The organism is Roseibium hamelinense (genome assembly GCF_007830545.1).
Classification (GTDB): Bacteria; Pseudomonadota; Alphaproteobacteria; order Rhizobiales; family Stappiaceae; genus Roseibium; species Roseibium hamelinense.
Map to the genome: position 1 here is coordinate 1 of NZ_VLLF01000007.1, position 115,343 is coordinate 115,343.

The following is a 115,343-nucleotide window of genomic DNA, read 5'->3' on the forward strand; positions in this document are numbered from 1 at the left end:
GGTAGTGTCAAATATTTTTCGCACTTTTGTTTTCAGGCGACGGCTCCGTGGGTTTGGTGTTGCTCCTGGTAGAGCGGTGCCATGTTCATGTATTTTCGGGCGGACCATTTGCCGGCCGCGATATGTCTGAGTCTTGCCGCGGCCAGGTTCAGGCATGATTGACCATCCGGGAACGCCCCGACAACTCGCGTTCGCCGCCGGATCTCTTTCATTATCCGCTCCAGAGGATTGTTCGTCCTGATCTTGCGCCAATGGCTGTCCGGAAAGCCGTAGTAGGTCAGCGTCTCGTCGATGCTCTCTTCAATGAGATCGGCAGCTCGTGTCAGACGTTGTGCCCGCAGGTCTGCGATAACAGCGTCAGCCTTTTCCTGTGCTGCCCTGCGGTTCTCTTGGGCATGAATGGCCTTCAGCATGTGCGTGACCTCGCGCACCTTGGTGGATGGGACGTGGCTGAACACATTGCGATAGAAGTGAACCATACAGCGCTGCCACTGCGCATCGGGCAGATAGTCGGCCACGCTCTCCACGAGCCCCCGACAGGCATCAGAAATGATCAGCTTCACGCCACTCAAACCCCGATCAACCAAATGTCGCAGGAAGTTTGACCATCCGGACTTGTCTTCCTTGGCTCCTTCGCAGATCCCCAAAATCTCGCGGTAACCCTCGGAATTGACACCACTGGCTACAAGCAGGGACACGTTCCGCACTTCCCCTGCCCAAGTCCGCTTCATGACGATCCCATCGAGATAAAGATAGGGATGTTCGCCCTCGATCGGCCGATGGCGCCATTCCTCGATCTTGGCGTAAATCTTCTTGTTCAGGTTCGACACTGTACCGGGCGATACCCGGGTGCCCCATAATGCCTCCGTGATGTCCTCGACCCGTCGAACGGAAACACCGGCCAGATACATCTCGATCAGCGCTTCCTCGACACTGCTTTCCCGGCGCTGGTAGCGTTCGATGATCGCCGTTTCAAACGTCTGACGCCGGGGCGTCGGCATCTTCAGCTTAACGTCGCCGGCTTTCGTATGCAGGGAGCGCTCGTAACTGCCAGCACGGGTGTCCTGGCGGCCGTCACTGCGTTCATATCGCCCGGCACCACACAATCGATCCGCTTCCGCGTCCAACATCGCATTCAGCGCTTCTTCAACGGTGCCACCTACCATCTCGCCAAGATGGTCCTTGATACGGGCCTCATCGATCCGGAGCACATTCGTCAGCTCGGAGCCTTCAGTCTCATCAAACATTCCTTACTCTCCTTCAAACACTGTAGAAGGAGCCGTCAAATTCGAAAGTGCGAAAAATCTTGTACGTTATCCTTACTGGCCCGCTTGCGGCCGGGAGGCTTCAAAGGCGGTGATGCTGTCCAAGATGTCTTCCGGCTTCTTTGTGAGGGTGTGCAGTTGAATGGAGATCATGTCTCGGCCGTGCTCGCGCTGATGCCGTTTCCAGTTCTTCATCATTATACGCTTCCAAAATGGAAACCCCTGTTTTTTGGCGATGGAGGCCTCAAGGCTTCGGTTGAGCAGAATGTTGAGTGACGTCAATTCAATGTTCCGCACGGAAGTCGTTTTGAGATCGAGGCTTCTGATTGCGCCCCAGTCGATAAAGCCAATGCGCTCCACGAAAAGGCCCTCATTGTTTGCACCGAGCTGCGGCTGTTTTTTCTCAATCATCGGATAGTGCCAGAAGGAAATTCCAAGGGGAACGATTGCTGCTAGCGCGAGCAGTGGTATACCGGCCGCAAAGGATGCGCCGAGGAAAATCACTCCGAGAACGAGGCTGCCATAAACCATGGCTTCGCCATTGGATTTTTCGAACCCAATAGCGAACGGGACTGGGCCTTTGGCTTCTTCTTCCTTGTCAAAAGGATCAGTGGGTCTAGGCCGCATTCAAAAGATATCCCTTGTTTTAATTATCAATGATCTCGGTTTCATCGATCTTTATATCAAAACCCTCCAGTCCGACATAGTGGCGTTCGCGCGATGCCAAAAGACGAATGGAGCTGACACCCAGATCCTTCAAAATCTGCGCGCCCAGTCCAACTTCCCGCCATTGTTCCTGTCTAGCTTGTGCGGAGCTGTGCTCTTCATCGTCAGCCGCTTCAAAATCGCTTCTCGGTCGTTTTGATTGCCGTGCAACTCCAACAGAGCCTTCACGCAGATAGACAATGATGCCTCGTCCGCGATCTGAAAAATGCTGCATGGTTGCGTCGAGCGGCTGCGTCTTTCCAAAGACGTCGTCCAGAACCGACTCCAGTTGCAGCCGAACGGGCACACTCCTTCCGTCGAGGATGTCGCCATAGACGATGGCAACATGGTGCATTGGATCGTAAGGCGTCGAGTAGGTCATGGCATAGGCCGGACCAACAACCGTGTCGACCGGTTGCTCATTGATTCGCTCGACCAGGCGTTCTGTACGCTGGCGCCAGGCAATCAAATCAGCCACCGACACCATTTTCAGATTGTGATCTGCGGCGAATTCCGCAACCTGGGCGCCGCGTTTGACGGTGCCGTCGTCATTGACCAGTTCGCTGATGACGCCAACTTCTTCAAGACCCGCAAGCCGGCAGAGATCAACGGCCGCTTCCGTGTGGCCCGACCGCATCAAAACCCCGCCTTCTTTGGCCACCAGCGGAAAAATGTGGCCCGGCCGGACGAAATCATCAGCTGCAACATTGTTGTTGGCAAGCGCTCGGACCGTGGAGCAGCGTTCTTCAGCTGAGATGCCGGTCGTGAGGCCCTGGCGGTAGTCGACCGAGATGGTAAAGGCAGTTGCGAGCGGGGCGTCATTTTCAGCAACCATGGGGTCAAGACGTAAGCGCCGAGCGCTTTGCACCGTCATGGGAGCGCAGATAATGCCGGATGTGTGGCGCACCATGAAAGCCATCTGCTCCGGTGTTACCTTGGATGCGGCAACAATCAGATCGCCTTCATTTTCGCGGTCGTCATCGTCGGTAACAACAACGATCTCGCCGCGTTCAAATGCACGGATGGCTTCAGCGACACGGGCTTGGGTCACAGGGTGCTCCTTGGTGGTGGAAAGGCCTAAAAAGTCGTTCGGGGTGACGGCGCCATCGGTCGCAATGGCGATCTTGCGGGCCATGTCTCTCGACACCCAGACGTTGGGATCATTGCAAAGTGCTGTCACCGAAGCGGGTGACAGGTCGGCCCGGCGCGCAAACGCGCTCCGGCTTTCCCCATGTTGCGACAACCACTGATCCAGTCTCATTCGGATCATTTACGATGTCTGCATTTCAGTTACAAGATAGAGCGTTAAAAAATTTCAGTATCACTGAAACAATGGCGGTGCCTTATGCGGCAGTCCGATTGTCAGGGCTTCTTGAACACCGCTACACGGGACACGAAAGCTGGCGCCACAGCAGTCTGAGTGAGGTTAACGGCCTGTGCCATATCCGCAAAGTCTTCGCCCAGATAGGACATGTAATAAGGCTCGTGGAACATTTGCGGGAAAATGGTCAATAAACCATCATATTCCGGCACATCACCGGTTTGCAGGCTATCGACAAACAAGAACGTCCCGCCCGGCTTGAGCACACGGGCCACTTCCGAAAAGACTTGCCGCCTTATCTTCGGCGGCAATTCATGGAAAAGGTAGACGCAGGACAGAACGTCCATGCTGTCGTCCGCGAAGGGAAGCTTCTCTGCTGGGGCGGTCACAAAAGCAGCTCTTGGTTCTTTCAAGCGTTTGCGGGCGATGGTGAGATAAGGCTCCGACAAGTCCACTCCGATGCCTTTCAGGCCCGGAAAGGCGGCAAGGGCAGGGCGGATCAGCCCGCCGGTACCGCAGGCAAGATCCGCATAGCGGATTTTGCGTTGGTCACGGCGTTGCAGGATGTGTGCGAAAGGAACCAATGCGCGCCTGCGCATGGCAGCCGTGGCGCCCGAAAACAAAACATCCACCTGGAAGTCATAAATTCGCGCGCTTTCTTCCGACAACCAGCCGTCGGTCTGGAAGTGAAAATTTTGTCGGTAGTAGCGAGGCAGGGCACTTGCAAAGTCCGGTGGTGTTTCGTTGACTTCCTGATGGGCCATCGTGGCCCGGCGCCGGGCCACTTTGGGTACGTCCTTGAAAAAAGCCCTGCTCGTTGCGAGCAGTTCCGCTGGCGACATGGTGCCATCCTGAGGCATTGGATAAAGTCCGGCCTCAACAGCCTTCATGTCCTCGGCGAACAGTTTCGCAATATCTGCGAGCATTTGCTGCTGGCTTGGTACGGGGCCATCCGGAACAGGTTTTGACACGGGCGGCAGGTCTTTTGAAATCCGCTGAGTGACGCGGCGCATTGCTTCGGAGTGAAGTGTGTACAGCGCAACGCGGCTCGTCTGCCGCAAAGCGTATTGGGTGCGGCGGGCAAGGCGTGAAATCGAAGGCGGTCCGAACAGTCGGTTTTCCGTATTTGTCGTACCCGCATCGGCCATCAAGTCATTCCCGTTTCAGAACTGCGACACACTCAATATGGGGCGAATATAAAAACTGGTCTACCGGCGTGACGGTGTGAAGCACATATCCGCCATCGATTAGTATCCGCAAATCCCTTGCAAGAGTTGCCGGATTACAGGATACGGCGACCACGGTCCCGATGTTGCTAGCGGCCAGCGCCTCGGCTTGCGCCTGTGCACCGGCGCGCGGCGGATCGAAGACCACTGCGTCGTAGGGCTCAAGTTCATGCTTGATCAGGGGACGCCGGAAAAGGTCGCGGCGTTCCATCGTCACGCGCTTGAGCCCGCGCGGTGTACGAAGGGCCTTATCCAGTGCCCGCAGCGCTTTGTCATCGCCTTCGACCGCATGTACATTTGCGCTTCTAGCAATACGCAAAGCAAATGTGCCAGAACCGCAGAACAGGTCAGCAATTTCTTTGGCCTGGCCCAGCCCGTTGAACACCAACCGACTGAGCTCTTCTTCGGCGGCTTCCGTCGCCTGAATGAACCCTCCCGGCGGGGCGACAACTGGGATCTTGCCCATATCCAAGACGGGCGGGCGGATTTCTATTAGAGTTTCGCCGTTGACGGAAAGGCGGGCCAAGTCCATCTCCGCAGCGGACTTTGACAGTGCCGGTATTTTCCGATCGTATGACTTTTCGGCGCCTTCAAGCGAGACATCCGGACCTGACTTGGTCCAAAGGACGACGACTTTCAGCTCGCCCTTTTTTGGGGTCACTTGCTGCGCCAGGTTGCGCAAATTCGGAAGCAACGCAACAATTTCAGGCTTTAATACGGGACATTCACGGACGTCGACAAGACGTTTACTGGCTTTTTCATGATACCCGAGCACCAGTGTTCTGCCTGACCAGGCTGCCGTAAGGACTGCGCGCCTCCTGCTTCCTGGTTTCGAGGGAACGGTTGGCTCCACAGTGTGCAGAATGCCGCGGTCTCGCAGAGCGCTGGTGACGAGCCCGGTTTTCCAATCTAGATAGGACGGTTCATCGAGATGCTGCACCGTACAGCCGCCGCATGTGCCGAAATGCGGGCAGTGCGGGGCAATCCGGTGCGGGCTTTGTTCGAGTATGGAAACGTTCTTGGCACGTCCGGCGGCTACCTGTGCACGCACCCGCTCTCCGGGCAGGGCACCAGCAACATAGATCGGGCCATCTGGCGTTTCCGCAATACCGTCGCCGCGATGCCCAAGTTTCGAAATTTGAAGTTCTGTTTCTGTCATTGGCGAGCGATAGCGCTCAGATGTCCAAAGTGCAAGTCAATGGTCAGCTGCCGGTCTTTCGCCCGTAAAGCAGCCATTCCAGATTTCCGTCTCCACCGACGATCGGAGATGGCTCGAGCGCACCGGCCTGCCACCCAGACATACTGCCCAGCCAATCTCTAAGAGTATTGGCCGTGGTGAGTGCTGTCTCGGGGGTAACAAGACCACCCTTGCGGATATTCGCACGGCCGGCTTCAAATTGAGGTTTTACCAATAGTGCGGCTTCGGAGCCCGGCGCAGCCAGCGCAAGAGCGGGAGGGAGTGCGAGTTTCAAAGAGATGAAACTTACATCTGAAACGACGATTTGCGGTGTGTCGTGAGCAATATCTGCAGGTGTCAGGTCTCGCGCATTCAAACCGTCCCGCCAGACAACGCGTGGGTCCGACTTTAGAGTGTCATGCAACTGATCGTGGCCTACGTCTATGGCGTGAACCTTGCGAGCGCCGCGTTCAAGCAAAACCTGTGTGAAGCCGCCGGTCGAGGCCCCAACATCGAGACAGATCTTCTCACTTGGATCCATAGCAAACAGATCAAGTGCAGCCAGCAGCTTTAGTGCCGCGCGGGACACGTATCGGGAAGCGGGGTCACTGACCTCGATTGTCGCGCCCTCGGCAACATTGTGCGCCGGTCTTTCAACAATTCTCCCATTCACGGTGACAGTGCCGCGGGTGATGGCGTCGCGCGCCCGCGAGCGGGAGGGAAACTTGCCGATATCGACAAGATGCTGGTCGAGACGCTGTTTGGTCATATCAGCCGCTTATTCGATGTGTTTCGGGATGCAAAGATTTTAGAGTGGCTCAGAAGCAACCCGCGATACCAGCAAGGATCTTGTCGAAATATACACGTTCACCGGCGCGCAGCCACAGGAGTCCAGAGGCTGTGAGCACGATAGCGGCTCCCAGTCCCAGTCCTGCATAAAGCGGCATGCGCATCGGTGCGTTCATGTTTGCCTCAAGATGTTCCTTCAGCGTTCTCGATCAGCCGGTTCAGCTTTTTGAGCGCGTTTTCTTCCGCTTCTCCATAAGCAATTGTGCCGACGAAGCGGTTGTCCTTGTCCATTAGAAACACTGCGGCCGAATGGTCCATTGTATAATCGCCGTCGTCAAGCGGGACCTTTTTTGCGTAGACCCTGTACGCCTTAATTGCCGCGTCAATCTGTTCTTTTGATCCAGTCAAAGCCAAAATACGATCGTCGAAAACAGATACATACTCGCTGATAACCTCAGGCGTATCCCGTTCCGGATCCACGGTAATGAAAGCATAGTGCAACTTGTCGGCATCAGGTCCGAGTTTGTCGATCCATCCCTGCACTTCCGACAAGGTGGTCGGGCATACATCCGGGCAGAAGGTGAAACCGAAGAAAAACACCTTCGGTTTATCCGCCAAATCCGTATCAGTCACGGTCGTACCGTCGCCATTGACCAATTCAAAAGGACCGCCGATCGCTGAAATAGGGTCGACCAATGCCCCACGGCTGTCCGAGTTCATCGTCTGCGTGTACACAAGTGCGCCGGATGCAATGGCAAGGACAGCAACTGCCGCCCAAGCTCCATAGCGCACGATTTTTAATCCTGACATCTCGTCCTCAATTGTGTCCGTGTCCGGAATGATCTTCATGCCCGGAATGATCACCGTGGTCCATGGAACCATGTTCCATGTTTTTTGCGCCGATTTTTGCGACAGACAGATTTACCTCGATATCGCCGCCATGCTCGAAACTTAGTGTGACCGGTACTTGCGAGCCTTGTTTGAATCCTTCGCCTATACCCATGAACATGATGTGCAGGCCGCCAGGTTCAAGCGATATCGTCTCGCCGGCTGGAATGGTAATCCCGTCAGCCAGCTCTCGCATTTGCATCACGCCATCGTTCACGGCCATCTCATGCAGCTCAACCCGTGGCGAAACCGGTGAGGTGGCTGCAACAAGACGGTCTTCTTTCGAGCCATTGTTCGTGATGGTAATAAATCCGCCACCGGCTTTCGCCCTCGGAGGTGTAGCGCGGGTCCACGTGTTTTCGATAATCAAATCGCCGTGCTTGATCTGATCGGCGCTTGCAGTGGTTGCAGCTGCCAATAAGGCTGCGCCGGCAGCCATCGCCTTCAAAAAAATCATCTTGTTTTCCTTGAGTTCTGAAAGAAGAGGGCGTTTGCCCGGAAAATGTTCAGCTAAGGAAATCAGGTGGCCCGCGGATGAGCCTTAACCGCTGGTATGGGGCGATTAGTTCGGAAAAAGTAATTCCAAATGCTGCCCGGTGTGCATCGTTTTGAGGAACAGCGAATCCCTCGGGCGCTGGATCAGAAAATTGGACATGGCCGTGCGGGCAAACCGGCCCGCATTCACATGTTGCCGGGTGGTGGGCCGGTGCGGAATGTTGCGGTGCAAGCTCCTGAGACGGCTGGCAGAGTTGAAGTAAACCTGCGGCCATGCTCTCGGGCGAAAGGGCCATGCCCACCGCAACAAACAAAAGCCTGAACAACACGGCGTATCCGGCGAGCACAGCGATTGGTTTTCGCTCTGCTTTCAAGTCGAGAAGGATGCCTTTTGTGATGTTCATGCCGCGTTATTGATCATGAAATTGAAGTGCGGTCGAGAGCCAGAATGCCGCAACGAGCGTTTTAAGCCCTAGGCCTTTTCGGTTTGTTTGGAGTGTTCTTGGCCACCCGGTTGGCCTTCTGCTTCGGGCTCAGGGTCCTGTTCGTCGAGATCATCGCCGTCATCCACGAGAATTACCTCCTCGGTGATTTCTTCAGCCTCTGGGCTGTAGATCATGTCTTCATAAGCGGGAAACTCTTCAGGTGCGATGACGTTGTCGGCGTCCACATCCAGAGGCTCCGACGAAAGAACGGTGCCAACCTGAGCGGTGGTGGCGTATTCGAAGTCGGTTTTTTCGTCTTGCGTCAACGAGCTGCGAGAGAAAATACGCGTCATGATGAATGCAACCATTGCCAGCTCCACCACGATCACCATCATGTAAAGACCGCTCGGCCCAACTCTTTCCATCAGTATCGATGCCGTTAGCGGACCACCAACAGATCCGATCCCAAATGCTAACAAAAGGCCGGAGGAGGTTTCGACAAAGTCCTCCGGATCTGCGTAGTCATAGCCGTGTGCGGTCGCGATCGCATACGCTGGCTGCGAAAAGACACCGACCACGATTGCAAGCCCTGCGGCGGCATAAAATCCGGTTGGGGCAATCAGTACGATTGCAAGAGATGAAGCAGCCGTAAACGCACCGAGTCCCATAAGGACATAACGGCGATCCATGCTGTCCGACAGGCGCCCGATCGGCCATTGAGATAACATGCCGCCTCCGATAATTGCCGCGGCATAAAAAGCGGATTGTTCGGTTGATAGCCCGATTTGCGAGCCATAGAGCGGTGTTAGGGTTAAAAGCGCGCCATTGGCAATGCCGATCAGAAGACAACCAACCATCGCGGCAGGAGAGTTGCGGTAAAGCTTGACCGGCCGGAACTGGACCAAGGCAATAGGGGCCGGCTGGTTGGTTGTCGTCAACGCAACAGGCATGACCGCCAAGCTGACGACGACCGATGCGATGGCAAATGGTATGAATGAGTTGATGTCCATGATCGAGATTGACACTTGGCCCATCATCAAGGAGCCGAACAGCACGACAACATAAACCGACATAACCATGCCGCGGTTTTCGTTGCTGGCCCGCTCATTCAGCCAACTCTCTACGATCATGTAAAACGCTGCAAGACAGAAGCCGGAAATGACGCGGATGGCAAACCAGGCGACCGGTTCCACCAGGATGGGATGCAATATCGCAGCTGCCGACATAAGGGAAACCATCGCTGCATAGGCGCGAATATGTCCGGCGCGCATAATCACGTGCGGTGCACCAAGGCACCCCAGAACCATTCCGATAAAGTAAGCGGATGAGATCAAACCGATTTGTAGATCGGTAAAAGCAGCCTGAGAGGCCGCCAGCGGCAAGAGCGTGGACTGCAGGCCGTGGCCTAAGACCAATAACGAAACCGACAGCAGCAGCGCCGAGATGGAGGCCAAAGTTTGCGCCATTGCCGCGCTCCGACTGAATGCGGTTTAAAAACAATGCGCCGACAGATCTGCCGGCGCGTAAGTAGGTACTACTTAAACCCACGCTTCTCAGCGATGGACTGCTATGTCAATCCACTAAAATTGCATAGCTCGGAGCATTCACAGACGAAAAAATCAGGCCCTGACTGTGTCGGTCAGTTTTAAATCGCCAAGAGCTTGAAACACCACTTTCAAAATGCCGTCGGCCGACAATCCTGCGTCGCGGTACATAGCATCAGGCTTGTCCTGATCAATGTAGCGGTCGGGCAGGCAGATCGTCCGGATTTTCAAACCATGATCAAGCAAACCTTGTTCGGCCAGAGCGGACAGAACGTGACTTCCAAAGCCGCCAACTGAGCCTTCTTCCACCGTTACAAGAACTTCGTGTTCCCGTGCCAGCCGGTTAATCAGCTCCAGATCAAGCGGTTTAGCAAACCGGGCGTCCGCCACGGTTGTCGGCAGTCCGGCCGCGTCCAGTTCATCGGCTGCTTTAAGGCATTCCGACAGCCTGCCTCCAAACGACAGAAGCGCAACCTTTGTGCCCTCCCGGCGGATTTGTCCTTTGCCAATTTCTAAGACTGTCCCGCGCTCTGGCATGTCGAGTCCGACACCTTCGCCGCGCGGATAACGGAATGACAAGGGGCCTTCATCGTATGCGACAGCCGTCGCAACCATATTGCGCAGTTCGATTTCATCCGCCGCGGCCATCACGACAAATCCGGGCAAGCAGCTCAAATACGCGGTGTCAAAAGCACCGGCGTGGGTTGGCCCGTCGGCGCCTACAAGACCTGCGCGATCGATCGGGAAACGGACCGGTAAGCCCTGAATTGCGACATCGTGCACCACTTGGTCATACGCGCGCTGCAGAAAGGTTGAATATATTGCGGCGAAGGGCTTGTATCCCTCGGTAGCAAGCCCCGCAGCGAACGTAACGGCGTGTTGTTCCGCGATGCCAACGTCGAAAGTGCGCTTCGGGAAGGCTTCGCCAAACAGATTCAAGCCGGTGCCATCAGGCATTGCTGCGGTGATAGCTACAACCTTCTCGTCCTCCTCGGCCTCTCGGATCAGCGAGGTCGCGAAAACGTTGGTGTAGCTCGGTGCGTTTGCTTTTGGCTTTGCCTGTTTGCCGGTGACGACATCAAACTTTGCAACCCCATGATACTTGTCTTTCGCGCCTTCTGCCGGCGCATATCCTTTGCCCTTTTGCGTGACGGCGTGGATCAGGACTGGGCCGTGATGGGTGTCTCGCACATTCTTCAGGATGGGAAGCAGATGGTCGAGATTGTGCCCGTCAACTGGACCGACATAATAAAATCCCAGCTCCTCGAACAGTGTTCCGCCGGTCCAGAAACCACGTGCGTACTCTTCTGCGCGCGCAGCTTTTTCCTGAAGAGGCTTCGGCAGTGTTTTTGCAAATGATTTGGCCGCGTCCCGCAGAGACTGGTAGGTTTTGCCCGATACCAGCTTGGCGAGGTAGGCGGACATGGCCCCGACCGGCGGCGCTATGGACATGTCGTTGTCGTTGAGGATCACGATGAGTCTTGAACCGAGAGACCCAGCATTGTTCATGGCTTCATAGGCCATGCCCGCAGACATTGCGCCGTCGCCGATGACCGCGACAACATTGTTGTCACCGCCATCAAGATCCCGGCCCACAGCCATGCCAAGGCCGGCCGAGATGGATGTCGACGAATGGGCGGCGCCAAACGGGTCATACACGCTTTCAGCACGTTTGGTGAACCCCGACAGTCCATTGCCCTGCCTGAGCGTGCGGATTCGGTTTCGGCGTTCGGTCAATATCTTGTGGGGATAGCACTGATGGCCGACATCCCAGATCAAGCGATCGTCCGGAGTGTTGAAGACGTAGTGCAGCGCGACCGTGAGCTCCACCACGCCGAGACCTGCTCCCAGGTGACCGCCCGTAATGGACACGGCATCGATCATCTCGGCCCTGACTTCCTCTGCAATCTGTTTCAGATCTGTTTCTGGAAACTTGCGCAGGTCTGCCGGCTTGATAATTTGGTCAAGAAGTGGGGTATCCAGTGGGGATTTCACGGTACGATCATCTCTCTGCTGTAATGTTGGGCAGCCTTACACGATGCGTATCTAGGGCGCAAACCGTAGTGCGGGCAATTAGCGGGTAGCTTTGTCGCTGCTTTCACCGCAGCGTTACACCTCACACTACAATTTTTGGTCTATATTGGTAAAAAAAGCCATCTATCACCCTTTAGGGTGATGCATTAATGCGCGAAGTGTCATAGCAAATACACGTGGTCGATGGGGCCACGTGCACAGTGATCAACTGGGGCCGCTCTTGCGGCCCCTTTTTTTAACGCGGTTTTGCAATGTGGATCTGCGTTAGAAGAGCTGACCCAGCTCGTGAACAAGGCGGGAGAGTGCCAGCTGGGACTGGCAGTTTGTTTTCTCGAAAATCCTGCGCAGATGAGTCTTGGCCGTGTTCCGGGTAATTTCCAGCCGGGTCAGGGTGTCCTGCATCGAGCCGGTAATCGACAAATGATATGCCAGTTCAGCTTCTCGCGACGACAATCCAAACCTTGAATTCAGCAAAGAAACGACCTGCTTGGAAGGCGGGCGCTGATCTCGCACCACGATGAGAATGTGGTCTTGAGATGGCCCTACTGTCGTGGGTTTACGGCTAACGCCACGCACAACCACGTGGGACAACGCGCGATGGTCGTTTTCGACAAAGATCGAGTGCGGCTCGGTCGGGCGGCATGCCCCGGATTTGTTCTGTCGCGCCGCATTTGCCAATTCGTCCGAGACGGCAATGAGGGCGGCTTCAATATCCCGGACCCGGGGAACGATGCGGTCTGCGCGGCAGTCGAACAAGTGGCCGATGGTTTCAAGAGGAACATCACGCATCGAGGGCTGGACCAATCGAAAATCCCTGTCGAGAATGAAGGACAGCTGTCCGGGGCTTTGAAAGAGAAAGCCGAGCATGTCCTGCTGTGGCGGGAATTGCGCAATCTTGTCATGAACATTCAGTGCAACCAGCAGCGCTTTGGACAATCGTGAAAACACTGGTGCGACAGCCGCAGGATCCGCATCCGAAATTGCGATGTTTGGAAAAAGACAGCCGAACAACACACATCTGCTGTTGTCTCTGATAAGTGGGGTGATGAAACCCGGCCAATTCGCAATGTCGTTCGGGTTCGAGTGTTGGCAAACGCGGTCAAGCATGCCTGCGCCCTCGGGCCATTGCGACAAGAGCTTTGCCTTGCAATAGGGATAGTTCGCAGATGCTGTACGCAGCAGGAAGGTTAAAGCCGATGTGTTGCCTTCAGCCTTGATACCGGTCAGGAAATCGATCAATTGCGCTGCTTTTTCAGGGCAGCAGTACCGCCCTGTGTGATGCTCGAACCGGTCAAACTCGATCACAAAGAGCTTGCATTCCAACTTTTGTTCGGCGTGCGACAGGGCTGCAGGAAGAGTTTCCTGCTGAAGGGTGCTTCGGTGCACACCCTCAATAATCTTAATTTCATCGTTTGCGGTTAGCGAAAGCATAAAAAGAGGGTCGCGGAAACACTACCAATTGGCAACCACCAATTCGCTCAAAACGATTGTCCAATTGCCGGTTTGCCGGACTGGTTGTCCTGCTCGCCCTCAGCTTTCCGGATCGAGCTGTGTGGTGGACGCCGCTGCCCCGTCGTGCCCAAGCTGAATCTTCTCGACTTTTGATTCTGCCGATTTCAGCAGTTTGTCGCAATGCTGGCGCAATGCCGCGCCGCGTTCGTAGATTTCGATGCTGCGCTCCAATGGAACGTTCCCCTGTTCCAATTCCCTGACAATCGTTTCCAGCTGCTTCAAGGCATCTTCGAAGGTAAGGGAGGCGATATCCTGAGGCACTTCTGTGTTGGTCATATCGGTCCGGTATTGGGTTGGTTTGCTGATTGCGAACGCGTCACCTGCAGATGGTCATGCGTCCATCAAGGTTAAAACATGAGCTGCCACGGATCGCGCGAGCCCCTCCAAGTCATAGCCGCCCTCTAGCACTGACACAACGCGCCCGTCGGCATGTTGATCGGCAATACCCATCAAAGCTCGGGTTGCCCACGCAAAATCTGTCTCGGTAAAGTTCAGCCCACCAAGCGGGTCACGCATGTGAGCATCGAAACCGGCAGAAATGATAACCAACTCGGGTCTGAAGTCGTTGAGTCGTGGCAGTATGACGCTGTCCATCGCTTCTTTAAAAACAGTCCCGTCGGCACCTGGCGGTAGCGGCGCATTAACAATGGTCCCGGCGTCGCCGGTCTCATCCGCAGCTCCGGAACCTGGGTAAAGCGGCATTTGGTGCGTGGAGCAGTACATGACGCTCGGGTCTGACCAAAAAATATCCTGGGTCCCATTGCCATGGTGGACATCGAAATCAATGATGGCGACACGGTCTAGACCATACTTGTTTTGCGCATAGCGGGCTGCAACAGCCACATTGTTGAAAAAACAAAATCCCATGGCGCGGTCTTTTTCCGCATGGTGGCCGGGAGGGCGTGAGGCCGAAAAAGCGTTTTGGACTTTTTTGTCCAAGACCTCGTCCACAGCCCGGCAAGCTCCGCCTACGCCGCGAAGCGCGGCCTCCCAAGTGCCCGGTGACATGGTGGTATCTGCATCAACCCGGGCAAGACCCTCATCCGGCGACAGATTGTGCAGCATATCGACATAGGACATTGGATGCGCACGGGCTATGTCTTCAACGGTTCCCACGGGGGCTAGATCACGTTCGAGCGCCTGAAACTTCTCATGCTCCAATATCCGGTCAACCGCGCGCAGCCGGTCAGGGCGTTCAGGGTGGCCAACGGGAGTAAGGTGATCAAGATAACTCGAATGATGAAGCAGGAGTGTCGACACGGCGGGCGTTTCCGGAGATCAGATGTTGTTCTCTTATGGTGAAGGCCATCTGAACGGGTCGGCCCACATGTGTCAATCGCACAGGTGTCAGTGCACCCTGTTGGAGAAACCACCCGAAAATTCGAAAGTTCAGACGAAATCTGCAAATCCGTGAGAGTTTCAACATTTTTGCGCAACGTTTGTTTTATTTTGTCCCCGTCCAATGCGGCGTGCATCCTACGCCACAGGGGAAAATGACATGACGCTTATGAATTCCGTCTTTTCAGCAGTCGCATTTGCGGCGCTCACGATACCTGCCTCCGCAGATCAGATAACGGTTCTGGCCGGTGACCTGCCACCCATGTTTTTGGCAGATGGCCAAGGACGGGAGGCGGAGATTATTAAGAAGACCCTCGAGAAATGCGGCCACGAAGTCACTTTCGAGATTCAGCCTTTTACGCGCCATTGGGAGAGCTTCAAGTCCGGGGCAGGCGATGCTGTCGCCACCGTTCCGGTCGGTATGCCAGTAGGCGGGGCAGAATCGAATGTCTACATACGTTACCAGAATGGTGTTTCGTTCCTGACCGGGGCCGGAACTGAATACAATGGGCTGGAAGATCTTGCGGGAAAAAAGGTCATTGCATTCAAAGGTGCTGGGTCAATCATCCCGGGTCTTTCTGAGCATACAGGGTCATTTGACGACTACCGCGAGGTCACGGATCAAATCACTCAGAGCCGTTCCCTATTCGGGGGGCGTGTCGACGCGATCATCGGGGATGGCATGCTGTTTGCGGAGTATAATCGCCAACTCCAAGGACAAGCCGATCTGCGCTTTGATCCGAACCAGCCGGTCACATTCAAGGCGGTTTTCGAATCCAGCCCTTACGCGATGGTATTCCGAGACCCTCAGCATACCGAGGATTTCAACCGTTGCTTTAGCGAACTTGATGCCGATGGAACGATCGCCAAAATTAATACGGCGTGGGTCGACAAATATCGCGACAGCCTCGGCGAATCCTATCTCGGATACTGAACCTTTCAGTGCACTTGGTTGAAAGCAGTTTGACGGGATCCCAAAAAAAGAGCCGGCACAATTGGGCGCCGGCTTGCTTGGAGGTGCGGGCGTAAAGCCCGTGGGGAGGTCCGCTGCATCTGCTCACCAAAGGGTATATGATTCCATCGCGCCATCGGCCCATGTTCCAAACGATTGCTGAGGGTATTGCCGTGAAAACCCCAGATTGTTTTCACCTTTCCACATGCGCGTTGTCTGTTTGGACGATTTGTCGAAAAGTTTGTGAAAATGATTTAGGTAGTTTTTGCAATAAAATTGCCCATCCACTTCTAGCGCGGAGCCGCAGCCCGGCGCAAACGGTCATTAATTGCTTCGCCGAGGCCATTTTCGGGAATTTTTTGGACTTTGATCGCGGTGCTTTGGCCCGAGTCCAATTGCCGTAAATAGCCGAACAGATTGGCGGCAGCCTCCTTCAAGTTGCCCGTCGGGCTGAGGTTTAAGAGTCTTGATGCTAAGCTTGAATTTTCAGGCAAGGTCGGACCAAAAGCGAGCACCACATCCCCGGGATCGATTCGGTCGACATTCAAGACAACCAGGGCATCAGGAGCATAGTGCGATGTCATCATTCCTGGTGCAGCAGGGGCTGTGTCATTGGTTGTCGGCCCCTCCAGCAGCGGCCGCCCACCGAGCGCCTCAACGAGAGCCTCACGTTCAACACCACCAACACGTAGGAGCCTCGCTGTTCCATCAACAACCGAAACAATGGTGGATTCGACGCCGACCGGGCAAGGCCCCGTATCGATCAGGAAGTCGAGCGCAGGTTCCAAGTCCGCAATCACGTGTTCAGCTGTTGTCGGGCTGATGCGGCCGGAGCGATTGGCGCTGGGAGCTGCCAGGGGGCGGCGGCTTATTCGCGCCATGAAACGCATAACTGGCCCAGCAGGCACTCGAAGGGCAATTGTATCAAGGCCGGCGGTTGCCAGGTCACAAACCGGTGAGGTTGTTTTTTTGGGGACGACGAGGGTAAGCGGCCCTGGCCAGAAAGTTTCGGCAAGTCTGTCAGCAACCGGGTCGAATGCGCCATGCTGTTGCGCGGTTTCGATTGAATCAATATGGCAAATCAGCGGGTTAAATTGGGGTCTGCCCTTAGCTTCGTAGATGCTCGCGCATGCCAAAGAGTTTGTTGCGTCTGCCGCAAGGCCGTAGACGGTCTCGGTGGGAATGGCAACGAGACCGCCCCTGAGCAGCGTATCCGCAGCAGCTCGCGCCTCAGCACTGCCGGTCCAGCTTGTCTCTTTCAGATCGATTGACCAACGTTTCATGTCGTGTTCCTCGCTGCCCCAAAAATACAGCCGATCGTCAAAAAATGCGGACCTGCCGCTGGGATACGACTTGACGTTTACGTAAACCAAGGTATCGTCCTGCCCACAAGAGCTGGATGCGCGTTTTGAGCCGGGGCGGCCTGTTCGTCAAGCTGGCCTAGCGCATCAATTTACAAGACGGCGCCAGTCACGGCTCGTTGGCGCCGAACACTTGGTCAGGGAGGACCTCCATGTACCGCGCACCGGTAGACGAAATTGCGTTTACGCTTAAGTCTGTTTGCGATCTTCAAGATCTTCAGCAACAGCCAGATTACGCTGAATTGAGCGATGACTTGCTCGATGCCATTCTCAATGAAGCCGGGCGTTTTGCATCGGAGGAAATCGCCCCGCTCAATGCCATCGCAGACAAGCATGGCACTCCGCTTGAAAACGGTGTCGTATCGACGCCTCCGGGCTGGCGCGACCTTTATCACAACTGGATTTCGGGTGGCTGGAATGGCTTGACAGCAAGCCCTGATCATGGAGGGCAAGGCTTGCCGCAGATGCTGGCCGCTGCCGCCATGGAAATGTGGAACTCCGGCTCAATGGCCTTTGCCATTGGCCCGACGCTGACGATCGGTGCGATCGAAGCGCTGGAGAAGCACGCATCTGAAGAACTGAAGGCAAAGTACCTCGACAAACTCGTTTCCGGCGAGTGGACCGGGACAATGAACCTGACCGAACCGCAAGCGGGATCTGACCTGAATGCGCTGAAGGCAAAGGCCGAACGGGCGGACGACGGCACGTACCGTATCTCCGGTCAAAAGATCTATATCACCTATGGCGAACACGACATGACCGACAACATCATCCACTTGGTGTTGGCTCGGTTGCCTGACGCCCCTCCGGGCACCAAGGGCATTTCCTTGTTCCTCGTTCCGAAGTTTCTCGTCAACGACGATGGATCGCTTGGCGCGCGCAACGATGTGCGCTGCACAGGCGTCGAGCACAAGATGGGAATTCACGGATCCCCTACCTGCACCATGGTCTATGGCGATGATGGCGGTGCAATCGGCTGGCTAGTCGGAGAGGAAAACCGTGGTTTGGTGTGCATGTTTACGATGATGAACAATGCGCGCCTTGCTGTCGGCATACAAGGCCTGGGTGTTGCGGAGCGGGCGACCCAAGAAGCGCAGGCCTATGCTTTGGACCGCAAGCAAGGACAGGTTCCCGGGCAGCAGGAAAAGGGCATGATTTCAATCGCCCATCATCCTGACATCAAACGTTCGTTGCTGGGCATGCGGACCCGCACGCAGATTGCGCGCTCGATCTGCTACTCATGTGCGCATGCAATCGATATGTCTCATGCGATCACCGATCCGGAAAAAAAGAAATTCTGGACAGAGCGTGCCGGCCTTCTGACGCCTATCGCAAAAGCGCTGTCGACAGACTTCGGAGTTGAGGTCGCGTCTCTGGGGATACAGATCCATGGCGGCATGGGATACGTTGAAGAGACGGGGGCGGCACAGCATTTGCGCGATGCAAGGATTGCCCCGATTTACGAAGGCACGAACGGTATTCAGGCAATCGACCTTGTAATGCGCAAGCTGCCGCTTTCTGATGGGGGACACGTAGAAGCCTTTATCAACGAGCTGCGCGAGATTGTTCGTGAAGTGGCTGCATCAAATCGTCCCGAATTTGGTGATACCGCCGAGCAGCTGTCGGCTGCGCTCGATGAGTTGGAAACGGCAACCGAGTGGATGCTGACTGCTCAGAAAGATGGCCGCGTGTCTGAAGCGCTGTCGGGTGCAACTCCCTATCTGCGTTTGATGGGCCTGGCTTATGGCGGCGTGCTGCTCGCAAAGGGTGCTGTCCGGTCTGACATTGAAAACCGTGCGGCGCGCACCCAAAGAACGATTATGGCCCGGAGCTTTGCTGCAACACTTTTGAACGAGACATCGAGCCTTAAGCACGATGTGATCGGATCAGCGGACACAATCTTGTCGTTCGATCCCGAAGTGCTCGCGTCCTAAGCGTTCGAACTGAGGAAAATCGAAATGATCACGCAGTCTACAGAAGACGGCGTCAGGACTCTGCGTCTTGATCGCCCCGAAAAAAAGAACGCGCTCACTGGTGAAATGTATACCGCGCTCGCGGAGGCATTGGAATCTGGGAACACCGACGAAAGCATCCGCTGCCAGCTCATTTGGGGGCACCCGGGCGCCTTTACGGGTGGAAATGACATCGGTGATTTTTTGAAATTCGCCGGCAAAGTAGAAATGTCGGAAACGCCGGTTCTGCGGTTCCTTCGCGCGCTAGCACGAAATGAGACCCCATTGGTGGCCGCCGTCGATGGTGTTGCTGTGGGTGTCGGAACCACGCTGCTCATGCATTGCGACATGGTGTTTGCTGCCCCCAACGCAATAATCCGCTCGCCTTTTGTTGATCTAGGCCTGGTTCCGGAAGCTGGTTCCAGTCTGTTGGGACCTGCCCTCATGGGACATGCGCGTGCATTTGAGTTGTTGTGTTTGGGACGGCCGTTCTCGGCACAAAAGGCTTATGAAGTCGGACTGGTCAATGAGATTGAGGACGACGTTTATGCTGCCGCACTGTCCTGCGCGAAGGAGATTGCTGCCAAACCGCCGGAGGCAATGCGGCTGTCCCGGCAGCTGTTGAGGGGAGACACCGAAATACTGGCAGAACGGGTAGAGGCTGAGGCAAAAATTTTCGCGGAGCGGCTGACATCGCCTGAAACCGTTTCGGCTTTTCAGGCCTTCATGATGAAGAAAGTAAGCGCCTAAACCGCAAAAACTGGGAGAAAAAAATGAGCTTAAACGGAAAAACCCTTTTCATCACAGGTGCCTCGCGTGGAATTGGCAAGGCGATTGCCCTGCGCGCGGCGCGGGATGGCGCCAATGTTGCCATCGCTGCAAAAACTGCCGAACCTCATCCCAAGCTGGAGGGCACGATCTTTTCTGCAGCAGAAGAAATCGAAGCGGCTGGCGGCAAAGCTTTACCCCTGGTTCTCGATGTACGGGACGATGAGGCGGTCAAGGCAGCGATAGATAAAAGTGCCGAGCATTTTGGCGGGTTGGACATCGTGGTCAACAATGCGAGCGCCATTCAATTAACTCCGGTCTCTCAAACCGATATGAAGCGGTTTGACTTAATGCATCAGATCAACACGCGCGGTACACTCGCCTGCTCCAAACACGCTATCCCGCATCTTGTAAAATCCGAAAACCCTCATGTCCTGATGCTGTCGCCGCCTCTCGATATGCAGGAAAAATGGTTTGCGCCATTTACGCCTTATTCGATCGCGAAGTATGGCATGAGCCTAGTCGTTCTCGGGCTTGCCGGGGAACTCCGTTCCAAAGGAGTGGCGGTGAATGCGCTCTGGCCACGCACCACCATCGCAACAGCGGCGATCAAAAATATCATTGGCGGCGACAAGATGATGCAACAGAGCCGGACCCCGGATATCCTTGCCGATGCAGCCTACGAAATTTTCACGACACCTTCCAAAGAACTGACCGGACAGTTCCTGATTGACGACACGTTCCTTGCCGAACGGGGGGTGTCTGATTTTGACAAGTATCGGGTTGACCCGACTGTCGCGCTTGCGCCCGACTTTTTCGTACCGGACGAAAGTAAGGCACCGGTTGACCTCGGTCCACTGACACCAGCCTAAACTAAAAAAACGCCGCCAGATTTGGCGGCGTTTTTCGTTTGTTTAAGTGTTCAGTCGAATTCTGGCCCGCGGGCAGAGTAGGGGGACACCTGCTGCCAAGCCCGCATCAGCGTTTCGAGTTCTTTGTCTGGGTTTTGCGGCAGCTGGATCTCTATTCTGACCAGCAAATCACCATGGCCGCCGCCTTTTGTTGGCAGGCCTTTTCCCTTCAGACGCATGATCTTCCCGCTGGATGACCCGGCAGGTACATTGAGATTGACCGCACCTGAGAGTGTCGGTGTACGTACTTTCGCGCCTAGAACGGCTTCATAAAGGGTAACTGGTAGGTCGAGATGCAGATCCGACCCATGCACCTCAAAGAGTTTATGACGCCGCAGCCGGATCTCGACGAGCGCATCGCCAGCCTCTCCACCGAATTCGCCCGGATACCCCTGACCGCGCAAGCGGATTTTTTCGCCCTCTCCAGTACCGGGCGGGATGTTCACATTCACCGTCTTGCCGTTGGGCAATGTGACCTGGGTCTTCTGACTGTTGACCAAGTCTTCCAAGGCGACCCGTGCGACAATCTCGGCATTTTTCCCTTTCTGCGGTGCGGGGCCGGCGCGCCCGGCGCCGGCTGGGCCGGTTCCAGGCCCGGCATCAGCGCGCGCGCGACGGCCACCGCCAAAACCGCCCAAGATGTCATTTAAGATATCGTCGAAAGCGCCTGTCCCACCGCCAAAACCGGAAGCCGATTGAGAACGGAAGCCGCGCGCGCCGCCCGGGCCGCGATGTTCTTGGAAGTCGCTAAAGCCGTCAAAGCCGTGGGCTTGAAATTTCGGTTTTCCTTCGGCATCGATTTCGCCGCGGTCGAACTGAGCGCGTTTTTCTTTGTCGCCGACGATCTCATAGGCCTGGTTTACCTCGGCAAAGCGCGTTTGCGCGCCCGGATCGTCTTTGTTTTGATCCGGGTGGTATTTCTTGGCCAATTGCCTAAAGGCCTTTTTAATCTCGCTCTCATTGGCATTTTTGGGAACACCGAGAACGCTGTAAGGATCGCGCATTTTTTGTTACCAGGTTTCGTAGCGTGGCGGCCTAACATGGCCGGCCGACCATAAGCCACCGAAAAGTCTGCTGTCAGATGTGACGGTATTATGAGGATGTCTTCCGTTATATTGGGTTGATAGGAAAAAAATCCAAGTTTTGAGAGTCACGAAATCTGCGCATCAAACTTTATACGTTACCGTCGGCTAATCAAGCTTCCGTAACGCGCAAGGAGGCCACATCAAGAATGTTTCGGGCATCCTTGCATGCGGTGCCGGAGTAGAGTTTTACCCCGGCAATGGTGTTCGCAGTTGTCTGGAAAGAGAAGCATCCGGTCGCCTGATAATCGGCGAGGTCCAACTTGGAGACAGTTCCTGAGTTCCCGCTTTCACCGTTTAGCCAGCGCATCTCGGTTGCAACGGTCTGCGTAGCCGTTTCTTTGCTGATCAGGTCGGCGAGAACCGCTGCAATCTCCGCGCGATCCTGCGCGTCAATATCGGTGAAAGCTTCGTCGGCAGAAAGACCCATTTCGCCGGAAAGAACGATTGGCGTTTGCACATCATTGCTGCCAAGCGGAACCGTTACTTGGGTGCAAGCCCCAAGGACCGGAAGTATGGCAGCAGCCAGAACCGCCCGCGGCTGGATCTTGCACAGCGCAACCATATGTGGCCACTTACCAATCACACGCATAGTCCTTATTTACCGGCAAATACGCGCCGGGGGACATGCCATCGTTTCGCGGAAAAGGCGCAGGATGACAGACATTAATAAAAATACAGAAGAGTTAACAAATGGTGACTTCAGTGAAGCAGCGAACCCGTTTTCTCTTTTTGGTGAATGGCTTGAAGACGCCAGCAAGTCGGAACCGAATGACCCGAACGCGTTGGCGCTTTCAACTGTTGATGAAACAGGACTTCCGAACGTTCGCATGGTTCTGCTGAAAGGATTCGACGAAGCCGGCTTTGTTTTTTACACAAATTTTGAAAGCACCAAGGGGCGAGAGTTGCTCAGTGCCGGGAAGGCAGCCATGTGTTTTCACTGGAAATCTCTGCGTCGCCAGATCCGGATACGGGGCACAGTCGCACCAGTTGCTGATGCGGAAGCCGATGAATATTACCGGTCGCGTCCGCGCGGAAGCCGGATCGGGGCATGGGCTTCCATGCAGTCGCGACCGCTCGAAAGCCGGTTCGCGCTGGAAAAGGAAGTGGCCAAGTATACCGCGAAATTTGGTGTTGGTGATATTCCGCGCCCGGACCATTGGTCGGGCATGCGCCTGGTTCCTGCATCTATCGAGTTTTGGCATGATCGGCCGTTCCGTCTTCACGACAGGGTACTTTTCCAGCGCTCGGCACCGGACGGCGCCTGGACAAAGGAACGGCTGTATCCCTAGGGTTTTTAGCCCGGCTAGCGAAGGGGTTAGCCTTGCTACTCGCTAACCCCTCAGAGCAGTTTTTTGAGCCGGAAAAACAGGAATGTCAGTGCGATAGAGCCGCCCATCAGGACGATTGAGAACGGAAACCCGAGACTCCATTTCAGTTCAGGCATGTTTTCAAAGTTCATGCCATAGATCGAAGCGATCAGTGTTGGTGGCAAGAAAATGACACCGAGAACTGAAAAGATCTTGATGATTTGGTTCTGCTCGAGCGTCACAAGGCCAATTGTTGCATCGAGAAGAAAGGAAAGATTGTTATCTAGCGCGTCTCCGTGCTCCTTGATGGAGTGGATGTCGCGGCCAATGGTTTTGCACATGTCAATTTGGTCGGTCGACAGGTTGAGTTTTTTGGAATGAGTGCCCAGGAAAAGCGTAACGCGTGACAGGCTGGCACACACTTCATGCATCTTCGCCGTTCTAAGACCTATCCGGCCTTGGGCCCGGATAGCATCCTGGTAGAGGGTTGTCTTGCGCGAGCTCAACCCTTCCTCAAAAACCTGAAGCGACAGCTTGTCATAGCGAGCCGATGCTTCCTCCAGAATGTCCGCGCACCGATCGACCACGATGTCGAGCATAGCAAAGAACAGCGCCGGTCCAGTGTGTGCGATAGAGATGTCTGCCTGGACTTTCTTGGAAAAAATAACCAGTGAACGTGGCTCTCCGTACCGTACGGTGACCATGCGTTTGGCGTTCAATACGAATATTACGGAGGACAGGGATGGATCCGGGTTTTCAGCGGCCATCGGCAGCAGAGCTGTCATCACGATCGCGCCTGGTTCGTCGTACAAACGTGCTGACGTCTCGATAGACGCCACTTCTTCCCGTGTCGGGATTTGCGCGCCCATTAACTGCTCGGCGGCGATCTGCTCGCCTTTACTAGGCGTGAACAGGTCGATCCAGCAGGCGTTTGCCGGTATCGCCTGCCCCTCCTCAAGCACCACACGTTGCAGGCCTGTTGAGGCAGGACAGTAAGCGATGATCATATGTGGCTCCGCGACTTCGGAATGATGAGGGCCGCAAAACAGTGCCCTCGATGTTTCGAAGTTAGCCACATTCGGCGACAGGCGTCATGTCCGTAAAACGCGCGAAGGTGCCAGCCGCCCTGGATAGGTCACGATTGAAACGCGCCGCCACAAGACTTTTGGTGTGCCAAAATGGCAACTGATTACTTGGCTGTTTTGTCCGCAGGTGCCATGCGTTTGCAAAGTGCAGCGGCGCTTAGAGCCGGAATGCCCACCGGTTTGTAGTGGTTTTCCAAGTTGGTTTGAGTCTTGGATTGGCGGGCAGTGCTGTCAGACATTTTAGTCCCCTGGAGTCTTCGAACCCAATTGGCGTCATAGTTTCAACACCATGAACATTACAGAGCTTTATGTTTAAAACGCGGCGTAAGCTAACTGTGAAAGTTTCATGACCGTCTGACCAGTCAAAAACCATAACGATTTGTAACCGCTATTCATAAAATTTGCCTTTTCATAAAACTTTAACAAAATGCAATTCACCGTCGGTTTGCCGGGCGAGACTTCGAGCGAGGCTCATGTTTCGAACACTGGACCGCTGGCAATTGTGGTCAATGTAGATGCTGCTATTCTCGGTGAGCTGGCATAGGCGTTGTGCATGCTGTTAGCGAATATGGATTGTCACCTTTGAAACGCTTTCCGGTCTACCAGTCAGGTTCGGCGCGCCTCTCCTATCGTATCGGGGTCTTGTCTCTTCCTGTGTTGGTGATCGCCTTGCTTGCGATGCGGCTAGGAATTGTTGATCCCGAAACAGCGCTGCTCGCGTTGATGAGTGCCGGTCTGTTCGGGATCTTTGCGCTTCTGCTCGGAATGGTTGCTCTGGGACGACTTTGGAAAAAGGGGGGCGAGGGGGCAGCCCGCGCTGTGGCGGGGTGCGCATTCGGAGCTCTCGTTTTCTTGCCTGTAGGTCTGCTGGTATCTGGGGTTGTCAGCTCTCCCGGATTGGGAGACATCTCTACCGATATGGAAGATCCGCCCGAAATTCGCAGTTCAGGGGATCTCGCAACTGGACCGAACCGGCCGGCATGGACACAGCCCGAGAATTCTTCCTTGTTGCAGAATGTAAGGCTGCTTGCCGTAGCGGTAGGTGTCGAGGCGCAGAAAAATGTCATGGAGGCCTACCCTGACATTGTGTCCCGCCGCTATCGGGTTGCGCCGGGCCGGCTGCATACTGCAGCACTGCTGGTCGGCGCCCAAAACGGCTGGACGCTTAGTGATGAGTTGCCGCCAGATCTTGCTGATTCGGCCACCAGGATACAATTTTCTACCCGTAACCTTCTGACAGGGCTACCAAGCTCCGTGACGCTCCGCATCCGGCCAGATCCGTTGGGCGCCCTGTTGGATATCAGGGCCGTGTCCAGCTTTCCGGTTGCAGGGCTGTCTGACACTGCGGACACGATCCGGCGCGTCTATTCGGAACTTGATCGAATTTTGCTCGAAACATACGGCGAATTCGAACCGGTCTTGGTCGAGGAGGACTTAGGAGAGGGAGAGCTCAGCGGCGCTGAACCAGATTCGGATTCGGGCATTCTACCCGAATTTCCCTCGATCCCGGTACCCGAGTTCAAGCCCTACCTGGATGGCGCCGATGAAGCGGCTGATGGATAAAGCGGTATAGAAACGCGCGCTCAATCGGCTATTCGGTAAAGTCCATCCAGTCTTGGGGGCCCGTCTGTTATGACCTCGCCTTTGTCGACCAGCCACTCAAGCTGCGCAAAGACAGATAAGCTGGCCGCGGTCTTGAGCTTCGGGTTCAGCCCAACATATACATGGTCCACGATCTGCGGGATCTTTTTTGCACCGGCTGATAGAGCCGACACTACGGCAGCTTCGCGTTTCTTTCGATGGTCGATGAGGTCTTCGACGTATGGCAAAGCATTTTGAAGATCGGTGCCATGGCCCGGCAAATAATGTGTTTCCGGCCGTAGGATCAGCTTCTCGAGCGACATCATATAGGCGTTCATACTGCCGTCTGGCGGAGCCACGATTGACGTCGACCAGGCCATAACGTGATCGGCGGAAAACAAAATATTGGTGCCGGTCAGCGCGAAGCACATATGGTTTGCCGTATGTCCGGGAGTATCCAAGGCCTCAAACTCGGCGTCGCCGAGAACGACGCGGTTCCCATCGGTGAGCAGTTGATCCGGGCTGTAAGTTTTGTCGGCGCTGGCATCCAGAAGATTGTCTTCCCCAATGGCAAGGTCCCGCGCCGCGCTATGTGGTCCGCAGCCAACAATCGGGGCACCGGACTTCTCTTGTAATCGGCGTGCTGCTGGAGAGTGGTCCATGTGAGTGTGCGAAACGAAGATTGCCGCAATATGCGCGCCTGCGACAGCCTTCATAATGGCATCAACGTGAGCAGGGTCGTCCGGGCCCGGATCGACCACAACGATATTCTGAGTTCCAACCAAGTAGGTGTTGGTCCCATGGAATGTAAAAGGGCCCGGGTTTTTCGCAGTCAAGCGGCGGACACCATCGGCTACTTCTACAGCGTTGCCATAGTGTGGGTCGAACTCAACAGTGTGCCGCATATCGATTTTTCCGCGTCAAGATTGATACTTTCAATGAAGTGGTGGTTGTCCTCATCCGTCAGGCTTAATGTGATGGTCCAAATCGCTCGAAATCAATCGATTTGCAACACGTTTGCCCTGAAATCCTGTTTGGCATGAGGCGCTTCCGCATGAGGGGGAATAGAGACCGATCTAGCTCTTGAAGAGGTGATGACCCTGAAAGTGCCACGGAAAGCGGCCTTTTCGTTATTCATAAATGATCTCAATTCCAGTTGGGTGTTGCCATTCCTTGGGTCGCAGGGTGTAATCGCGGACACCGTGGTTGAACCAAAGATTGTCGGTCTTTGCCATGAAATCGACAGTGCCGGCCGTCGCTCAAGCCGGGGGACAGTCCTGTCTTTTCATGAACCGATCTATTTGCGGCTGGTGTGGCAAGTGTCGCCTCACCGCAAACCTGTACCGGATAGCGCCCAAGCCAGCCGTGCGGTGTTGACTTTCAGGGAGGCAGGTAAACAATCGTAAATATGGGTCAAGCATTCTGAATTCTTGTGCCACGGGCTCCAAGCATATGCGTTTTCGAGCATATGAGAGGTGCAAATGGTTGGCGCATGCGATTGGAGCGGATGAAGTCAGCTGCCGCGGCAGGCAAAAGGGCAAATTTTCATTGTCAGTATTTACAATCTATTTTTGTTGCCGGCTGTCGCCTGAATGACATGCATTCCATGCTATCAGCAGTCCCCACCGCGCTAGGGCGGTTCGCCTTCATATTTAATTTTTATAAGGCGACTAATGAAATTCACGTGCATTTCCAACAGTGTCCATCGTTGACGCGCCTCAAGAGCTGATGATGCCGGAAGAACAAAACGAGCAGATCAAGCCAGTATCGCCGCTGACGCGCTTTCGGGAAGCGCGCTGGCTTCTGGTTGCGGCGGCGGCTCTTGGCACTGCAGCAGTCGCCGGTTACGAAGTTCCAGCTGGTCCTGCAATTGGCGGGTGGGTGTTTTTGGCGCTTATCGCGGCATTCGTACCGCGCAGACCTCGCTCACGTATCTTGCAAGTGGCCAAGCAGAGCGGCATGCGCCGCATGTGGCCGGGCACTGGGATGAAGCTGACAGTGGATGCATTGCCCGCGCCCTGCTTTATCGCCGACAGCCGCGGGATCACACGGTATGTCAACAGGGCAGCCGGCGCGGTCTATGGATCGGTTAAACCTGGAGATCCCCTGTCCTTTTCGCTCCGGGCTCCGTCTTTGCTGGAGGCATTTGACCGGGTATGTACCGCTGGAGCATCCGAAAAAATCACCTGGGTAGAAAAGGTGCCGACTGAGGCATATTTCGAAGCCAGTTTGTCACCGATTTACATGCCTGTGCCCACGGCTGACACAAGGCTTCCAAGGTTGCCCGATTTTGTGCTGGTCGTAATCAGCGACTTGACTGAACAGCGCCGTCTCGAACGCATGCGCACCGATTTTGTGGCCAATGCGAGCCATGAATTGCGAACGCCTCTGGCGTCTTTGGCCGGGTTTATCGAAACCTTGCAAGGCCCCGCACGGGAGGACCCGGAGGCGAGAGACCGGTTTTTGCAGATCATGTTTGAACAGGCGGGTCGTATGCGTCGGCTCATTGACGACATTCTCTCATTGTCTCGAATTGAGTTGAAAGCGCATGTTAAGCCGGCAAACAAGGTGGACCTTGTCGAGATTGCTCGCCACACCTCGGATGCGCTCGCTCCTTTGGCGCGCGAATTGGGCATGGAGATCAAAACACACTTTCCTGACGTGGAAACGATGGTCGTCGGCGATCGCGATGAGCTCATCCAAGTTGCGGAAAACCTCGTTGAGAATGCTTTGAAATACGGGTCGAACGGCAAGCATATAGATGTCACGGTTACCGCGTCTCAAGGTGGTCCGAACAGCCCTGGGGCTATGCTCTCGGTCCGGGACTATGGTGAGGGAATAGCTGAAGAGCATGTCCCGCGCCTGACCGAGCGGTTCTATCGTGTCGATGTTGACAGCAGCCGTGCGTTGAAAGGCACCGGCTTGGGTCTGGCGATCGTCAAGCACATTTTGACCCGGCACCGCAGCCGGCTCGAGATCGACAGTACGGTTGGCAAGGGATCCGAATTCCGCGTTAGGTTTCCGAGTGCCGATGCGATGGCCTTGGCCGACGGAGTGCCCAGTAGTGAACGGATCGAATACGATTAGATTTAAATCATGTCGCACAACTGAAACAGCTGGAGCGTACGACTACCTACGCTGTTGTGACATGGCAAGATAGTGCAGGCAGGTTGTGTTGGGCCTGCAGACGATTTGAAGGTTCGTATCTATGCGATATTTGATGGTGCTGGCATCCATCCTGGCCGTGACCGCAGCCGCAACCCATGCGGAAGCCCGTGATCGCATCCTGATAGTTGGATCCTCTACGGTATTCCCGTTCTCGACAGCTGTCGCCGAACGGTTTGGGGCCGTGAGCGGATTTAAAACGCCGGTGGTGGAATCAACCGGGTCTGGCGGCGGGATAAAGCTTTTTTGCGCGGGAGCAGGGGCGAGTACACCGGATATCACAAATGCTTCGCGCCGCATGAAACCCAGCGAACTCGAGACGTGCTTGACAAACGGTGTCACGCCGTCAGAGGTGGTGATTGGCTTTGATGGAATTGTTCTGGCGAATTCACGCAGTGGTCCGGAGTTCAAACTCACGCGTGCGCAGATATTTCAAGCTCTTGCCGATGAAGTGCCGTCAAACGGGCAGATGATCAAAAACCCCTACAAACGTTGGTCGGACATAAATCCGGTATTGCCGGACGCCAAGATCGAAGTCCTCGGGCCACCGCCGACATCTGGTACCCGCGACGCTTTTGAAGAACTGGTGATGGAACAGGGATGTGAAGATCTGAATGTTTCGGATTCTTCAAAATGCACCCAGTTTCGAACCGATGGGTTGTTTCTCGAGGCGGGTGAAAACGATGAGCTGATCGTTCGGCAGCTTGGGTCAAACCCTGTTGCGGTCGGTATTTTTGGCTTTTCGTTTGTCGATCAAAACAAGGCACTCATTCAAAGCGCTGTCATTGAGGGGGTTGCTCCCACGTTCGACAACATTGCGGGTGGGAGCTATCCGGTCTCCAGGTCTTTGTACTTCTACGTAAAAACCGAACATCACGGCGAAATCCCCGGTCTTGATGCCTATATCGCCGAATTTACCTCTGAGAACGCCTTGGGGGATGACGGTTATTTGGCTTCAATAGGGCTTATTCCGCTTCCGGACGAAGACCGTGAAAATCTCGCGGACAAGGCTCTCGCGTTAGAACCGCTGCGATTTTGATCCGGCGCCCGGTTCTGAGTTCGCAATCCAAACATAAATTGCCGTAACGTTGTCTTTTGACTTCTCTTTATAGGTGTGCAAGTCTTGAAAACACTCTTTTAGAGAGCGCTGTGCTGGCAAAATGTCGCAAATTGACTGTCACGGTTAATGTTTCGACCGGTGTCGAAATGGCGTCAAAAACCTACTCGTCTCAGTGACATATATTTGTCAAATATGTAAAATAGATAAGTAAATAAAAGAGCTTAAAGTGTCATAAAACTGAAACTCATATGTCATAATAGTCTCATGCGCTGGCTCTACGGTCGCGCTCATCGCTTGGGTTATTAACACCTATGCGGTTATCCAAGAAACCTTGACATTCAAAGGGAGTGGTCAAGTGAAATTTACGACCCTCGTTAGCGCGACGGCTCTTGCCGTTGCTTCCACTGCAATGGTTGGTGCCGCCCAGGCTCGTGACCAAGTTCAGGTCGCCGGTTCTTCTACCGTTTTGCCTTACGCATCTATCGTCGCAGAAGTATTTGGTGAAAACACCGATTTCCCGACGCCTGTTGTTGAGTCCGGCGGTTCTTCTGCTGGCCTGAAGCGCTTCTGCGAAGGTGTTGGCGAAAACACCATCGACGTCGCCAACGCTTCCCGCGCGATCCGCGAAAAAGAGATCAAGGCTTGCGCAGAAAACGGTGTGACCGACATTATCGAAGTTCGCATCGGCTATGACGGGATCGTTTTCGCGTCCCAAAAAGATGGTCCTGACTTCACCGCTTTCACACCGGTCCAGTGGCACAACGCGCTCGCTCCTAAGGTGCTTGTAGACGGCGCAATCGTCGACAACCCGTACAACAAGTGGTCGGAAGTTGACTCTTCGCTTCCGGACGTTGAAATCGCTGCTTTCATCCCGGGCACCAAGCACGGCACCCGTGAAGTGTTCGAAGAGAAAGTTCTCCTCGTTGGCTGTGAAGAGTCCGGCGCCATGAAGGCGATGATGGACGGTGGCATGTCCGAAGACGACGCTGAAGACGCATGTCTTGCAGTTCGCACCGACGGCAAGTCTGTCGACATCGACGGTGACTACACAGAGACCCTGGCTCGCATCGATTCCAACCCGAATGGCGTTGGTGTTTTCGGTCTGGCGTTCTACGAGAACAACACCGACAAGCTGAAGGTCGCTACCATGACCGGCATTGCGCCGTCCACTGAGACGATCGCTTCTGGTGAGTACCCGGTTTCCCGTCCATTGTTCTTCTACGTCAAGAAGGCACACATCGGCGTTATCCCGGGCCTGAAAGAGTACGCTCAGTTCTTCGTAGCTGACGAAATTGCTGGCCCGCAAGGCCCGCTGGCTCAGTATGGCCTGGTTTCCGATCCGGAGTTGGCTGCTACGCAAGCCAAGATCGAAGCTGAAGATACCATGAAGTAAGTCGGTCTAGGCCGATTTTTGAGGGGCGGCATATTCCGCCGCCCCTTTCTCCTTTTTGGAAATTTCATATAAAATCCGGGGAAGCCGATGCCTGTAGTCTGGCTCATTTTGATCGTCCTTGCCATTGCGGTGGTGGGTTACGTACTCGGGCGTGGAAGAGCTTTGGCTGGCGCCGCAAGCGAACACGTCAAGCTCCATTCGCTTCCTTCCTATTACGGCTCCAATGTCGCAATGAAGGTCGCCGTTCCCGCCTTTCTGATCATGGTTGTTTGGCTGCTCGCGCAACCCATCATCGTCAATAACAGCGTTTCTGGTCTGATCCCGGAAACCGCGATTGCCGAAGGGTCGTCCCGTGGGCTGGTGCTCGCCGAGGTGCGCCGGGCTGCGAGCGGATTGGACAATGCGGTGGCCGCCGGCATTATGGACGAAGACTTCGCGCGTAATGCGCGCGCTGACTTTAACGACATCACAACACGGCTCCGGGACGCGGGCCAGATCGTTACATCCCAGATCACTCAGCCAATCCTGCGAGCCGCGCAAGAATACCGGATCCTGAATTCGACAGGACGTCTGCTCATGACGATTGCGGTGTTGCTTGCAGCGCTTGCCGGTGCAGCGTGGGGTATTCTGGAATCGAAACCGAATTTCCGGGCGCGCAACACGGTGGAGCAAGGCGTTAAAGCGTTGCTGATCGCCGCGGCATCGATTGCGATCCTGACGACGGTTGGCATCGTCTTCTCTCTGGTGTTCAACACCATTGAGTTCTTCCGCCTCTATCCAGCGCTCGATTTTTTCTTCGGGCTCACCTGGTCTCCCACTTTTTCCGGGCGAGGCGGGAATTCGGAGCTCGGCATCATCCCGCTGCTGTGGGGCACGTTTTATATCTCCTTCGTCGCTTTGATCGTTGCAGTGCCGATCGGCCTGTTCGCTGCGGTATATCTATCAGAATATGCAGGTCCGAAAGTGCGAGCCGTCGCGAAGCCGCTGCTCGAAATCCTTGCCGGTATCCCGACCATCGTCTACGGACTGTTTGCGCTTTTGACCGTCGGACCGCTCCTGGTGTCCATTTTCGGTCCTGATGGAGTTGGCATCATGCAGGCCGGCACCGCTGTCATGACGGCAGGTCTTGTCATGGGGATCATGCTTATTCCGTTTGTAAGCTCGTTGTCAGACGACATCATCAATGCGGTGCCGCAAGCCATGCGCGACGGATCTTACGGGTTGGGTGCAACCAAGTCGGAGACAGTCAAGCAGGTTATTCTGCCGGCAGCTCTCCCAGGCATCGTAGGTGCGATCCTGCTTGCCGCGTCGCGGGCCATCGGTGAAACGATGATCGTGGTTCTGGGGGCAGGCGCCGCCGCGCGTTTGAGCCTCAATCCCTTCGACGCCATGACAACTGTCACAGCAAAAATCGTTAGCCAGCTGACGGGTGATGCAGACTTCTCATCTCCTGTTGCGCTCGTGGCATTTGCGTTGGGGATGACACTGTTCATCGTAACGCTGGGTCTTAACGTCGTCGCACTTTACATCGTGCGCAAATACCGGGAGCAGTACGACTGATGAGCGATACAACTCTTTCCTCTCCCGCAGCCTCTGATGGCAAGGACAGCTCCGTGCCCCAGAAAACCTCGCTGTATAAAGAAGACGCGTTGACCAAAAAGCGCAACGCATCTGAGAAGCGGTTTCAAGCCTACGGCATCACTGCAATTCTGATCGGCTTGTTCTTCCTGGTAGTGATGGCCTACTCGATCATCAGCGAGGGTATCCCGGCATTCACCCGCACGGTGCTAACCGTCGAATTCACGGTGACGCAGGAACAATTCGACGACGCAGAAGGCCAGCTCTTCAAGACCCGCGCCTACGAAGGCGTGTTTACGGAGGCAATGAGCCAGCAGTTTCAGGAAAAGGAAATTGCGGTTCCCTTCGATATCACTGCGATCGAACGTATTGTCGGCAAGCCGGGGAATACGATCCGGCAGTACTACCTGGCAAATCCAGATCAGCTTGGTGAGCCGGTCGAATTCGAGCTGGCTGCGTCGTCCCGTGTCGATGGCTATCTGAACGGCCGCCTGACACGCGACAACATCACGGATAGCCGGTTCTTGATGAAGTCCGACCTGGATCTTGTTGATGTTCTGGTCGAGGGTGGGATCATCCAGACCGTTTTCAACTGGCCGTTTATCACGGGGGCGGACTCAGGCGTGGACAATCCTGGCGGTGCCGGCATCGGAGCTTCCGTCGTCGGATCGCTCTTTATGATGCTGGTGGTGTTGTTTCTGTCGCTTCCGATTGGTGTTGCAGCCTCCATCTACCTTGAAGAGTTTGCCCCGCAGAACAAGTTTACGGACTTGATCGAGGTGAACATTTCAAACCTGGCAGCGGTGCCGTCGATCGTGTTCGGTATTCTCGGCCTCGCAGTGTTCATTCAGTTCATGCACTTGCCACAGTCGGCCCCGTTGGTCGGCGGTCTCGTCCTAACGCTGATGACCTTGCCGACAATCATTATCTCAACACGGGCGTCGCTGAAGGCGGTACCGCCGAGCATCCGCGATGCGGCACTCGGTGTCGGCGCTTCAAAGATGCAGGCCGTGTTCCACCATGTTTTGCCGCTGGCCATGCCAGGCATCTTGACCGGGACAATCATCGGTTTGGCGCAGGCCCTTGGTGAGACGGCGCCGCTGCTGCTCATCGGCATGGTCGGCTTTGTCGCGCGTGGATATCCGGACAGCTTTGTCGGCGGGTTCCTCGACCCGAATTCCGCGATGCCTGCCCAGATCTACACGTGGGCGGCCCGGTCTGACTTTGCATTCTACGAAAAAGCCTGGGGCGGCATTATTGTCCTCCTGATCTTCCTTCTATCCATGAACATTCTCGCCATTATCCTGCGCCGCAGGTTTGAGCGCCGTTGGTAAGAGAGTTTGATCCCATGAAAGAGATGCCCAAAATCGACAAGGCGGACGAAATGAGCGAAACCAAGATTGCAGCCAGTAAGGTGCAGGTCTACTATGGTACAACACACGCCATCAAGGATGTGGACATCAACATCCAGCCACGCTCCGTGACCGCTTTCATCGGTCCCTCCGGCTGCGGTAAGTCCACCTTCTTGCGCACCATCAACCGCATGAACGACACCATCGACATATGCCGCGTTGAAGGCGAAATCCTGATTGACGGTGAGGATATCTACGATCCGAAGGTTGATCCGGTACAGCTGCGCGCGAAGGTCGGAATGGTTTTCCAAAAGCCAAATCCTTTCCCGAAGTCGATCTACGACAACGTAGCCTACGGTCCGCGCATTCATGGTCTTGCCAAAAACAAGTCCGAGTTGGATGAAATCGTGGCCTCCAGCCTGCAAAAGGCCGGTCTGTGGGAAGAAGCGAAGGATCGTCTAGACGAACCAGGTACCGGCATGTCCGGCGGACAGCAACAACGTCTTTGCATCGCGCGCGCAATTGCGGTTAACCCAGAAGTCATCTTGATGGATGAGCCGTGCTCGGCGCTCGATCCGATTGCCACAGCAAAGGTCGAAGAGCTGATAGATGAACTGCGCGAAAACTTTACAATCGTAATTGTGACGCACTCCATGCAGCAGGCGGCCCGTGTTTCACAGCGCACCGCGTTCTTCCACTTGGGAATTCTCGTTGAGGAAGGTCCAACGCAGGACATTTTCACAAATCCGCAGGACAAGCGCACACAGGATTACATCACCGGCCGCTTCGGTTAAGACCGGACTTTCCTCTGTTTATTGAAGGGATATGTGATGTCCGAACACACGGTATCATCATATGACGAAGAGCTGACGGCCATTGCCGGATGCATTGCCGAGATGGGTGGTCTCGCTGAGACAACGGTCACGAATGCCGTGTCCGCACTTGTGACCCAAGACCTTGAGCTTGCGCGAGCGACTATCAAGCAGGATGGACGGCTTGACGAGTTGCTTGGCGAAATTGAAGTTAAGCTCGTTGAGATCATTGCCCGGCGCCAGCCAATGGGTGGCGATCTGCGTGAGATCATGGCAGCTGGGCGGATTTCGAATGATCTTGAGCGTGTTGGCGATTTGGCAAAAAACGTCGCAAAACGTGTCATAGCCATCGACAGCGATCTGAAATCCAAAAAACTGGCAATTGGTGTCGAGCACATCACGGAGCTTGCGCTTGGCCAACTCAAAAATGTGTTGGATGCCTACACGAAGCAGGACGCCGAGGCCGCACGTCAGGTGCGTGAAGCCGACAGTGAAGTCGATGCAATTTACACGTCGCTGTTTCGCGAACTGTTGACCTACATGATGGAAGACCCGCGCAACATAACGCAGTGTGCGCATCTTCTTTTCTGCGCGAAAAACATTGAGCGCATTGGGGACCATGCGACCAATATTGCTGAAAACGTCTACTACATGGTGACCGGCGAGCGTTTGCCCGAAGACCGCCCAAAAGTTGACGAAACGGGTGTTGTAAACGCCTAACAGGTTGGGCGGCCATACGCCGCCCAGGCATGTTCATCGGAGCGTAGGGAATGCCGAAGGTACTCATCGTCGAAGACGAGGAACCGCTCAGCCTTTTGCTGAGATACAATCTTGAAGCTGAAGGATACGCGGTCGAGTCCTGTGCTCGCGGAGACGAGGCAGAGATCCGGCTTCGCGAAAGTCAGCCGGATTTGCTTCTCCTGGATTGGATGTTGCCCGGCCTTTCCGGAATAGAGTTGTGCCGCCGTTTGCGCACGCGGGAAGACACCGAACGCTTGCCGGTCATCATGCTGACCGCGCGCGGCGAGGAGGCGGAGCGCATCCGCGGTTTGTCGACCGGCGCAGATGACTATGTCGTCAAGCCCTTTTCTGTCCCCGAACTAATGGCACGTGTTCGGGCAATCTTGCGCAGGGCCAGCCCGGAAGTGGTTTCAACGATGCTTCGGTCGGGGGACATCGAACTTGACCGGGAAACCCACCGTGTACGCCGCAACGCTAAAGAGATCCACCTCGGACCAACGGAGTTCCGGCTTCTGGAGTTCTTGATGACATCTCCGGGACGTGTTTTTTCCCGCGAACAATTATTGGACGGGGTCTGGGGTCACGACGTTTATGTCGATGAACGCACGGTGGATGTTCATGTGGGCCGTTTACGCAAAGCCTTGAACCGCGGTAAAGCCAAGGATCCGATCCGAACGGTGCGTGGCGCCGGTTACGCCTTCAACGACCAGTTCGCGATTGCAGGCTAGGCAGTCTGGGCTAAAAGAACAAAAAACCCGCTTAAAAGGCCGGTTTTTTCGTCTGTGTTGCTCGGGCTAGCCCGCAGCGCGGACTTCAGTGCGCCGGTCGCGGCGCCGGTCGTTTACCGGCTGGTAAGCGATCTTGCAGTGGTGCGCGCAATAAGGAACGCCAGCGTCGGACGTGCGTCCGCAGAAGTAGAAATCATCCGTTGCCGGATCGCCTATTGGCCATTTGCAGGTGCGCTCGGTCAGCGTCAGGATGGTTGCGCGCTGGGAGATCGGCACAAGCTCCGCGATCGGCTCGGGCGCAGGCTCTGCCTCTGGCGCCGGTGTCGGAGCAGGCGAAGCTTTCAAAGCCGTTGCACCGATGCTCTGCGGTGCATGTGAGGTGGTTTTCGACGACGATGTGCCGGAGCCGGTGCCCGTGCTTTTTGCACGGCGTGGTTTGCTGGCAGTCGTGTTGGTTTTCGCCCGCCCGGAAAGGCCGAGCCGGTGTACCTTACCAATGACCGCGTTCCGCGTTACACCGCCCAGTTCCGCGGCGATTTGGCTTGCGCTCAGACCATCGGTCCAGAGTTTTTTCAAAAGCTCTACGCGTTCAGTCGTCCAACTCATTCGCCGCACCCCTTGTCAGTGGCCGCCGCCACACGGCAATAACCTTTTGTTAAGGCACAGTAGAACTGCGCCAGAAATGGCATATGTTGTGCCATTCATTGATGTGTTGCACGAGATGTCGTGTCTGACTGCCCAAAGATTACAATATCGTTAAAACCGCAGGCAACACGGGGGGGCTAATCACATGGGGATGAATGGACTTTTCCCCACAAAAGGCAAAATCGGCAATGCTGAACCAAATCCGCATTTGCGGCATTTTCATTGACACCACCTGCAAACCGCAGTGTATAACGGATTTTGCAAGCCGTGCCGCCTCATTGGGCGGCACAATTCGTTTTGAGGGCCACCATAAGCGGGCGCTGAATGAATGGGTTCAGTTCGCATGCTTCGTGCGCGGCCTTTTGAGGTTTGTTTACGCAAAGTTCCCACGGGAGTTGGAAAATGTCGGCGTCAGCGCTGTTCGGAAATTACGCAAGATCGGCTTTGGAGTTCGATCACGGGGAAGGTGTCTGGCTTGTAACGAAAGACGGCCGACGATTCCTCGATTGCGGTTCCGGCATCGCTGTGAACGTTGTCGGGCACAGCCACCCTCACTTGGTTGAAGCCCTGAAACTACAGGCAGAAAAACTGTGGCACGTGTCGAACCTCCACAAGCTGCCCGAGCAGGAGCGCCTGGGTGCGCGGCTGGCCGAGGCAACGTTTGCCGATCGGGTGTTTTTCTGCAACTCAGGTGCAGAGGCTATGGAGGCGGCCATCAAGACAGCCCGCCGGTTCCATTTTGATCAAGGCAACCCCGAGCGCTTCCACATAGTCACATTTGAGGGGGCGTTTCACGGCCGGACCCTCGGAACGATCGCGGCCGGTGGTCAGGCCAAATATCTAGAAGGTTTTGGCCCGAAGGCGCCCGGGTTTGATCAGGTGCCTGCGGGCGATCTTGAAGCCTTGAAGTCTGTCATAGGCCCGCAGACGGCAGCTATTGCCATCGAGCCGGTTCAGGGCGAGGGCGGTATCCGCGAAATTCCAACCGAATTCCTGCGCCAGCTGCGGTCCTTGTGCGACGATGAAGGAATTCTGCTGATCTTGGACGAGATCCAAAGCGGTGTCGGCCGGACCGGCAAGCTGTTTGCACATGAATGGGCGGGCATTAGCCCGGATATCATGGCAATTGCGAAAGGCATCGGGGGCGGCTTTCCAATGGGGGCCTGTCTGGCAACCGATGCAGCAGCTGCTGGGATGGTGCCGGGCACACACGGGACGACATTTGGCGGCAACCCGCTCGCCATGGCTGTCGGCAACGCGGTACTGGACGTGGTATTGGCAGACGGTTTTCTGGAAACAGTCCGCTCCAGTGGTCTGGTGTTCAAGCAAAAGCTTGCCGGGTTGGTAGATGAGCATCCGCATGTGTTTTCTGAGGTGCGTGGCAGCGGGCTGATGCTGGGCATCAAGTGTGCCGCTCCGGTTGCCGATGTTGTCACTGCGGCTCGCGATGCAGACCTGCTTGCCGTGCCTGCGGGAGACAATGTTCTTCGGATCCTGCCGCCGCTCACAATAAACGAAGACGAGATCGCTGAAGCGGTCGCGCGCCTAGAAAAGGCCGCACATGCCCTTGAAGGCAGACTGACATTGGAAGGAGCCGCCGAATGACCCAAAAAGGACATTCAAGGCATTTTCTGGATTTAACCGAATTTGGTGGTGATGAACTTCGGAGCATTTTGGACGCCTCCAAGCGCATCAAACAAGACCGCAACGGTGTGCGGCCCGGAGAAGGGCTGCTCGCCGGAAAAGTGTTGGCGATGGTCTTCGAACAACCCTCGACCAGAACACGCATCTCGTTCGATGTCGGCATGCGCGAATTGGGTGGTGAAACCCTGATGCTAACCGGGGCCGAAATGCAGCTGGGCCGGGGGGAAACCATAGCGGACACAGCAAGGGTCCTTTCGCGGTTTGTTGATGCAATCATGATCCGGATCCTGGACCATACGGCCTTGAACGAACTTGCAGAATACGCAACGGTTCCGGTGATCAATGGCCTTACCAAGGTTTCGCACCCGTGCCAGATCATGGCAGATTTATTGACCTTTGAAGAACACCGTGGCGGCATCAAGGGAAAGAGCATCGCCTGGACGGGCGACAGCAATAATGTTCTTGCTTCATGGGTTCATGCTGCACCCCGGTTTGATTTCGAGTTGCGGATCGCGACACCGTCAGAATTGGCGCCGCCAAAGGAGCTGATCGAAAAGGCGCGTGCCGAGGGGGCTTCCATTGTTCTGACCGACGACCCATATGAAGCCATCAAAGGCACGGATTGTGTCGTGACAGACTGCTGGGTTTCCATGGGTGATGATGACTCTGAAAGCCGGCACAACCTTCTCAAAGCCTATCAGGTGAACAGCCGGCTCATGTCGGAAGCCAAATCAGATGCGCTGTTCATGCACTGCTTACCTGCCCACCGAGGTGAGGAAGTCACGTCTGATGTCATGGATGGGCCGAACTCGGTTGTCTTTGATGGCGCAGAGAACCGTCTGCACGCGCAAAAAGGTATCCTGGCCTGGTGTTTTGACGCTGTGTAAAAGGTGATGGCGTGGCATTTAATCTGGAAGACTTCGGTGTAACCCCGGTCGGAATGGACGCAGTGCGTCCATTCGCAGTCGAAGGGCTTGACGTGCGCGGCCGTGCCGTGGCGCTCGGTCCTGTTGTTGGTGACATTCTGGCCCGGCATGCTTATCCGAAACCGGTTTCGCGTCTGCTTGCCGAAGCGATTGTTCTGACGAGTCTGCTTGGGACCTCTTTGAAGTTCGAGGGCCGGTTCACTCTGCAAACCCAGACCGACGGCCCGGTCTCGATGCTGGTTGTTGATTTTTCATCTCCCGATGCGATCCGCGCTTGTGCGACTTTCGATGCGGACAAACTTGCAGCTCTGCCAAAAGACCAGGTAACGCCGGAAAATCTCCTTGGACGCGGTCACCTTGCAATGACCATTGATCAGGGCAAGCACATGAACCGTTACCAAGGGCTTGTTGAACTGGATGGGATCTCGATGGAGGAAGTCGCACGTCGCTACTTTGCGCGGTCCGAACAGATTCCGACCGAGGTCCGGCTTGCAGTCGGCGAGCTGTTCACCCGGCAAGAGGGTGATGGGCCGGCTCAGACATGGATAGCTGGAGGCGTCCTGATCCAGTTCCTGCCTGATGCACCGGAACGCATGAAGCAGCCGGACCTTGATCCCGGAGATGCACCGGAGGGGACCGTGCTGCATAGCCTGGACGAGGACGATGCGTGGGTTGAGGCGAAAACCCTGGTTGAAACAGTCAAGGATGTGGAGCTGACGGATCCGGAGGTCGGTGTTGAACGACTTTTGTTCCGCCTGTTCCATGAACGAGGTGTCAGGCTGTTTGAACCTCAGCCAATTGCCGACAAGTGCAGTTGTTCAAGAGAGAAAGTCGAAGGTATTCTGACGACATTCAGCGATGAAGAACGCGCCAACATGATTGTTGACGGCAAGATCTCCGTGACCTGCGAATTCTGCAGTACCCGTTATGAATTTGATCCGGAATGATCGGATTTACGCAGGGCCCTCCGTGAATTAACGGATCGCGGCCCTGCGCGATACTTTGTTACATTTGGAAACTTGCAATCCGGTTTCAGAAACGGCTTATCGGTATCCTAAAGAAGATTTTGCAGCGCGAAATGAGCCGTAGGGGAGGTTGCGGCGTATTTGTTTGCAGGATCAAAACAAGAGGATCCCATGTTGCAGTCCGTGAACCGTCCCGGCGAAGATCAAAGCGTTCCCTCAGAATACCGAGAGATTCTACGGCCCGGCCGCAGATCCCATCGATTTTGGATGGTCGCAAAAGCCGTCTTGCAAGCGGTCATCGCGTTGATCGTGTTATTCGCGGCCGTTCAGGGCATGAACACGCTGATTGCAACAAAGCCGGACGTTCCAAAACGCGCGGTTCAGGAAAAAGCATACACGGTCGAGAGCCGTAGAGTTGCGCTCACTGATCATGCACCTGTCATAAGTGTATACGGCGAAGTAACGGCTGGACGTACCGTCGATTTGCGTGCGCTTGTCGGGGGCGAGGTGGTCGAGGTCAACCCTTCGTTGAAGGCGGGCGGCCTCGTATCCGAAGGTGAGGTTCTCGTTGCGATTGACCGGTTCGATTACGAAGGTGCGCTGACCGAAGCGCAGGCAAGTCTGGCGGAAGCCGAAGCCCAACAGGTTCAAAACCGTGGCCGGGTTGCTCTTGAAGAAGCAAACATCGAACGGTCAACCGAACAGCTCGAATTCGCGAAACGCGATCTTGAGCGCGCGCAGTCGCTTCTCGAGCGCGGTGCTGTAACCGAGCAAACTGTCGATGAGCGAAAACTCCTGGTGTCGCAACGCCAGCAGACTTTGGAGCAGAGACAAAACACGCTGGCCCTTGAGGAAGCCCGGGTCGTCCAGCAATACGCCACGATTAAGCGGTTGAAATGGGGCGTTCAAAATGCCGAGCGGCAACTGGCAAACACGGTTCTGAAAGCGCCTTTTGATGCAGTCATCCGGGAGGAGGCAGCGCAGCCGGGCCGGCTGATCAGCGTGAATGACGTGGTTGCCTCCATCTACAGCCGCGACGAACTCGAAGTGCGGTTCACACTGTCTGACAACCAGTATGGTCGGATTGTTGCAGACGCCGGAACAGTCGTTGGACGCGAAGTGGAAGTGATCTGGAATCTGGGGAATGAACCGCTGGTGTATCAGGCCACGGTGGAGCGCGTGGGGGCGGATGTGGCCAGCACGCGTGGCGGTGTCGATGTGTTTGCCGTGATTGAGTACGATCCCGAACAAACCCCTCTTAGGCCGGGTGCATTTGTTGAGGTGCTTGTGGCGGACCGGACCTATGCCTCGACTGCGGTTATTCCGGAAACCTCAGTTTATGGGGATGGTCTTGTTTATGTGATTGAGGAGGGCCGTCTGTCACCCCGACAGACGCGTCCTCTTGCCTTTGATGGCGACGAGATCATCGTGCGTGGCGGTTTGGAAAGCGGCGATGTGATTCTGACGACCCGTGTTCCAGAAGCTGGGGAAGGCCTTTTGGTTGTTCCCCTTGATCCATCCGAAAACCCGGATGCTTTTGTGCGGTCGTCAGACGCGGCAGCCGATACCGCACAAGCTGCCGTCAAGAACTAGGATATCGCCATGACCAATTTGAAGTCCGGCGGCTTTTTGGAAACGATTGTCCGCCATCCGAACGCTGCAAATCTTGTCATGGTCATCATGATCCTGTTTGGAGCGTTCGGACTGTCAAAGCTCAATACGCAGTTCTTTCCCACGATCAAGACTGATCGGATCACTGTGTCGATTAGCTGGCCGGGTGCAAGCGCAGAGGATGTAACCGCTAATATTCTGGAGACAGTGGAACCGGAACTGCGTTTTATCGACGATCTGGATGAGCTGGTGTCCTATGGCCGTGAAGGCGGGGCAACGCTCACCCTTGAGTTTGTCGAGGGGGTCGATCTGCAAAAGGCGCTTTCGGATGTCGAGCAGGCCGTCTCCGGAATCACGACTTTGCCGCAGGACAGCGAAACACCCGTTGTATCCGCATCCTCTTTCACCGACGGGGTGGCCACACTTGCCATCCGCGGTCCCTTTTCCGAGCAGGCCCTCAAGACGTTTGCCCGACAGATGCGCGACGACCTTTTGGATCGTGGTATCGACAAGGTTGAATTGCGCGGATACCGCTCTCCGGAATTCGTGGTTGAAATTCCCGAGCGCGAACTGAGGCGTCTTGACCTGACCGTGTCTGATGTCGCCTCGGCTGTGTCGGGCAACACGATTGACATTCCAGCGGGCAATATTGAAGGGGCGGTCGAGCGACAGATTCGGGCAATTGCCCAAAACAAAACGCCGGAAACCATCAGCCGGATCTACGTGAAGACACTGGCGTCTGGCGAAAAAACCAGCATAGCCGACATCGGCAATGTATCCCGCGATTTTGAAGATGGCGAAAACCAGGGTTTTTCCAAGGGTATGCGCGCAATCGAAATCGATATCAAACGCGTTGAGAGCACCGATACACTCAAGGCTGCCGCGATTGTCGAACAGTATTTGGAAGAAATCCGGCCGCAGCTGCCGTCGACGCTGGAGATCCTGAAATACGATGTGCGCGCCGACGCGGTGAAGGGTCGGATCACGCTGCTGCTGGAAAACGGCTTGAGCGGGCTGGCTCTGGTTGTTGCAATCCTGTTTCTGTTCTTGAACGCGAGGATCGCCCTGTGGGTCGCAGCCGGTATTCCAGTTGCGATGATGGCAACGCTCGGCATCATGTGGCTGTTCGGCGAAAGCATCAACATGATCTCCATGTTTGCATTAATCATGATGCTTGGGGTGATCGTGGACGACGCCATTGTTGTGGGAGAACATACAGCCACCCGTCTCAAACTCGGTGACAGCCCGGACGAAGCCGCGATCAACGGCGCAGAGACGATGGTCGCGCCGGTTTTTGCCGCGGGCCTGACAACGGTTGCCGCGTTTTTGCCGATCCTGTTGATCGGAGATATCCTTGGCCAGATCATGGGAACCATGCCGGTTGTGGTTGTCGCCGTCGTGATCGCGTCCCTGATCGAGTGTTTTGTGATCTTGCCCGGACACCTGGGCCATTCGCTCGGCGGGCGTCCAGGCTGGACTTGGTGGCGGGTGGTGGTCATTGCCGGTGCACCTGCGTTTTTCTTGAGCGGTCTTGCTGCTCAGCCGGACTTGTCCGTGCCGCCTTATCTTGATCCGCTCGCCATTCCACTGCGAAATCTGTTGGACACGATTGGGCTGTTCGGGTTCGAAGTGATCATCATTCTGGTGTGTTTCGCGGTGGCCGTTGGCATCGAGGCTCTGTTGCAGACCTTGCGCAGGCGCAAAGCGGCGCAGGGGCGTGAGAACACGCCCGGTTTTTTTCGGCGCAATTTTGATGCAGGGTTTGACTGGTTCCGGGACAATCCGTTCCACGCAATTGTCCGCGCTGCGGTGAACTGGCGGTATGTGACCTGCGCAACGGCTGTTGCCTGCCTGGTTGTGTCCGCCGGGCTGGTTCAAGGCGGCCGTGTCGGGTTTTCGTTCTTTCCTTCTCCCGAAAGCGAAAATCTGACAGCCTCCATCTTTTTCCATGCTGGTACACCCCAGGATGTTGCAATCGATGGCATGAAGGCAATTGAGGAAGCACTCTGGCAAGCTGAGGCTCAGCTCTCTGGAGATGATGGGGATCCCCTTATTGTTTCAACCTATGCCACCCTCGGTCAGGCCGGCAACAACCGTGGCGACAACTTTGCGAATATCAATGTGCAGCTATCGCGTTCTGAAGAGCGCAGCATTCGCACGCCTGAAATTGTTCGGGCATGGCAAGCGGCTGTACCGGACTTGGCAGCAACATCCCGAATTGCCATTGCCGAACGACGTGGAGGGCCCCCGGGGCGGGACCTAGATATTCGGTTGTCAGGTGCTCCGCTGCAAGACCTTAAGGCTGCGGCCCTCGAGTTGCAGCAAGAGGTGTCCGGGTATCCCGGCACCAGCGCTGTGGAAGACGACCTGCCTTATGGCAAACCTGAACTGTTGGTCGACTTGACCCCGCGCGGCCGGGCACTCGGGTTCACCGTCGAAAGTGCGGCACGTCAGATTCGCGACGCATTTCAGGGCAACATCGCCCGCCGGTTCGCAGAAGGGGATGAGGAGGTCACGGTCCGGGTGCGCCAAGCAATTGAACCGGCAGGAAGTTCTTCACTGAGGGACCTGTCGCTCAAAACGCCGGCAGGTGACTTCGTGCCGCTAACTGAAGTTGTCAATCTGGAAGATGCGCAAGGCTTTTCGCTGATCCTCCGCCGCGATGGCAAAACAATTGTCACTGTAGTTGCCGATGTCGACAGCTCCGTGACTTCGAACAACCAGATTATTTCATCGCTGAGCGAGAGTTTCCTGCCCGATCTCCAGGCGAGATATGGATTGGATTATGAGTTTGCCGGCAAGGCTGAGGAACAACAGCAAGCCTTCTCCGAGCTTTTGACCGGCGTCGTCATGGCCGTTGCAGCAATCTACATCATCTTGGCGGCTATTTTTGCCAGCTACTCCCGCCCCATCGTGGTCATGTCGATCATACCGTTTGGTATCGTCGGTGCCATCGTCGGTCACTACCTCATGGGCTTTAAACTGACGATCCTGTCGATGATCGGATTGCTGGGCCTCGCTGGTATTCTGGTCAACAACTCCATTATTCTTGTTGCGCGCTTTGAGGAGCGCCGGGCCACCGGGGAGAGCAATCTAGAGGCTGCGATCAGGGCCAGCTGCGATAGGTTACGGGCGGTTTTCCTAACCTCGCTGACAACGATCGGCGGCTTGTTGCCACTCATGTTTGAAACCAGTCTGCAAGCACAGTTTCTGTTGCCGATGGCAATCACGATCGTATTCGGGCTCGCCACCGCCACTGTGCTGGTGCTGGTTTTGGTGCCTGCACTGCTGCAAGTCGGCGATGATATCGCAAAGGTGATAATGCTTCGGCGGAAACCGTTGCCAGAACCACATGACGGCGGAACCGACCTTACTCCGGCGGAGTAGGCGAGTGCGCTCGACACGGTTGCTTACAAGGTCTTTGCGAATTCCGCTATGCGGGCCGCTGCAGCAGAAATGTTGCCGTCCAGGGTTGCTGGCGCTTTGCCGCGCGGCCCGAAATCGTGACTTCCGTCGTCGATGTAAGACAGCTGAACCGGCTTGGGCAGGCTGATGACGTCCAGCTCTGCCCGGGAGCCAAACGCGTCGCGTTCACCCTGCAGCACAAGCACCGGCCGTTTGGCGTTCGCCAGTGGTTCCAGACGCCACTCCGCATCAGGCTTTCCGGCCGGATGAAAAGGATACCCGAGGCAACAAAACCCTTTGACACGTTTGGGCAGGGAATCCGCGCCGGCTAGCATTGCGGCGACACGCCCACCCATGGATTTGCCGCCGATCATGACATCATGTTCGGTCTCGCCGAGGAGGGACTGTAGCGCCTTTTGGAATTCGCCGACCAAATTTTCGGCTTTTGGTGGTGGGCGTTTCGAGCCGCCGCTTCGCCGCCCCGCCATGTAGGCAAACTCAAACCGGGCGACCAGAAGGCCGATTTCCGCCGCTGCTGCCGCGATTTTCTCCATGAAAACAGAATCCATCGGAGCACCTGCACCATGTGCAAGCAGGAGCGTTGCGAGTGGCTGGTCTTCGGGCCGGTTCCATAGAAAGTCACTCATATGCGATAATCGGTCTCAAGAGTTCCATAAGCTTTGATGATACGTGATCGGCCGCCTGACGTATAATACACAGACAATCAACGCAATCGGTCAGGAGTGCCTGAGTTCCTTATGCCCGAGAATTTCGATACTAACACGATCCGGATGCTGTGTTTTGCAGGCATATTCTTCGCTATGGCGCTGTTGGAAATCGCGCTGCCAAAACGGGACCTCTCTATCGAACGGAGGGGCCGCTGGCCGACCAACTGGGCATTCGTCATTCTCGATTCCATTCTCGTGCGCCTGGTCTTCCCGATCGGCGGGGTCGGATTGGCATATCTTGCTGCCCGCGAAGGTTGGGGCCTGTTCAATCTTGTTGAGGTGCCCGTTTGGATTGCAGGAATTGTCGCGTTCCTGGTGTTGGATTTCATCGTCTGGCTCCAGCATTGGGCGGCGCACAAGGTGCCGGTTCTCTGGCGGATCCACCGGGTCCACCACGCAGATGGCGATATGGATGTCACAACCGCGCTTCGGTTTCACCCTGTTGAAATCCTTTTGTCTTTTGTCTGGAAAGGTCTGTTTATCGTTGCGTTAGGCGCACCGGTCGAAGCAGTTCTTGTTTTTGAGATTGTCTTGAACGGCGCTGCCATGTTCAATCATGCCAATGTCGCGCTGCCGCGCTGGCTGGATGCGGCCCTTCGTCTGATCGTTGTAACGCCCGACATGCACAGGGTTCACCATTCGGCACGTATGATCGAAACGGATTCCAACTACGGCTTCAACTTGTCGATTTGGGATAGAGTGTTTGCGACCTACACCGATCAGCCGGAAGGCGGCCATGATGGGATGCAGATCGGTTTGAGCGAGGAAACGTCCAAACAGGCCCGCCGTTTCAGCTGGAGCTTGCTGTTTCCCTTGAAAAATGATCCTGCTCGACGGTAAGTCCAATTAGGCGTTTACAACCCGCCCGCTTCGCCCGAACATGCGCATCACGGATTTGGCATTTGGGAGGATGCGATGCGGGTGCCTAGTGTTGTTTTTTCAATCAGCGCAGTGTTGCTGGCGGCGCCGTCCCTTGCGCGAACCGACGCCGACTGCAGCGCACTTCGGAATGTCCCTTTTGACGGCGGATATGTAACGACAGCACAGGTCATTTCCAAAAATGATGCGCTGCCGGCCTATTGCGAAGTTCGGGCAACGGCCTTGCCCAACATTTCCATTGAGGTCCGGCTGCCGATGGAAGACTGGAACGGCAAATACTATCAGGCAGGGCGCGGCGGGTTCTGCGGTATTTTAGGCCGTGCGGACGCTGGGAACAGTTGGATAAACGCCATGCGTCCGGGGCTTGAGCGTGGTTATGCGACGGCAACATCGGACAGCGGTCACCACGGATTGTCAGTGGTGGATGCTGCCTGGGCCCATCATGACCCCCATGCCGAGCGGGACTGGGGGTGGCGGTCGATCGGAGAAACCAACAGGGTCGCAAATCTCCTAATCGATGTTTTATATGGAACGCCCGCCAATCAGGCCGTTTTTCAGGGGTGTTCAACGGGTGGGCGCATGGCCCATATGGCTGCGCAGAAATATCCGGACATGTTTCAGGGCATTATCTCTGGGGCTCCCGCTATGGATTATACCGGGTTGGTTGCCACAAAAATGAGTTGGCTCATGCAGGCCAACACGGATCCTGACGGCAACCAGATCCTGAGACCGGGTAAAGAGAAGTTGATTGGTGATGCGATAGCCGGTCAATGCGGTAACGAGAAGAGTGTCGTTGAAGATCCAAGGTTGTGTGAACCGGATTTTTCGGCTTTGAAATGCGACGCCGATGCGGGAGATCAGTGTTTAACCGAGGCGGAACTGGGCGTTCTGGAGAAATGGTATTCCGGGCCGGTAAATTCTGCGGGTGACCAGCTCTATCCCGGAGGCGTTCCGGCCGGATCAGAGCCGTTTTGGTGGCTTTGGCTGACCGGAAACACCGAGGGCGGCGGCAAACTGGTCAACGCATTTACGACCAATTTTGGCGCCTACATGGCGTTTGCGGACGATCCGGGACCGGATTGGCGACCGTCGGACTTCGATTTTGACACGGATCCGGCGAAATTGGCGACCATGGCCAAAGCGTACAACTCTGATAGTCCGGATCTGAGCGCGTTTCGCGAAGCCGGGGGCAAAATGATCGTGTGGCATGGTTGGGCCGACGCCATCGTAACGCCATTCAAAACCGTTGAGTGGTATGAACAGGCCGCCGACAAGGCAGGTGGTCAGGATGTCTTGGAACAATCCGTCGCGTTGTTCATGATCCCGGGCGTCGATCATTGCGGGATCCTGAAAGGGCCTGCAGGAGTGTCAAGCGCGGACATCGATCCGATGGGACCTTTGGAAACGTGGCTTGAAACCGGTGTGCGTCCGGAAACCATCGTGCAAGGTCAGTAGCGGCCGCGCGAACGTCCTACATGATCGCATGGTGTGCTTTATGGCTCCGCATGGTGCCAAATGAGGTTGAAACCTTCTTCAGGCGTCGGGGGCTCATAGTAGCTCGAAAATCGGCGAAATAGCTCTTCGCTCACATGAAATGGATGCGTTCCAGACGCATTCCGGGCGCGAAGGCGTTCGAGGCATCTCTTCTCTGAAGTGTCCAGTACATGGAGTTGATGGGCTGAAGTGCTCTCTTTAAAGATCGTCGTCATCCAACGACGGGTCTCGATGGTGTTTGCCGGAAAATCAAGCACAACGGACACGCCTGCTGTGAGCAGGTCTGATACGTGTGGTCCCATGATACTGCGCAGTTTTGTTGCGCACCGCACATAATCCGGTCCGGATGTCAACTCATCGGCGAACAACGCGTTCAGCCACGCATCTTCCGCGACCAGTACTGTCCCGGGCTGGTTTGCCAGCTGCTCCGCCAGTGTGGTTTTTCCAGCTGCGATTTTACCGCACAGCAAGTAAAGGGTCGGCGTTTGATCAGATGACATATCCGGATCCTGAGCTCATTGACATTGTTCTGCCCGATTAGCGGCAAAACCGCCAGTGCGAAGGCAGGTCAGTAAAACCCAAGCGGAAAATAGCGCAAATATAGTTCCTGATAGGTGCCGTTTCGGTACAGCCGTTCGAGACCATAGTTGATGGCGTCCAAAGTGGAGCGGTCCTCGCGCCGGGTTGCGATCGACATCCCCTGGTCGAAATAGCCGGGTTCGAGCCATGGACCGCCAATAAATTCGCAGCAATTGCCCGATGTTTCGCTTTGCAGCCAAAACGACAGCTCAAGCCCGTCTCCGAAATGATAATCGGCTGCGCCCGAAGCCACGGCGTTACGCGCATCTTGGACAGTTGCGAGGGACACAATGGTCGCACCGGAAAAAAAGGACTGCGCGAACGCTTCGTGGCGGGAACCCGCCTCTACGGAAATCGTCGTGTTCTTGATCTCGGGTGTTTTTGAGGTGTCGTACTGCCCGAGTGGAGCGATAAAACGCGCTGGGAGTTTGAGGTAGTCTTCGGAAAAAACGACATCCTCAGCAAGCTCGGCAGATCGCGCCAAGCCCGCCATGATCGCGTCGCCTTCTTCTTCGCGCAATCCGGTCAGAAGTTCATCGAAGTCTTTAATGCGGAGCGAGCAAGAGATTTCCAGCTCCTGGCACAACCGCCGCGCCAGGTCGACGTTAAAGCCGGTCAAACGCCCCTCCGCGTCGCGGAACACAAATGGCGGATAGCCGTCGGTTGCAAGAAACTGGATGGTGTCCGGGATTTGGACTGGGCGGGCGTATCCGCTTTTCAAATCCCAGAAATTTGGCGCTTCCGAAGCGGAAGAGTGGGTGGGCACAAGGCACGCGAGAATAATTAAAATTGCATATTTATTTAAATAAACCATTGATTGTACATCTCTAGCGTGCATTACTTGTCAGGTACAGCAAAATGCAAGGTTAAAAATAACATCACTTTGCTATTGAGCCAGCACGGGGAGGCGTAGCATGCGGCTGCCGGTTGAGTTGGAGATTTTGCTCCTTCGCGGAGTGCCAAAACATTGCCTCGAAACGGCATGTAAACAATCGAGCGAACTGGGATGCCTTCCGGCCGAATATCTCGTCCAGAAAAACATTGTCAGTCTTGAAACGCTTTACAGTGCGTTTGCCGAATGTTGCGGTGTACCATTCCTGCCGGAACGAAGTTTTCGGCCGAGAACTCTCAACAATAGGGTTATTCAGTTGGGAAGCGATGGTCATGGCCCGCTATTGGTCAGCCTGTATGAAAACAAAGCATACTATGCCATCGCCCCGGACATCTCGCAATTCGGCCAGGTCCGCGAACATTTGCAAAAACACCCGGAATTTGCCCGGCAAATCCGGATTGCATCCCCTTCCGCTCTCCGTCATGCCTCAACGGTTCAAAATACTCCGAGCGGGGATCTTGAGACCCGTTTTCCCGAGATGTCTGCCCAAACTCGGTTATCGGCAACCCAGTTGACAATAGTGGCGATAGGGTTCGTTTCTTTGTTACTCGGCTTTATGACCACTCCAGCCTTCTGGTTCATGTTGGGAGCTGCGCTGTTCGGGCTGGCATGTCTGCTGTCGGGTCTCGTGCGCGCAGCAGCGGCCTTGAACACACTCAAGGACCCGTTGAGTTTTGCTTTTCCCGAACGGCTATATGCTTCGGACATCATCTGGCCCGAATACACGGTCCTGGTCCCGCTCCACAGGGAAGCTGCGGTGGTCAAGGACTTGTTGAAGCACCTTGGCCGCATTGACTATCCCAAACACCGGCTTCAGATCCTGTTTCTCGTTGAACAGGACGATGTCACGACTCGGCAGGCTTTTCCTAAAAGCTTGCCGCCTGAAATGGAATTGGTGGTGGTGCCCCCAGGAACCCCGCGGACGAAACCGCGCGCGCTGTCCTACGGCTTGCTTCTAGCAACTGGTAGCCTTGTGACCGTGTTTGACGCCGAAGACCGGCCAGATGCCGATCAACTCAGAAAAGCGGCCTTGGCATTTGCGCTCGCGCCGAAGGATCTCGGTTGTCTGCAGGCACATCTGACGATCGATAATCACAAAGAGGGTTTTTTCGCCCGGCAGTTCGCGATGGAATATGCCAGCCTTTTCGATCAACTGCTGCCGTGGTGCTACAAGAAGAACTGGCCTTTTCCTCTAGGGGGGACTTCTAATCATTTCCGGCGTGAGGCACTGGAAGCGGTCGGCGGCTGGGACCGGTTCAACGTGACCGAGGACGCCGACCTTGGGATCCGGCTTGCCAGATTTGGTTACCGCTCCGGTGTCTTGGCGAGCGCAACAGGAGAAGAAGCACCGACCACGTTGCGCGCGTGGTTCGCGCAACGCTCGCGTTGGTACAAAGGCTGGTTGCAAACCTTCTGCGTGCATATGCGAAATCCAGGCTTCATGCTTGATCAGATTGGTACGCAGCGCGCCTTCGCCATGGGAGCTGTGTTCCTCGGCAGCCTGACGATGATCGCGCTCCATCCTGTTTTCTTTTCAGCTTTCCTGATTTTTCTTTTTCGTGTGGCGGCAGGTTTTGCCGCATTCGAGACATTGTCATGGCTGTCACTGGTTCTGATCGCGGCTGGTGCGGTGGGCTATGCCGGTGCGGTGTTTGCCGCAGCGGTCGCATCCTTTAAGCGCTATGGACTGATTGATTTTATGAGCCTTTTTGCCATTCCGGTTTATTGGCTGTTCGCGGGTTTGGCGTTCTACCGTGCGGTCTGGGAGTTCATCCGGCAACCCCATCACTGGCACAAAACAGCCCATGGCGTATCTCGGCAGAGACAGCAAAACAGCTAGGAATTACCCCTTCGCCGCGCACCCCTAAAAAGAGTGGGTTATAATCGCGTTTACCATTTGTATACGTTATATATTTCCGCATTTGATCGACTGTGTTAACGTTCCGTTAATCTATCAATAATCGCTCGGCAATTTTTAAGTGCCGGACTTCGGTTGTGCACTGCTTGTAATAATTGCGTAGGGGTTTGGGGCATGTCGACCACCGTAGAAAGTCAGATAAGCAGCTATTTCACGTCCATTTTGAAGAGGGAGCCCGATTCTGCGGGCCTCGCCGGTTGGGTCTCAGCCGTCGCCGATGGGAACTCGCTGGATGATGTCCGGGCTCAGTTTGTAAATTCAGCCGAAGCAGACGCGATCATCGATCCGCTTGTGCGGTTGTATGAAGCTGCATTTGGCCGCGTACCAGATGACAGCGGGCTCGAAGGCTGGGCGGCGCAGGTCCGCGCGGGGTCTTCCATTCAGGAAATCGCAGCAGGGTTCACTGGTTCCGCTGAGTTCGCGGCACGCTATCCGGAAGCTGCTCAGGGCGATCTGACAGGTTTCGTGACAGCGCTTTATCAGCAAGCCCTCGGTCGTGCACCGGACGCGGAAGGTCTGCAGGGCTGGATCACATCAGGATTGTCGACGGCCGAAATACTGGTCGGCTTTTCAAACAGTCCAGAGTTTCAAAGCCGGTCAGATGCGAATGTTTCCACCTATTTGAGCGCTGTCGGGCAAGGCAATTCGCCGAGTCCCGTCTTCAGCCTGTTTGCCCTCGGTTCGTCTGCTGATCTGACCGGTGATGTCATTGACGGGAAGGTCGCTGGCGCAACTGTTGGGATCGATTTGAACGGGGACGGCATAATAGGCCCTGATGAGCCCACAGTTACCACGGACAGTCTCGGCAACTTTTCTTTTCCCGACGGCACCCCGCTCGGCAATCTGATTGCCACAGAAGGAACGGATATTTCGACCGGACTGCCATTCACGGGCAAGCTGGAAGCGCCTTCAGGTTCAACTGTGGTCACGCCTTTGACTACGATGGTCAAAAAGCTGGCGGATCAGGACACCGATACTTCCAAAACCGATGCGGAGAAGGCTGCCGACGCACAAACCCAACTCAAGGGTTTGCTTGGACTGAGTTCAATAACAGCCGATTTGACCACCACTGACTTTGTCGCAGAAGCCGGTGAGGGCGATCCAAACGGCGCAGACGGCTTGAGCGATCTGCAAGCAGCGCAGCTGTATTCCGCAAGCGCCCAGATCCTGAATCTTGTTGCGCAAGGCACAGCCGCCATCACTGGAGCGGACGGGTCCGTCTCCGATCAAGACGCAGCGGATGCCGTGTTTAACGCATTGGCATCTGCGCTTGCAGGGCAGGGTGGAGGCTCAACGGTTGACCTTACCAGCACATCGGCCACCGACGCCGATGCGTCCAACGACGCGACTGACCTTTTGGTCAATGTTATCAATAGTGCCGCATCAGGCGCGGGGCTTACCGGTGACGCTCTGACAAAAGTTGAATCGATTGCTGACAGTGCGGCAAAGATCGCTGCAGCAGCAAACAAGGAGATTGACGAGGCGGTAGACGGTCTCGCCGCACTAAATCCCCTTGATCCAAATTTCGGCACGAATTCCAACGATGCCATCGTCAAAATCGTAAAAACACAGAAGGTGATCCAAGGCGAAGCTTCTGCTGATTTGAAAACAGCAGCAGGCTCAGACAATCCGGACCAAAACGCTGACAATCTTGCAGGAACGATTGCCAACAGCGACGGCTCCGGATTCAACGACGACAGCATCATCGATAGCCAAAACATCGGGGATGTGAACGGAGATGGCCAGGACGATGACGGCATCGCAGGGTCTGACAACCCGGATGACGGAGGAGTGATCAATCCTGATGACACTGGCGGTGCGGGTGCCGGCGGGGGCGGCGCTCCGGCAGATACCAGTGCTCCTGTATTCACTTCCGGAAGCGTTTTTTCCGTTGATGAAAACACCCTCGACTTTGCAACAGTTGCTGCAACCGACAATGCAGCTGTGAGCTATGGGATCAGCGGCGGCGTTGACGCAGCTGCCTTTGACATCGATACCTCTACGGGTGAATTGAGCTTCGCAACCGCTCCAGATCATGAGACTCCTGCGGATGACAACGGCGACAACCTTTATGAAGTGACTGTCAGTGCAACCGACGCCTCCGGAAATACAACGACCCAGGAGATTGAGGTCACCGTCAACAACACAATTGAAGTCGGTGCGCCTGGAGCAGAGTATACGACGATCCAAGCCGCCATTGCTGCAGCCAGTTCCGGCGACACAATTGTGGTCAAGGATGGGACTTACACCGGTCCCATTGAGATCGATGTAGAAGGCTTGACACTGGTCGCTGCACCAGGGGCTGACGTTACGATCACAGGTTTTTTTGCATCCGATTACCCCGGTGCGACCGTCGCTATCACGGCCGACAATGTTCGCCTTGAGGGCTTTACAATCGACAATGGATTTGACATCGGCAACACAAACGGGCGGGCAATTGCTCCAACAGATACGTCTGGATCTGAGATCGTCGGCAACACACTGACGAATGCTTTCAGAGGCATCCAAGGCGATTTTTACGGACGACCCGAGGATGTCACGATCACGGAAAATACCTTTGACTCTACGGTCAGCTATGGCCTGGCCGGAACCGAGGACATGTCCATCCTCGATCTGTCGGGCAATATTTTCAACACCAGTGTCGAAGGGATCGGCCTCGGCGTTGGTGTCGATTTACCGGATGCCGCTGACACGGTCGCCGAAATCGTTGCGACCAACACATTCAGTGGTACCGGTAATGCGGTTGTAGACTATCAGTCCGGTGCGCCTCTGAACTTTGATGCGGACGGAAACATCGTCGTTGCCGACGGTGAATCTATCCAAGACGCCATAGATGGTGCGCCCGAGGGGGCGACAATTGTGGTTGAGGCGGGCACGTACTCGGAGAGCCTGACGATAGACAAGGCAGTGACGCTGGTCGGACAACCGGATCTAGGCGGGAACAATCCTGTGATCGATACTGGCGGTGCCGGAATCCAGATCACTGGCGACATCAACAATGGGGGGGCGGCTTCGATCGCGATTTCCGGATTTGATTTTGCCGGAAACACTGCTGGTGTCTCCGTTCATTCGTCAACTCAGCTTGATAGCCTTTTGATTGACGGCAGCAACTTCGACGGAAATAGCACCCACGGCATTATTGTGAATTCTGTTGATGGCCTGGCTGCGATTTCAGTGACCAACAGCAGCTTTACAGACAATGGCCAGGGGGGCAGCAACGGCAGCGGCGATCTCGTACTTTTTGACTACCAAGGGGCAGCCACTATTGATGGTGTCAGCTTTACAAGCACACGAACAGATGGAGATCCGGCCGCAGGCAAAGGCGATACAGCCATTCAAATCGCAGGTTTCGAACAGTCCACATATGACGTCAGCTCACCGATCGGTACTGTGCAAATTTCAAATGTGTCGGTTCAGGGATCGTATCATAAAAATCACATAGCCATTCAAGGCTTTACCGACTTGTCAAATGCTTCCTTGTCGAATGTTTCACTCGATGGCAGTTCCAACTGGGGTTACTTGGTATTCATCGATCCGGTTGCTTCCAGTGGACTAGATACGGTCGGGAACTCCGGTTACCCGGGGAACTTCGCGGGGGGAGCAGCAACAGAGACTCTTGATTTGTCTGGTGTCAGTGTCACCAACGGATCCTCAGCAAACCTCGGCTTCGATGTGTTCATCCGTGGCACTGACGCTGACAACACCCAAACCGGAACAGGAGCGAACGATTTCCTTAACGCACTTGCGGAAAACGACACAGACGCGGAATACGGCACAGACTATGGCGGCGACGATACGCTGTCTGGACTGGGGGGGGATGATCAGCTGTTTGGTGGCGAAGGAGACGACACACTCAATGGCGGCGAAGGTGAAGACATCGCCCTGTTCAGCGGCTCCCGGTCCGATTACACAATCATAAAAACCGATATCGACACGTATTCGGTTATAGACAATAACGCAGGTAACGGTGATGAAGGCACTGACACCCTTGTCGGCATAGAAAACGCGAGATTTGATGCTGATAACGCGATCTTTGCACTTGATGTCAGTTCACCGGGTGACATTTTCGATCAGCTCGTGATCCCGGAGGTCATTTTCGGATCAGGCAACGCAAACGGATCATTCACTGCCAATCATGTGATTTCCACGCCTGACGGTCATGCAATTGAACTGGGTCTTCGCGCAAAACTTCGGTTCGATGAGACTAACCAACCGCAGAATGAGTTCAATTCAAACGGTGACGGAACATACACATTTGACACTGGGACGCCGCCGACCGGATTCAGCTTTGCGCCAGGCGCGGTAACAACACCGATCTGGAACTTTGAGTGGACTATCAACACTGACATTGATGGATCTTCCGGCAAGACACTCGATGACTATATTTACCTGTTGGAAATTGATGGTGATCCATCGGCCGCGACTGACTTTGGAACCGGCGGGTTTGATCCAATCAATGTTGTACTCGCGGATCACGCAATGGGAACGAATACTACCACCCAAAGCAGTAAGGTGAGTGCAGCTGACGAAACCGAGTATGCTGGCAACATCGCTTCACTAAACGTTGCTCAAAACTCATGGAATTATGAATTCTTCAATGGAGCTGATGGACTGGAACAATTGGAAAACTTCGATCCCACTGATGCAGGTATATACACCATCCAGCTTTCGGCATTCGATGGCGACGAACTGGTAAGCACGGTAGGCATCAATGTGATTGTTGAAGACCCGATCGGGTAACTCAGCGCATTCGAAATCTAAGATCAGAAAAAAAGCCCGGCCGTCAGGCCGGGCTTTTTGTCTTCAAGGCGGTACAGGTGATTTAAATGAATTATTAAAGTAAATATTTCGAAAATGAAATGTATAGAGTTTGATAACCTTAAAAAACTGATAGTAAATACATTATAAATCGTAAATAAAAATTCCGGTAACTAAACAAATAAACAGAATATACATTCCCGGATCGTATCGTCACCTCAAAGAATAGATGGGGTGTCAAATGTCAATCGATCTGGGCGGTGCCAAGTATCAGTGGCATCTGGACGGAACAAGTGCGTCTGGTCTTCAAACTTCCGTTCATCTGAACGTGAGCGGTATTTGGTCCGAGACCGGTGGGGCAGGTATCCGTGTTGCCGTCGTCGATGATGGTATCGAAGCCACGCATGACAGCTTGGAGCATGCAATCGGTTCATTGTTCGACGCAACGGAACGTGGAACGGGATCTTCCGGAGATCCGACCGGCAGTGGCTACGGCCATGGAACTGCTGTCGCGGGCATTATCGCAGCCGAAAGCTCGCAATCAGACCCAATCGGGATCGCACCGGGAGTTGAGCTGGCGTCGTTGCGGATATTTGGATCAGGCGCGTTGAGTGTCCAAGATGCATTTTCCTACGCTTGGAACTTCGACATCGTAAACAACAGCTGGGGTTACAGCTATGCGCTGTATGGCAATGATGTCTTCAGCCATGCGGTTTACTGGCGTCCGATAAACGCCAGTCTCGACGCTTCGCTGACCTATGGCCGGGCCGGTCTGGGGACAGTCCTGGTCAAATCAGCCGGAAACAGCCGGGCGGATGGCCGGTTTGCGACTGATGACTACGTCGCCAACCATGAGGGGATGATCGTGGTGGGTGCTGTCGACTATACAGGCGACGTGTCATTCTACTCCACTCCAGGAGCCAATATCCTGGTGTCTACTCCTTCTTCGGGCGCTGGACTTGGCGTCACCACAAGCGATCGATCCGGTTTCGCGGGCTATTCGGCGGGCGACAGGACAGACAAATTTGGTGGGACATCAGCGGCCGCACCGATGGTTTCGGGCGTCGTGGCTTTGATGTTGGATGCCAATCCAGCGTTGGCATGGCAAGATGTCCAGGATATTTTGGCGCTGTCGGCCCGGCACACCGGGTCACATCAAGGGGCGCCCGCGAGTGGTAATGAACTCTACGCGTGGCAAACAAATGCAGCCTCCAACTGGAATGGCGGAGGGATGCATTTTTCAAACGACTATGGCTTTGGCCTGGTAGATGCATTTCAAGCTGTCCGGCTTGCTGAAACCTGGACAATCGGGCGCGCGGTGCCCGACCAGTTTGAAGCAAGCTTTGCCGCGGCAAACTGGTCCTTCAGCGCCATCGACAGCGTCGCGACGGCCAGTTTTTTCGTCAGCAATACCTATGATCTCCAATCCGTGACCTTGAGTTTGAACTCGAACATCGCGATTGAAGCGATCGAAAGCATCAGATTGTGGTCGCCCAACGGCACTGAAAGCATTCTGTTTGAAGGTGAAAGTATTTCTGGCGCCATTGGTGGGGCTTATGCTTGGGACTACATGTCCCAAATCTTCCGAGGTGAAGGGGCCGCCGGCGAATGGCGGTTGGAAATCGATTTTGGGGATAACGGCGTCGACTTGTCTGGTGTGTCCGCCTTGCTGGACGTGCGTGGAACAGAGTCAACCGACAATGATGTCTACTATTATACGTCCGAGTTTTCAGAATTCGGAATGAAGGTGCTTACCGATGGTTCCGGGACAGATACGATAAACACGGCAGCTATCGCGAATGCGGTTACAATCGATATGCAAGCCGGGTCAGCCAGCCAGATCGACGGTGCCTTGATGTCGATCAGTGCTGAAACAATCATCGAACAGGTGGTTACCGGAGACGGGGACGACAAAATCACAGGCAATGAATTCGGCAATTTGATTACGCCGGGCCGCGGAGACGATGTTGTTGATGGCGGAGGCGGAAACGATCTGTTCGTCGAAGGTTTGGGCAATGATCTCTACGTCGGAGGCTCAGGCATCGATATTGTCTTGGCACACTATGCTTTCGATGCGGAATTCGTGCTTTTCGAAAGCGCCGAACGTGACGGGGAGATCCTGTTCGCACACTCCAACGAACAAGATACGCTGCAGGGCATTGAGCGGATTCACTTTTCAGACGGTACGCAAGTTGCGTTCGACAACGAAGGATCAGCTGGCCAGATCTATCGACTATATGAAACCGCGTTTGACCGCGCACCGGATGAAGCTGGATTTGAAATCTGGCTGGACGCAGCTGACAACGGGACAGACCTCTATACGATTGCTTTATCCTTTGTGAACTCTGAAGAGTTCTCTCTCCTTTACAATGGTTTCGACAGTGTTGAAGAAAAGGTCGCAGCCTTTTACGTCAATAGCCTGGGCAGGGAGGCGGAGGACGCGGGGCTGACGGCTTGGTCTCACGCCTACGCCAATCAATTGGTTGACGACACACAGATCTTGATTGGTTTCTCAGAATCCGCAGAGAACCGCATGCTGACGGAGCATGTGTTCGATCAGGGTTTCATTTTTTAAGTAAAGACGGGTTCACTGCATTATGTACGGGTTTCCCGCAAGTTGCAGGGCGCGCTGACGCTCAACATCTTTACTGCGTAAACGCAGGGAGGTGTTTTATGTTGAGTGTTGAAAAGACGGCGCCGGATCGTGTCGATATCAGGTTCAGCGGCAAGCTGGACGCGGAGGGCATGGAGGATGGTCTCCAGCGGCTGATTGAGAGCTCTAAGGACATGCAGTCCGGCAAGCTGTTTTACCGCATTACGGACTTCGCTATCCCGGAGATGCCAGCGCTGGCTGTCGAGTTCAAGTATCTTCCATCGTTGTTCCAGCTCATTGGAAAATACGAAAAATGTGCCGTTGTATGCGACACCGATTGGGTGCGGAAAGTCGCGGAATTCGAAGGCATGCTCATGCCGGGTCTAACCATCAGAGCATTTGAACCTGAGCGGGAAGAAGAGGCTGAAGCCTGGCTGGAAAGCTAGTGGGCCAGACCAGCGCATATATCGGAGCGGGGGGAGGGGTTCGGCCTGCTCCTCAACATGAAAAGCTCAAGGCGGCAATGCCCACTGCTACAATGGCGTGCAGTTGAATACGGAAAATACAGTGGCAGGTATTCAACTGTCTCGTTCGATTTGCGACATGTGTTCCGCCGAAATGCTTGTTCTGCTTAAGTTGGTGGGCGTAGTCGCGTGTCTGCTCGAAAACGTGGAGCGCGGTTTCGAACGCGAAAACTCTGCTCGGAAAAGCTTTGTCAGTTCCTCGCGGCGGATTAAAAGACCTGAAAGAGGCCAAAAACCCACAAATTTGGCAAGCAGGCAACCACTGCATTGGTTCGCGTCAGGCTGTTTAGCTGGTTTTTCAATGGGCTCCTTGTGAAGGCCTGTCGTCTCAATCTTTTGTCGTATCGATGTGTAGGCCATGCCGTTGTCGCGGAGAGTTTGACTGCGGTTAAACGGTCTGAAGTTCGCAGGCCTCAGGATCGATTGTCGTTCCAGCCTCTCCTTGTAGGGCAGCGGAAATATCCTTGAGCGCGCAGATCACTGCCCGTTTCCCGGTCGCGCGCACGAATTCCTGCGTTGCCTGAACTTTCGGGCCCATGGATCCGGCGGGAAAGCTATACGCGTCCAACATGTCGGGCGATGCTCGGCGGACGGCTCTTTGTTCAGGGGTCCCCCAATCGAGAAAAACTGCTTCAGCATCCGTCGCCACGACAAACACGTCTGCCTCGATTTCCCGTGCCAGCATGGCTGAGCAATAGTCCTTGTCGATAACACATTCAACGCCAACCAGTTTTTGCGCGGCATCGTACATTGTCGGGATTCCGCCCCCGCCGGCGGCAACAACGACGGCCCCCTTTTCGAGCAGCCACCGGATTGGCCGGACCTGGAAGATGCGCTTGGGAGCAGGTGAGGGAACAACGCGGCGCCATTTGTCGCCGTCAGGCTTGATGCTCCAGCCCTTGTCCTTCGCATTTCTCTCCGCGTCTTCCTTGCTGTAGACCGGGCCGATGAACTTGGTGGGGTCCTGGAAGGCAGGATCGGCAGCATCAACTTCAACCATGGTGAGCACAGTCGCAAGCGGCTTCTCGAACGGCAACAGATTGCCCAGTTCCTGCTCGATCATGTAACCGATCATGCCTTCGGTTTCGCCAACGAGCACGTCCAGGGGATACGCGTCGATCGCCGTGTAGGCCGCTTCCTGCAAGGCCAACAATCCAACCTGTGGCCCGTTGCCATGAGTGATGACGGTTTCATGCTCCTGCGCAACCGGCGCAAGAGCTTCGGCGGCGATACGGGCATTTGCCCGCTGGTTGTCGGCGGTCATCTCTTCTCCGCGCCGGAGAAGAGCGTTGCCGCCGAGCGCGACAACGACTCTCATTTCGTTATGCTCCAAGGGTTGCGACGAGGATCGCCTTGATGGTGTGCATACGGTTTTCCGCCTGCTCAAAGGCAATGTTCATGGGGCTTTCGAACACTTCTTCCGTCACTTCCATTTCCGTTATGCCGAACTTTTCATGGATATCCTTGCCGACCTTGGTCTCCGTGTTGTGGAAGGCCGGCAGGCAGTGCATGAACTTGACGTTCGGATTGCCCGTCTTTTTCATCAGGTCCATGTTGACCTGATAAGGTGTCAGCAACTTGATGCGGCTTTCCCAAACGTCCGCCGGTTCGCCCATCGAGACCCACACATCCGTGTGCACGAAGTCGACGCCTTTAACGCCCTCTTCCACGTTATCCGTGATGGTGATACGCGCTCCGGTTTCCGCCGCCCGCGCCTTGGCCAATTCTACAACATCATCGTGGTTCTGGTTTTCCTTCGGTGCGACCATGCGCACGTCCATTCCCATCATGGCACCCAGTATCAGCAGAGAGTTGCCCATGTTGTTGCGGGCGTCGCCGCAAAACGCATAGGCTATCTGGGTGCGCGGCTTGTCGGAGTTCTCGACCATTGTCAGCATGTCGGCCAGCATCTGTGTCGGGTGCCAGTCATCCGTCAGTCCATTGTAGACGGGTACGCCGGCGTATTTCGACAGCTCTTCGACCATGTCTTGGCCCGACCCGCGAAACTCGATGGCATCGAACATCCGGCCAAGCACGCGTGCAGTATCCTTCATGGATTCCTTGTGACCGATCTGAGAGCCGGATGGATCAAGGTACGTGATGTGCGCGCCCTGATCGTGGGCGGCCACCTCGAAGGCGCAGCGGGTCCGGGTCGAGGTTTTTTCAAAGATCAGGCAGATGTTCTTGTCCTGAAGAGCTTTTTGCTCGGCGCGCGCGTATTTCGCCCGCTTCAGGTCCCGTGCAAGATCCAGAAGGTAAAGCATTTCGCGCTGGCTGAAGTCCGCAATTTTCAAATAGCTGCGGCCACGAAGGTTAAAGGCCATGTCAAGTCTCCCATTTTTTCTTCGGGTTCGCCCGCGTTCGGACGCGAACGGTCATTCTCAATAGGCGAGGTCGCGTACAATCGGGCAGGTCATGCAATGGCCACCACCGCGGCCGCGTCCAAGCTCGGATCCGTGAATGGTGATTACTTCAATGCCGGCCTTGCGCAGCAGTGTGTTTGTATGGGTGTTGCGGTCGTAACCGACGACAACGCCGGGCTTGAGCGCGACAACGTTGTTGCCGTCGTCCCATTGTTCACGTTCCGCCTCGAAGTCGTTTCCGCCGGTGCCAATGACATGCAAGTCATCCAGTCCGAGCGCTTCCTTGTAGACATCAAAGAGGTGAGCTTCTTCCTTGCGGATATCGACGACCTGATCGCCATCTCCCGGACGAATGCTGAAACATGTGATTTCGTCGACAACTTCCCGGAAGGCGGTGATTTTGTCGTGGTCAAGGCAGGAAAACACGGTGTCCAGATGCATGGCGGCACGGCTCTTAGGCATGGCGCACGCGATGACGCGTTCGGCCGCCCCCTTGGCGAATAACCGTTCGGCCACTTGCTGAACGGCCTGGCGTGTGGTGCGCTCGCCCATGCCGATCAGGACGACGCCTTTGCCGATCGGCATGACGTCACCGCCCTCCATGCTGGAATTGGCGAAGTCTTCGTCGCTGTCGCCCCACCAAATGTCGAATTCCTCCTTGGTGAAACTCGGATGGAACTTGTAAACGGCCCGCTGGTAGAGCGTTTCGGGCTTGCGAGCCGGCCAAAACATCGGATTCACCGTTACACCGCCATATATCCAGCAAGACGGATCACGCTGGAACAGGGAATTCGGGATCGGGTTGAGCAGGAACTCAGTCGGATCAATCACGGACCGCACCAAAGGCGTGACCATATCCTGCGGCAGGTCGTGAAGGGTAATGCCCCCCATGAGCAGACGCGCAAGCTTCACCCCTTCCAGTTCATCCAGCCACGGCCGCATGATGCGGGCAAAGCCCGGTCCAACCATGTTGTCGGTGATCCGCCGGTCGAGTACGAACTTGCGGCCTTCCGGCACCTGATCGAGCATTTCTGCAAGAAGGTCCTGAAGGTCAACGACTTCCACGTCATGTGCTTTCATTTTCAGCCGGAAGTCATCGTGATCGACCCGTGCCTGATGCACCCACAGAACATCGTCGAAAAGGAGATCATGGCAATTTCCCGGGGTCAGGCGTTCGTGTGCCACCGAGGGACGCGCCACCATGACCTTGCGGAGCTTTCCGATCTCCGAATGAACGCCCAACGTCGCCATATTCTACTCCTTCAGTCTGATTGGAGAGCTTCAAAAGACGGCTGTCTTGCCTGCCGCAGCCGGATCAGTACGTAGACCGGGATCCCGGACAGCAACAAAAGAAAGCCGAAGAAAACAACATCCTCCCCAGAGCCGTAGATCGCCCAGAGAGAATAGATGAACCCGAGCAGCCCAAGGCCGCCGACACCCACGAGAGACGGGTCACTCAGCTTTTCGCCCCGCTTGAGACGGATCATGATTTCGGCCACTGCGCAAAAAGCATAGGGGACAAGACTTGCCATGGTCGCCAGGAGGATGATGAAGGTGAACGCCTCCACCAGCCCCTTCGAAAAATTCATGATGACCAAGACGCTTGCCAGGAGATTTGAAATGACCAAGGCGTTGGCTGGCGTGCCACTGTCGGTTACTTTCGCAAAAATGTCGGGAAACACACGGTCGAGAGCGGCGCCGTAGGGAACCTGCCCCGAAAGCATGGTGAAACCGTTGAGGGTTCCGAATGTGGAAATGACGGCTCCGGCTGCGACCAAGACACCACCCATCACACCCCACATAGAAGCTGCAACATCCGCCAGCGGAGCAGCGGAAAGGGCGAGCATTGTCCCGGGCAGCACTCCGATCGCCACCGCAGTCACCGATATGTAGAGGATGGCCGCGAATACCACCCCGATGATGGTGGCTCTTGGTATTGTCACTTCCGGGCGGTACACATTGCCTGCGGGAACGGTGGCCGATTCCAGCCCGAGATATGCCCAAAGCGTAAGGGCTGCGGTGGCCGAAATGGCCGACAAATTGGACTGTCCGGAGACATTCATCGGAGTGAAATTGTCCGGTTGCAGCCAGAACCAGCCGAACAGACCGATTGCCAGAAGCGGCAAGACCTTCAAGACCGTGGTCACCACCTGTACAAAACTTGCTTCCTTGACGCCGCGAATGTTGATCATGGTCAGGAACCAGATCGCCGAAAGCGCTGCCCCAAGCCCGTAAAGACTGTTTTCGCCAACGGGCGGAAACAGGAAAGTGAGGTAGCCGACGAAAGCAACGGCAACCGCTGCATTCCCCGACCAAAGGGCAATCCAATACCCCCAAGCAATCAGGAAACCCGCAAAATCGCCAAAGCCTTCCCGCGTGTAGGCGTAGGGGCCACCAGGTCTCGCGGTTAGCCTTGCGAGCCGCCCAAAAACAAGGGCGAGTACAATGGCGCCCATTGACGTAAGCACCCATCCATACAGGGCAACAGCTCCGAAACTGGCAAGAGACGCAGGCAGCAGGAACACCCCGGATCCTATCATGTTGCCGACCACAAGAGCTGTGCAAGCGATCAGGCCGAGATCGCCGGAGGCTCTATGAGAAGAAACATCTGCCATGCCCGACCGGTTGTTCAATGTTGAAATCATGTCGGCAGGGTCCTGCCGTCTATTCCCCGAAAGGTTCAGACCGAAACGCTGAGCACAATCGTGATCAGTACCGCTAAAATGATCAGCAACGGCCAGGTAAAGCGCAGCCACCTGTCGTAGGACACACGTCCAATTGCAAGACCTCCCATAACGACGGCGAAAGTCGGATTAACCAGGTTCACCAATCCGTTGGCCGATTGATAAGCTGTAACAACGGCCTCCCGGCTCACCTCGGAAAAGTCCGCAAGCGGTGCCATGATTGGCATGGTCAAAACGGCAAGACCGGAGGAAGACGGCACAAAGAAGGACAGGACCACCTCGAGCCAGAACATGACGTTGATGAAGGCAACCGTCCCCAAGCCGCTGACCGCCTGCTCCGACCAGAACAGGATCGTGTCGGTGATCTTGCCCGCATCCATGACGACCACGATACCGCGAGCGACACCGATGATCAGGGCAACGCCCAAAAGATCACGTGCGCCATCAATGAAGGTGTCGACAAATTCATGTTCCCCCATCCGGGCTACGACACCGACAAGGATCGACGCTGCAAGAAAGAGGGCCGACATCTCGCCCATCCACCAACCAAGGACGGAAACACCATAGATAAGAAGCGCAAAACTGGCGACGAAGATGGTCAGGACGACCTTGTGGGTCAACGTGAAATCTATGACTGCGGAATCGTCGCTGCCACGTGAGGTCGATCCCTTGAAAAAGTGGGCCTCGTTGGCCGCCTTCATGTCGTAGACCAGAGACCTTGACGGGTTCGCTTTGACCCGTTCGGCGTAACGCATCACCCAGACAACACAGGCAAGCCAGCCGAAGACGAGGATGATGATCCGGGCGAAAATTCCATCTGTGAACGGGATACCAGCGGCGTTTGCCGCGATGACTGTTGCAAATGGATTGATCGTGGATCCAAGAGTGCCGATCCCCGCGCCAAGCATTATGATCGCCACACCCGTGACTGTGTCGTAGCCAGCGCGCATCATCACAGGAATGACCAGCGCATAGAAAGCCAGCGACTCCTCTGCCATGCCATAGATGGTGCCGCCGGCCGCAAAAAAGGCCATCAGGATAGGGATCATCCATCTCTCATGGCCTTTTAGCGCAACCATGACCTTTCCGATCCCCGCGTCAATGGCGCCTGTTCTGGTTACGACCATAAGAAAGCCACCGATGACCAGAACGAAAACGGCAACATCGATCGCGTTCGCCTCGTTGGTATCGGGGTCGTACAGCCCGCGGATCGGAGCCATGAAAACGTCGACGATGCCCTGAGGTTCGCTCTCAACCTGTTGGTAGGTCCCAGGCACCGGGACTGATCTTCCCAAGGTCTCGTTTTCGACCCGATCGTATTGACCGGCCGGAACGATCCAGGTCGCTGCGGCGACAAGAATGATCAGGCCAAATAAAATTGTGAAAGCAGTTGGAAACTGAAAGCCTTTGCCCTGCGGTTCTGTGCCGTTTTCATCTGCGGCGTCGGACATCTGTTCCACTCCCAATCCACAACCACCGATCCCAATTTGATTCTATGCACTCTTTTCCAATTTGATTATGACAAAGGTCAAATACCGACCGGTATACCGTCTGTTTCCGGCGGCGAAAGACTAAGGTGAATGAAATGAATGAGGCCTTGGTCGAGCAGGCAACTCGTATGCGCGTGCCCATATGATGCCGTGCAATCAGCGAGGGATCCACTGCTGAGACGTCCTAACTTGGCAGAAGGCTGCGGTGAGCCATGGGGGTAGGGTAGCGTCCTATTCGAGGTCCAAGTCACCACATGCATAAATGAAACCAGTGTTTCGAATTTCGGCAATTCCAAATCGAAAAATGCGAATAACACTGGGTTGAAAACACATAATTTAAATATTTCAATTACTTATGCTTCACAGCCAGCTGGCCCAATACTTGCCATGCGTTGCCTGGAAATCCTTCCCAACTTGATTGGCGGGCCTGTGCCTGCCGAATGGATCAGGAGACAACAATGGCAAGTTTGCCCGCAACGCGGCCCACAATCGGGACCGATGAAGACGATGTGCTGAACGGAACCCGGCACTCCGATGTAATGTCCGGACGTTTCGGTGACGACACGATCACCGGCAAGGACGGTAATGATGAAATCTGGGGCGGCACCGGCGACGATGTGCTATCCGGCGACAACGGGAATGATATCATCTACGGGTCTGGCGGCCCAGACCTTGTCGAGGTTACCGGTGTCGAGATCGTTGATGATTATGATGTTTCCGTCGTATTTGAAGGCGAGACGGCCGGGTACCGGAACACATTCGGTGATTACAAGATCCAGGATGACGGACTGATCACCGATGTCGAAATCCTGTGGCCAAACGCCTCGCTCAAAGGCAGCGGCGGAAACCTTATCCAGGGTGAAAGCCGGGAGTATCTGGATGTTTCGGCCGGCGACACACTCGGATTTTTCATCATCTCGAACGGCTATAGTCTGAACAACGGCTATGCCGGACTTGATCTGGATGTCCGACAAGAAGGTGAAGATGCGCCGCAATTGATGTTTCTCGATAGCGACGGGAACCAGGCAACCATCAACAGCGATGCGCCGCGGCTCCATCATTTTTCCGCGGATGGCAAACAGACTCTGATCAGGACGGATCCATACCACACGGCAGCCTTCGGCGAGACCGTGGAGCTCAATCCCGATGGCATACTTCATACGACAGGTGTTTTGAAAACCGATGCCGGCACGCTCACGCTCGGCTTTGAGGACCTTTACAATGGCGGCGACCGCGACTTTGACGACAGCGTTTTCACCGTCGATATCGGTGTTGCCAACGCCTTGGTGCTGAATGCGCATTATCAACAGCAGGATGAGGGCGAAGACACACCAACCGAAGGCGTTGGAACCTCTGACCCGGTCGAGATAGAGCGGTCTGACAACGATACCCTGAACGGCGGCACCGGACAGGATGAGCTGCACGGAAGGTCGGGAGATGACAAGCTTTATGGCAACAACGGGAGCGACGATCTGCATGGCGGCAGCGGCAACGATGAATTGCACGGCCAGTCGGGCAAAGACGATCTTTACGGAAATTCAGGAAATGATGTCCTGAAGGGTGGCAAGCAGGACGACAACCTGAATGGCAACAATGGTGACGACGTTCTCGACGGCGAGGACGGAAACGATGTCCTGACAGGCGGTACTGGCAATGACCGCCTGGACGGAGGCAATGACGATGATGTGTTGGTGGGCGGTTCGGGCGAGGATGCCCTGTTCGGTGGCTATGGCAACGACAATCTGAAAGGCGGGAGCAGCGACGATGTCATGGATGGCGGCCGCGGCAATGATATTCTGATCGGCGGCTCCGGAAACGACACCATGTCCGGTGACTATGGCAATGACGATCTGAAGGGCGGTGCCGGCAACGACATCATGACCGGTGGGCACAATGACGACAGCCTCATCGGCGGGTCAGGCAATGACACTATGGACGGTGGCTACGGCAAGGACATCATCAAGGGTGGCGCGGGCAACGACATTCTGCGCGGCGGCAACGGCGATGATGAACTTTATGGCGGCCATGACGATGATCTGTTTTTCGGCGATGCCGGTGATGATCTGATGCATGGCGGCCGCGGCAACGACACAGTCGACTATTCCGCGTTCAACACCGACCTGTCTGTCATGCTCCACAATAAAAAGGCGCATGGCCTTGAGATCGGTACCGATACGCTGAAATACATTGACAACGTGATTTCGGGAGACGGCAATGACTTCCTGAAGGGAACATCCGGCGCCAATGTCATTGAAGCCGGTGGTGGCGACGACGTCATTCGCGGTCTTGGCGGTGCAGACGAACTGACCGGTGGGGCTGGGTCAGATACCTTTGTGTATCGTACCTATGATCTCGGGCAATCCGATCTGATCACCGATTTTAAGGTCGGCGAAGACAAGCTGGACTTTTCCCATCTCGCAGGTGGTGATGAGGCAAGCACGTTCCTTGATTTGCTCCTGGCGACTGAGAGCCTGGGCGGATTGTCGATTGCTGTTGATTTGTCAAATGACGGCAGCTTTCAGGATGTGTGCACCTTGGCAAATGTTCAGGGCCAGACGATCGCCTCGCTGTATGACAGCGACACTTTTATCATCTGATTTTCCAAATCCGACAAACACAAACCGGGCTGCTTAACTGCAGCCCGGTTTTGCATTTTCGAAATCGCAAAGATGCGGACGCTTTGTCTCGGTTGTTCCCATTTTGCAAATCTCGAAGCTCAACAGCCGGTCATTCCAAAATTTTCCTCATAAGTTGAATAACTTAAGGAGTAGGTCCGAGTTGGGCTTGGGTTCTGACGGTCTGGCATCTGATTTGCGTTGGGGGCAGTGAGCTACAACGAAGAGACCGTTCAACGTGGACATCCAGCGCGAAAGACCAAGCCAACGAATGCATCACCGGGTGTCGGCACCTATGCGTGTCACACTCGATGAGCAACCGCTTGATGTGTCTGACTGGAGCCTCGGCGGTTTCCGAGTTGCGGGTCTCAAAGCAGGCCTTGAAATCGGTGCTGAACATCCGGTTTCTTGCACGCTGCCGTTTCAAGGCTTCAACATCACGTTCGAGGTTCCTGCGCGGGTTATCCGCTGGGACCAGGACACCCGCGCGGCAGCCTTTCGCTTCGTAGACCTTGGCGATCGGGAAGCGGCGCTCATGCGCCACTTCATCGAGGAGCTTGTGCGCGGCAAGATGACCGGTGTCGAGGACACGATCCTTCGGATCGACACCCCAGTCACACCTGTTCCCACCAAACCTGACCCCAACCCTGTTCAGCAGATGCCCGTGCGCCGCTGGCCAATCAAGCAGATCGTCATGACCCTCTTCTACCTGTCCCTCGGGATCGCCGTGTTTGGTTACGTGGCGATCTATCTTTTCGCATCTCTCTTCCGTTTGGAGGTGTCCAGTGCGGTCGTCAGCGCCGAACGCACACAAATCACAGCGCCTGTATCGGGGCAAATTGTATCGCTTGCCGGAAGACCGGACGATCGTATCCTGTCCGGTAAAACGTTGGTTCACCTGCGAAACCAAGAATTGCAACGCGATGTGAGCCGTGCGGAACTCGACCTGATGACAACGCGGGCCGAGCTGAACGAAAGCAAGGCACTGCTCGCCGACGAGCAAAGCCGCGCCGAAGGCTACAGGCTTGTGGCGGAAAACAATATCCGGCAGGCGGAAACACAACTGGACGGGCTGATGCTCGCAAGGGATGCAGCGCGCTTGAAGCTGGAGCGCTATCAACGTCTCTTCGAAAAGGGGCATGTGGTGCAGGCCGATCTTGATCTCGCTGAGTTGGAGCATTCCGAAGCGTTGTCCAATCTCCAGCGCAAGGAAATCCATATTGCCGAACTTAAAAAGCTGCGTGACAGCGGTGAAAGCACACAGCTTTACACCGGCACATCGTTTGCCGGGCGCGCGGCTGAACTTGGGGCAGCAGTGGAGCGTCTTGAGGAAGAAGCGGCTATTCGCGCCCGACATCTGGCGGAGTTGAAGGCGCGCGATGATGTAAAACGGCTGCCCAGCCCGTTTGATGCGCGCATTGTGCAGCTGCTGGCAGAGCCGGGAACAACGGTAAAAGCAGGAGAGCCGATTATGGTACTGGAAGAGAACGACGGCCGAAAGGTTACGGCGTTCTTGACCCAGGATGAGATCGACGACGTGCGCCATGGCAGCACTGCAAAACTGTATGTGCCCAGTGAGGACCGCTGGATATTCGCGACCGTTGAAAAGATCAGCCGGACGGACGGATTTATTGACGAAGTCACCCAAATGCACCGGTTTCGTGCGCCTGATTCACGGTCTGCCAAAGTCGTTTTGTCCAGTGTGACGGACGTTCTCCCGGAAGCCGGTACGCCGGTCACGGTTTACTTTGAACGCCACCGAGCCAACATCGTGTTCCGGACCGCTTCCAGCTATTTGCGGGGCGCGCAATGACCCAACGCAAGAAAACTGCCTACGACGTTGATGAAATCACCGATCAACCTAAGGGGTGGGCAAAGTGGACGCCTTTTGTCCTGCTGCAAATCACGCTGTATTTCGGTGTTTGCTTCGTCGGACTGACAACTGTTGAAACGGTGTTCTTTGATCCGGTTACGTCGCAGATCACCTTCGTGATCGGAGCGCTTGGAATTTGGCGCTACGGCTGGTGGTTCACCCACGCCGTGCGCTCCTGGATCTACGGCCGTTTCGTCTATCCGAAAATGCGGCGGGAGGGTCAGGAGGTTTGGGCCTCTGGCTGGCGCCCCCGGCACCTGCATTTCATGATGACCACTTACAAGGAACACCGGGATATCACGGAAAAGGTGATCCGGTCCATTTGCCGGGAAATCCGGGATTCGGGTGTCCCCGGCACGATATGGCTCGGCTCGGGCGATCAGTACGATGAGGATCTGATAAGCGATCTGTTGAGGCGGGAAATGGCGGATTTGAACGTCACGCTCAGGATCATCCGCCAAAACCAACCGGGCAAGCGGCTTGCCATCGGGCTTGTTTTGCGGGCGATGAGCCGGAATGAAGTGCAAAATGATGATCTCATCATCTTCATGGATGGCGACTTCATTCTGGCCAAAAACGCCGTCGGCGCTTGCCTTCCGCTCTTCAAATTGTATCCGGACCTACAAGCCTGCACGACCGACGAGGAGGTGCTGTGCATCGGTCCGCGCTGGGTCGCCAACTGGCTGACCATGCGTTTTGCCCAGCGCAGGCTCGCCATGCAATCGCACTCGCTGTCCGGCCGGGTGCTGACCTTGACCGGCCGCATGTCGGTGTTCCGCGCCAATCATCTTCTAAAACTTCAGTTTATCCGGCTTTTGGAGGCCGATCATCTGGAGCATTGGCTCTGGGGCAAGTTCCGGTTCCTGTCGGGCGACGACAAAAGCACCTGGTACTACATGCTGCAGTCGGGCTGCCGCATGCTCTACGTACCGGATGCCATGGGCTATACTGTTGAAGTGATTGAAGGCTCTGGCATGGACCGGATGGTGCAGAATTTCCGCCGCTGGTCCGGAAACATGCTGCGCAACGGGTCGCGTGCGCTCGCCCTCGGGCCCCACCGCATGCCGTTTTTCATCTGGTGGTGTTTGCTTGACCAGCGCGTGTCCATGTGGACCATGCTGGTCAGCCCTGTTCTGGCTGTTTGCACATCGGTGCTCTTGAGCCCGGCCTATATCGTCGGCTATGCGATTTTTATCATGATAACGCGCATGCTGTTGTCACTCTTCCTTTATCAGTACGCGCGGAAAGTCGATTTGAGCTATCCGTTCATTTTGTATTTCAACCAGCTGATCAACGCCTCGGTGAAGGTCTACTGCATCTTCCGCTTGTCGAAGCAACGCTGGTCGAACCGTGGGGACCAGCGTGCGGGGGAAGGCGACGGTTTGATCGCCACCTTGCAAAACACGATGGCGAGTTATCTGACGCTGCTCTACGTCACAATGCTCTTCCTCGGTGTGACGCTGATGGCCGGGCTCGCTGAGCCGCCGAGCAGTGCCATGATCATGAGTGTTTTAGGATTGTCAGGGCCGGCTTAGACCGGCCCTTGCCATTTTCAATTTGCAAAGAAAACCTTTTTCACAACGCGAAGAAATCCGCATTTGCAGAACTGGAAATCTGTTTATCTAATTGTTTTTATTGTCTTTATTTCTACAAAGCCAGTTTGGCGCACCTTTTGAAAAGCACTGTCCAATCGAATTTGAGACAGGACAAATCCCATGACCCGCAGACCAACACTATATGTAGCCTTGATGGCAGTTGTCGCTGTTGTGGCGCTCGCTCCCATCGCCTTCAACTATGTCGTTGATGCCTACGACCGCAATGGTGTTTTCGATCTCGGTCTCGACAAGAGCGAAATCAGTGTGAAGGCGCATTACCCGCTCTACAAGATGATCGAATATCCGCGCATCAAAGCGCCGACGGTCGTTCTGGGAGACAGCCGGGCCCGGGCGCTGCAGGATCGCTATTGGCAGGAACTTGGCAATGCGGACGTGTATAATTTCGCCTACGGCGGCGCGACCGTTTTTGAAATCTACGACACCTTCAAGTACCTCACCGAAAATTCCGAACTCGAAACACTGATCGTCAGCTTGCCATTGCGCAGCATGGACGCGCGATTCAAAGGCGGTATGAACCGGGTTCCGGAAGCTATTGAGCTCGCAGCAGATCCGTTTGGCTACTATTCGAACTGGTTTGTCGCAAAGATCGGCTGGCGCCTGCTGGAAGACCGCTTTCCCCAACTGTCCGACGCCGTGAAAGCAGTGTCACTCAACCCCGTCTCCGCGGCCAAGGCTGCTGAATTTGCTGCACTTGAGCACCTCGGACTTGAAGAGCTCTTGGATCCCGAATTGTGCGAGGACTGCAAGCTTCAAGCGCCACACACAACACTGACACTGCCCGCAGCCTTCCATCACCGCGGGCTCGGTCTCGGACGCTGGGGCCGGTATTGGCCGGAAATAACTCTTGATCGCGATCTGCCAAAATTGTTCGCAAAACAGGTCGGTACCAACGGGGCCGCCGACTGGCGCCGGTTCAAGCAATCCGACGAATTGTGGAGCATGGTCGAAGAGATCTCAGCCTGGTGCGATGCGAACGATGTCGAACTGATTTTCGTAATCCCTCCAACCATTTCCGAGATGCAGCGCAGGATATCCGACTTCGGTCTTCAGGCGGCCAATCATCGCTTTCGCGAGCGTTTGAGCGCTTTGGGCCCGGTGGTTGATTTTGATTTCGATGACGGCTTTACGCGGGAACTCGACAACTTCACGGATGCCTATCATTTCAACGCGAGAGCCGCGCGCAAAATTGTCGGCGAGCTCCAGCAGCTCATCGAAGCGGATCAGGAGAGCCGCGCTCTCGCACAAGAGCGTCGTGGAGATCTTGTGTGCCCCATTCAGGCGAAAGATGTCAGCGAACAGCACTCCGACGGCACGCTGCAACTGATTGAAGGCAACTCCTGCCGGATCTGGAGACGGACCGATGCGTGAGTTTTATCTGTCCCGCGACGAATGGCGTTTGCTTTTGCTGGGCTACACAGCCGGTTCGATGCTTGCTCTGTGTTTGATGATTTTGCCGGGAGCGCCTTTCAAAGCGTTTTTGGAAAACCGCCCAGTCTTCGAAGTGCCGGCATCGCCCCTGCACGAAAGTGAAAGCAGTCTCACAAACATCGCTCCGTATTGGAAGGGAGCCCGGTCATGAACAAGAAACACCACAACATCAAGCGCTGGAAATTCGCCTTGGTAACCGCAGTCCTTGGTGCCACTGGCTATGTTGCCCTGTCGGGAGCTCCAGTCCAATTCACAGCAGAGGGTAGCCGCATTGACCCGACCATCGAAGAACAGATCAAACAGGCACGAGGTCTGCAGAAAGTCGGCAAGTGGGGTGATGCTGCAGAAATTCTCGCGCAGCTCGCGAGCGATGGTCATCCGGTTGCGTTGTATCATCTTGGCCGGGCCTACAAGAATGGCTGGGGGATGGAGGCGGATCTTGATCAGGCACGACTTTTGTTCATGGAAGCGGTACGCTTTTCCTTCGCCTACCGGGGGGAAACCGCCTATGAACTAGGACGATTGTTTCAGCGCTCATCCGGCGAAAAATGCGCTGCAATCGCGCTTCAGTGGTTTCAAAAGGCCCTCGAATGGGACTATCCGAAAGCACATGTCCAACTCGCCAAACACTTCGAACGCGGGATTGGCACCGAACGCGATCTGGCTGCAGCATTTCATCACTATGAAAAGGCCGCGATTGCCGGGTACCCTTCCTCAACCATCAACTACGCCCGCATTTTGATGCATGGCCGCTATGGCCTGACACCGGATGGCGACCAAGCGCTTTTCTGGGCGGCACGGGCGATGGAAGGTCTTGAAAAGAAAGCCCGCGATGGCTCGGCAAGTGCGGCGAAGACCCTTGGCCGTATCTATCGCGACGGGGAATTCGTAGCCCAAGACCTGGCGAAGGCCGAGGAATGGTTTGTCCGCTCAGCCGAGCTCGGTGATGCCGGTGCCATGCATGATTTGGGGCACATGATCCTCGCTGCTGACCCTTCGCCTGACGAAATCAGCGCAGCCCTCGATTGGTTTCAGCTTGCCGCAAAAGCCGGACACGGCGGCGCGTTGACCAACATTGCCCGCATGCACCTCAAACAACAACATGGTTTTGAGCCCGATGGCGCGGTCGATTTGCTGAAACGCGCCGTAGCTGTCGGACATCCTGGTGCGATGGAAGAGCTGGCAAAGCTTTACGCAGCTGGTGAACTTGTTGAGCAAGATCTCGAACGGGCATTTGAACTTGCCGAAAAAGGCGCAGATCGCGGCCATCAGGGCAGCAGCAAGTTTTTGAAATACCTTCAAGAACATCACGCCCAGACCAATGAAGCCGCCGCGCAACCTAAATCCGCAAATACCAAGAAGGAGGGCTGAGCCATGGTCTTCAGTTCGCTTGAATTCATCTATCTGTTTCTGCCTCCGGTCTTGATCGGGTTTTTGATCTTGCGCCACTTTCGCTGGGAAACCGGTATTATTTGGTGGCTCACGCTTGCGTCGCTCGCCTTCTATGGCTGGTGGAAGCCGATTTACCTACCGCTACTCCTTGGTTCGGTGGTGATCAACTATGCTCTGCATCGCGTACTTCTGAAGGTCCGGGACCGGTTTGTTCTGATCACCGGAATTGTCTTCAATCTGGTATTGATTGCCGTCTTCAAATATGCCGATTTCGTAATCGGCAACGTGAATGCGCTTGCCGGGGCCGACGTGCCGTTCCTGAATCTGGCGCTTCCGCTGGCGATCTCGTTCTTTACGTTCCAGCAGATTTCTTTCTTGATCGACACGTATCGCGGGGATGTTTCGGACTGTGACTTCCCGCGTTACATGCTATTCGTAGTGTTCTTTCCGCAACTGATTGCTGGCCCGATCGTCATGCAGAGAGAGACAATTCCGCAATTTAAAATGAAGGTCTTCCAGAACCGTCTTGTGCTGAACCTTGCGGTTGGCGCGACGCTGTTTGCAATCGGCCTGTTCAAGAAAATCGTTTTGGCAGATGGCATTGCGCCTTACGCAAACACGGTTTTTAGCCTTGCAGAAACAGGCACGGGCGTCCCGATGGAAGCGGCCTGGATTGGGGCGCTTGCCTATACCTTCCAGCTCTATTTCGATTTCTCCGGTTACTGCGACATGGCGCTTGGTCTCGCCCGGATGTTTGGCATCCGCCTGCCGGTCAACTTCAATTCCCCCTATAAAGCAACCAGCATATCCGACTTCTGGCGCCGGTGGCATATCACCTTGTCACATTTTCTCCGGGACTACCTTTACATCCTGCTGGGCGGCAACCGCAGCGGTGCCGCACGCCAAAAAGCCAACTTGATGATTACCATGCTGCTGGGTGGGTTGTGGCACGGTGCGAGCTGGAACTTCGTGTTCTGGGGCGGTCTTCACGGGGCCTATCTCGTTATCAACCACGGATGGTCGCAACTTGTTGGGAAGGGCTATGTTCCGAATGTTCTCCCAGCACCGTTGGCGCAGTTTCTGTCCCGCGCTCTAACACTACTGGCCGTAGTTGTGGCTTGGGTTTACTTCCGGGCTGAAAGCTTCGAAGGCGCGAACAATATTCTTGTTGGCATGACAGGTCTTTCGACTGTCTACGAACCCAAACTCTGGGAAAGCGTAACGTTGGAAACAGCTCCGATTTGGGCTGGGTTGGCCATGCTTTCCGGCATTGTTTTTCTGCTGCCTAACTCAATCGAATTCACCGAACGATATAACCCTGTGCTTCGTGTGAAGCAGTTTGTAGCTCAGAGAAAGTCTGACGGGTTTCTGCCGTTGCGCTGGCGGCCGTCCGCCAGTTGGGCAATGGCTCTGTCGATGATCGGAGTGGTATCCATGCTCCAGATCTACCGGCTCGCCGACCTGACAGAGTTCATCTACTTCAACTTTTGAGGAGCAGGGCAATGCTTAGGTTTACAGGGTATTTGCTGCTTTCTATCGGCGGCGCGCTGGCAGGAATTGGAGGACAGGCTCTGGCCGGGGAAGATTTCGGTACGATTACCCTGACCATTCCGGGACGCAGCGTCAGCGTATCGTTGCCCGACGGCATGATCACGTCCAAGGGCATCGAAGACCCGTGCGTTGAAGCGGTTAGCAAGTCCGGGAAGAACCAACTTGTCGTCACCCGTGAGCTGGGGGATGACCAGGCGACTGTGCTGGTAAACGGCGATCCGGTCGATATGCGGGGCGGAGGCGAAAGACTGGCCCGCATCAGCGCAATTCGGTTGTCGCGGGATGGGTCGCTGGTTCATGTGAGAACATGGAAGAGCGGGTCAAAAACCGTCGAACTGGTGCAAGACGGCCATGTAGTCTTGTCCAGACCTGCCGGATCGATGGTACGAGTAATTGCCTTTGACCGGACAGCGCTTACCCTGATTGTCCGGCGTCCGAATGAACCGGCGCGACTGTTGCGTTTCCAGCGATCGGAGTCCGGGCGCATCTCACAGGACCCAGAAGTGCTCTATGAGTTTGGGGGGTGTATGCCGGGATCAATGCGTAAAATCGATGGGGGATATCTGCTTCAGCTGCCGTGTCGCGCGAAGGAAGCGGACCTTTTTCGGCTCGATCTCGAAGCTCAGTCTTTGACACCCGCTTTAAGGACAGCTGGAACCGCTCGATTTGAACCCGTTGTTAAAACGGACGATCTTCGTGACAAGATCATTGTTGTGTCGGTGGAAGGCTCAGATGCTGGTCTCCACTTTTACAAGGGGGTTATGGGGCTTTTGCTCGGCCAAACCGGCGAGCCGAAATCCTGCGCATCTGATGCCGAGGGATTGCAAAGCTGGAACCAGAGTTACCGCCTGTCTGCTTTGGCCGAGCTTTACAAGAAAACAAAAGCACCGGTGTTCGCCGCCTTGGGAGAAAAGTCGATCCGAAACACGCTCGCCGCGCGCGACGCCCTTAATGACAGGGCCACCCCGGCAAATCCGAGCTGTGGTTGGAGTTCGGTCATCTACTCCGATCATCCAGAAGAGCGATTGTCGCTTCTGATCAATCAGGCAATGATCGGCAATGCACTCACCCGCAGTTGCACAAGCTTTGGCGATTGGTGTCCCGACGCTCTTCGCCGAGAAATTGCTGCACTAAGGCAGTGCCTCGCAAGCGGCTATGCAAAAAACTTCGATCAGACTGAGGGGCTGTACCGGATCTCTCCCGAAAGTGGGTTTCGGTTCGCTGGAGAATTCGCACCTTGGAATTGGCAGGTTTCGTTTGCAGCGCTTCTTGCCGCAGCCGGCGGTCCGGATGCGGTCCGGGCGGAGGCAATTGCTGGTAAATTCTTGTCTGAATGGGAAGCGCATGAGGATGGCCCTCTCTGGCGGTATTGGCCGCTGGCCTACTATCGAGAGGCAGGTCGCACCGACGCACAGATCGCCAATCAACGGTATGAAGACATCGCTCATGCCGGCATTTCTCTGATGAGCCTTGCCGACTTCGAAGACCTGCGGGATCAGGCACTGGCAAGAGGTGTCACGAAGCGTCTGGACTGGATCTTGGACCAAGGCTCGGAACCTCCGCGAGATCTTGATGGCTCTGGTCCGGAAGCAGCCCGGTGGGTTCCCGCTGGTGGTTGGGCTGACTTTGCCAGCCCGACTTTCATGCGGACATACGCCCGTGACATATCCGGAAGCAGGTCGGCGTCCGCCATCTACACCAATGCGCGCCTCTTTGATCCGAAGGCGCATTTCGATCTGATCCTTCGGATATGGGCCTGCGATGACACCTGTCAGGAGATCAGTGCACAGGCCTTCGATAGTGCCGGGCATTTTATGAAAAGCAATCCGTTCTTCGTCATCCGAAGCACAAACGGCATCTAGCCGAACCAATTGGTTGGTAGGGGGGGGTGTTTCCGCTGCGGAAAGTGCCTTTTGCGAAGAGAACTCTTAACACTTGTGAGTACGATGGCGGACAAAGACCCATTTTCTACGAAGGCTCCTCCGATGCCCGTTGCCCGTTGGATTAAAGAGGTCGCCGCCGATGCGACCTTCTGGCTTGTATTGGTTTTCCTGACCGCTTCCGCGTATGCGGCCTATGTCTTGGCCGTTGATTTCAGCAAGGAAGCGCGGACACACGATCTGGCTGCGGCAGCCCGGGCTCAATCTGAACTGTTGACCGCCACGCGCCGATATTACGCGCGCGAAGTTGTTGAAAAACTCTACGCTTCAAATGATGTGACTGTTTCACATGATCATGAAGGAGCAGAGCTGACCGTTCCTGCACCCGTGACCATGACCCTTGCTTTGGAAAAAGAGCTTGCCAGCATAGGGTCGCCGAGCAGTATTCGGCTTGTCTCAAATTACCCTTTCCCATGGCGGGAAGACCGGCAGCTGGACGCATTTGATTCAGAAGCCCTCGCTGCAGTTCTCGAAAACCCTGACCGCCCATTCGAGCGCATGGTCGAAACAGATGGCGGACCGGTGTTTCGTAGTGCACGAGCCGTGGTCATGGATCAGTCCTGTGTCAATTGCCATAACAGCCATGGAGATTCTCCGAAAACCGATTGGGGAGTCGGGGATGTTCGCGGCATTCAACAGGTCACGATTGCAGCAAGTGCTGCGGCGGGTCTGGAACACACTTCGCTCAACAATCTGCTGGCGCTTTTGGCCGTCGCTTTTGCGGCAGCGGCTGGGCTGAGCCTCGTACTATCCCGGCAAAGACGGCACGCCATTGAACGGGTGGCCGACCTTGCGCGGCAGGAGCAGCAGAAAAATGCTTCTCTGAAGCAGGCAACCGCCCGCGCCGAAGCTGGCGAAGCCCAGGTGGCTGCCATCATTGAAACCATGCTCGACGGGCTAGTGACGATAGATCCGTCCGGCGAAATCAAGACTGCGAACCGGGCTGCTCTTGCCATGTTTGCAGCGGGCAGGTCGGAGGAAGTCATCGGCAAACCGATATGTGATTTTTTACCCGAAACCAAAGGTCTCGATGCGCCGTTCAACTGTTGCGGCCAGTCAGCCGAAGGCAGCGCTCTCAAGGCCACGGGCGAACGCCAGGAAATGACTGCACGCCAACTTAACGGGCGGGAGTACCCTGTTGAAGTTGCGATCTCTGAATTGCAGACTAACGGCCTGCATGTTCACACCGCTATCTTGCGCGATCTCACGGAGGAAAAGGCTGCGGCTGAAAAGCTGCGTCAAGCTGAAACCCGCTTGCTGGACGCCATTGAATCCCTGCCTGATGGCTTTGTCCTTTATGACAAGGACGATCGGCTCGTCATGTGTAACTCCAAATACCGTGAATTTTATTCGCGCAGCGCCGACCTCATTCAAACAGGTCAAAAATTTGAGGACATTATTCGGCGAGGGGCGACACGCGGGCAGTACGCCCCCTCCAATCAGGTGATTGAAGACTGGATTGAGATGCGGATGGAGCATCATCGCAATCCCGGTGAACCCATGGAACAGCTGCTGGATGATGGACGGTGGTTGCGGGTGATCGAGTCGCGCACAAGTGAGGGTGGCCTTGTTGGTTTCCGCGTTGACATTACGGAGCTGAAAGAACGAGAAGAAGACCTGAAACAGAGTCAGGATCTTCTTCGTAATGTGGTCGATGCCTCGTTCGATGGTGTGATTGTGATGGATGGTCACGGCGTTGTTGTCGACTACAGCCCATCGGCGGCAGAAGTCTTTGGCTGGCAGCCGGACGAAATCATCGGCAAACATATGTCGTCCTATGTGATACCGGAACGGTACCGAGGGATGCATGACAATGGTTTGAAAAAATTCCTCGAGACAGGAGAAGGCCCTGTCATTGGCAAACGGATAGAAATTGAAGGCCTGCACAAGGAGGGCCATGAAATCATTGTCGAGCTTGCGATACGCCACACCGAAGGCCAAACCGGTCCTCTTTTTCTCGGTTATGTGCGAGACATCACCGAACGCAAGGCGGCTGATGATGCCCTGCGAGAGGCGAAGGAACGGGCTGAAATCGCCAATGAGGCAAAAGCCAGGTTCCTGGCAATGATGAGCCACGAAATCCGGACGCCGCTCAACGGCGTCCTTGGGATCTTGAGTTTGTTGCGCGATACAAACCTTGAGCCCGAACAAAAACTCTATGTGCGCACTGCGCGTGAATCCGGCCGTGCTCTCCTTGAACTCATCAACGACATACTCGACTACACCAAGCTAGAAGCCGGCCGTATGGAGTTGGATGAGACACCGTGCCGCCTGCACAAGGTGCTCTACGGGATTGTCGATCTCTTCACTCCGATTGCGCGCGAAAAGAACCTTGAGTTGACGCTTGATTACCCGCGATCTGTGCCGACAAATGTGATCGCAGATGCCGGACGTTTGCGGCAGATCGTACTCAATCTCGTCTCGAACGCGCTCAAGTTTACCGATATGGGCTCGGTTCAAGTGCAGGTACGTGTCGAAAGCACAAACAAGGAGATTGCGACCTTCGTGATTTCTGTTGTTGATACCGGCATCGGTATTCCACAGGACAAGCACGACATGTTGTTCGGCGACTTCGTGACCGTCGATTCAAACTACACACGAAAGGCGGGCGGCAGCGGTTTGGGGCTCGCAATTTGCCGTCAGCTGGCCGGCCTGATGAAGGGTGAGATTACCTTCGACAGCACTCCGGGAGCAGGCAGCACGTTTCGATTTATTGTCCCGATCCGCCTCGCGACAGCTGAGGAGATGCCTCCTGCAACCGGCTCGGCAGGCCGTGAGGACTTACCCCTCGGTGTTCGTGTGCTCTTGGCTGAGGACAACGCGACCAACCAGATTGTCGTCGGTCACGCTCTGGAAAATGTCGGCTGCGATGTCGATATCGCCAACCATGGCCGGGAGGCGGTCAAGTTCGCCGAAACGCGGGATTATGATTGCATCTTGATGGACATTTCCATGCCGGAGATGGACGGCATTGAGGCGACTGCCCGAATTCGCTCGAACCCGCGCAACCAGAATACGCCGATCATTGCTCTTACCGCATATTCGCTGCGTGGCGATCGGGAAAAATTCTTGAAATCCGGCATGGATGACTTTCTGTCGAAGCCAGTCGAAAAGGACGATCTGATCGCGATGATCACCCGCCATGTGGCACCGCAAGAAGGTGTTGTTGCGACCCTGCCACCAAACGAGGCAGGCGATCCGAGCACTAGCCTTGAAGCCGCTGAAGAAATCCTGGCAAACATGCCGGAGGAAATACAGGAAAAGCTTCTGACCCAGTTCTATAGCGACATTAAGACTCGCTCCGACGATGCCGCTGGGGCGCTCGACAACGGCAATCTGGTTGCTCTTGAAAGGGCCACCCACGCGATCAAGAGCGTCGCTGGAACTTTTGGAGCCACGGAACTTGCGGAAATCGCGGCGCGGGTTAACCAGCTGTCTCGCGATGACAAACACCGCCAGGCGATGGATAGCGTCAGCGAACTTTTGACTGCGAGCAACACAACCCTTGCGCAGGTCAGTACATTGGCGGCTAAGATGGGTATCAAGCTCGGATCTACCGATTTAAATTAGACATCCTGTCCAAAGGATTGCCGCCTTGAAGGTTTTGATTGTCGAAGACGCTCTGTCGCTGGCCACTGTTTACGGCCACCATTTGTCCAAAGCCGGCATGGACACTGCACATGTCGAAACCGGCAAGGAGGCGCTGGCCAAACTGCGCAAAGGTGGCTTCAGCGTGGTGATCCTGGATCTTCAGCTGCCGGATATGAATGGTTTGGAGGTGCTGAATACAATCCGCGAAGAGCAGCTGCCCGTGACCGTTGTGGTCGTCACGAGTTCCGGTTCAATCAAGGTCGCCGTCGAGGCCATGCAGGCCGGGGCCTATGATTTCCTCGTCAAACCTGTGGCAGAGGAGCGGCTGATCACCACGGCAAAAAATGCTCTGGAACGCGAAACACTCACTGAAGTGGTCGCTGAAGTTCAAAAAAATTCCATCAGCGGCAAGACGCAAAACGGGTTTGTCGGCTCCTCTCTGGCGATGACTGCGGTTTACCGGATGATTGAGAGTGTCGCTCGCTCCAATGCGGCCGTTTTCATCACCGGAGAGAGCGGGACGGGCAAGGAAGTGTGCGCAGAAGCGATCCACAAATCCAGCCCGCGCTCCAAACGGCCGTTTGTTCCACTGAATTGCGCTGCGATCCCGAAAGACTTGATAGAGTCGGAGATCTTCGGCCACGTGAAAGGTGCCTTTACTGGAGCGACGTCCGACCGGGATGGTGCCGCCTCGCGGGCGGACGGAGGTACTTTGTTTCTGGACGAGATCTGCGAGCTGGAACTGAGCCTTCAGGCCAAGCTTCTGCGGTTTCTTCAAAGCAGCACCGTGCAAAAGGTCGGCAGCGACACCTTGAAAAAGGCCGATGTCCGGATCGTATGCGCGACCAACCGAGATCCTTTGGAGGAAGTCGAAGCCGGTCGTTTTCGCGAAGACTTGTACTACCGGCTGCATGTCCTGCCGATTTCACTGCCGCCGCTACGTGCCCGAGGCGCCGATATCCTTGAACTCGCCCGGTATTTTCTGAGCAAGTTCGCAAAAGAAGAGGGAAAGAGCTTTGATGGGTTTTCGGTCGAGGCGGAGGAGGTCCTCCTGGCTCATCCCTGGCCGGGCAATGTGCGAGAAATGCAGAACGCAATCCGAAATCTCGTGGTCCTGAACGAGGGACCAACAATTGAGGTCGACATGCTTGGCGGACTGCAAATGCGAAAGCCTGCAGGCAGTCAATTGAATCCCGTTCAGGCCCGGCCCGCAGAATCGATCTTGCGACCTACCGAACCCAGCGAAGGTGGATGGCCGCGCCTGACACTGTCATTGGGCCAACCATTTGAAGTGCTGGAGCGTCAGATCATTGAAGCGACAATCGATGCCTGTGGCGGAAGCTTGCCGAAAACAGCAAGAACGCTTCAAGTAAGTCCATCAACGCTTTACCGCAAAAAGGAAGTCTGGGCGGCTGAAGAGGGCGATGGTCCGAAAGATTGACCGCCTTGTTTCAACGGCTTGCAAGCAGGCTTTCCGCTAGCCCAAAAGCTGCAACATGCGATGCGATCGGCACACGTCCCTCCAGGACCGCTTTGCGAAAGCGTGAACGGGGCATGGTCACTACGGTTGATGTCTCCAGGTCGCCCGAATTGGGCAGGCCAAACTGAATAACGTTTGTGGCGACGTGAATATGAGCTGTCGCCACCTTCTGATTTCCGTGCACCACAAGCTGCCGCTCCGGCAGCCACAAGCCGCCGCCGTAACCGGTTTCCTCGAGGAGTTCGCGGCGGGCGGCGAATTCAGGGGATTCACCAGGTTCTACCTGACCGCCGGGAAGTGTGAGGCAGACTTGACCAACACCATGTTTATACTGCTCCAAAACCAACAGCTCGTCATTTTCGTTGACGGCGAAAATCGCTGAAAACGAGGGTAGCTCGACTTGGTAGTAGTCATCGATGATGCGGTCGCAGGGCAGCTGTACCGACTGACGGGACACCAGCAGCCGGTGTCCTGCCTCAAACACCTTTTGAGAGCCCAAAAGCTGCCATACATCCTGTGATAGCCGGCGATCCAGAGTATCTGCCATCTTAAAGCTCCAAAAGGTCAAGAAGGGCATTTGGCAGCGCCGGCTCAGCGCAGTCGTGACGACGCTCTTCATATTTCAGGAGCTGTGCCAGATCGGACGGACCATTCACTTCGGCGATAAGGTCTTGGGGCTGCAGGCCTGCTGCCATGTCAGCGGCATAACCGGCCAGTGAGCTGGGGCGGAAATACCCTAAGATGCGTCCTTCGGGATGATCGGCTTTGATCCCTGTAAGTGTCGAACGTGCTGAAAAATTCCTATGTGTGATCAGCAGGCTGGTCATGCCATCCCGGCAGATCTGATAATCAGGAAACCGTGCTGTGAACTCGTGAACGATGTTCGCCAGTTCGCTATGTGTGTTTTCCCACCTGAGATAGGCCTGGCGCTCACGCACAGTTGCGCGTTGCCCGGGAATATCCAGCCGCAAGGAAGCCGGGCCAACATCGAGGAGGGGCGCTTTTTTATCAGGGTAAGTGCTTCGTTGAACGACCTGCGCCATGAATTCATAAAGGCTGTCACGGAACAGATGATCCTCCTGATGCACTGGTTGATCCGTCTTCCAGATCTCTGCACCTGATGCGGCATAGATCCCGGCGGCGACACATCGCACGTGTTCCGGCAACGTCCGCAAAACCACATGATAGCCGTAGCTGGTGACGATGTAGCAGGGATGTTTCTCGGCAAAGTCGGTGACATACTGCTCAAGGCCCGGGTCCATCCGGCCATGAACCGAAGGGACAAGTGCTTCCAGGTCAAAAAGGTATAGGTCTTGTCCTGTTCCGGCAATCTTGACCGGAACAGGTCCATGGGCGCCATCAATTCCGGCCGTGATTTTCTCAATCCGCATGTCGCTTCCTTTCAAGGGGTGAGGACGGTGACTGAACCTCACAACGCAATGCGCTTGCCAAATGCCGGAGTTTTTCGGGGTATTGATTTAAGATGTTGAATTTATTTGCATAAATAGCCCCTGAAAACATCTGTCTTATTCTGTTCGTTCAGCAAATCAGAACGATTTTGCAAAACCAACTTTCGTTTTCGCGAAGCGACAAGATGCTCAGCTTACAATGCCTGCGCAGGACCTTTAAAATACACACACCCTCGTCAGAGAGACCCGCCCGGCACGCTGAACAGCTTGATACCGGATTTGCGAATTCAAAAAGATCGAGTTTGCGAAACTGGAAAAAAGCCGCGTAGGTCTAAAACGGCGAAATGTATAAGTAATTGATATTTCAGTAGTAAATTAGCTGAACCAGATTTGGCACGGCTCTTGTTCCTGTTCCAGCACAATCTCGAACACGGGAGCAGGAAAATGAATGTACATGTTGGAAGCCTTCTCAAACAAACTGAACTCAGCAGCTGGCTGGACCTCGCAAATTTGCAAAAGTCATCCGTCAGCGTCATCGGCATGGGCTATGTTGGAGCCGTGTCACTGGCGTGCCTCAGCCAGCTTGGGCACCGCGTTGTTGGAGCTGACATTGACCAGCGCAAGGTTGATACGATCGGCTGGGGCCAGAGCCCAATTGTCGAGGATCAGCTGGGCGAGCTGCTCAGCGACGGTGTTGCCTACAATCTGCTGACAACCACGACAGACGTCCACCAGGCCGTCTTGGAAACCGACGTCACCTTTGTATCAGTCGGAACGCCGACCAACGAGGATGGTGGCTGCGACACGCGCGCAATCACCGCAGTGGCGCGCACAATTGGCGCGGCGATCGCCGAAAAAGATACGTTTCACGTTGTGGTCTTGCGCTGCTCGGTGCCTCCTGGAACCACACTGAACCTGATGGGGCCGGAAATCGAAGCCATTTCTGGTAAGAAAGCCGGCAGGGATTTCGGTCTGTGTTTTAACCCCGAGTTTCTGCGCGAAGGCACAGCGGTGAAGGATTTTCACGCACCGCCGAAAACCGTCATCGGTGCCAGCGATCTGAAGACCGCGAAAATCATCTCCAAAATCTATGAACCGGTTGATCGGAACATCATCACGACTTCGATCGAGGTCGCCGAGCTGGTGAAGTACGTGGACAATGTCTGGCATGCAACCAAGGTTTGTTTTGCCAACGAGGTTGGCCGTCTGTGCAAACCAATGGGTATCGACAGCCATGCCGTCATGGATATTTTCGTTCAAGACACAAAGCTGAACCTGTCGCCCTACTACCTGAAGCCCGGTTTTGCATTTGGCGGCTCATGCCTGCCCAAGGAGGTCCGCGCTGTTACCCATCTGGCTGATAAGCTGGAGATCGATCTCCCGATGATCAATTCTTTGATCCCATCCAATGAAGAGCACATCGATCAGGCCATCGACATGGTGCGTCAGACACAGCCGAAGAAGGTGGCAGTGATGGGCGTTGCTTTCAAGCCTGGCACGGATGATCTGCGAGAGAGCCCGATCCTCGAGGTCATGGATCAGTTGATCCGAGACGGTGTTGAAGTTGTAGCATGGGATCCGGCCATCGTGCCCGGCCCGCAGCTGGCCGAGCAGTTCAACTACATCCGCCATGCGGCTCCGCACCTGGAGCACTTGGTTGAAAAACTGCCTGAAATATTGATGGATACCCCGGAGATGGCCGCCGACGGCGCTGACACGCTTGTTATTGCCCAAAAGCACAACACCACCCGGGACTTGCTAGAAGCCTACCGGTCGGAAGCGTCGGTCGTGGACCTGGTCCGCGTCTTCGCATCCGCGCCATCCTGCCCCAAATACGCGGGTATCGGCTGGTAAGCTGCAGGTCCCATTTGCTCCCTCTCAACCCCATCGACCCTGAGAGGGAGCATTTTTTCAGCTGCTGCGGTCTGGTTTAATGTGGCTGTCTTTCGGTGTCCCACTCATTTTAAATCCGCCACCTCACCATTTTTGCAATGCTATTGAACACTTGAAATACGTTTCATTTTCCCAGCACAACGCCAAGCATTCATGGTGACGCGCATCGGCAGAATAGCCCCGTCTATTGCCTACCTCGTCACATCGTCGTCGTCTTTGGGAATGCTCTGTTTGGGCAGCTTGGCTGGGAGACTTGCGTCTGAAACCCAAGTGCATTCGAGCGGCAGCGGGCGAGAGCAAAGCGCTGTCTGTGCTTCCCGATTGTTTTACATGAAATGGGGACGCGATTGTGTGCGCATTGGTGGCAGGATGGAGCGGGTGAAGGGAATCGAACCCTCGTCTTAAGCTTGGGAAGCTTCTGCTCTACCATTGAGCTACACCCGCTTGCGCTATGTCATCCTTCTGCGCTCACCGCAGCAGTCTGTCAAGCATTTGCAGCCGGTGCCCAACAGGTCTGTTGATGACTGCGATGCGGGTAGGTCTGAGCGTGGCTTGATCTTGCGAAATGTCCCGCGAAACCCCATGTTGCCGCCGGCTGGAGGGGCGAACTGGCTGCATTGTGAAGTTGGACGCGGAGACGTTTATGCGGGAAAAGGTCAAGGACTTGGTAGGCTCCAAGCGGTGGGAGTTTGTCATCATCGGCCTCATTGTGATCAACGCCGTGACCCTTGGTCTGGAGACAAGCCCCTACATGATGGAGGTAGCCGGTCCGCTGCTTCTGGGCATCGACCGGGCAATTCTCTCTGTGTTCGTGGTTGAAATCGCTTTGCGCCTTTACGCACATGGGCTGCGGTTCTTCAAGGATCCCTGGAGTATTTTTGACTTCGTGATTGTTGGCATTGCCCTTTTGCCAGCAAATGGTCCGCTCGCTGTGTTGCGCTCGCTCCGGATCTTGCGTGTCCTGCGCCTGATCTCCGTCGTGCCGTCCCTTAAACGCGTCATTGGGGGCTTAATTGCTGCCTTGCCCGGGATGGGCTCGATCGTGGTCCTCATGGCTCTGGTGTTTTACGTCTTTGCCGTGATGGCAACCAAACTATACGGCGCAACCTTCCCGGAGTGGTTCGGCGACATTGCCAAGTCCACCTATACATTGTTCCAGATCATGACATTGGAGAGCTGGTCGATGGGCATCGTGCGGCCGGTGATGGAAGCCTATCCGTATGCCTGGCTGTTCTTTGTGCCGTTTATCTTGTGCACGGCCTTTACCGTGCTCAACTTGTTTATTGGCATCATCGTGTCCGCCATGCAGGAAGAGCACGAACAGGAAGCCGATGCCAACCGGCAGGCAATCCATGATGAAACGGTTATGATCCTGGAAGAGGTTAAGGCGCTTCGCGCCGAAGTACGCGAGTTACGAGCGAACATGAACGGCAATGGCAGCCTTCCGCAATAGCACCGACTAAAGCTTTGCAATCTGGGAGGCGGGTCCCTTTACCGTCATCACAACTCCAGAGCTGGTATACTCCCTTGCCAAGACGATCAGGCCAAGGTTGCTGATCGTCTGCTCGAGTTCGGAACTGGCGGCAAAGCCAGCGGTCAATGTTTTTTCCGCCTGATGTTCAAAAGGCACCAGTTCGGCGTTTGCAATGGCGTCTTGCGCAGCGCCGGAATAGGCCCGGGCAAGACCACCGCCTCCCAATTTGATGCCGCCAAAATAGCGCGGGATCAGAACAGCTGCCTCGACGAGGTTGGCCCCTTGCAGAACTTTCAAGGTCGGCATGCCCGATGTTCCAGCCGGTTCGCCGTCGTCCTTGCCGCTCTCTTCGATGCGGCCGTCGGCCAGAAGATGCCGGTGCGCGGTGATGATATGGTTTGCTTTACGATGCTCTTTGCACAGCCCATCGAGCCGCCGTTCAAAGTCTGCAAGCGGCACCAGAAACGCCAGAAACCGGGATTTCCGATCTTCAAGATATCCCTCAGACTCCCGGGTGACAGTCCAGTAGATCATGTCCGGGTCATGTCAGCTTGCTGCCCGGAAGTGCTTGGACAGTTTCAGGGCCTGGCCCTGGTAATTCGAACCGATGCCTTCGCCGTAAAGTCTGTCCGGGCGTTCAGCCATTCGCTCATACACCAGGCGACCGACCGTCTGACCGTGCTCGACAATAAACGGAACGTCATGAGACCGGACCTCCAGAACCGCCCGTGATCCAATTCCACCAGCCTCCGCATGCCCGAAGCCAGGGTCGAAGAATCCCGCATAGTGGACCCGGAATTCGCCGACCAGCGGGTCAAACGGCACCATCTCGGCTGCGAAATCCGGCGGAACATGAACAGCTTCCTGGCTGACCAGAATATAGAACTCGTTCGGGTCCAAAATCAGTTCGGCGGCGTTCCGCCGGAAAATTGGTTCCCAGAAATCGAGCGGTTCATGCGCGCCGGCCCGGTCCACGTCGATCAGCCCGGAATGTTGTTTGGCGCGGTAGCCGACTAGGCTGCCGTTGCCTTGACCCTCCAGGTCGATCGAAAGCTGGACGCCGCCCCCGATGCGCTGATTGCCGCCGCTGACAAGCGTTAGGTTCTCATGCACCTGTTGCAATTCTTCGTCGGGAACGAGGGCCGCACCTCTCCGAAACCGGATTTGGCTCAGCCGCGAACCGGTGCGCACGAGAATGGGGAAGGTCAAGGGCGAAATCTCCGCAAAAAGCGGGCCTTGATAACCGTTTGGAACCGTGTCGAAAGCCAGTCCCTGATCTGTAATCACGCGGGTAAAGACGTCCAGCCGTCCGGTCGAGCTTTTCGGGTTGGTTGTCGCTGAGATGTCCGGCGGCAGGTTTAAGCTTTCCTGAAGTGGTACGATGTACACACAGCCGGTTTCCAACACGGCGCCATTGGACAAATCGAATGCATGCAACTTGAGGGCGTTCAGCCGATCCGCTACCGAGACGCCTGGTCCGGGCAAAAAGCTGGCCCGGACCCGGAACGCTTTGTTGCCGAGCCGCAGGTCGAGACTGGCGGGTTGGATCTGGCCGTCAACCGGAGGCATTTCTGCTGCGATGATGTCGGTCTTGAACATCCCGCTGATCGCGCGTGCGGGCAAAATGCCGTGTGTCTGGTCTCCGGTGGTTCCGCTCATTTTGGCGCCTTAACTCGTTTTTCTTTCATTGTCGTTAGGGCTTAACGGATCAAATCCCGCTCGCCAACCGGAATTTGGGCCCACTGATTGACTGGCCCGGCCTTTTGCCGTATCTCCTGCCCACCTCGTGGTGATTTGGGCCGGCCGGCTTGCAGCCACGTTAAACAAGTTGCTAAAAAGGCCGGGTTGCAAAAACCCCGGTCTTGGCCGGGGTTTTTGCATTTGGAGCATGGACATGGCGAACAACGAAAAGACCAGTGCAGAGAGCTGGCGGGCTGCAACTCAATTGGTACATGGCGGGACAACCCGTTCCCCGTTTGGCGAAACATCCGAAGCCCTTTACCTCACACAAGGCTTTGTTTACAGCGGCGCCGAGGCGGCTGAAGCCCGTTTTAACGGCGAGGATCCGGGCTTTGTGTATTCCCGTTACGCCAACCCTACGGTCGCCATGTTCGAAGACCGGATCAAGATGCTTGAGGGGGCTGAGGCAGCCCGCGCGACGGCAAGCGGTATGGCGGCAGTCAATCTGGCTCTTATGGCCTCCGTCAAGGCTGGCGATCATGTGGTGGCGGCCAAAGCCTTGTTCGGTTCCTGCCGCTATATCTGTGAGACCCTTTTGCCCCGGTTTGGGGTGGAAAGCACGCTTGTGGATGGCACCGATATTGAACAGTGGAAGTCTGCGGTGAAGCCAAACACCAAGGCGCTGTTCCTGGAAAGTCCGACCAATCCGACCCTCGAGATCATCGACATTGCGGCGGTGGCCGAAATCGCGAAAACCGTAGGCGCGCGGCTGATCGTCGACAATGTCTTTGCGACGCCGCTTTACCAGTCGCCGTTGAAGCTCGGCGCGGATGTTGTGGTCTATTCGGCGACAAAGCATATTGACGGGCAGGGCCGATGCCTGGGCGGTGTTGTATTGTCTGACGAGGAATGGATCACCGACGAGGTCATGCCATTCGTCAAGCACACCGGGCCGCATATGAGCCCGTTCAGCGCTTGGGTATTGCTGAAGGGGCTGGAAACGTTGCCGTTGCGTGTAGCACGCCAAAGCGAGAACGCGCGTCAGGCTGCAGATTTTCTAGCGGAACAGGCAGCGGTCGCCAAGCTGATCTACCCAGGACGCGACGATCATCCGCAAGCCGACGTGGCAAAGCGGCAGATGACCGGCGGGTCCACAATGGTCGCCTTTGAGATGTCGGGCGGCAAGGACGCTGCGTTCCGGTTTGTGAATGCGCTCAACCTGATCAGGATTTCCAACAATCTTGGCGATGCAAAAAGCCTGATCACCCATCCGGCGACAACGACCCACCAGTCGATTGGGGAAGAGGCGCGCGCCGAACTCGGGATTTCCGACGGTATCTTGAGGTTCTCCGTTGGTTTGGAAGACCCGCTGGACCTGCTTGAGGATATTGAGCGGGCTCTGGCCGCAGTTTGAACGGTGCAGCCGCTTTACTTCAGCGCACCAACTCCCAGAATAATTCTGGATCCTGCCGAGACGGTGCAGATGCCTGCAAAAACCCAGGCCAAAACAGCAAAATAGCTGGGAAAAAGAGCCATGAGGAGAAACAGGGCGATCGTCTCGGTGCCTTCGGCAAGACCGCTCAAATAAAACAGGGATTTTTGTCCTTGGGCGTCTGTCGACAGCCCGCGTTTTTCCGCCATGATGGCAAAGGCGAGGAAAGCCGACCCGTTGGCGTAAAAGCTGAAGAGAAGCGCGCAGGCGGCGAGCGCGTTCGCCTGTGGATCGTAAACCGCAAAGGCAAGCGGTATCGCGCCGTAAAACACAAAGTCCAATGTAATGTCGAGATACCCGCCGCTGTCGGTTTTCCGGGTATGTCGTGCGACGGCGCCGTCCAATCCGTCGGCAAGCCGGTTCAATACAATGCAGGCGAATGCTGCCAGAAACAGACCGTGCGAGATCAGGCCGGCGGCTGCGAGCCCAATAACAAAGCCGGCCAGGGTGATGGCGTTCGCGCTGATACCCGCCTTGGCCAAAACGCTTCCCGCTTTGTTCAGCGGCGGGTCGATGAGAGGCCTGATTTTTGCGTCGAACATGCGCGGGGTGTAACCTTTCCGGGACAGTGCCTTGGCACATATGCGGAAAACCGACGCCGAGGGCAATACGGGCACTTTCACGGATGCGTCATCGGCACTATAAGCACGCCAGGACATGAAACGTGCCATCGAACTTGACCGGACCGGAGCGCCAAACACCTATGTACCGAGCAGTGACCAACGGAATAGAGGTTTCCGTCGAGCCGTATTACCTCGACGACGAATCCGAGCCGGAAAAGAGCCAGTTCATCTGGGCTTACATGGTCGAAATCAAAAACGGTAGCCGGGAAACCGTTCAGCTCAAGAATCGGTACTGGCGGATCATGGATGGCCTCGGGCGTGTCGAGGAAGTGCGTGGCCCAGGCGTCGTTGGGGAGCAGCCGGTTCTCGAGCCCGGTGATGTTTATGAGTATTCTTCAGGCTGTCCGCTCGCGACCAGCTCCGGATTCATGGAAGGCTCATATGAGATGGAACGCGGCGATGGCACGACCTTCAACGTCGTTATCCCGGCCTTCTCGCTCGATTTGCCCGATGCCGTTCGGTCTGTGAACTAGCTGTCGCCCTTAATTTCCTTTGATGCACGCCGTTCCTTGATCCAGTCAACGATGGCTTCAAGCGCACCGGGCGCGTAGGCCTTGCGGCCAAGCGCCAGAAACGCGGCTTGGCGCCAGGCGGGTATTTCATCCGGGAGCTGATAGTTGAAAAGCCCGGCGCGCAGCAGTCCATGCGTTGCGTGCGGAACCAGCACATAGGTGTTGGCCCGATTGCGCCCTTGCAAAAGAGATTGATAGCGTAGTTGGTTTCCATCCGGGTCGACATTCATGTCTTGCGCGCCATGCACAATTAGGAAAGGGGCGTTTGTGTGAGCAAGTGACACGCTTGCGTCAGCGCTGGCATTCCGTCGGACAAATGCGAACCGCTTGCCTAACATGGGGGAACTTAAGGGCGTCAAGGCCAGGTAGTCGTTGTAAGTAAAAGAGGGGCTCAGAAGCGCGTTGCTGCGTATACGTTGCGCGTCGAGTTTACGCTGGATTTCGTTTTCCGCGTGGCCCCGGAGTTCCAGCTTGCGTCGAGTGAAATACCGCCCCTGATCAAGCCAGTTCACGGCGCCGCCGACAATGACGAAAAAGTTTGCCTCAGGGCTATTTTTTGCAAGCAGAGGCAGAACCCAACCCGCCTGGGAAAATCCGATATATCCCGCCGTGGTGTCCTTGAGTTCCGGAAGTTTTTGAAGCGTTTGCAGCGCAACCGCAGCGAGGTCAGCGCGGTCCTGTATTGAGTGATCAAGCCAGTTTCCCGTGCTGCTGCCGACGCCCGGTTTGTCCCAAGAGAAAACGGCGACGCCATCTTCCAGCAGCCGACCGATCAAAGGCAGCAAAGCGCCGTTCAAGTCTCTGTCTGCAGGGCCATCCCCGTGTACCAAAAGAGCGAGGTGGGAGGCGGTTGACTGCGGAAGGTGCAGTGTTCCGCTGATCGATGATCCTGCAGCACCAAACGTGACGTCCTGGGACTTGTAGCGGGTTAGGTCGAAATCACTCAACCCATGCAGAACAAAGCCGGTCACCCCGACAATCAGGACGCCAAGCACTAGGGCTCCGGCAAGAAGTGTCCGGCGTCTGGGAAACATACTGAGGTGATCGGCCGGATCAGGCGGTGCGGAAGCGGGCCTGTGCACCGCGTTCGATCGCTGCAACGGTCAACTTGTCCAGCCGGAAGCGGTCCCGCAGCATTTGGAGCAGGCGCAATTCTTCTTGGCGCAGGTCGAGATCTGCTGCGGCTACATCAACAGCAAGCGCATACGCCGTGTCATAGAGCTTCGCCGGCAGTGTTACCGAGACTAATTCAAGGGTTGCATCGAGACCATTTGACTGTTGCAGGAGATCTCCGCAGCGCTGGGCCGCCGGTAACACTTCGCTGTCGTCAAAATCCTTGAACACCGGCAAATGCTTGACCATCTCGCCAATGGTGGCCAGTTCGGAGTCGGTCATTGAGCTGTCCGCCGCTGACATGATCACCATCACGTAGACGAGGGCTTCTTGAATGCTGATAGCGTCTTTCATTGATACACTTTGCCTTTTCGACAGCTCGAATAAGATTGCTAGCGAGGCATAGCCGCTCCTGCCCCGCTCTTCAAGAGAGGGCAACGCGACATTTGATTGACGGCGCGCCAGCACTTTTCTAGTGTCGCCGCGCTCCGCAACATTCTCACGGCATGTCTTTCAGCGTGGACGGCGGGGTGTCTTTGCATCATTCAAAACAAGAACAGTACCAAACAAATGACCGATCAATCCCTGCCGACATTGGATCTTTCGCCTGAATTCGTCGAGGCGGCTCAGACGTCTAAAGCCTGGCCGTTCGAGGAAGCGCGAAAACTGGTGAAACGGATCGAGAAGCGGGATCCGTCGCAACCGGTGCTGTTCGAAACCGGATATGGGCCATCCGGCCTCCCGCATATCGGTACGTTTGGGGAAGTCGCCCGAACGACGATGGTGCGTACCGCGTTCCGGGTCTTGACGGAAGACAGGATCCCCACGCGGTTGATCTGCTTTTCCGATGACATGGACGGGATGCGCAAGATCCCGGAAAACGTGCCGGATCGGAGTGCTCTCGAACCATATCTTCAAATGCCATTGACCGCAGTGCCGAACCCGTTTGGCGGCGATCACGAGAGTTTCGGCCACCATAACAACGCCATGCTGCGCCGGTTTCTGGATACTTTCGGATTTGATTACGAGTTTGTCAGCGCCACCGACTACTACAAGTCCGGCCAGTTTGACGAGATCCTGTTGCGTGCCGTTGAGCGTTATCAGAAAATCATGGACGTCATGTTGCCGACGCTTGGCGAAGAGCGCCGGGCAACCTATTCGCCGTTCCTCCCGATCTCACCGACCTCGGGCCAGGTGCTCTATGTCCCGATAAAAGAGGTGAACGCCAAGGACGGCACCATCACGTTCGCGGATGAAGACGGTAAGGACGTCACCCTGCCGGTCACCGGTGGCAACGTGAAGCTTCAGTGGAAGCCGGACTTCGGTGCGCGCTGGGCAGCGCTTGACGTTGACTTTGAGATGTTCGGCAAGGACCACGGCCCGAACATGGCGGTCTACGACAAGATCTGCAAAGTGCTCGGTGGCACACCGCCGGAGCATTATGTCTACGAGCTGTTTCTGGATGACAAGGGCGAAAAGATCTCCAAGTCGAAGGGCAACGGTCTCTCGATCGACGAATGGCTCACCTATGCGCCGACGGAAAGCCTTGCGCTTTACATGTTCCAGAAGCCACGAACGGCAAAGCGGCTCTATTTCGACGTCATTCCAAAGGCTGTCGACGAGTACTTCAGCCATCTGGACGCCTTTACCCGTCAGGACGAGAAGGCCCGTCTGTCCAACCCGGTTTGGCATATCCATAGCGGCAAGCCGCCGCTGACGAATGCAGCGTCGATCCCGTTTGCCATGCTCTTGAACCTGGTGTCCGCATCGAATGCCGACAGCAAGGACGTGCTCTGGGCCTTCATCTCCCGCTATGCGCCGGGCGTGACAGCCGAGAGCAATCCGAGACTTGATGAACTCGTCGGCTACGCGATCCGGTACTTCGAGGATTTCGTTAAACCGAACAAGTCCTTCAAGACGCCGGACGAAGTCGAGCGGGCAGCGCTGCAGGATCTCGACGGCAAACTGGCTGCCCTGCCAGCCGATGCCGATGGCAATGTGATTCAGGACGCGGTTCTGGATGTTGCACGCGGCATCGAGCGGTACCAGGATCCGAAGAAGAAGGGTCCGGATGGCGGTCCGGGTGTGTCGGTTGCCTGGTTCTCCGCGCTTTACCAACTGTTGCTTGGTCAGGAGAAGGGGCCGCGTTTCGGCTCGTTTGTTGCGCTTTATGGGATCAACGAAACCCGGGACATGATTGAAAAGGCGCTCAGTGGCGAGTTGAGTGGCCAATAGCACACGGAATGAGCGGGCCGGCACTGAACAGCAGTGCCGGTTAGCCATCACCCCGCAGTGGCGGCAAATTCTCATTATCCAAAGGCTGTTCCTGTTCTGATGGCAAATCGAACGGGTTTTCAAAACTTCCGTCCAAAAGCTGCTCTCCAGTTTGATTTAAAAAGTCGGCGGTATCGGCTGGCAAATCCACCGTCTCAGGAACGAAAGTATCTGCAACTGGCTGGTCGAGAGCATCAAGCCATTCAGATTGCCACTTGCCGATTTTTTTTTGCTTTGCCTGGGCAACAAGGTCCTTGTAATGCTGCGGCGCATCTTCGCTTGCCTCTGCCCAGCCGTACTTTAGGAGCCATTCGCCAAGGTCGATGTTTTGACGCTTGCAGGTCGCAGATATTTTCCGAGGGCCTAGATCTTCCCGTTTTTCACAGGTGATTGCAAACATACGCACCAGGCCTCGGAGCGATGTGCGGGCCCGCGCTCCACATGGCCAGTTCCCACCGAGTCTGGACAGGCAAGTCTGGTCTGCTTGCAGCGGTTTGATAAAGGCCAGCCGGATGGTCAGGTCTTCGCCTTTCAAGAGGCCAGCATTCAGAACCTGGGGACGCCGGACTTCAAGAGGGCCATCCGGGATCGGCTCGATGGGCGGGTTCTTGAGTTCTTCGTAGGCTTTTGAAGGTGCGACCCGGGTCAGTTGGCCTTGGACCAGAGGTGCACTGACACCTTCAGGGGAGACATCACGGATTTCGGCGGGCAGGGGCGCTGGAGCTGTCGTATCCGAGAACCCGTTCTTGCCGACCGTGTCCAGAGTTGACGCCGTCACCGCCTGGTCGGGAGCAGGGGCAAGAGGCGCGGGTTTTTCATTGCTCGTTTTGACCGGAGAAAGGACATCCTCAGGATCCGTAACCAGCAGCCAAGTCACGACGGCAGCGCTTGCGACGATCACCAATACGGGAACGATGAGCGGCCGAAGGGACATTTTCCGAAGGGTCCTCTGTCTGCTATTGACTGGCCCAAACAATGCGCGCGGTCCACTCGATTTCGGAATGCGTGAAGCTGAGTTCGACGTCCTTGTCATGAAGCGAACTGAAGTCAGTCCGATCTGCAGTGTGCCGGTTTAAGGTGAGGATCGTAAGATCACCATTTGTTTTTTTCACAAGAACACGGTCGCCCCTGCGGATCGCCGTACCCGGCGCGGCGACCACGATGTCCCCGTCCCGGTAAAGCGGCAGGAAATCCGGGCCCGAGACCTCCAAGGCAAACAGGTTTTTGCAAGACGGATCCGGGAACGAAATCTGTTGCCATTGTTTGCCGTTCGGCAACCCGCCGCCATCGAAGGCACCTGGCGAGGCCGCCATCTTTAATCCCGAAATGGGGACCAGCCTGACCTTGCCGACCGGTTCTGCGGTCTCACGCTGTGCGGAACGCATCCCATTCATGAGGTCGGTGATGCCCTCTCCGGTCACTTCAAGGATTTTCGATAGGGATTCAGTTGATGGCCACCTCGGCCTGCCATCGGCTGCAAAACGCTTTGACGGATTAAATGTGGTCGGGTCCAGACCGGCTCTCCGGGCAAGTCCGGATGGAGAAAATCCGTGCCGTTTCGCCAATGCATCGATGGCCGCCCAGACCTGTTTGTGGGAAAGCATGGCTTGTCTCCAGAAGGTAATCACAAGCAAAATCAGGAAAAAATACCTGAGCGCATTTTAAAGACGTGCCGCAGCCTGTCAAAGCTGTCTTGCGACTTTTTGCAGATCGGTGTGTGACCCTGATGCCCGAGCTTGAAACTCGGTGGGCCTTCCAGTACCTCCTGCGGTCAGAGTGTGACTAGGGTGGGATTCCATGGCGCGGATTTTTAAAATTGTTCCCAAAGCGATGTGGCAGGATGCGGAAGCTGCGGGTGTTTTTCGCGGCGCGCCAATTGACGTCGCCGATGGTTATATTCACTTCTCCTCGGCAGATCAGGTTCGCGAGACAGCTGAGAAACACTTTTCCGGCCAAGCGGACTTGCTCTTGGCGGCATTCGACGAAAGTTCTTTCGATAGCAACCTCAAGTGGGAACCCTCGCGCGACGGTGACCTGTTCCCGCATCTCTACGGCTCTCTGGATGTTAAACTGGCAATATGGGTCAAGCCCCTGCCGATGCGTGCAGATGGAAGCCATGTATTCCCGGACCTAGATGCATGAGCCAATCAATTCTGGAGCGTGTCGCCTTCAAGGGGCTCCACCTTTTGGACGCGGAAACAGCCCACAACGTGACGCTGAAAGCACTTAAGCACGGGTTTGGGCGCGCATACCCTGGCGATGCCGACCCACGTTTGGCGCAGACTGTATGCGGACTGAATTTTCCGAATCCGCTCGGTATGGCTGCCGGTTTCGACAAAAATGGCGACGTGCCGGACGCTGTTCTCAAAATGGGTTTTGGCTTCACCGAGGCCGGGACCGTGACGCCCAAGCCTCAGCCTGGAAATCCAAAGCCGCGCGTATTTCGGCTGACAGAAGACCGTGGGGTCATCAACCGGTTTGGGTTCAATAATGAGGGCCACGAAAGCCTGCTCCGGAAGCTAAAGGCAAGAGGCAATACGGGCGGCGTTTTGGGGATCAACATTGGCGCCAATAAGGATGCTTCGGATCGCCCGGCTGATTACGTGGCGGGTATTCGTGCCTTCGCTGGTTTGGCTTCTTATTTCACAGTCAACATCTCCTCTCCGAACACACCCGGCTTGAGAAATCTGCAAGCGAAAGAAGCCTTGCGCGACCTGCTCAGCCGCGTCTTGTCAGCCCGCAACGAGATGGTTGCTGAAGGCGTTCACAGCGTGCCGGTGTTCTTGAAGATCGCGCCTGATATGGCAGACGGTGAACTCGAAGATGTTGTCGGGGAAGTACTGGAGCAGCAAGTCGACGGCTTGATTGTGTCTAACACGACGTTGTCGCGTTCGGGACTGACAAACACCGCGCTTGGGAACGAGGCCGGAGGCTTGTCTGGAGCGCCGTTGTTCAGGCGGGCAACTGTTGCCCTTGCCAAGGCGCGCCGGTTCGCGGGGCCTGAACTGCCTATTGTTGGCGTTGGTGGCATTGACAGCGCTGAAACGGCCTGGATCAAGATTACCGCCGGAGCAGATTTGCTTCAGGTTTACTCCGCGCTCGTGTTCCAAGGGCCGGTGTTGGTGCGCGATATCCTGGAGGGATTGTCCAAAAAGCTTGATGAGACAGGTGCCGCGTCTCTGCGCGATGTGCGCGATACCAATCTCGAGGCATGGGCAAACGCCGAAGTGTAAACCATTTTATGTTGCAAACGTCCTGTCAGCGCGGCTCTTGCACAAAGCGGCGAGACTGGCGCCGCGCAGGCCCAGGAACACAATGAGCGCAAGCCATAGCCCATGATTTTGTAAGAAGGGCACGAGCGCGAGGCAGCCCACGACAAAAGCTGCCAGCGACAGCAACATCATGTTGCGCATGTCCTTGGACCAGGTTGCTCCAATATAGACACCATCCATTTGATAGGCGAGGACGCCAAATAAGGGCGCAAGCGCTGCCCAGATCAGATATTGGCGCCCGGCTTCGCGGACTTCGGGTGAGATGGTCATGAAACCGAGCAGCTGCGGCCCGATTGCAAAAAAGACGCAGCTGATCACAGCGGCAATTCCGAAGCTCCAGATTGCCGTCAACCGGACCGACCGGTCGAACGCCGGCCGGTATTTCGCGCCGACCGCCCGCCCGGCGAGCTGCTCCGCGGCTGTTGCAAGCCCATCTAGAAAATAGGCGGCGACGATGACGAATTTCTGCAAAATCGCGTTGACTGCCAGAATGGTTTCCCCTTGTTCCGCAGACCTGGCGGTAAAAAAAGCGAACGCAAAGAGCAGCGCGAATGACCGGATCATAATGTCGCGGTTGACGCTCAGCATTTTCAGAATTTGACGGCGTTCAAAAACAATCGCGAGCTTTGGCCGATCATGCGACCGGTTGATCAGCAGGACAGCTGCAAGGCCTGCAAGACAGGCCGTCGCCTCGCTCACAACGGTTGCCGCGGCAACGCCGGCGACACCCCATTCCAGCCCGATAACAAACCAGATGCTGAGTGCGATGTTCAACCCGTTCAACAGAAGTTGCAGCAGCAAGCCCGTTCCAGCCCGGCCGAGCCCGATGAACCAGCCCAAAACAACATAGTTTGCGAGCAGGAAGGGGGCTGAATAGATCCGGACGTCGAAATAGGCTGCGGTCGCATTTTGTACCTCGGGGCCGCCGCCAATGAAAAAAAGACCTGCTTGCAACAATGGTTTTTGGAGCAGGACAACGCCGAGTCCCGCCAGCCCTGCAATCAAAAGTGCCCGGATGAAGGTCGCCTGAATTTCTGTTTGGTTTCGGGCACCAAACGCTTGTGCCGTCAATCCGGTCGTGCCCGAGCGAAGAAAATTGAATGTCGTGAACACCAGATCGAAGATAACGCCGCCAATGGCTATTCCGCCAATCAGGGCTGCGTCACCAAGGCGGCCGATAACCGCCATGTCTACAACCCCGAGCAGGGGTGTTGAAAGATAGGCAAGCGTCATGGGGAGGGCGATTGCCAGTACGGTGCGATGCGACACTTCGAACGCTGTTTGCGAGCGGCTGAAAAATGTTTGGGAATCGGACATGGCGAGCTCGCAAGAAATGGCAGGCCTTCATCGCGGGAATAGTCAAGAACGTCAAGCGACCCGGACATGAGTGACCGAGCAAGAGTGCTTAACCTGCACAATAACGGATCTTCATTTCACGGCCGACAAACCTATAACCTCGCACATGTCTGTCCCGTTCGTTCATCATCCTGCCTACTGCGCAGATCTTCCGGCAAATCACCGCTTTCCGATGGACAAATTCCGTGCTGTCGCTGCACTCATTCGCTCGGAAGGTTTGTTGTCCGCTCAAGACTTCATGCGGCCGAGGCCTGCGCCCTTCGATTGGGTGGCACTCGCGCATGATCCTGCCTATGTCGATCAAGTGTTTCACAACAAAGTGCCGACGGCCGTCGCACGCGAGATCGGCTTTCCGATGCGTGAGGACATCTCTCTAAGAGCAAGATGTGCAACCGGAGGCTCGGTGCTGACCGGTTATCTGGCACTTGAGCATGGGCTCGCCTGTAATACGGCGGGTGGGAGTCATCATGCCCGGCGGGCTCATGGAGCAGGGTTTTGTGTGTTCAATGACGTGGCCGTTGCGATCCGGGTGATGCAGGCCGACGGCGCAATTCAAAAGGCGCTCGTGATTGATCTGGATGTTCACCAGGGCGACGGCACTGCCGATATATTTTCTGGCGATCCCAACGTGTTCACGTTTTCAATGCATGCGGAGAAAAACTATCCGGTGCGCAAAGTTCCTTCCGATTGGGATATCGGACTAACCGATGACACCGGTGATGCGGAGTACCTCCGTATCCTGCGTTATGCGCTGGGTGAGCTTATCCAGAAAGGACCGTGGGACATCGCTTTTTTCAACGCAGGAGTGGACCCATTCGAAGGAGACCGGCTCGGCAGGCTTGCGATGAGTCGCGAGGGCCTTATCGAGCGTGACAGGCTCGTTATTTCCACATTGAGGCAGGAAAACATTCCGGTGGCCGGAGTTCTGGGTGGCGGTTATTCAACCGATATTGATGAACTCGCCGACCGTCATGTGGGGCTCCATCGGGCTGCGATACATGTTCGTGCTGAGGCCGAACGGGCGTGACCACGCGCTGGCTATGCGTTTGATTAATCGCGTTTGCTTAGCGCCAACAAGCGCATCAAAAGCCAAATGGGTACAACGATAATTGCACCCATGACAAAATAGCGCGCCACATTGTCCAACGCCGCGAAGCCCATATTCCAGAGCCGCTCGAAAAACCGAACCGTCAGATCGACAATATCCAAGGGATCCAGGTTTAAGGCCGACAAAATGACGCCGACCACAAACGATAAAAACACCAGACGTAAAATTACTTGGCCTGGGGATCCCCCAAGAAATCGCGACAGGCTTTGGTCTGACATTTTCGGCTCCTAAAGGCTGGCAATCCAGCATGGCTACTGCCTCAAAATAGGATCTAAACCAAACCGCTTCAACGCACGATATCATTTCGGGCGAACTTGGCAGTGGACCGGCAAGGTTGCTTTCTATGACCGGCTAGTTTGCGGCTTCGTCGGCCTTGGCGGGTTTGAGTCTGCCATTGTTGCGCAAAGCGCTCGGCGAGCACCCGAACCAGGATTTGACTGCACGGGAAAAGGAACTGAGCTCGGTAAATCCGAGAATATAAGCGATCTCTTTGATTGTAAGCGGGGTTTCCTGAAGATACCGGCGGGCCATGGACTTGCGGATGTTGTCGGCGAGTGTCCGGAAGGATGTGCCCTCGTTCTCAAGATGCCGTTGGATTGTGCGCGGTGACATGCCAATATCTGTGGCTACCTGATCCAGGCTGCAAAAGCCATTCTCAATCCGGGACACAATTCCGGTGATAATCTTAGTGATTTCTGCGTCCGGCTGCCGGTAGGCTTCGATCTCTGCATTTGCCGCGGTAGCTACAATGTAGAGAAGATTCGGCTCTGATCGCGGGGGCACCGTGTCGAGGAACTGAGATGGTATCAAGATGCGATCATGCTGCCGTCCGAAACGGACGCGATTGCCGAAGGTTTCTTGAAACCGCGATCGTTGCACCGGTGGCGCAACTGTCATTTCTATGACCAGCTTGGCAGATGTTTTTGCAATCATCCGCTCGATCCGCCCTGCGGCCCATGCTGTTTTGGCAAACAGATTTTGCGTTCTGGGGCCGAGCCGGTCAGGAATATCCCAGGAAACGATGCCATAGTCTTCGGTTTCTTCGAAGCGCATCCAGTAACTGTTTGTTTGAACGCTGATGTACCGCTCCCAGTTTTTCAATGCCTCCCGCAGACTGGGTGCGCAAAAAGCCAGATAGTCGAAAATCGGCATCGCGCCGTCAGGCAACTCATAGTAGATGTCGAGAATTCCTGCGTCGTCTCCGGTCAAGGTTGCCGAGTGCTCAAACACCGTCAGCAACGTACCCATGTCAAGCTTCCTGCCTGCCAGTCCTTCAACAGTGTCGGGCAAGTTGAATTTGTCGGCTATTTCAGACCAGTCATGCCCGTGCGCTGCCAGAAATGGCTCAAGATATTTGCATTGTTCTGCTTGCGCCCATTCGCGCGCAGGTTCTGAGTTCACAAGCATTCTCAACGACGGGAAACTTCGTATATTTGTACACTATTCAGGCAGTGGTCGGTCGGCGCAAGTTGATAATTTTAATAATGTTTTGTTTCAAATGTAGCATCCGACTTTTCCTGTCTGAACGCACGGGGTGATACTCCAAACCACCCCTTGACGGCTCTGGAAAAGGTTGATGGCTCGGAAAACCCTACGAGAAAAGCAACCTCTTTGAGCGGAAGCGTTGTGGTGGTCAAAAAGTGCGCCGCTGCCGATTTGCGAACATCTTCAGACAGTTTCCGGAAAGACGTGCCTTCCTTCTCAAGCGCCCGCTGCACGTCTCTCTGCGACACCTGAAGGCTCTCCGCAACATTGGCGAGGGAGAACGAACCCGTTTTCAGGTTTTCCGAGATCGTTTGTGCAATCTCGGCTGTCCGGGAGTGTTTGCCGCTTGTTTTTTCAAGTTCTTCCAAAGCAGCTTTTTCGATAATCGAATAAAGGTTGTTTTCGTTCTTTGGCAGGGGTTTGTCCAAAAGGGACTGGGGCACGAAAATGCGATTGCGTTCGGCTCGGAATGTAATGGCGTTGCGATACCGGTCCAAAAAGCGCGACGGGTTTTTAGGCGGTCCTGTTGTGATTTCAAACCGAAGCGGTGGCGCAGGATCATCAAGGGCAAATTCAAATTGCCGGGCCGCCCAGCCAAAGCGGGCATATGTATGTTGCTGCCACTCGCCATAGCCGGTGATCAAAGGCCACTCGAAAAACGCCGGATCCGTGTTTTCTTCGAAGCGCACCGTGTAGGCATTTGTTCTGATCGACATGAATCGGACCCAAGCACGGCATGCGCGGCGCAGGTCCGGCGCACACAAAAAAAGGTAGTCGAAAACAGAGAAGGTGCCGGCATCAAGCGAATGGAAAATGTCGAACATGATGGAGTCATGCCTGAGGTGCTGGGCGACATGTTCAAAAATACCGAGACAGGCGCTCAGCGGGATGACACCGACAGGGTCATCAAGGACAGCAGGATCAAAACTGTGCTCGCGCGCTAGGGCGTCCCAGTCGATATTGCGCATAGCGCGGTGTGATTTGAGCACCTTGATGGTGTCAGACCTCACCCATTCCATCTCCAACGGCATAGTACCGCCTCAGATCAACTGCCCCGGGAAGCGAAGGTGCCCGAAAGTCCCACTCTCTGCAAGCGGGCCCCCTGGTTCGGGAGCGTGGGACGGAAAAGGCCGCTGCAAGAATGATGCAGCGGCCTCCGGTTATCGGTTCTTTTCAGATCTTGGGCTTATGCGGCCTTTTTAGCTTCGACTGCATCAGCTTTCGGCGGGAAGCGGCCATAAAAGGTTTCACCGTTTTTCGCCATTTCCTTCAGCAGTTTGTTTGGTTTGAAGCGCGGGCCCCATTTGCGGGTAAACTTTTTGCAGAGTTCTACAAATTCAGCCGTGCCCATCGTGTCGATGTAGCTCAACGTGCCGCCAGTGAATGGTGAGAAGCCGAAGCCCAGGATTGAGCCCACATCGGCTTCGCGGACATCCGTCAGGCATTTTTCTTCAAATATCCGAGCGGTCTCCAGCGCCTGCATTACCAGAAGACGCTGCTTCAGTTCCTCGACATTGAAACTGTCGGCGGATTTTGGTTGTCCGACAACATCTGGAATACCTGGCCAAAGGGTCTTTTCCTTGCCCTTGTAGTCATAGAAGCCCTTCTGGTTTTTCCGGCCGAAACGCTCCTGCTTGACGACCATCTCTTCCAGAATGTTGTCGAGAGGACCTTCGACGTATTTGACGCCAAGATCCTTTTTCGTGGCCGATACGATTTTCCACGCCAAATCGAGAGCTACTTCGTCACCTAGCGACAACGGACCGACCGGCATGCCCGCCATACGGCCGGCATTTTCAATCATCGCCGCAGGTACGCCATCGGCAAGCATCATCAGGCCTTCGCGAACATAGGTCATCACGACCCGGGAGGTGTAGAAACCGCGGCTGTCATTGACGACGATCGGAGTCTTTTTGATTGCCTTGATGTAATCAAGAGCCATCGCCAGGGCACGATCGGACGTTTTCTTGCCCATGATCACTTCGACCAGCATCATCTTGTCGACCGGTGAGAAGAAGTGGATGCCAATAAAGTTCTTCGGCCGCTGGGACGCCTCAGCAAGCGAGGTGATCGGCAGCGTCGAAGTGTTGGACGCGTAGATCGCCCGAGATTTCATGACAGCTTCGGCCTGTTCGGTCACAACCTTCTTGATTTCACGGTCTTCAAACACAGCCTCGATCACGAGATCGCAGTCGGACAGTTGTTCGTAGTCCGTTGTTGCGGTGATGCGCGAAAGGATTTTCTGCTTGTCGTCCTCTGTCGAGCGGCCACGCTGGACTGCTTTGGACAAGAGATCGTCAGAGTGCTTCTTGCCTTTGTCGGCAGCGTCTTGGTCTCGGTCAATGAGGACGACGTCAATGCCGGCCTGCGCAGTGACATAGGCGATGCCCGCCCCCATGAAACCTGCGCCAAGAACACCAATTTTTTTGATCTTGTTCGGGCGCTGGTCTTGCGGGCGCCGTGCCAGCTTGTTCAGTTCCTGCATCGAGACGAACAGCGAACGGATCATGTTAGCAGCTTCGGGAGTCTGCAGCACTTTCGCGAAGTAGCGGCTTTCAACCTGAAGCGCCAGGTCCATCGGCAGTTGCAGGCCTTCTACCACCGAATGCAGCAGGTAGCGGGCACCTGGATAGTTGTCGAAAGTCTCCTTGCGGTAGATGGCATTCGCAGCTGGCCAGAATTGAAACCCTTGCGGCGAGTACACTTTTCCGTTTGGCAACTTGTAACCCTTCTTGTCCCACTCCTTAACCGGGTCCAGGCCACCCTTGATCATTTTCTTGGCAGCATCGATCAGTTTTTTCGGTGCGGCCGTGTCGTCGATCAGGCCCATGGATTTGGCCTGTTTGGCCCGCAAAGTCCGGCCCTGGAGCAGAAACTGCATGCCCTGCTGGCCGTCTGTCATGCGCATTACCCGCTGTGTGCCGCCGGCACCCGGGAACAGACCAACCTTCACTTCGGGAAGGCCCATCTTAAAGCTGTCGTCATCGGCAGCGATCCGGCCATGGCAGGCCAGTGCGAGTTCCGTGCCGCCGCCCATGCAAGTGCCGGTCAACGTCGCCACGAAGGGTTTGCCGCATGTTTCCAATTTGCGGTAAACGAGCGTCAGCTTTCGCGATCCTTCGAAAAGCATCTTTGCTGCGCCTTCGGGATCTTCGCCGCGCTTGACATGGAAGTCTTTCAAGAGGCCTTCCAGCATGGTGAGGTCCGCACCGCCGGAAAATGCGCTTTTGCCGGACGTGATCACGGCGCCCTTGATGGCATCGTCCTGAACCACTTGGTCAACCAGTGCGTCCAGCTCATCCATAACCGACAGATCAATGACGTTCATGGATTTGTCTGGCATGTCCCATGTGATGACTGCGATGCCGTCACTGTCGGTCTCAATTGAAAAGTTTTTATACGACATATCTCTCTCCCTATTCAGTGGAAGGTTACGTTTCCGAGCAGCAATCGGCCGCTTAGGTTTCGTTTAACGTTTTGTTTCCAGTATTCTACGCTTGTTTGATCTGGCAATTGCCGGGCTTCCGTATTCTGACCGAGGTAATCGATTGAAACACGGGGGCGAAAATGGCTTGTGCAGGATGCCGCAACGGAGTTGATCTGGATTTCGATTTTACGATGGCGTTTCAGCCGATTGTTGACATCGAAAATCACTCGGTCTGGGGTTACGAGGCGCTCGTTCGCGGCTCGAATGGCGAAGGCGCCGGCGAGGTCCTGTCCAGGGTCACCGACCGCACCAAATACCGGTTCGATCAGCAGTGCCGTGTAAAGGCGATTGAGCTTGCGGCCAGTTTGATGCCGCGCACAAACCAGTTTCTTTCCATCAACTTCATGCCCAACGCGGTTTACGAACCGCGGGCCTGCATCCGCACAACCCTGGCTGCTGCCGAAAAAACCGGTTTCAGCCCCAATCGCATCAATTTCGAGTTTACCGAAAGCGAAGAGATTAGCGATCCGGCGCACCTGCAAGGCATAATTGCCGAATACCGCCGCCAAGGGTTTTTGACCGCAATCGACGACTTTGGTGCAGGCTTCGCCGGTTTGAACTTTTTCGCCAACTTCGCCCCAAACATCGTCAAGATCGATATGGAATTGATCCGAGATATCAATACCATCCGCACGAAGCGGGCGATTGTGCGCGGCATCGTGTCGATTTGCCAGGATCTCGACATTGAAGTTCTGGCTGAGGGCATCGAAACCCCTCAAGAACTCGAGGTTTTGAAAGGCATGGGCATCAAGCTTATGCAAGGCTACTACTTCGCCAAACCTGAAGTCGGTTCTTTGCCGCCGGTCTCTTTCGCCAGCACCAACATCGGCAGCGGACACCCACCCACAGCCGGCGGGAGCACCATGCATGCGCTGCATGCACCCGTCGGGTGAACAATCAGTCATTGCCCTCTGCCTCCCATGTTCGATGTTGATGTCCGGTTGGACCCAAGCGTCTCATGGAACCCGCAACGGACGATAGCGCAAGGTTTCCGCTACCGTCTCCCGCTGGCCTGTAAGTCACTTAGGTTGTTGATCTCAAACCCGCTCTATGATCGTTGCCGTGCCCATGCCGGCGCCGATGCAAAGTGTGACGAGGGCCGTATTCAGGTCACGTCGCTCAAGTTCATCGAGCACTGTGCCAAGGATCATTGCACCGGTCGCGCCGAGCGGATGGCCCATAGCGATTGCACCGCCATTGACGTTGACGGTTTCCGGATCAAGGTCAAAGGCCTGCTGGTAGCGGAGAACGACAGAGGCGAACGCTTCGTTGATCTCGATGAGATCGATGTCCTTAAGGTCCATCTTTGCGTTTTTGAGCAGCTTTTCTGTGACGTCCACCGGGCCGGTCAACATGAGGGCTGGTTCAGATCCGATATTCGCGAAGGCCTTGATCCGGGCACGCGGCTTGATTCCTGCGGATTTGCCTGCGGAACGCGAGCCGATCAGAACGGCGGCCGCCCCATCTACGATACCTGATGAGTTGCCGGCATGGTGAACGTGTGTGATGCGTTCGATTTCGGGATGCGCCTGAATGCCGACCGCGTCAAAGCCGCCCATTGATCCCATGATCTCAAATGACGGGTTGAGAGACGCGAGCGACTGCATATCCGTTTCCGGGCGCATATGCTCGTCCTTGTCGAGGATCGTGATACCGTTGATGTCCTTGACCGGAACAACCGATTTTGCAAACCGGCCTTCTTCCCAGGACTTGGCAGCGCGCTTCTGGCTCTGGATCGCATACGCGTCGGCATCATCGCGGGAAAAACCGTATTTTGTCGCGATCAGATCTGCCGACACGCCCTGCGGCATGAAGTATGAGGGGACGGCCACCTGAGGCTCGATTGGCCAAGCACCACCGGAGGCTCCAAGACCGACACGGCTCATGCTTTCAACACCTCCGGCGATGACCAGCTTGTGCTGTCCGGACATTACTTGTGCCGAAGCCATGTTTACAGCGTCGAGGCCGGAAGCGCAGAAGCGGTTTATCTGCATGCCCGGCACTGCGCGGTCATAGTCCGCCGCGAACACGGCGGCGCGCGCGATATCACCGCCCGCTTCACCGACCGGGTCTACACAGCCCAGTACGACATCGTCGACCTTTTTGGTGTCCAGCTCGTTCCGGTCGCGCAAGGCTTCCAGCGCCGTTGCGGCAAGACGAACAGCTGGCACCTCATGAAGGGCGCCGTCTTTTTTGCCGCGTCCGCGCGGTGTGCGCACGTGGTCATAGATGTAAGCTTCAGGCATCAGATCCTCCTCTAGATCAAGGCTGCCTCATGCAGCATCCGGCAAAGGGTGGCCGGGCATGAGGTCGTATGGGTGCTTCCAGCCCGGCAACGCTTTGATGCGGTCCAGCCAGGTGGTTATGTGGGGGTATTCATTCAGATCGACGCCGAATTCGCCGTCGTAATAAAGGTAACTGCAGAGAGAAAAGTCAGCGGTGGTCGGGGTGGCTCCGATAGCGAACTGAGCCTCACCAAGATGCTTGTCCAAAATGGCGAGCGCCGCTCGGATTCGGCCGTCAAGAAAACGGGTGACCTCATTTTCCCCGGTCTTCTTGAGTGTTCTCAAGAACCGAAGCGGGCCGATCATACCGGAGACCTTCTGGTTGTCGAAAATCGTCCAGCGCAGGATTTCGCGGCGTTCTTTTGATCCCTTCCAGCCAAAATGACCGAATTGCTCAGTGAGGTAGTCCAGAATAACAGCCGATTGAGTGAAAAGCTCTCCGTTGTGATCGAGCACCGGAACTTCGCCCATCTCGTTCAATGCTGAACGGAAAGCTTCGCCCCGAGTTTCTCCGTTGAAGAAATCAACCCAGCGCGGCTCCCAGTCAGCGCCGCACAGCTCAAGCATCAGGGCCACTTTGTAAGAATGTCCCGACTGAGCCATGCAATGGAGAACGTATTCGGCCATCGTTGTGCTGTCTCCCTGGCATTTCCGGACAGGCAAGAGGCTTTAGGCCACGTGCCTTTGAAATGCGCGGGTTCCATGCGGCCCGGCCGAAGCCGGGCCGGGCGAACTTAAAACGCTTCGGCGTTGACCGTCATCAACGTGTCGGAGCCTGCCGAAATACGGGCCAGATGGGCGCTCGTCTCCGGCATGGTGCGCTCCATGAAATAGCGGCCAAACACCAGTTTGGTCTGAAGCCAGTCTTCTTTCCCGTTGGCGCCTGTCGAAATCTGCTCTTGAGCAGTTTTTGCGATCTTGGCCCACATGTATCCCATGCCGACCAAGCCGAAGAGATGCATGTAGTCGTTTGATCCCGCACCGGCGTTGTCCGGTTTTGCCATGGCATTGTTCATGAACCACATCGTGGCCTGTTGAAGGTCGTCGAGGCCTTTCTTGAGTGGCCCAGTGAACGGAGCCAGAGCTTCGTTCTCACCATTTTCCGTCAGGAAGTCACCGACTTCCTTAAAGAATGACATAACGGCACGCCCGCCGTTTGCCGGTAGTTTGCGACCGACGAGGTCCAGTGCCTGAATGCCGTTCGCACCTTCATAGATCATGGCAATTCGGGCATCACGGACGAACTGCTCCATACCCCATTCAGCAATGTAGCCGTGTCCGCCATACATCTGCTGCGCATCGACTGCATTTGCAAACCCGACATCGGTCAATACACCCTTTAGGACCGGGGTCATGAGACCCATCATGTCATCGGAGAATTGCTTTGCCTTGTCGTCTTCCGAGCGGTGGGAGACATCGCCATGAAGTGCCGTCCAGATGACAAGAGCGCGCGCCGCTTCGTTGAATGAGCGGATTTTCATCAGGGTGCGGCGGACGTCCGGATGCACGATGATCGGGTCAGCCGCCTTGTCCGGGTTCTGTGCGCCAGTCAACGAACGGCCCTGAAGGCGATCCTTGGCGTAGGTGACAGCGTTCTGGTAGGCGATTTCCGACTGTGACAGACCTTGTACAGCCACACCGAGGCGGGCCTCGTTCATCATCGTGAACATGGCGCGCAGGCCCTTGTTCTCTTCACCAACAAGCCAGCCGGTCGCCTCGTCATAGTTCATGACGCAAGTTGCGTTGCCGTGAATGCCCATCTTGTGTTCGATCGACCCGCAAGACACGCCGTTAGCCTCGCCGACGGTGCCGTCTTCACCAACATGGTTCCGCGGCACGACGAACAGTGAAATGCCCTTAGTGCCGGCCGGTGCACCCTCAATGCGGGCGAGCACCAGGTGGACAATATTTTCCGCCATGTCGTGTTCGCCTGCGGAAATAAAGATTTTCGTGCCGGAGATCTTGTAGGAACCATCCGCCTGCGGAACGGCTTTGGTGCGGATCAGGCCGAGGTCGGTACCGCAATGCGGTTCGGTCAGGTTCATGGTGCCTGTCCACGTCCCGGCGATCATGTTCGGCAGGTATCTCCGCTTTTGGTCGTCCGATCCATGCAGTGTCAAGGCCGCGACAGCACCGGCGGTCAGGCCCGGATACATGGAAAATGCCATATTGGCAGAGGACGCAAACTCGTTGAAAATCGTTGTCAGGGTATGGGGCAGTCCCTGACCGCCATATTCAGGGTCTGCCGATAGCGTACCCCAGCCACCTTCGCAGAAGGCCTCGTAAGCCTCCTTGAAGCCTTTCGGTGTGGTGACCCGGCCATCGTCATGGCGGACACAGCCTTCCTGGTCGCCGGTCTGGTTGAGCGGATGAACCACTTCTTCGGTGAATTTCGCGCCTTCGCGCAGGATTGCCTCGACGACGTCAGGGGTCGCGTCGCCGAATCCGGAGAGGTTGGAGTACCGGTCAAACCCGAGAACGTCATTCAGCAAAAAGAGGGTATCTTCGACGGGGGCATTATAGCTTGGCATGGAAATCCTCCCAGATTAAGCCGCTCGCATTTTTGACATGACGTTTCCGTAAACGTCACCTTGCTGAGCTATATACGTGTCTTCTTTGCTCCGGACAAGTGGTGTCCTCGCGGAAGGTCGACGTTATTTTCGATTATTATACGCGATTTGAGGCATTTTCGGGTGTCTCGATTGCGGAATCGTGACGCCGACCAGTGAAAAACGACCGAAACTTCCGATTTTAAGCCCAAATATGCGCATTTGACTGGATGTGCCCGCATGCTGGTGCCGCACCGGATGTAAAAAACCCGGCCAAAATAGACCGGGTTCCAGAAGTGTGGCTCTTGTGGTGCTGTTTTAGCCCTCTTCTTCGGCTTCCTTGTGCTTCAGCATGCCGGAGACAATTGCGACCGTTCGGGAGAGCTCTTCGATCGCCTGTTCAATATCCGTGCGTTGAACTTCGAGGACAGCGATCTGTTCGTTAAACCGCGATAACGCGACCCGCAGCTGAGTCACTTGTCCATCGCGCAGATCATAAAGATCAAGCATGTCCCGAATTTCGGACAGAGAAAAACCCACCCGTTTTCCCATCAGGACCAGCTTGAGTCTTGCGCGATCCCGGCGGGTGTAAACGCGGTTCATACCATCGCGTTTGGGATTGAGGAGACCCTTGTCCTCATAGAAGCGGAGGGTTCGCAGGGTACAGTTGAATTCCTTTGCCAGGTCCCCGATCGTAAACTGGGTCTTCTTCGTGCTGTCGTCTTGGGCGGCAACGACGTCAACCAGTTCGTTGTCGCTTGTCATGGAGAGTGCTTCGCTCATCGCGTTTTACCTTGCATCATGACCGGTTTGTTGACCGGTTCTTGTTTGCTTTCCCCATTCCGGCCAAGCATTACGCATTCAGTGCGTCCTAGCGGGCCGGGAAAGCCGGTATGGGTCAATTCTGAGTCTGTTTAGCTTACGTGAGCGTAAAGGTCCAGTCACCATTGGAATCCAATTGTTAAACCCCAAGGCTATTAGGTCCAACGGGCAATACCTTGGCAATTCTTACGAATCATGCAGTGAACAATTTGCATTTGGCAAGAACAATTAACGTGCTGTTTACCCTACCGGGACAAACATTCACCAGATGCTGCCGTACCTTTTGTATCCTGTTTCCGGTACCGGACAGCCCGTCATCTCCCAGTGGTCAGAAGACTGCCAGTCCAGGGTCAAGACATGCCGGCTTGGAAAAATCGCGAAGCAGGACGCCGCGGACGCGAACACTATGAGACAATCAGCCGTAACGATACGGCCTACTATGACGACGACGTGCGTCACCCGGAAAATATGCGCCGTGAGCGCGCGGCCGACCGTATTGAGCGATTGACCCGAACTGCAACCTCCGTCCCGCATCCGCGCGGGAGCTATGATGCAGACGAGACCGAAAACGAGCTGGAAGCAGTGGCAGACGAATTGGACCGGCTCCTGAGTGAGCGGGGCGAAGATACGGGTCAGCGGCGCCGGACGCAGAACACGCCGAAGCCGCGGCGCGCTCCAGCCGAGCCGGTTCCCGATCAAAGGCTTGAACAGGTTATGGGCGCCCTGGAGCGTCTGGACCGTAAAGTTCAGGGGCTTGCCGAGCCCGAAGACCGGTTTGACGAGGAGCACGAGATGGCAGCATCTGAACATCGGTCTCGCCCGCGTTCACCGTCGCGCCGCCCCAATCCGTCTCCCAGCCGCTCCAAGCGTGCATCTGAGCCGCGCTATTCGGACGTTTTTGACGATGGTTACTTCGATGACGAAGACAGCCATTATAACGCCCGGGCTGGCCGCGACACCTATGTCGATGCCGACCTTGATGCGGACTTTGACGGTATCGAAGATGGCGATCATGAAGAGCTTGTCGCCGCGAGGCCAAGTCGCATGCCGCGGACCAACCGCCGGGCGCGCTCCGAAGAACCTGCTGCCCGGGTCTATAAAGATCTTGGCCGGCGCATCGATGCGCTGCGCAAGCCACAGGAAGAAGCCCTCGAGCGGGTTCGCGACGAATTGGGGTCTTTGCGGGATGCGCTTGGAGGGCTGTCACGCGGAACGAATGAAAAAGTTGGCCGTCAGAATGCAGAACTGCGCCGTCTGTCCGATATGGTCGAGCGGCTGCGCGCAGACCGGCACAATGAAGAATTCGCCAACGAAATCCGGTCTGAAGTCTCAGAACTGAAAAAAATGGTTGGCCGGACCAACGTTGAAGGAGCGCTGGAGACGCTCGAACATGGCTATGCGCATATTCTGCAGCGCCTCGATGAACTTAGCCGGGCATCGGTTGATCCCCGGATTCTGAAAGGTGTAACAGCACGCCTGAATGAGATCGAAGACGCGTTTGCGGTCTTGCCACGGTCCGAGCACATGCTTGTTCTGGAAGACCGCGTGGTGGCCATCGCCGAGCGTGTTGAAGAGCTGTTGCAGCGCAAGAACCATGCGGACGTCGAACCCCTGCGCGCGGAGTTGCGGGAAGTCCGCCAGTTCGTTGAACAAATCGACATCAAGGGGCTGGTCGAGGGTATTGACGACCGGATGCGTTTTGTTTCGAGCCGTCTTGACGATCTGGAAGTTTTGGCGAGGGAGCAGCGTGGTCTCGATACCCGTCTATCGGCTATGGAACAGCGCATGCCCGAGCCGGAAACTATGGCCAGGCTTCAAGGGCGGCTTGAGGACATCGTAGGAATGATGTCTGACGATCGGGCAACGCCCTATGATCCTTACAAGCTCGACAAGGTCGATGACCGGTTGGACGATATTGTTGGCCGCCTTGAGCGCATGGAGCAAACGGGCCCCGGCGGTGAGCCGATGGCATTCAAGTCCCTCGAGAACCGTCTTGAGACCATCGCGACCAAGATCGAGTCGATCGAAAAACGGGCCAACCGCCCTGTGCCGGTGCTCGACGCGTCTGCGAGCGTGAAGGCCGCGGGTGGTGCCGATACCAAGCTGCTTGCGCAGTTGCAGGACCGCCTCAATCATCTGACACATCGGCTAGATCAGCCGAACGACACCGTAACCTCTGCGGACCTCGATAAATTGCGCGCCGAAATAGGCGCCATGCGGGCGTCCGTTGCTGCGCCAGCGTCGACAGGCGCTTTGGAGAAGCGCATCAATGACCTTGCTGAGGCCGTCGCCAAAGGCAGCGATGGTCTCGACGAGGACAGGATCGAGCAGCTCGGCGCAAAAGTTTCGGCACTTGCTGAACAGTTGGAAAAGTC

92 protein-coding genes, 1 tRNA gene and 1 riboswitch (1 of these 94 running past the window's edge) are annotated in these 115,343 nt (G+C 55.5%); of the genes, 45 read left to right on the forward strand and 48 right to left on the reverse strand.

Features of this window, described 5'->3' with window-relative positions; translation table 11 throughout:
* Nucleotides 1–32: 32 nt before the first annotated feature.
* From JM93_RS14095 to JM93_RS14155, 14 genes are all read right to left on the reverse strand, one after another.
* The gene (locus JM93_RS14095) at nt 33–1,247 is read right to left on the reverse strand and encodes an IS256 family transposase (protein WP_145344497.1); all 1,215 of its coding nucleotides are present in this window, start codon (nt 1,245–1,247) and stop codon (nt 33–35) included.
* Nucleotides 1,248–1,319: 72 nt separating this feature from the next.
* A complete protein-coding gene (locus tag JM93_RS14100) occupies nt 1,320–1,892 on the reverse strand; it encodes a hypothetical protein (RefSeq protein ID WP_145344498.1) in 573 nt (190 codons plus the stop codon).
* 19 nt (nt 1,893–1,911) lie between these two features.
* Nucleotides 1,912–3,231 (reverse strand): 3,4-dihydroxy-2-butanone-4-phosphate synthase, encoded by a 1,320-nt coding sequence (ribB, locus tag JM93_RS14105; protein WP_145345229.1) that lies wholly within the window; start codon nt 3,229–3,231, stop codon nt 1,912–1,914.
* A 101-nt stretch (nt 3,232–3,332) separates the two neighbouring features.
* The gene (locus JM93_RS14110; protein WP_145344499.1) at nt 3,333–4,439 is read right to left on the reverse strand and encodes a class I SAM-dependent methyltransferase; all 1,107 of its coding nucleotides are present in this window, start codon (nt 4,437–4,439) and stop codon (nt 3,333–3,335) included.
* A gap of 4 nt (nt 4,440–4,443) precedes the next feature.
* Nucleotides 4,444–5,676: a class I SAM-dependent RNA methyltransferase gene (locus JM93_RS14115; RefSeq protein ID WP_145344500.1), complete on the reverse strand. Its 1,233-nt coding sequence runs from the start codon at nt 5,674–5,676 to the stop codon at nt 4,444–4,446.
* A gap of 43 nt (nt 5,677–5,719) precedes the next feature.
* Nucleotides 5,720–6,463: a TlyA family RNA methyltransferase gene (locus JM93_RS14120; RefSeq protein WP_145344502.1), complete on the reverse strand. Its 744-nt coding sequence runs from the start codon at nt 6,461–6,463 to the stop codon at nt 5,720–5,722.
* Nucleotides 6,464–6,512: 49 nt separating this feature from the next.
* Complete coding sequence (locus JM93_RS21755; protein ID WP_155197454.1) at nt 6,513–6,659, reverse strand: hypothetical protein; 147 nt, start codon at nt 6,657–6,659, stop codon at nt 6,513–6,515.
* A gap of 7 nt (nt 6,660–6,666) precedes the next feature.
* Nucleotides 6,667–7,293, reverse strand: coding sequence for an SCO family protein (locus JM93_RS14125; protein WP_145345232.1), 627 nt, complete (start codon nt 7,291–7,293; stop codon nt 6,667–6,669).
* Between the two features lie 7 nt (nt 7,294–7,300).
* Nucleotides 7,301–7,828, reverse strand: a complete 528-nt coding sequence (locus JM93_RS14130) for a copper chaperone PCu(A)C (protein ID WP_145344504.1) — start codon at nt 7,826–7,828, stop codon at nt 7,301–7,303.
* Nucleotides 7,829–8,338: 510 nt separating this feature from the next.
* The gene (locus tag JM93_RS14135) at nt 8,339–9,757 is read right to left on the reverse strand and encodes an MFS transporter (protein ID WP_145344506.1); all 1,419 of its coding nucleotides are present in this window, start codon (nt 9,755–9,757) and stop codon (nt 8,339–8,341) included.
* Between the two features lie 153 nt (nt 9,758–9,910).
* Nucleotides 9,911–11,830 (reverse strand): 1-deoxy-D-xylulose-5-phosphate synthase, encoded by a 1,920-nt coding sequence (gene dxs / locus JM93_RS14140; protein WP_145344508.1) that lies wholly within the window; start codon nt 11,828–11,830, stop codon nt 9,911–9,913.
* A gap of 303 nt (nt 11,831–12,133) precedes the next feature.
* Nucleotides 12,134–13,300, reverse strand: coding sequence for a helix-turn-helix transcriptional regulator (locus tag JM93_RS14145; RefSeq protein WP_145344510.1), 1,167 nt, complete (start codon nt 13,298–13,300; stop codon nt 12,134–12,136).
* A gap of 99 nt (nt 13,301–13,399) precedes the next feature.
* Entirely contained in the window at nt 13,400–13,657 is a 258-nt protein-coding gene (locus JM93_RS14150) for an exodeoxyribonuclease VII small subunit (protein WP_145344513.1), read from the reverse strand.
* Between the two features lie 54 nt (nt 13,658–13,711).
* Nucleotides 13,712–14,641 (reverse strand): histone deacetylase family protein, encoded by a 930-nt coding sequence (locus tag JM93_RS14155; protein WP_145344516.1) that lies wholly within the window; start codon nt 14,639–14,641, stop codon nt 13,712–13,714.
* A gap of 238 nt (nt 14,642–14,879) precedes the next feature.
* On the opposite strand from JM93_RS14155, the gene JM93_RS14160 reads away from it, so the two are divergent.
* Nucleotides 14,880–15,653, forward strand: coding sequence for a substrate-binding periplasmic protein (locus tag JM93_RS14160; protein WP_208995188.1), 774 nt, complete (start codon nt 14,880–14,882; stop codon nt 15,651–15,653).
* Between the two features lie 308 nt (nt 15,654–15,961).
* On the opposite strand, the gene JM93_RS14165 is transcribed toward JM93_RS14160, so the two are convergent.
* The gene (locus tag JM93_RS14165) at nt 15,962–16,954 is read right to left on the reverse strand and encodes an L-threonylcarbamoyladenylate synthase (RefSeq protein ID WP_145344519.1); all 993 of its coding nucleotides are present in this window, start codon (nt 16,952–16,954) and stop codon (nt 15,962–15,964) included.
* A gap of 230 nt (nt 16,955–17,184) precedes the next feature.
* On the opposite strand from JM93_RS14165, the gene JM93_RS14170 reads away from it, so the two are divergent.
* The 3 genes from JM93_RS14170 to JM93_RS14180 are packed head-to-tail and all read left to right on the forward strand — an operon-like array spanning nt 17,185 to nt 20,624.
* Nucleotides 17,185–18,966: an acyl-CoA dehydrogenase gene (locus JM93_RS14170; protein ID WP_145344522.1), complete on the forward strand. Its 1,782-nt coding sequence runs from the start codon at nt 17,185–17,187 to the stop codon at nt 18,964–18,966.
* A gap of 24 nt (nt 18,967–18,990) precedes the next feature.
* Entirely contained in the window at nt 18,991–19,734 is a 744-nt protein-coding gene (locus tag JM93_RS14175; RefSeq protein ID WP_145344525.1) for a crotonase/enoyl-CoA hydratase family protein, read from the forward strand.
* Between the two features lie 23 nt (nt 19,735–19,757).
* Nucleotides 19,758–20,624, forward strand: a complete 867-nt coding sequence (locus JM93_RS14180) for an SDR family oxidoreductase (RefSeq protein ID WP_145344528.1) — start codon at nt 19,758–19,760, stop codon at nt 20,622–20,624.
* 50 nt (nt 20,625–20,674) lie between these two features.
* Here the strand turns inward: JM93_RS14180 and JM93_RS14185 are convergent, their stop codons facing one another.
* Both JM93_RS14185 and JM93_RS14190 read right to left on the reverse strand, forming a co-directional pair.
* On the reverse strand, nt 20,675–21,667 hold the full coding sequence (locus JM93_RS14185; RefSeq protein WP_145344531.1) for a DnaJ C-terminal domain-containing protein: 993 nt from the start codon (nt 21,665–21,667) through the stop codon (nt 20,675–20,677).
* Between the two features lie 190 nt (nt 21,668–21,857).
* Nucleotides 21,858–22,337, reverse strand: a complete 480-nt coding sequence (locus JM93_RS14190; protein ID WP_145344534.1) for an RT0821/Lpp0805 family surface protein — start codon at nt 22,335–22,337, stop codon at nt 21,858–21,860.
* A gap of 64 nt (nt 22,338–22,401) precedes the next feature.
* Here JM93_RS14190 and pdxH point away from each other — a divergent pair, with 64 nt between their 5' ends.
* A complete protein-coding gene (pdxH, locus tag JM93_RS14195; RefSeq protein WP_145344537.1) occupies nt 22,402–23,037 on the forward strand; it encodes a pyridoxamine 5'-phosphate oxidase in 636 nt (211 codons plus the stop codon).
* Between the two features lie 50 nt (nt 23,038–23,087).
* Here the strand turns inward: pdxH and JM93_RS14200 are convergent, their stop codons facing one another.
* Nucleotides 23,088–24,062, reverse strand: a complete 975-nt coding sequence (locus tag JM93_RS14200; protein WP_145344540.1) for a magnesium transporter CorA family protein — start codon at nt 24,060–24,062, stop codon at nt 23,088–23,090.
* 182 nt (nt 24,063–24,244) lie between these two features.
* Nucleotides 24,245–24,379: a hypothetical protein gene (locus JM93_RS22295; protein ID WP_280114430.1), complete on the reverse strand. Its 135-nt coding sequence runs from the start codon at nt 24,377–24,379 to the stop codon at nt 24,245–24,247.
* Nucleotides 24,380–24,722: 343 nt separating this feature from the next.
* Between JM93_RS22295 and JM93_RS14205 the strand changes: the two genes are divergently transcribed.
* Entirely contained in the window at nt 24,723–25,703 is a 981-nt protein-coding gene (locus tag JM93_RS14205) for a DUF4190 domain-containing protein (RefSeq protein ID WP_145344543.1), read from the forward strand.
* A 20-nt stretch (nt 25,704–25,723) separates the two neighbouring features.
* On the opposite strand, the gene JM93_RS14210 is transcribed toward JM93_RS14205, so the two are convergent.
* Nucleotides 25,724–26,626 carry an MBL fold metallo-hydrolase gene (locus JM93_RS14210; RefSeq protein WP_145344546.1) on the reverse strand — a complete coding sequence of 301 codons (903 nt, stop codon included), beginning with the start codon at nt 26,624–26,626 and terminating at the stop codon, nt 25,724–25,726.
* 793 nt (nt 26,627–27,419) lie between these two features.
* Here JM93_RS14210 and JM93_RS14215 point away from each other — a divergent pair.
* From JM93_RS14215 to phoB, 8 genes are all read left to right on the forward strand, one after another.
* Complete coding sequence (locus JM93_RS14215; protein ID WP_341873635.1) at nt 27,420–28,808, forward strand: ATP-binding protein; 1,389 nt, start codon at nt 27,420–27,422, stop codon at nt 28,806–28,808.
* 121 nt (nt 28,809–28,929) lie between these two features.
* Complete coding sequence (locus JM93_RS14220; protein WP_145344549.1) at nt 28,930–29,925, forward strand: substrate-binding domain-containing protein; 996 nt, start codon at nt 28,930–28,932, stop codon at nt 29,923–29,925.
* A 430-nt stretch (nt 29,926–30,355) separates the two neighbouring features.
* On the forward strand, nt 30,356–31,339 hold the full coding sequence (locus JM93_RS14225) for a substrate-binding domain-containing protein (RefSeq protein ID WP_145345240.1): 984 nt from the start codon (nt 30,356–30,358) through the stop codon (nt 31,337–31,339).
* Between the two features lie 87 nt (nt 31,340–31,426).
* Nucleotides 31,427–32,899 carry a phosphate ABC transporter permease subunit PstC gene (pstC, locus tag JM93_RS14230; RefSeq protein WP_145344552.1) on the forward strand — a complete coding sequence of 491 codons (1,473 nt, stop codon included), beginning with the start codon at nt 31,427–31,429 and terminating at the stop codon, nt 32,897–32,899.
* On the forward strand, nt 32,899–34,251 hold the full coding sequence (gene pstA / locus JM93_RS14235; protein WP_145344555.1) for a phosphate ABC transporter permease PstA: 1,353 nt from the start codon (nt 32,899–32,901) through the stop codon (nt 34,249–34,251). Before pstC ends, pstA begins: the two co-directional genes overlap by 1 nt.
* 23 nt (nt 34,252–34,274) lie before the next feature.
* Nucleotides 34,275–35,063: a phosphate ABC transporter ATP-binding protein PstB gene (gene pstB, locus JM93_RS14240; protein ID WP_244300857.1), complete on the forward strand. Its 789-nt coding sequence runs from the start codon at nt 34,275–34,277 to the stop codon at nt 35,061–35,063.
* A 36-nt stretch (nt 35,064–35,099) separates the two neighbouring features.
* Entirely contained in the window at nt 35,100–35,801 is a 702-nt protein-coding gene (phoU, locus tag JM93_RS14245) for a phosphate signaling complex protein PhoU (protein ID WP_145344561.1), read from the forward strand.
* Nucleotides 35,802–35,851: 50 nt separating this feature from the next.
* Nucleotides 35,852–36,550, forward strand: coding sequence for a phosphate regulon transcriptional regulator PhoB (phoB, locus tag JM93_RS14250; protein ID WP_145344564.1), 699 nt, complete (start codon nt 35,852–35,854; stop codon nt 36,548–36,550).
* A gap of 66 nt (nt 36,551–36,616) precedes the next feature.
* On the opposite strand, the gene JM93_RS14255 is transcribed toward phoB, so the two are convergent.
* Nucleotides 36,617–37,156 carry a GcrA family cell cycle regulator gene (locus JM93_RS14255; protein ID WP_145344567.1) on the reverse strand — a complete coding sequence of 180 codons (540 nt, stop codon included), beginning with the start codon at nt 37,154–37,156 and terminating at the stop codon, nt 36,617–36,619.
* Between the two features lie 441 nt (nt 37,157–37,597).
* On the opposite strand from JM93_RS14255, the gene JM93_RS14260 reads away from it, so the two are divergent.
* From JM93_RS14260 to JM93_RS14280, 5 genes are all read left to right on the forward strand, one after another.
* Nucleotides 37,598–38,800, forward strand: a complete 1,203-nt coding sequence (locus tag JM93_RS14260) for an aspartate aminotransferase family protein (RefSeq protein WP_145344569.1) — start codon at nt 37,598–37,600, stop codon at nt 38,798–38,800.
* The gene (gene argF, locus JM93_RS14265) at nt 38,797–39,726 is read left to right on the forward strand and encodes an ornithine carbamoyltransferase (RefSeq protein ID WP_145344572.1); all 930 of its coding nucleotides are present in this window, start codon (nt 38,797–38,799) and stop codon (nt 39,724–39,726) included. Before JM93_RS14260 ends, argF begins: the two co-directional genes overlap by 4 nt.
* 11 nt (nt 39,727–39,737) lie before the next feature.
* Nucleotides 39,738–40,712 carry an Hsp33 family molecular chaperone gene (locus tag JM93_RS14270; protein WP_244300847.1) on the forward strand — a complete coding sequence of 325 codons (975 nt, stop codon included), beginning with the start codon at nt 39,738–39,740 and terminating at the stop codon, nt 40,710–40,712.
* A 189-nt stretch (nt 40,713–40,901) separates the two neighbouring features.
* Nucleotides 40,902–42,323, forward strand: a complete 1,422-nt coding sequence (locus JM93_RS14275; protein WP_145344574.1) for an efflux RND transporter periplasmic adaptor subunit — start codon at nt 40,902–40,904, stop codon at nt 42,321–42,323.
* A 9-nt stretch (nt 42,324–42,332) separates the two neighbouring features.
* A complete protein-coding gene (locus JM93_RS14280; RefSeq protein ID WP_145344576.1) occupies nt 42,333–45,728 on the forward strand; it encodes an efflux RND transporter permease subunit in 3,396 nt (1,131 codons plus the stop codon).
* Nucleotides 45,729–45,751: 23 nt separating this feature from the next.
* On the opposite strand, the gene JM93_RS14285 is transcribed toward JM93_RS14280, so the two are convergent.
* The gene (locus tag JM93_RS14285) at nt 45,752–46,393 is read right to left on the reverse strand and encodes an alpha/beta family hydrolase (protein WP_145344578.1); all 642 of its coding nucleotides are present in this window, start codon (nt 46,391–46,393) and stop codon (nt 45,752–45,754) included.
* Between the two features lie 111 nt (nt 46,394–46,504).
* On the opposite strand from JM93_RS14285, the gene JM93_RS14290 reads away from it, so the two are divergent.
* Nucleotides 46,505–47,314 (forward strand): sterol desaturase family protein, encoded by an 810-nt coding sequence (locus JM93_RS14290; RefSeq protein ID WP_208995190.1) that lies wholly within the window; start codon nt 46,505–46,507, stop codon nt 47,312–47,314.
* A gap of 75 nt (nt 47,315–47,389) precedes the next feature.
* Nucleotides 47,390–48,808 (forward strand): tannase/feruloyl esterase family alpha/beta hydrolase, encoded by a 1,419-nt coding sequence (locus JM93_RS14295; RefSeq protein WP_145344581.1) that lies wholly within the window; start codon nt 47,390–47,392, stop codon nt 48,806–48,808.
* 38 nt (nt 48,809–48,846) lie between these two features.
* On the opposite strand, the gene JM93_RS14300 is transcribed toward JM93_RS14295, so the two are convergent.
* Entirely contained in the window at nt 48,847–49,347 is a 501-nt protein-coding gene (locus JM93_RS14300) for a P-loop nucleotide/nucleoside kinase family protein (RefSeq protein ID WP_145344584.1), read from the reverse strand.
* A 68-nt stretch (nt 49,348–49,415) separates the two neighbouring features.
* A complete protein-coding gene (locus JM93_RS14305; protein ID WP_145344587.1) occupies nt 49,416–50,240 on the reverse strand; it encodes a transporter substrate-binding domain-containing protein in 825 nt (274 codons plus the stop codon).
* A gap of 100 nt (nt 50,241–50,340) precedes the next feature.
* Between JM93_RS14305 and JM93_RS14310 the strand changes: the two genes are divergently transcribed.
* The 4 genes from JM93_RS14310 (at nt 50,341) to JM93_RS14325 (ending at nt 60,033) form a co-directional block, all read left to right on the forward strand.
* Nucleotides 50,341–52,158 carry a glycosyltransferase family 2 protein gene (locus JM93_RS14310; protein ID WP_145344589.1) on the forward strand — a complete coding sequence of 606 codons (1,818 nt, stop codon included), beginning with the start codon at nt 50,341–50,343 and terminating at the stop codon, nt 52,156–52,158.
* Between the two features lie 192 nt (nt 52,159–52,350).
* Nucleotides 52,351–56,976 (forward strand): DUF4214 domain-containing protein, encoded by a 4,626-nt coding sequence (locus JM93_RS14315; RefSeq protein ID WP_145344592.1) that lies wholly within the window; start codon nt 52,351–52,353, stop codon nt 56,974–56,976.
* 259 nt (nt 56,977–57,235) lie between these two features.
* Nucleotides 57,236–59,569, forward strand: coding sequence for a S8 family serine peptidase (locus JM93_RS14320; protein WP_170230667.1), 2,334 nt, complete (start codon nt 57,236–57,238; stop codon nt 59,567–59,569).
* Between the two features lie 98 nt (nt 59,570–59,667).
* Entirely contained in the window at nt 59,668–60,033 is a 366-nt protein-coding gene (locus JM93_RS14325; protein ID WP_145344597.1) for a SpoIIAA family protein, read from the forward strand.
* Nucleotides 60,034–60,499: 466 nt separating this feature from the next.
* Here the strand turns inward: JM93_RS14325 and arcC are convergent, their stop codons facing one another.
* The 5 genes from arcC to JM93_RS14350 are packed head-to-tail and all read right to left on the reverse strand — an operon-like array spanning nt 60,500 to nt 66,609.
* Nucleotides 60,500–61,429, reverse strand: coding sequence for a carbamate kinase (arcC, locus tag JM93_RS14330; protein ID WP_145344601.1), 930 nt, complete (start codon nt 61,427–61,429; stop codon nt 60,500–60,502).
* Nucleotides 61,430–61,433: 4 nt separating this feature from the next.
* Nucleotides 61,434–62,435: an ornithine carbamoyltransferase gene (locus JM93_RS14335; RefSeq protein WP_145344605.1), complete on the reverse strand. Its 1,002-nt coding sequence runs from the start codon at nt 62,433–62,435 to the stop codon at nt 61,434–61,436.
* 57 nt (nt 62,436–62,492) lie between these two features.
* Entirely contained in the window at nt 62,493–63,725 is a 1,233-nt protein-coding gene (arcA, locus tag JM93_RS14340; RefSeq protein ID WP_145344608.1) for an arginine deiminase, read from the reverse strand.
* A gap of 11 nt (nt 63,726–63,736) precedes the next feature.
* Nucleotides 63,737–65,119 carry an amino acid permease gene (locus JM93_RS14345; RefSeq protein ID WP_208995191.1) on the reverse strand — a complete coding sequence of 461 codons (1,383 nt, stop codon included), beginning with the start codon at nt 65,117–65,119 and terminating at the stop codon, nt 63,737–63,739.
* Nucleotides 65,120–65,154: 35 nt separating this feature from the next.
* Complete coding sequence (locus tag JM93_RS14350) at nt 65,155–66,609, reverse strand: YfcC family protein (protein ID WP_145344611.1); 1,455 nt, start codon at nt 66,607–66,609, stop codon at nt 65,155–65,157.
* Between the two features lie 497 nt (nt 66,610–67,106).
* Here JM93_RS14350 and JM93_RS14355 point away from each other — a divergent pair, with 497 nt between their 5' ends.
* The 10 genes from JM93_RS14355 to JM93_RS14400 all read left to right on the forward strand — a co-directional run bounded on the left by JM93_RS14355 (nt 67,107) and on the right by JM93_RS14400 (nt 84,095).
* Nucleotides 67,107–69,245 (forward strand): DUF4114 domain-containing protein, encoded by a 2,139-nt coding sequence (locus JM93_RS14355; protein WP_145344613.1) that lies wholly within the window; start codon nt 67,107–67,109, stop codon nt 69,243–69,245.
* 289 nt (nt 69,246–69,534) lie between these two features.
* Nucleotides 69,535–71,076, forward strand: a complete 1,542-nt coding sequence (locus tag JM93_RS14360; protein ID WP_280114432.1) for a PilZ domain-containing protein — start codon at nt 69,535–69,537, stop codon at nt 71,074–71,076.
* Complete coding sequence (locus tag JM93_RS14365) at nt 71,073–72,671, forward strand: glycosyltransferase (protein ID WP_145344619.1); 1,599 nt, start codon at nt 71,073–71,075, stop codon at nt 72,669–72,671. The genes JM93_RS14360 and JM93_RS14365 overlap by 4 nt, the downstream gene beginning before the upstream one ends.
* 180 nt (nt 72,672–72,851) lie before the next feature.
* Nucleotides 72,852–74,120, forward strand: coding sequence for a hypothetical protein (locus tag JM93_RS14370; RefSeq protein WP_145344622.1), 1,269 nt, complete (start codon nt 72,852–72,854; stop codon nt 74,118–74,120).
* A complete protein-coding gene (locus tag JM93_RS14375; protein ID WP_145344624.1) occupies nt 74,113–74,331 on the forward strand; it encodes a hypothetical protein in 219 nt (72 codons plus the stop codon). The genes JM93_RS14370 and JM93_RS14375 overlap by 8 nt, the downstream gene beginning before the upstream one ends.
* On the forward strand, nt 74,328–75,551 hold the full coding sequence (locus tag JM93_RS14380) for a tetratricopeptide repeat protein (protein WP_145344627.1): 1,224 nt from the start codon (nt 74,328–74,330) through the stop codon (nt 75,549–75,551). The genes JM93_RS14375 and JM93_RS14380 overlap by 4 nt, the downstream gene beginning before the upstream one ends.
* Nucleotides 75,552–75,554: 3 nt before the next feature.
* Entirely contained in the window at nt 75,555–77,063 is a 1,509-nt protein-coding gene (locus tag JM93_RS14385; RefSeq protein WP_145344630.1) for an MBOAT family O-acyltransferase, read from the forward strand.
* 11 nt (nt 77,064–77,074) lie between these two features.
* Entirely contained in the window at nt 77,075–78,985 is a 1,911-nt protein-coding gene (locus JM93_RS14390) for a hypothetical protein (protein ID WP_145344633.1), read from the forward strand.
* Nucleotides 78,986–79,108: 123 nt separating this feature from the next.
* Nucleotides 79,109–82,633, forward strand: a complete 3,525-nt coding sequence (locus tag JM93_RS14395; protein ID WP_208995192.1) for a PAS domain S-box protein — start codon at nt 79,109–79,111, stop codon at nt 82,631–82,633.
* A gap of 25 nt (nt 82,634–82,658) precedes the next feature.
* Complete coding sequence (locus tag JM93_RS14400; protein WP_145344637.1) at nt 82,659–84,095, forward strand: sigma-54-dependent transcriptional regulator; 1,437 nt, start codon at nt 82,659–82,661, stop codon at nt 84,093–84,095.
* Between the two features lie 10 nt (nt 84,096–84,105).
* Here JM93_RS14400 and JM93_RS14405 read toward each other — a convergent pair whose 3' ends face one another.
* Together JM93_RS14405 and JM93_RS14410 are read right to left on the reverse strand one after the other, a co-directional pair.
* Nucleotides 84,106–84,681: an NUDIX hydrolase gene (locus JM93_RS14405; RefSeq protein WP_145344640.1), complete on the reverse strand. Its 576-nt coding sequence runs from the start codon at nt 84,679–84,681 to the stop codon at nt 84,106–84,108.
* A gap of 1 nt (nt 84,682) precedes the next feature.
* Complete coding sequence (locus JM93_RS14410; RefSeq protein WP_145344643.1) at nt 84,683–85,525, reverse strand: hypothetical protein; 843 nt, start codon at nt 85,523–85,525, stop codon at nt 84,683–84,685.
* 462 nt (nt 85,526–85,987) lie between these two features.
* Between JM93_RS14410 and JM93_RS14415 the strand changes: the two genes are divergently transcribed.
* A complete protein-coding gene (locus JM93_RS14415; protein ID WP_145344663.1) occupies nt 85,988–87,397 on the forward strand; it encodes a nucleotide sugar dehydrogenase in 1,410 nt (469 codons plus the stop codon).
* Nucleotides 87,398–87,806: 409 nt separating this feature from the next.
* Here the strand turns inward: JM93_RS14415 and JM93_RS14420 are convergent.
* Nucleotides 87,807–87,880: transfer RNA gene (locus JM93_RS14420), tRNA-Gly, on the reverse strand.
* 199 nt (nt 87,881–88,079) lie between these two features.
* On the opposite strand from JM93_RS14420, the gene JM93_RS14425 reads away from it, so the two are divergent.
* Nucleotides 88,080–88,889 carry an ion transporter gene (locus JM93_RS14425; protein WP_145344666.1) on the forward strand — a complete coding sequence of 270 codons (810 nt, stop codon included), beginning with the start codon at nt 88,080–88,082 and terminating at the stop codon, nt 88,887–88,889.
* A gap of 6 nt (nt 88,890–88,895) precedes the next feature.
* Here JM93_RS14425 and JM93_RS14430 read toward each other — a convergent pair whose 3' ends face one another.
* On the reverse strand, nt 88,896–89,444 hold the full coding sequence (locus JM93_RS14430; RefSeq protein ID WP_145344669.1) for a YigZ family protein: 549 nt from the start codon (nt 89,442–89,444) through the stop codon (nt 88,896–88,898).
* A 12-nt stretch (nt 89,445–89,456) separates the two neighbouring features.
* Complete coding sequence (locus JM93_RS14435; RefSeq protein WP_145344672.1) at nt 89,457–90,569, reverse strand: 2'-deoxycytidine 5'-triphosphate deaminase; 1,113 nt, start codon at nt 90,567–90,569, stop codon at nt 89,457–89,459.
* A 117-nt stretch (nt 90,570–90,686) separates the two neighbouring features.
* Nucleotides 90,687–90,766: riboswitch (SAM riboswitch) on the forward strand.
* A gap of 38 nt (nt 90,767–90,804) precedes the next feature.
* Between JM93_RS14435 and JM93_RS14440 the strand changes: the two genes are divergently transcribed.
* Nucleotides 90,805–92,004, forward strand: coding sequence for an O-succinylhomoserine sulfhydrylase (locus JM93_RS14440; protein WP_145344675.1), 1,200 nt, complete (start codon nt 90,805–90,807; stop codon nt 92,002–92,004).
* Nucleotides 92,005–92,018: 14 nt separating this feature from the next.
* Here JM93_RS14440 and JM93_RS14445 read toward each other — a convergent pair whose 3' ends face one another.
* Nucleotides 92,019–92,624: a CDP-alcohol phosphatidyltransferase family protein gene (locus JM93_RS14445; RefSeq protein ID WP_145345250.1), complete on the reverse strand. Its 606-nt coding sequence runs from the start codon at nt 92,622–92,624 to the stop codon at nt 92,019–92,021.
* A gap of 161 nt (nt 92,625–92,785) precedes the next feature.
* Between JM93_RS14445 and apaG the strand changes: the two genes are divergently transcribed.
* The gene (gene apaG / locus JM93_RS14450; RefSeq protein ID WP_145345253.1) at nt 92,786–93,178 is read left to right on the forward strand and encodes a Co2+/Mg2+ efflux protein ApaG; all 393 of its coding nucleotides are present in this window, start codon (nt 92,786–92,788) and stop codon (nt 93,176–93,178) included.
* Here the strand turns inward: apaG and JM93_RS14455 are convergent.
* Together JM93_RS14455 and JM93_RS14460 are read right to left on the reverse strand one after the other, a co-directional pair.
* Nucleotides 93,175–94,251 (reverse strand): alpha/beta hydrolase family protein, encoded by a 1,077-nt coding sequence (locus JM93_RS14455; protein WP_145344678.1) that lies wholly within the window; start codon nt 94,249–94,251, stop codon nt 93,175–93,177. The genes apaG and JM93_RS14455 overlap by 4 nt on opposite strands.
* A 19-nt stretch (nt 94,252–94,270) precedes the next feature.
* Entirely contained in the window at nt 94,271–94,684 is a 414-nt protein-coding gene (locus JM93_RS14460) for a tellurite resistance TerB family protein (RefSeq protein ID WP_145344681.1), read from the reverse strand.
* 216 nt (nt 94,685–94,900) lie between these two features.
* Between JM93_RS14460 and JM93_RS14465 the strand changes: the two genes are divergently transcribed.
* Nucleotides 94,901–96,565 (forward strand): lysine--tRNA ligase, encoded by a 1,665-nt coding sequence (locus JM93_RS14465; protein ID WP_145344684.1) that lies wholly within the window; start codon nt 94,901–94,903, stop codon nt 96,563–96,565.
* A 40-nt stretch (nt 96,566–96,605) separates the two neighbouring features.
* On the opposite strand, the gene JM93_RS14470 is transcribed toward JM93_RS14465, so the two are convergent.
* Both JM93_RS14470 and JM93_RS14475 read right to left on the reverse strand, forming a co-directional pair.
* On the reverse strand, nt 96,606–97,538 hold the full coding sequence (locus tag JM93_RS14470; RefSeq protein ID WP_145344687.1) for a thermonuclease family protein: 933 nt from the start codon (nt 97,536–97,538) through the stop codon (nt 96,606–96,608).
* Between the two features lie 22 nt (nt 97,539–97,560).
* A complete protein-coding gene (locus tag JM93_RS14475; RefSeq protein WP_145344690.1) occupies nt 97,561–98,208 on the reverse strand; it encodes a S24 family peptidase in 648 nt (215 codons plus the stop codon).
* Nucleotides 98,209–98,401: 193 nt separating this feature from the next.
* On the opposite strand from JM93_RS14475, the gene JM93_RS14480 reads away from it, so the two are divergent.
* A complete protein-coding gene (locus tag JM93_RS14480) occupies nt 98,402–98,746 on the forward strand; it encodes a DUF952 domain-containing protein (RefSeq protein WP_145344693.1) in 345 nt (114 codons plus the stop codon).
* Nucleotides 98,743–99,837, forward strand: coding sequence for a quinone-dependent dihydroorotate dehydrogenase (locus JM93_RS14485; protein ID WP_145344696.1), 1,095 nt, complete (start codon nt 98,743–98,745; stop codon nt 99,835–99,837). Before JM93_RS14480 ends, JM93_RS14485 begins: the two co-directional genes overlap by 4 nt.
* Nucleotides 99,838–99,843: 6 nt before the next feature.
* Here the strand turns inward: JM93_RS14485 and JM93_RS14490 are convergent, their stop codons facing one another.
* On the reverse strand, nt 99,844–101,193 hold the full coding sequence (locus JM93_RS14490; RefSeq protein WP_145344699.1) for an MATE family efflux transporter: 1,350 nt from the start codon (nt 101,191–101,193) through the stop codon (nt 99,844–99,846).
* Between the two features lie 145 nt (nt 101,194–101,338).
* Here JM93_RS14490 and JM93_RS14495 point away from each other — a divergent pair, with 145 nt between their 5' ends.
* The gene (locus JM93_RS14495) at nt 101,339–102,259 is read left to right on the forward strand and encodes a histone deacetylase family protein (protein ID WP_145344701.1); all 921 of its coding nucleotides are present in this window, start codon (nt 101,339–101,341) and stop codon (nt 102,257–102,259) included.
* A gap of 23 nt (nt 102,260–102,282) precedes the next feature.
* Here the strand turns inward: JM93_RS14495 and JM93_RS14500 are convergent, their stop codons facing one another.
* The 4 genes from JM93_RS14500 to JM93_RS14515 form a co-directional block, all read right to left on the reverse strand.
* On the reverse strand, nt 102,283–102,558 hold the full coding sequence (locus JM93_RS14500) for a DUF6460 domain-containing protein (RefSeq protein WP_145344704.1): 276 nt from the start codon (nt 102,556–102,558) through the stop codon (nt 102,283–102,285).
* 133 nt (nt 102,559–102,691) lie between these two features.
* On the reverse strand, nt 102,692–103,741 hold the full coding sequence (locus JM93_RS14505) for an AraC family transcriptional regulator (RefSeq protein WP_170230670.1): 1,050 nt from the start codon (nt 103,739–103,741) through the stop codon (nt 102,692–102,694).
* 77 nt (nt 103,742–103,818) lie between these two features.
* A complete protein-coding gene (locus tag JM93_RS14510; protein ID WP_145344710.1) occupies nt 103,819–104,856 on the reverse strand; it encodes a helix-turn-helix transcriptional regulator in 1,038 nt (345 codons plus the stop codon).
* A 155-nt stretch (nt 104,857–105,011) separates the two neighbouring features.
* Nucleotides 105,012–107,231 (reverse strand): 3-hydroxyacyl-CoA dehydrogenase NAD-binding domain-containing protein, encoded by a 2,220-nt coding sequence (locus tag JM93_RS14515; protein WP_145344712.1) that lies wholly within the window; start codon nt 107,229–107,231, stop codon nt 105,012–105,014.
* 161 nt (nt 107,232–107,392) lie between these two features.
* Here JM93_RS14515 and JM93_RS14520 point away from each other — a divergent pair, with 161 nt between their 5' ends.
* Complete coding sequence (locus tag JM93_RS14520; protein ID WP_208995194.1) at nt 107,393–108,205, forward strand: EAL domain-containing protein; 813 nt, start codon at nt 107,393–107,395, stop codon at nt 108,203–108,205.
* Nucleotides 108,206–108,349: 144 nt separating this feature from the next.
* Here JM93_RS14520 and JM93_RS14525 read toward each other — a convergent pair whose 3' ends face one another.
* The 4 genes from JM93_RS14525 to JM93_RS14540 form a co-directional block, all read right to left on the reverse strand.
* On the reverse strand, nt 108,350–109,558 hold the full coding sequence (locus tag JM93_RS14525) for an acetyl-CoA C-acetyltransferase (RefSeq protein ID WP_145344715.1): 1,209 nt from the start codon (nt 109,556–109,558) through the stop codon (nt 108,350–108,352).
* A gap of 27 nt (nt 109,559–109,585) precedes the next feature.
* Complete coding sequence (locus JM93_RS14530) at nt 109,586–110,224, reverse strand: glutathione S-transferase family protein (RefSeq protein WP_145344718.1); 639 nt, start codon at nt 110,222–110,224, stop codon at nt 109,586–109,588.
* 107 nt (nt 110,225–110,331) lie between these two features.
* Nucleotides 110,332–112,128 (reverse strand): acyl-CoA dehydrogenase C-terminal domain-containing protein, encoded by a 1,797-nt coding sequence (locus JM93_RS14535; protein WP_145344721.1) that lies wholly within the window; start codon nt 112,126–112,128, stop codon nt 110,332–110,334.
* A 336-nt stretch (nt 112,129–112,464) separates the two neighbouring features.
* Nucleotides 112,465–112,929 carry a MerR family transcriptional regulator gene (locus JM93_RS14540; protein ID WP_145344723.1) on the reverse strand — a complete coding sequence of 155 codons (465 nt, stop codon included), beginning with the start codon at nt 112,927–112,929 and terminating at the stop codon, nt 112,465–112,467.
* Between the two features lie 396 nt (nt 112,930–113,325).
* On the opposite strand from JM93_RS14540, the gene JM93_RS14545 reads away from it, so the two are divergent.
* A protein-coding gene (locus tag JM93_RS14545) for a peptidoglycan-binding protein (protein ID WP_145344726.1) crosses the window boundary here: on the forward strand, nt 113,326–115,343 show its 5' end (the start). Its footprint extends 2,155 nt past the window's final position; 2,018 of the gene's 4,173 nt are visible here — the first part of the coding sequence; the start codon lies at nt 113,326–113,328; the stop codon falls past the right edge of the window.

Bases quoted from the DNA above. Each gene is read 5' to 3' on its own strand.
- JM93_RS14095 (WP_145344497.1), bottom strand. From the start codon at position 1,247: ATGTTTGATGAGACTGAAGGCTCCGAGCTGACGAATGTGCTCCGGATC.
- JM93_RS14100 (WP_145344498.1), bottom strand. From the start codon at position 1,892: ATGCGGCCTAGACCCACTGATCCTTTTGACAAGGAAGAAGAAGCCAAA.
- ribB (WP_145345229.1), bottom strand. From the start codon at position 3,231: ATGAGACTGGATCAGTGGTTGTCGCAACATGGGGAAAGCCGGAGCGCG.
- JM93_RS14110 (WP_145344499.1), bottom strand. From the start codon at position 4,439: ATGGCCGATGCGGGTACGACAAATACGGAAAACCGACTGTTCGGACCG.
- JM93_RS14115 (WP_145344500.1), bottom strand. From the start codon at position 5,676: ATGACAGAAACAGAACTTCAAATTTCGAAACTTGGGCATCGCGGCGAC.
- JM93_RS14120 (WP_145344502.1), bottom strand. From the start codon at position 6,463: ATGACCAAACAGCGTCTCGACCAGCATCTTGTCGATATCGGCAAGTTT.
- JM93_RS21755 (WP_155197454.1), bottom strand. From the start codon at position 6,659: ATGAACGCACCGATGCGCATGCCGCTTTATGCAGGACTGGGACTGGGA.
- JM93_RS14125 (WP_145345232.1), bottom strand. From the start codon at position 7,293: ATGTCAGGATTAAAAATCGTGCGCTATGGAGCTTGGGCGGCAGTTGCT.
- JM93_RS14130 (WP_145344504.1), bottom strand. From the start codon at position 7,828: ATGATTTTTTTGAAGGCGATGGCTGCCGGCGCAGCCTTATTGGCAGCT.
- JM93_RS14135 (WP_145344506.1), bottom strand. From the start codon at position 9,757: ATGGCGCAAACTTTGGCCTCCATCTCGGCGCTGCTGCTGTCGGTTTCG.
- JM93_RS14145 (WP_145344510.1), bottom strand. From the start codon at position 13,300: ATGCTTTCGCTAACCGCAAACGATGAAATTAAGATTATTGAGGGTGTG.
- JM93_RS14150 (WP_145344513.1), bottom strand. From the start codon at position 13,657: ATGACCAACACAGAAGTGCCTCAGGATATCGCCTCCCTTACCTTCGAA.
- JM93_RS14160 (WP_208995188.1), top strand. From the start codon at position 14,880: ATGACGCTTATGAATTCCGTCTTTTCAGCAGTCGCATTTGCGGCGCTC.
- JM93_RS14165 (WP_145344519.1), bottom strand. From the start codon at position 16,954: ATGAAACGTTGGTCAATCGATCTGAAAGAGACAAGCTGGACCGGCAGT.
- JM93_RS14170 (WP_145344522.1), top strand. From the start codon at position 17,185: ATGTACCGCGCACCGGTAGACGAAATTGCGTTTACGCTTAAGTCTGTT.
- JM93_RS14175 (WP_145344525.1), top strand. From the start codon at position 18,991: ATGATCACGCAGTCTACAGAAGACGGCGTCAGGACTCTGCGTCTTGAT.
- JM93_RS14180 (WP_145344528.1), top strand. From the start codon at position 19,758: ATGAGCTTAAACGGAAAAACCCTTTTCATCACAGGTGCCTCGCGTGGA.
- JM93_RS14185 (WP_145344531.1), bottom strand. From the start codon at position 21,667: ATGCGCGATCCTTACAGCGTTCTCGGTGTTCCCAAAAATGCCAATGAG.
- JM93_RS14190 (WP_145344534.1), bottom strand. From the start codon at position 22,337: ATGCGTGTGATTGGTAAGTGGCCACATATGGTTGCGCTGTGCAAGATC.
- pdxH (WP_145344537.1), top strand. From the start codon at position 22,402: ATGACAGACATTAATAAAAATACAGAAGAGTTAACAAATGGTGACTTC.
- JM93_RS14200 (WP_145344540.1), bottom strand. From the start codon at position 24,062: ATGATCATCGCTTACTGTCCTGCCTCAACAGGCCTGCAACGTGTGGTG.
- JM93_RS22295 (WP_280114430.1), bottom strand. From the start codon at position 24,379: ATGTCTGACAGCACTGCCCGCCAATCCAAGACTCAAACCAACTTGGAA.
- JM93_RS14210 (WP_145344546.1), bottom strand. From the start codon at position 26,626: ATGCGGCACACTGTTGAGTTCGACCCACACTATGGCAACGCTGTAGAA.
- JM93_RS14220 (WP_145344549.1), top strand. From the start codon at position 28,930: ATGCGATATTTGATGGTGCTGGCATCCATCCTGGCCGTGACCGCAGCC.
- JM93_RS14225 (WP_145345240.1), top strand. From the start codon at position 30,356: ATGGTTGGTGCCGCCCAGGCTCGTGACCAAGTTCAGGTCGCCGGTTCT.
- pstC (WP_145344552.1), top strand. From the start codon at position 31,427: ATGCCTGTAGTCTGGCTCATTTTGATCGTCCTTGCCATTGCGGTGGTG.
- pstA (WP_145344555.1), top strand. From the start codon at position 32,899: ATGAGCGATACAACTCTTTCCTCTCCCGCAGCCTCTGATGGCAAGGAC.
- pstB (WP_244300857.1), top strand. From the start codon at position 34,275: ATGCCCAAAATCGACAAGGCGGACGAAATGAGCGAAACCAAGATTGCA.
- phoU (WP_145344561.1), top strand. From the start codon at position 35,100: ATGTCCGAACACACGGTATCATCATATGACGAAGAGCTGACGGCCATT.
- phoB (WP_145344564.1), top strand. From the start codon at position 35,852: ATGCCGAAGGTACTCATCGTCGAAGACGAGGAACCGCTCAGCCTTTTG.
- JM93_RS14255 (WP_145344567.1), bottom strand. From the start codon at position 37,156: ATGAGTTGGACGACTGAACGCGTAGAGCTTTTGAAAAAACTCTGGACC.
- JM93_RS14260 (WP_145344569.1), top strand. From the start codon at position 37,598: ATGTCGGCGTCAGCGCTGTTCGGAAATTACGCAAGATCGGCTTTGGAG.
- argF (WP_145344572.1), top strand. From the start codon at position 38,797: ATGACCCAAAAAGGACATTCAAGGCATTTTCTGGATTTAACCGAATTT.
- JM93_RS14275 (WP_145344574.1), top strand. From the start codon at position 40,902: ATGTTGCAGTCCGTGAACCGTCCCGGCGAAGATCAAAGCGTTCCCTCA.
- JM93_RS14280 (WP_145344576.1), top strand. From the start codon at position 42,333: ATGACCAATTTGAAGTCCGGCGGCTTTTTGGAAACGATTGTCCGCCAT.
- JM93_RS14285 (WP_145344578.1), bottom strand. From the start codon at position 46,393: ATGAGTGACTTTCTATGGAACCGGCCCGAAGACCAGCCACTCGCAACG.
- JM93_RS14290 (WP_208995190.1), top strand. From the start codon at position 46,505: ATGCCCGAGAATTTCGATACTAACACGATCCGGATGCTGTGTTTTGCA.
- JM93_RS14295 (WP_145344581.1), top strand. From the start codon at position 47,390: ATGCGGGTGCCTAGTGTTGTTTTTTCAATCAGCGCAGTGTTGCTGGCG.
- JM93_RS14300 (WP_145344584.1), bottom strand. From the start codon at position 49,347: ATGTCATCTGATCAAACGCCGACCCTTTACTTGCTGTGCGGTAAAATC.
- JM93_RS14305 (WP_145344587.1), bottom strand. From the start codon at position 50,240: ATGGTTTATTTAAATAAATATGCAATTTTAATTATTCTCGCGTGCCTT.
- JM93_RS14310 (WP_145344589.1), top strand. From the start codon at position 50,341: ATGCGGCTGCCGGTTGAGTTGGAGATTTTGCTCCTTCGCGGAGTGCCA.
- JM93_RS14315 (WP_145344592.1), top strand. From the start codon at position 52,351: ATGTCGACCACCGTAGAAAGTCAGATAAGCAGCTATTTCACGTCCATT.
- JM93_RS14320 (WP_170230667.1), top strand. From the start codon at position 57,236: ATGTCAATCGATCTGGGCGGTGCCAAGTATCAGTGGCATCTGGACGGA.
- JM93_RS14325 (WP_145344597.1), top strand. From the start codon at position 59,668: ATGTTGAGTGTTGAAAAGACGGCGCCGGATCGTGTCGATATCAGGTTC.
- arcC (WP_145344601.1), bottom strand. From the start codon at position 61,429: ATGAGAGTCGTTGTCGCGCTCGGCGGCAACGCTCTTCTCCGGCGCGGA.
- JM93_RS14335 (WP_145344605.1), bottom strand. From the start codon at position 62,435: ATGGCCTTTAACCTTCGTGGCCGCAGCTATTTGAAAATTGCGGACTTC.
- arcA (WP_145344608.1), bottom strand. From the start codon at position 63,725: ATGGCGACGTTGGGCGTTCATTCGGAGATCGGAAAGCTCCGCAAGGTC.
- JM93_RS14345 (WP_208995191.1), bottom strand. From the start codon at position 65,119: ATGATTTCAACATTGAACAACCGGTCGGGCATGGCAGATGTTTCTTCT.
- JM93_RS14350 (WP_145344611.1), bottom strand. From the start codon at position 66,609: ATGTCCGACGCCGCAGATGAAAACGGCACAGAACCGCAGGGCAAAGGC.
- JM93_RS14355 (WP_145344613.1), top strand. From the start codon at position 67,107: ATGGCAAGTTTGCCCGCAACGCGGCCCACAATCGGGACCGATGAAGAC.
- JM93_RS14360 (WP_280114432.1), top strand. From the start codon at position 69,535: ATGCATCACCGGGTGTCGGCACCTATGCGTGTCACACTCGATGAGCAA.
- JM93_RS14365 (WP_145344619.1), top strand. From the start codon at position 71,073: ATGACCCAACGCAAGAAAACTGCCTACGACGTTGATGAAATCACCGAT.
- JM93_RS14370 (WP_145344622.1), top strand. From the start codon at position 72,852: ATGACCCGCAGACCAACACTATATGTAGCCTTGATGGCAGTTGTCGCT.
- JM93_RS14375 (WP_145344624.1), top strand. From the start codon at position 74,113: ATGCGTGAGTTTTATCTGTCCCGCGACGAATGGCGTTTGCTTTTGCTG.
- JM93_RS14380 (WP_145344627.1), top strand. From the start codon at position 74,328: ATGAACAAGAAACACCACAACATCAAGCGCTGGAAATTCGCCTTGGTA.
- JM93_RS14385 (WP_145344630.1), top strand. From the start codon at position 75,555: ATGGTCTTCAGTTCGCTTGAATTCATCTATCTGTTTCTGCCTCCGGTC.
- JM93_RS14390 (WP_145344633.1), top strand. From the start codon at position 77,075: ATGCTTAGGTTTACAGGGTATTTGCTGCTTTCTATCGGCGGCGCGCTG.
- JM93_RS14395 (WP_208995192.1), top strand. From the start codon at position 79,109: ATGCCCGTTGCCCGTTGGATTAAAGAGGTCGCCGCCGATGCGACCTTC.
- JM93_RS14405 (WP_145344640.1), bottom strand. From the start codon at position 84,681: ATGGCAGATACTCTGGATCGCCGGCTATCACAGGATGTATGGCAGCTT.
- JM93_RS14410 (WP_145344643.1), bottom strand. From the start codon at position 85,525: ATGCGGATTGAGAAAATCACGGCCGGAATTGATGGCGCCCATGGACCT.
- JM93_RS14415 (WP_145344663.1), top strand. From the start codon at position 85,988: ATGAATGTACATGTTGGAAGCCTTCTCAAACAAACTGAACTCAGCAGC.
- JM93_RS14425 (WP_145344666.1), top strand. From the start codon at position 88,080: ATGCGGGAAAAGGTCAAGGACTTGGTAGGCTCCAAGCGGTGGGAGTTT.
- JM93_RS14430 (WP_145344669.1), bottom strand. From the start codon at position 89,444: ATGATCTACTGGACTGTCACCCGGGAGTCTGAGGGATATCTTGAAGAT.
- JM93_RS14435 (WP_145344672.1), bottom strand. From the start codon at position 90,569: ATGAGCGGAACCACCGGAGACCAGACACACGGCATTTTGCCCGCACGC.
- JM93_RS14440 (WP_145344675.1), top strand. From the start codon at position 90,805: ATGGCGAACAACGAAAAGACCAGTGCAGAGAGCTGGCGGGCTGCAACT.
- JM93_RS14445 (WP_145345250.1), bottom strand. From the start codon at position 92,624: ATGTTCGACGCAAAAATCAGGCCTCTCATCGACCCGCCGCTGAACAAA.
- apaG (WP_145345253.1), top strand. From the start codon at position 92,786: ATGTACCGAGCAGTGACCAACGGAATAGAGGTTTCCGTCGAGCCGTAT.
- JM93_RS14455 (WP_145344678.1), bottom strand. From the start codon at position 94,251: ATGTTTCCCAGACGCCGGACACTTCTTGCCGGAGCCCTAGTGCTTGGC.
- JM93_RS14460 (WP_145344681.1), bottom strand. From the start codon at position 94,684: ATGAAAGACGCTATCAGCATTCAAGAAGCCCTCGTCTACGTGATGGTG.
- JM93_RS14465 (WP_145344684.1), top strand. From the start codon at position 94,901: ATGACCGATCAATCCCTGCCGACATTGGATCTTTCGCCTGAATTCGTC.
- JM93_RS14470 (WP_145344687.1), bottom strand. From the start codon at position 97,538: ATGTCCCTTCGGCCGCTCATCGTTCCCGTATTGGTGATCGTCGCAAGC.
- JM93_RS14475 (WP_145344690.1), bottom strand. From the start codon at position 98,208: ATGCTTTCCCACAAACAGGTCTGGGCGGCCATCGATGCATTGGCGAAA.
- JM93_RS14480 (WP_145344693.1), top strand. From the start codon at position 98,402: ATGGCGCGGATTTTTAAAATTGTTCCCAAAGCGATGTGGCAGGATGCG.
- JM93_RS14485 (WP_145344696.1), top strand. From the start codon at position 98,743: ATGAGCCAATCAATTCTGGAGCGTGTCGCCTTCAAGGGGCTCCACCTT.
- JM93_RS14490 (WP_145344699.1), bottom strand. From the start codon at position 101,193: ATGTCCGATTCCCAAACATTTTTCAGCCGCTCGCAAACAGCGTTCGAA.
- JM93_RS14495 (WP_145344701.1), top strand. From the start codon at position 101,339: ATGTCTGTCCCGTTCGTTCATCATCCTGCCTACTGCGCAGATCTTCCG.
- JM93_RS14500 (WP_145344704.1), bottom strand. From the start codon at position 102,558: ATGTCAGACCAAAGCCTGTCGCGATTTCTTGGGGGATCCCCAGGCCAA.
- JM93_RS14510 (WP_145344710.1), bottom strand. From the start codon at position 104,856: ATGCCGTTGGAGATGGAATGGGTGAGGTCTGACACCATCAAGGTGCTC.
- JM93_RS14515 (WP_145344712.1), bottom strand. From the start codon at position 107,231: ATGTCGTATAAAAACTTTTCAATTGAGACCGACAGTGACGGCATCGCA.
- JM93_RS14520 (WP_208995194.1), top strand. From the start codon at position 107,393: ATGGCTTGTGCAGGATGCCGCAACGGAGTTGATCTGGATTTCGATTTT.
- JM93_RS14525 (WP_145344715.1), bottom strand. From the start codon at position 109,558: ATGCCTGAAGCTTACATCTATGACCACGTGCGCACACCGCGCGGACGC.
- JM93_RS14530 (WP_145344718.1), bottom strand. From the start codon at position 110,224: ATGGCCGAATACGTTCTCCATTGCATGGCTCAGTCGGGACATTCTTAC.
- JM93_RS14535 (WP_145344721.1), bottom strand. From the start codon at position 112,128: ATGCCAAGCTATAATGCCCCCGTCGAAGATACCCTCTTTTTGCTGAAT.
- JM93_RS14540 (WP_145344723.1), bottom strand. From the start codon at position 112,929: ATGAGCGAAGCACTCTCCATGACAAGCGACAACGAACTGGTTGACGTC.